At 37.8% G+C, this 115343-nt stretch carries 103 protein-coding genes and 2 tRNA genes (1 of these 105 running past the window's edge); 59 read left to right on the top strand and 46 right to left on the bottom strand.

The features are described 5' to 3' along the window. A protein-coding gene (locus ABD000_RS08350; protein WP_343765916.1) for a TonB-dependent receptor crosses the window boundary here: on the bottom strand, window positions 1–2685 show its 5' portion. Its footprint begins 135 nt before the window's first position; 2685 of the gene's 2820 nt are visible here — the first part of the coding sequence; the start codon lies at window positions 2683–2685; the stop codon falls past the left edge of the window. 185 nt (window positions 2686–2870) lie between these two features. Between ABD000_RS08350 and ABD000_RS08345 the strand changes: the two genes are divergently transcribed. Both ABD000_RS08345 and ABD000_RS08340 read left to right on the top strand, forming a co-directional pair. Further along, complete coding sequence (locus ABD000_RS08345) at window positions 2871–3554, top strand: response regulator transcription factor (protein ID WP_343765914.1); 684 nt, start codon at window positions 2871–2873, stop codon at window positions 3552–3554. Then, window positions 3554–4636, top strand: coding sequence for a sensor histidine kinase (locus tag ABD000_RS08340; RefSeq protein WP_343765912.1), 1083 nt, complete (start codon window positions 3554–3556; stop codon window positions 4634–4636). The genes ABD000_RS08345 and ABD000_RS08340 overlap by 1 nt, the downstream gene beginning before the upstream one ends. Here ABD000_RS08340 and ABD000_RS08335 read toward each other — a convergent pair. Then, complete coding sequence (locus ABD000_RS08335; protein WP_343765909.1) at window positions 4574–5635, bottom strand: glycosyltransferase; 1062 nt, start codon at window positions 5633–5635, stop codon at window positions 4574–4576. The two genes, ABD000_RS08340 and ABD000_RS08335, sit on opposite strands and share 63 nt — an antisense overlap. Before the next feature lie 70 nt (window positions 5636–5705). Between ABD000_RS08335 and trmB the strand changes: the two genes are divergently transcribed. From trmB to ABD000_RS08300, 7 genes are all read left to right on the top strand, one after another. Beyond that, a complete protein-coding gene (gene trmB, locus ABD000_RS08330) occupies window positions 5706–6383 on the top strand; it encodes a tRNA (guanosine(46)-N7)-methyltransferase TrmB (RefSeq protein WP_343765906.1) in 678 nt (225 codons plus the stop codon). Next, window positions 6384–7010: a lysine transporter LysE gene (locus tag ABD000_RS08325; protein WP_343765903.1), complete on the top strand. Its 627-nt coding sequence runs from the start codon at window positions 6384–6386 to the stop codon at window positions 7008–7010. It begins immediately after the preceding gene. Next, window positions 7010–7351 (top strand): MGMT family protein, encoded by a 342-nt coding sequence (locus ABD000_RS08320; RefSeq protein WP_343765901.1) that lies wholly within the window; start codon window positions 7010–7012, stop codon window positions 7349–7351. Before ABD000_RS08325 ends, ABD000_RS08320 begins: the two co-directional genes overlap by 1 nt. Window positions 7352–7611: 260 nt before the next feature. Then, window positions 7612–8751, top strand: a complete 1140-nt coding sequence (locus tag ABD000_RS08315; RefSeq protein ID WP_343765898.1) for an Mrp/NBP35 family ATP-binding protein — start codon at window positions 7612–7614, stop codon at window positions 8749–8751. 1 nt (window position 8752) lies between these two features. Further along, window positions 8753–8995, top strand: a complete 243-nt coding sequence (locus tag ABD000_RS08310) for a NifU family protein (RefSeq protein WP_343765895.1) — start codon at window positions 8753–8755, stop codon at window positions 8993–8995. A gap of 2 nt (window positions 8996–8997) precedes the next feature. Further along, window positions 8998–10050, top strand: a complete 1053-nt coding sequence (locus ABD000_RS08305; protein WP_343765892.1) for an NAD(P)/FAD-dependent oxidoreductase — start codon at window positions 8998–9000, stop codon at window positions 10048–10050. Then, window positions 10050–10379 (top strand): 2Fe-2S iron-sulfur cluster-binding family protein, encoded by a 330-nt coding sequence (locus ABD000_RS08300; protein WP_343765890.1) that lies wholly within the window; start codon window positions 10050–10052, stop codon window positions 10377–10379. The genes ABD000_RS08305 and ABD000_RS08300 overlap by 1 nt, the downstream gene beginning before the upstream one ends. A 4-nt stretch (window positions 10380–10383) precedes the next feature. Here the strand turns inward: ABD000_RS08300 and ABD000_RS08295 are convergent, their stop codons facing one another. The 7 genes from ABD000_RS08295 to ABD000_RS08265 all read right to left on the bottom strand — a co-directional run bounded on the left by ABD000_RS08295 (window position 10384) and on the right by ABD000_RS08265 (window position 16319). Beyond that, window positions 10384–11598: a BamA/TamA family outer membrane protein gene (locus tag ABD000_RS08295; RefSeq protein WP_343765887.1), complete on the bottom strand. Its 1215-nt coding sequence runs from the start codon at window positions 11596–11598 to the stop codon at window positions 10384–10386. Window positions 11599–11745: 147 nt separating this feature from the next. Continuing rightward, window positions 11746–12633, bottom strand: a complete 888-nt coding sequence (locus ABD000_RS08290) for a metallophosphoesterase family protein (RefSeq protein WP_343765884.1) — start codon at window positions 12631–12633, stop codon at window positions 11746–11748. Window positions 12634–12656: 23 nt separating this feature from the next. After that, window positions 12657–13229, bottom strand: a complete 573-nt coding sequence (locus ABD000_RS08285) for a hypothetical protein (protein ID WP_343765881.1) — start codon at window positions 13227–13229, stop codon at window positions 12657–12659. Window positions 13230–13238: 9 nt separating this feature from the next. Beyond that, window positions 13239–14417, bottom strand: coding sequence for an acyl-CoA dehydrogenase family protein (locus tag ABD000_RS08280; RefSeq protein ID WP_343765878.1), 1179 nt, complete (start codon window positions 14415–14417; stop codon window positions 13239–13241). Between the two features lie 83 nt (window positions 14418–14500). Continuing rightward, on the bottom strand, window positions 14501–15214 hold the full coding sequence (locus ABD000_RS08275; RefSeq protein ID WP_343765875.1) for a tRNA1(Val) (adenine(37)-N6)-methyltransferase: 714 nt from the start codon (window positions 15212–15214) through the stop codon (window positions 14501–14503). Between the two features lie 30 nt (window positions 15215–15244). Then, window positions 15245–15778, bottom strand: a complete 534-nt coding sequence (rimM, locus tag ABD000_RS08270) for a ribosome maturation factor RimM (protein ID WP_343765873.1) — start codon at window positions 15776–15778, stop codon at window positions 15245–15247. Between the two features lie 13 nt (window positions 15779–15791). Then, window positions 15792–16319, bottom strand: coding sequence for a 30S ribosomal protein S16 (locus ABD000_RS08265; RefSeq protein WP_343765871.1), 528 nt, complete (start codon window positions 16317–16319; stop codon window positions 15792–15794). A 240-nt stretch (window positions 16320–16559) separates the two neighbouring features. Here ABD000_RS08265 and ABD000_RS08260 point away from each other — a divergent pair, with 240 nt between their 5' ends. The 8 genes from ABD000_RS08260 to ABD000_RS08225 all read left to right on the top strand — a co-directional run bounded on the left by ABD000_RS08260 (window position 16560) and on the right by ABD000_RS08225 (window position 26998). Further along, window positions 16560–17009, top strand: coding sequence for a ferritin-like domain-containing protein (locus tag ABD000_RS08260; protein WP_343765869.1), 450 nt, complete (start codon window positions 16560–16562; stop codon window positions 17007–17009). 143 nt (window positions 17010–17152) lie between these two features. After that, on the top strand, window positions 17153–21541 hold the full coding sequence (gene dnaE, locus ABD000_RS08255; protein ID WP_343765866.1) for a DNA polymerase III subunit alpha: 4389 nt from the start codon (window positions 17153–17155) through the stop codon (window positions 21539–21541). A gap of 113 nt (window positions 21542–21654) precedes the next feature. Further along, window positions 21655–21972 (top strand): thioredoxin, encoded by a 318-nt coding sequence (trxA, locus tag ABD000_RS08250; protein WP_343765863.1) that lies wholly within the window; start codon window positions 21655–21657, stop codon window positions 21970–21972. 102 nt (window positions 21973–22074) lie between these two features. After that, window positions 22075–23007, top strand: coding sequence for a DUF58 domain-containing protein (locus tag ABD000_RS08245; protein ID WP_343765860.1), 933 nt, complete (start codon window positions 22075–22077; stop codon window positions 23005–23007). A 571-nt stretch (window positions 23008–23578) separates the two neighbouring features. Further along, a tRNA-Asp gene (locus tag ABD000_RS08240) sits at window positions 23579–23652 on the top strand. Between the two features lie 154 nt (window positions 23653–23806). Further along, window positions 23807–24055, top strand: coding sequence for a GIY-YIG nuclease family protein (locus tag ABD000_RS08235; protein WP_343767291.1), 249 nt, complete (start codon window positions 23807–23809; stop codon window positions 24053–24055). Between the two features lie 423 nt (window positions 24056–24478). Beyond that, window positions 24479–26266, top strand: a complete 1788-nt coding sequence (locus ABD000_RS08230) for an OmpA family protein (protein WP_343765857.1) — start codon at window positions 24479–24481, stop codon at window positions 26264–26266. A gap of 177 nt (window positions 26267–26443) precedes the next feature. After that, window positions 26444–26998: a nitroreductase family protein gene (locus ABD000_RS08225; protein WP_343765854.1), complete on the top strand. Its 555-nt coding sequence runs from the start codon at window positions 26444–26446 to the stop codon at window positions 26996–26998. A gap of 1 nt (window position 26999) precedes the next feature. Here ABD000_RS08225 and ABD000_RS08220 read toward each other — a convergent pair whose 3' ends face one another. After that, entirely contained in the window at window positions 27000–27500 is a 501-nt protein-coding gene (locus tag ABD000_RS08220; protein ID WP_343765851.1) for a DUF456 domain-containing protein, read from the bottom strand. 229 nt (window positions 27501–27729) lie between these two features. On the opposite strand from ABD000_RS08220, the gene ABD000_RS08215 reads away from it, so the two are divergent. From ABD000_RS08215 to ABD000_RS08195, 5 genes are all read left to right on the top strand, one after another. Beyond that, window positions 27730–28098 (top strand): BlaI/MecI/CopY family transcriptional regulator, encoded by a 369-nt coding sequence (locus tag ABD000_RS08215; RefSeq protein WP_343765849.1) that lies wholly within the window; start codon window positions 27730–27732, stop codon window positions 28096–28098. Continuing rightward, window positions 28095–29510 (top strand): M56 family metallopeptidase, encoded by a 1416-nt coding sequence (locus ABD000_RS08210; RefSeq protein ID WP_343765847.1) that lies wholly within the window; start codon window positions 28095–28097, stop codon window positions 29508–29510. Before ABD000_RS08215 ends, ABD000_RS08210 begins: the two co-directional genes overlap by 4 nt. Continuing rightward, entirely contained in the window at window positions 29511–29657 is a 147-nt protein-coding gene (locus ABD000_RS08205; protein WP_343765844.1) for a hypothetical protein, read from the top strand. An 18-nt stretch (window positions 29658–29675) separates the two neighbouring features. After that, complete coding sequence (locus tag ABD000_RS08200; protein ID WP_343765841.1) at window positions 29676–30668, top strand: tetratricopeptide repeat protein; 993 nt, start codon at window positions 29676–29678, stop codon at window positions 30666–30668. A 111-nt stretch (window positions 30669–30779) separates the two neighbouring features. After that, on the top strand, window positions 30780–31196 hold the full coding sequence (locus ABD000_RS08195) for a hypothetical protein (protein ID WP_343765839.1): 417 nt from the start codon (window positions 30780–30782) through the stop codon (window positions 31194–31196). Here ABD000_RS08195 and ABD000_RS08190 read toward each other — a convergent pair. Together ABD000_RS08190 and ABD000_RS08185 are read right to left on the bottom strand one after the other, a co-directional pair. Next, on the bottom strand, window positions 31193–32311 hold the full coding sequence (locus tag ABD000_RS08190; RefSeq protein WP_343765836.1) for a glycosyltransferase: 1119 nt from the start codon (window positions 32309–32311) through the stop codon (window positions 31193–31195). The two genes, ABD000_RS08195 and ABD000_RS08190, sit on opposite strands and share 4 nt — an antisense overlap. Next, window positions 32308–33273, bottom strand: coding sequence for a hypothetical protein (locus ABD000_RS08185; protein ID WP_343765833.1), 966 nt, complete (start codon window positions 33271–33273; stop codon window positions 32308–32310). The genes ABD000_RS08190 and ABD000_RS08185 overlap by 4 nt, the downstream gene beginning before the upstream one ends. 32 nt (window positions 33274–33305) lie before the next feature. Here ABD000_RS08185 and ruvC point away from each other — a divergent pair, with 32 nt between their 5' ends. From ruvC to ABD000_RS08145, 8 genes are all read left to right on the top strand, one after another. Continuing rightward, window positions 33306–33914: a crossover junction endodeoxyribonuclease RuvC gene (gene ruvC / locus ABD000_RS08180; protein ID WP_343765830.1), complete on the top strand. Its 609-nt coding sequence runs from the start codon at window positions 33306–33308 to the stop codon at window positions 33912–33914. Window positions 33915–33994: 80 nt separating this feature from the next. Then, window positions 33995–35116: a radical SAM family heme chaperone HemW gene (gene hemW, locus ABD000_RS08175; protein ID WP_343767289.1), complete on the top strand. Its 1122-nt coding sequence runs from the start codon at window positions 33995–33997 to the stop codon at window positions 35114–35116. Between the two features lie 254 nt (window positions 35117–35370). Then, a complete protein-coding gene (locus ABD000_RS08170) occupies window positions 35371–35802 on the top strand; it encodes a hypothetical protein (protein ID WP_343765827.1) in 432 nt (143 codons plus the stop codon). A 134-nt stretch (window positions 35803–35936) separates the two neighbouring features. Continuing rightward, window positions 35937–36701 carry a cyclase family protein gene (locus ABD000_RS08165; protein WP_343765824.1) on the top strand — a complete coding sequence of 255 codons (765 nt, stop codon included), beginning with the start codon at window positions 35937–35939 and terminating at the stop codon, window positions 36699–36701. Between the two features lie 9 nt (window positions 36702–36710). Continuing rightward, a complete protein-coding gene (locus tag ABD000_RS08160) occupies window positions 36711–37331 on the top strand; it encodes a DUF4230 domain-containing protein (protein ID WP_343765822.1) in 621 nt (206 codons plus the stop codon). Next, a complete protein-coding gene (locus ABD000_RS08155) occupies window positions 37331–37690 on the top strand; it encodes an MmcQ/YjbR family DNA-binding protein (RefSeq protein ID WP_343765820.1) in 360 nt (119 codons plus the stop codon). The genes ABD000_RS08160 and ABD000_RS08155 overlap by 1 nt, the downstream gene beginning before the upstream one ends. Before the next feature lie 3 nt (window positions 37691–37693). Next, the gene (locus tag ABD000_RS08150) at window positions 37694–39469 is read left to right on the top strand and encodes a MutS-related protein (protein WP_343765817.1); all 1776 of its coding nucleotides are present in this window, start codon (window positions 37694–37696) and stop codon (window positions 39467–39469) included. A gap of 12 nt (window positions 39470–39481) precedes the next feature. Then, on the top strand, window positions 39482–40060 hold the full coding sequence (locus ABD000_RS08145; RefSeq protein WP_343765814.1) for a PhnA domain-containing protein: 579 nt from the start codon (window positions 39482–39484) through the stop codon (window positions 40058–40060). Between the two features lie 66 nt (window positions 40061–40126). Here the strand turns inward: ABD000_RS08145 and ABD000_RS08140 are convergent, their stop codons facing one another. From ABD000_RS08140 to ABD000_RS08130, 3 genes are all read right to left on the bottom strand, one after another. Further along, complete coding sequence (locus ABD000_RS08140; RefSeq protein WP_343765810.1) at window positions 40127–42610, bottom strand: M56 family metallopeptidase; 2484 nt, start codon at window positions 42608–42610, stop codon at window positions 40127–40129. After that, window positions 42607–42978, bottom strand: a complete 372-nt coding sequence (locus ABD000_RS08135) for a BlaI/MecI/CopY family transcriptional regulator (protein WP_343765808.1) — start codon at window positions 42976–42978, stop codon at window positions 42607–42609. Before ABD000_RS08135 ends, ABD000_RS08140 begins: the two co-directional genes overlap by 4 nt. Before the next feature lie 238 nt (window positions 42979–43216). Then, window positions 43217–44605 (bottom strand): dipeptidase, encoded by a 1389-nt coding sequence (locus ABD000_RS08130; RefSeq protein WP_343765805.1) that lies wholly within the window; start codon window positions 44603–44605, stop codon window positions 43217–43219. Between the two features lie 166 nt (window positions 44606–44771). Here ABD000_RS08130 and ABD000_RS08125 point away from each other — a divergent pair. From ABD000_RS08125 to ABD000_RS08110, 4 genes are all read left to right on the top strand, one after another. Next, window positions 44772–44853, top strand: a tRNA-Leu gene (locus ABD000_RS08125). A gap of 631 nt (window positions 44854–45484) precedes the next feature. Next, the gene (locus tag ABD000_RS08120) at window positions 45485–47500 is read left to right on the top strand and encodes an ATP-binding protein (RefSeq protein ID WP_343765802.1); all 2016 of its coding nucleotides are present in this window, start codon (window positions 45485–45487) and stop codon (window positions 47498–47500) included. Next, the gene (locus ABD000_RS08115) at window positions 47497–48141 is read left to right on the top strand and encodes a response regulator transcription factor (RefSeq protein ID WP_343765799.1); all 645 of its coding nucleotides are present in this window, start codon (window positions 47497–47499) and stop codon (window positions 48139–48141) included. Before ABD000_RS08120 ends, ABD000_RS08115 begins: the two co-directional genes overlap by 4 nt. A 92-nt stretch (window positions 48142–48233) precedes the next feature. Continuing rightward, window positions 48234–51122, top strand: a complete 2889-nt coding sequence (locus ABD000_RS08110; RefSeq protein WP_343765795.1) for a hypothetical protein — start codon at window positions 48234–48236, stop codon at window positions 51120–51122. Between the two features lie 101 nt (window positions 51123–51223). Here ABD000_RS08110 and ABD000_RS08105 read toward each other — a convergent pair whose 3' ends face one another. From ABD000_RS08105 to ABD000_RS08070, 8 genes are all read right to left on the bottom strand, one after another. Beyond that, window positions 51224–51637, bottom strand: a complete 414-nt coding sequence (locus tag ABD000_RS08105; protein ID WP_343765792.1) for a DUF3052 domain-containing protein — start codon at window positions 51635–51637, stop codon at window positions 51224–51226. A gap of 7 nt (window positions 51638–51644) precedes the next feature. After that, complete coding sequence (locus ABD000_RS08100; protein WP_343765789.1) at window positions 51645–52565, bottom strand: TolB family protein; 921 nt, start codon at window positions 52563–52565, stop codon at window positions 51645–51647. 60 nt (window positions 52566–52625) lie between these two features. Continuing rightward, window positions 52626–53033 (bottom strand): DUF1761 domain-containing protein, encoded by a 408-nt coding sequence (locus ABD000_RS08095; protein WP_343765786.1) that lies wholly within the window; start codon window positions 53031–53033, stop codon window positions 52626–52628. A gap of 102 nt (window positions 53034–53135) precedes the next feature. Further along, window positions 53136–53951 (bottom strand): AraC family transcriptional regulator, encoded by an 816-nt coding sequence (locus tag ABD000_RS08090; protein WP_343765783.1) that lies wholly within the window; start codon window positions 53949–53951, stop codon window positions 53136–53138. 231 nt (window positions 53952–54182) lie between these two features. Continuing rightward, window positions 54183–54518 carry a hypothetical protein gene (locus ABD000_RS08085; RefSeq protein WP_343765780.1) on the bottom strand — a complete coding sequence of 112 codons (336 nt, stop codon included), beginning with the start codon at window positions 54516–54518 and terminating at the stop codon, window positions 54183–54185. Next, a complete protein-coding gene (locus tag ABD000_RS08080) occupies window positions 54515–55042 on the bottom strand; it encodes an RNA polymerase sigma factor (RefSeq protein ID WP_343767287.1) in 528 nt (175 codons plus the stop codon). The genes ABD000_RS08085 and ABD000_RS08080 overlap by 4 nt, the downstream gene beginning before the upstream one ends. A 40-nt stretch (window positions 55043–55082) precedes the next feature. Then, the gene (locus ABD000_RS08075; protein WP_343765777.1) at window positions 55083–55409 is read right to left on the bottom strand and encodes a DUF6249 domain-containing protein; all 327 of its coding nucleotides are present in this window, start codon (window positions 55407–55409) and stop codon (window positions 55083–55085) included. Between the two features lie 11 nt (window positions 55410–55420). Continuing rightward, entirely contained in the window at window positions 55421–56518 is a 1098-nt protein-coding gene (locus tag ABD000_RS08070; RefSeq protein ID WP_343765775.1) for a serine hydrolase domain-containing protein, read from the bottom strand. A 332-nt stretch (window positions 56519–56850) separates the two neighbouring features. Between ABD000_RS08070 and ABD000_RS08065 the strand changes: the two genes are divergently transcribed. Beyond that, window positions 56851–57390: a helix-turn-helix domain-containing protein gene (locus tag ABD000_RS08065; RefSeq protein ID WP_343765773.1), complete on the top strand. Its 540-nt coding sequence runs from the start codon at window positions 56851–56853 to the stop codon at window positions 57388–57390. A gap of 132 nt (window positions 57391–57522) precedes the next feature. Continuing rightward, entirely contained in the window at window positions 57523–59148 is a 1626-nt protein-coding gene (locus ABD000_RS08060) for a serine hydrolase (RefSeq protein WP_343765770.1), read from the top strand. A gap of 485 nt (window positions 59149–59633) precedes the next feature. On the opposite strand, the gene ABD000_RS08055 is transcribed toward ABD000_RS08060, so the two are convergent. Continuing rightward, entirely contained in the window at window positions 59634–60749 is a 1116-nt protein-coding gene (locus ABD000_RS08055) for a helix-turn-helix domain-containing protein (protein WP_343765767.1), read from the bottom strand. 524 nt (window positions 60750–61273) lie between these two features. Between ABD000_RS08055 and ABD000_RS08050 the strand changes: the two genes are divergently transcribed. The 4 genes from ABD000_RS08050 to ABD000_RS08035 all read left to right on the top strand — a co-directional run bounded on the left by ABD000_RS08050 (window position 61274) and on the right by ABD000_RS08035 (window position 68123). Further along, window positions 61274–65131: a hybrid sensor histidine kinase/response regulator transcription factor gene (locus ABD000_RS08050; protein ID WP_343765765.1), complete on the top strand. Its 3858-nt coding sequence runs from the start codon at window positions 61274–61276 to the stop codon at window positions 65129–65131. A gap of 138 nt (window positions 65132–65269) precedes the next feature. After that, entirely contained in the window at window positions 65270–66445 is a 1176-nt protein-coding gene (locus ABD000_RS08045; protein WP_343765762.1) for a hypothetical protein, read from the top strand. 69 nt (window positions 66446–66514) lie between these two features. Beyond that, window positions 66515–67285: a LamG domain-containing protein gene (locus ABD000_RS08040; protein ID WP_343765760.1), complete on the top strand. Its 771-nt coding sequence runs from the start codon at window positions 66515–66517 to the stop codon at window positions 67283–67285. A 1-nt stretch (window position 67286) separates the two neighbouring features. After that, window positions 67287–68123 carry a hypothetical protein gene (locus ABD000_RS08035; RefSeq protein ID WP_343765757.1) on the top strand — a complete coding sequence of 279 codons (837 nt, stop codon included), beginning with the start codon at window positions 67287–67289 and terminating at the stop codon, window positions 68121–68123. A 20-nt stretch (window positions 68124–68143) separates the two neighbouring features. Here the strand turns inward: ABD000_RS08035 and ABD000_RS08030 are convergent, their stop codons facing one another. Together ABD000_RS08030 and ABD000_RS08025 are read right to left on the bottom strand one after the other, a co-directional pair. Continuing rightward, complete coding sequence (locus tag ABD000_RS08030; protein WP_343765755.1) at window positions 68144–68926, bottom strand: Fpg/Nei family DNA glycosylase; 783 nt, start codon at window positions 68924–68926, stop codon at window positions 68144–68146. Window positions 68927–69025: 99 nt separating this feature from the next. Then, window positions 69026–69505 carry a TspO/MBR family protein gene (locus ABD000_RS08025; protein WP_343765753.1) on the bottom strand — a complete coding sequence of 160 codons (480 nt, stop codon included), beginning with the start codon at window positions 69503–69505 and terminating at the stop codon, window positions 69026–69028. Between the two features lie 125 nt (window positions 69506–69630). On the opposite strand from ABD000_RS08025, the gene ABD000_RS08020 reads away from it, so the two are divergent. The 8 genes from ABD000_RS08020 (at window position 69631) to ABD000_RS07985 (ending at window position 75655) form a co-directional block, all read left to right on the top strand. Further along, window positions 69631–70713 (top strand): diphosphomevalonate decarboxylase, encoded by a 1083-nt coding sequence (locus ABD000_RS08020; protein ID WP_343765751.1) that lies wholly within the window; start codon window positions 69631–69633, stop codon window positions 70711–70713. Window positions 70714–70738: 25 nt separating this feature from the next. After that, on the top strand, window positions 70739–71677 hold the full coding sequence (locus tag ABD000_RS08015) for a mevalonate kinase family protein (RefSeq protein ID WP_343765749.1): 939 nt from the start codon (window positions 70739–70741) through the stop codon (window positions 71675–71677). Window positions 71678–71682: 5 nt separating this feature from the next. Continuing rightward, window positions 71683–72588, top strand: coding sequence for a geranylgeranylglycerol-phosphate geranylgeranyltransferase (locus tag ABD000_RS08010; RefSeq protein ID WP_343765747.1), 906 nt, complete (start codon window positions 71683–71685; stop codon window positions 72586–72588). Between the two features lie 77 nt (window positions 72589–72665). Next, entirely contained in the window at window positions 72666–73475 is an 810-nt protein-coding gene (locus tag ABD000_RS08005; RefSeq protein ID WP_343765745.1) for a pseudouridine synthase, read from the top strand. Between the two features lie 7 nt (window positions 73476–73482). Next, window positions 73483–74061 (top strand): Crp/Fnr family transcriptional regulator, encoded by a 579-nt coding sequence (locus tag ABD000_RS08000; protein WP_343765743.1) that lies wholly within the window; start codon window positions 73483–73485, stop codon window positions 74059–74061. A 54-nt stretch (window positions 74062–74115) separates the two neighbouring features. Further along, on the top strand, window positions 74116–74589 hold the full coding sequence (locus tag ABD000_RS07995) for an SRPBCC family protein (protein ID WP_343765741.1): 474 nt from the start codon (window positions 74116–74118) through the stop codon (window positions 74587–74589). 194 nt (window positions 74590–74783) lie between these two features. Continuing rightward, complete coding sequence (locus tag ABD000_RS07990; RefSeq protein ID WP_343765739.1) at window positions 74784–74957, top strand: hypothetical protein; 174 nt, start codon at window positions 74784–74786, stop codon at window positions 74955–74957. Window positions 74958–74995: 38 nt separating this feature from the next. Then, complete coding sequence (locus ABD000_RS07985; RefSeq protein ID WP_343765737.1) at window positions 74996–75655, top strand: hypothetical protein; 660 nt, start codon at window positions 74996–74998, stop codon at window positions 75653–75655. On the opposite strand, the gene ABD000_RS07980 is transcribed toward ABD000_RS07985, so the two are convergent. From ABD000_RS07980 to ABD000_RS07970, 3 genes are all read right to left on the bottom strand, one after another. After that, window positions 75608–77029 carry an MptA/MptB family glycosyltransferase gene (locus tag ABD000_RS07980; RefSeq protein ID WP_343765735.1) on the bottom strand — a complete coding sequence of 474 codons (1422 nt, stop codon included), beginning with the start codon at window positions 77027–77029 and terminating at the stop codon, window positions 75608–75610. The genes ABD000_RS07985 and ABD000_RS07980 overlap by 48 nt on opposite strands. A 100-nt stretch (window positions 77030–77129) precedes the next feature. After that, entirely contained in the window at window positions 77130–78620 is a 1491-nt protein-coding gene (locus ABD000_RS07975) for a cellulose synthase family protein (RefSeq protein WP_343765731.1), read from the bottom strand. Beyond that, the gene (locus tag ABD000_RS07970) at window positions 78620–79318 is read right to left on the bottom strand and encodes a glycosyltransferase family 2 protein (protein ID WP_343765729.1); all 699 of its coding nucleotides are present in this window, start codon (window positions 79316–79318) and stop codon (window positions 78620–78622) included. Before ABD000_RS07970 ends, ABD000_RS07975 begins: the two co-directional genes overlap by 1 nt. Window positions 79319–79466: 148 nt before the next feature. On the opposite strand from ABD000_RS07970, the gene ABD000_RS07965 reads away from it, so the two are divergent. Further along, the gene (locus ABD000_RS07965; protein WP_343765727.1) at window positions 79467–80354 is read left to right on the top strand and encodes a hypothetical protein; all 888 of its coding nucleotides are present in this window, start codon (window positions 79467–79469) and stop codon (window positions 80352–80354) included. 42 nt (window positions 80355–80396) lie between these two features. Beyond that, on the top strand, window positions 80397–81638 hold the full coding sequence (locus ABD000_RS07960; protein ID WP_343765725.1) for a BamA/TamA family outer membrane protein: 1242 nt from the start codon (window positions 80397–80399) through the stop codon (window positions 81636–81638). 17 nt (window positions 81639–81655) lie between these two features. Here the strand turns inward: ABD000_RS07960 and ABD000_RS07955 are convergent, their stop codons facing one another. Together ABD000_RS07955 and ABD000_RS07950 are read right to left on the bottom strand one after the other, a co-directional pair. Continuing rightward, window positions 81656–83254 carry a 4Fe-4S binding protein gene (locus ABD000_RS07955; RefSeq protein WP_343765722.1) on the bottom strand — a complete coding sequence of 533 codons (1599 nt, stop codon included), beginning with the start codon at window positions 83252–83254 and terminating at the stop codon, window positions 81656–81658. Between the two features lie 11 nt (window positions 83255–83265). Next, window positions 83266–84564 (bottom strand): NAD(P)/FAD-dependent oxidoreductase, encoded by a 1299-nt coding sequence (locus ABD000_RS07950; protein ID WP_343765720.1) that lies wholly within the window; start codon window positions 84562–84564, stop codon window positions 83266–83268. A gap of 107 nt (window positions 84565–84671) precedes the next feature. Between ABD000_RS07950 and ABD000_RS07945 the strand changes: the two genes are divergently transcribed. Then, window positions 84672–85676, top strand: coding sequence for a glycoside hydrolase family 113 (locus ABD000_RS07945; protein WP_343765717.1), 1005 nt, complete (start codon window positions 84672–84674; stop codon window positions 85674–85676). Here ABD000_RS07945 and ABD000_RS07940 read toward each other — a convergent pair. The 6 genes from ABD000_RS07940 to purH all read right to left on the bottom strand — a co-directional run bounded on the left by ABD000_RS07940 (window position 85670) and on the right by purH (window position 93649). Continuing rightward, on the bottom strand, window positions 85670–86386 hold the full coding sequence (locus ABD000_RS07940; protein WP_343765715.1) for a TIGR04283 family arsenosugar biosynthesis glycosyltransferase: 717 nt from the start codon (window positions 86384–86386) through the stop codon (window positions 85670–85672). The genes ABD000_RS07945 and ABD000_RS07940 overlap by 7 nt on opposite strands. Window positions 86387–86437: 51 nt before the next feature. Further along, window positions 86438–87823: a rod shape-determining protein RodA gene (gene rodA, locus ABD000_RS07935; protein WP_343765713.1), complete on the bottom strand. Its 1386-nt coding sequence runs from the start codon at window positions 87821–87823 to the stop codon at window positions 86438–86440. Then, window positions 87823–89691 carry a penicillin-binding protein 2 gene (gene mrdA / locus ABD000_RS07930; protein ID WP_343765711.1) on the bottom strand — a complete coding sequence of 623 codons (1869 nt, stop codon included), beginning with the start codon at window positions 89689–89691 and terminating at the stop codon, window positions 87823–87825. Before mrdA ends, rodA begins: the two co-directional genes overlap by 1 nt. 495 nt (window positions 89692–90186) lie before the next feature. Continuing rightward, on the bottom strand, window positions 90187–91035 hold the full coding sequence (mreC, locus tag ABD000_RS07925; RefSeq protein ID WP_343765709.1) for a rod shape-determining protein MreC: 849 nt from the start codon (window positions 91033–91035) through the stop codon (window positions 90187–90189). An 11-nt stretch (window positions 91036–91046) separates the two neighbouring features. Continuing rightward, window positions 91047–92075 (bottom strand): rod shape-determining protein, encoded by a 1029-nt coding sequence (locus tag ABD000_RS07920; protein ID WP_343765707.1) that lies wholly within the window; start codon window positions 92073–92075, stop codon window positions 91047–91049. A 41-nt stretch (window positions 92076–92116) separates the two neighbouring features. Further along, on the bottom strand, window positions 92117–93649 hold the full coding sequence (gene purH / locus ABD000_RS07915; RefSeq protein WP_343765705.1) for a bifunctional phosphoribosylaminoimidazolecarboxamide formyltransferase/IMP cyclohydrolase: 1533 nt from the start codon (window positions 93647–93649) through the stop codon (window positions 92117–92119). Between the two features lie 172 nt (window positions 93650–93821). Here purH and ABD000_RS07910 point away from each other — a divergent pair, with 172 nt between their 5' ends. Continuing rightward, window positions 93822–95078 carry an ABC transporter permease gene (locus tag ABD000_RS07910; RefSeq protein WP_343765703.1) on the top strand — a complete coding sequence of 419 codons (1257 nt, stop codon included), beginning with the start codon at window positions 93822–93824 and terminating at the stop codon, window positions 95076–95078. A gap of 172 nt (window positions 95079–95250) precedes the next feature. Here the strand turns inward: ABD000_RS07910 and ABD000_RS07905 are convergent, their stop codons facing one another. After that, window positions 95251–95706 (bottom strand): GAF domain-containing protein, encoded by a 456-nt coding sequence (locus tag ABD000_RS07905; RefSeq protein WP_343765701.1) that lies wholly within the window; start codon window positions 95704–95706, stop codon window positions 95251–95253. A gap of 79 nt (window positions 95707–95785) precedes the next feature. On the opposite strand from ABD000_RS07905, the gene xrtF reads away from it, so the two are divergent. Then, on the top strand, window positions 95786–96343 hold the full coding sequence (gene xrtF, locus ABD000_RS07900; protein ID WP_343765699.1) for an exosortase family protein XrtF: 558 nt from the start codon (window positions 95786–95788) through the stop codon (window positions 96341–96343). Continuing rightward, window positions 96327–96779, top strand: a complete 453-nt coding sequence (locus ABD000_RS07895; protein ID WP_343765696.1) for an exosortase F system-associated membrane protein — start codon at window positions 96327–96329, stop codon at window positions 96777–96779. Before xrtF ends, ABD000_RS07895 begins: the two co-directional genes overlap by 17 nt. Here the strand turns inward: ABD000_RS07895 and ABD000_RS07890 are convergent. The 4 genes from ABD000_RS07890 to ABD000_RS07875 all read right to left on the bottom strand — a co-directional run bounded on the left by ABD000_RS07890 (window position 96759) and on the right by ABD000_RS07875 (window position 103211). Next, window positions 96759–98441, bottom strand: a complete 1683-nt coding sequence (locus tag ABD000_RS07890) for a DUF6311 domain-containing protein (RefSeq protein ID WP_486323392.1) — start codon at window positions 98439–98441, stop codon at window positions 96759–96761. The genes ABD000_RS07895 and ABD000_RS07890 overlap by 21 nt on opposite strands. Window positions 98442–98604: 163 nt before the next feature. Continuing rightward, window positions 98605–99018 carry a hypothetical protein gene (locus tag ABD000_RS07885; protein ID WP_343765691.1) on the bottom strand — a complete coding sequence of 138 codons (414 nt, stop codon included), beginning with the start codon at window positions 99016–99018 and terminating at the stop codon, window positions 98605–98607. Window positions 99019–99151: 133 nt separating this feature from the next. Next, entirely contained in the window at window positions 99152–101656 is a 2505-nt protein-coding gene (locus tag ABD000_RS07880; RefSeq protein ID WP_343765687.1) for a zinc-dependent metalloprotease, read from the bottom strand. Between the two features lie 79 nt (window positions 101657–101735). Then, the gene (locus tag ABD000_RS07875; RefSeq protein ID WP_343765685.1) at window positions 101736–103211 is read right to left on the bottom strand and encodes a hypothetical protein; all 1476 of its coding nucleotides are present in this window, start codon (window positions 103209–103211) and stop codon (window positions 101736–101738) included. Between the two features lie 151 nt (window positions 103212–103362). Here ABD000_RS07875 and yiaA point away from each other — a divergent pair, with 151 nt between their 5' ends. Next, complete coding sequence (yiaA, locus tag ABD000_RS07870; RefSeq protein ID WP_343765683.1) at window positions 103363–103830, top strand: inner membrane protein YiaA; 468 nt, start codon at window positions 103363–103365, stop codon at window positions 103828–103830. Window positions 103831–103909: 79 nt separating this feature from the next. Here the strand turns inward: yiaA and ABD000_RS07865 are convergent, their stop codons facing one another. Together ABD000_RS07865 and lysS are read right to left on the bottom strand one after the other, a co-directional pair. Then, window positions 103910–105004 carry a hypothetical protein gene (locus ABD000_RS07865; protein WP_343765681.1) on the bottom strand — a complete coding sequence of 365 codons (1095 nt, stop codon included), beginning with the start codon at window positions 105002–105004 and terminating at the stop codon, window positions 103910–103912. Window positions 105005–105544: 540 nt separating this feature from the next. Further along, window positions 105545–107236: a lysine--tRNA ligase gene (gene lysS, locus ABD000_RS07860; RefSeq protein ID WP_343765679.1), complete on the bottom strand. Its 1692-nt coding sequence runs from the start codon at window positions 107234–107236 to the stop codon at window positions 105545–105547. Window positions 107237–107348: 112 nt separating this feature from the next. On the opposite strand from lysS, the gene ABD000_RS07855 reads away from it, so the two are divergent. The 3 genes from ABD000_RS07855 to lipB are packed head-to-tail and all read left to right on the top strand — an operon-like array spanning window position 107349 to window position 108972. Next, the gene (locus ABD000_RS07855; protein ID WP_343765677.1) at window positions 107349–107507 is read left to right on the top strand and encodes a YqaE/Pmp3 family membrane protein; all 159 of its coding nucleotides are present in this window, start codon (window positions 107349–107351) and stop codon (window positions 107505–107507) included. Between the two features lie 2 nt (window positions 107508–107509). Continuing rightward, a complete protein-coding gene (locus ABD000_RS07850; RefSeq protein WP_343765675.1) occupies window positions 107510–108274 on the top strand; it encodes a hypothetical protein in 765 nt (254 codons plus the stop codon). Beyond that, window positions 108271–108972, top strand: a complete 702-nt coding sequence (lipB, locus tag ABD000_RS07845; RefSeq protein WP_343765673.1) for a lipoyl(octanoyl) transferase LipB — start codon at window positions 108271–108273, stop codon at window positions 108970–108972. Before ABD000_RS07850 ends, lipB begins: the two co-directional genes overlap by 4 nt. A gap of 7 nt (window positions 108973–108979) precedes the next feature. On the opposite strand, the gene ABD000_RS07840 is transcribed toward lipB, so the two are convergent. Then, complete coding sequence (locus ABD000_RS07840) at window positions 108980–111415, bottom strand: hypothetical protein (protein ID WP_343765671.1); 2436 nt, start codon at window positions 111413–111415, stop codon at window positions 108980–108982. 99 nt (window positions 111416–111514) lie between these two features. Beyond that, window positions 111515–112117: a ribonuclease HII gene (locus ABD000_RS07835; protein ID WP_343765669.1), complete on the bottom strand. Its 603-nt coding sequence runs from the start codon at window positions 112115–112117 to the stop codon at window positions 111515–111517. Between the two features lie 139 nt (window positions 112118–112256). On the opposite strand from ABD000_RS07835, the gene ABD000_RS07830 reads away from it, so the two are divergent. Further along, window positions 112257–114266, top strand: coding sequence for a putative porin (locus ABD000_RS07830; RefSeq protein ID WP_343765665.1), 2010 nt, complete (start codon window positions 112257–112259; stop codon window positions 114264–114266). The last annotated feature ends 1077 nt before the right edge of the window (window positions 114267–115343 follow it).

Here is a 115343-nt window from a genome sequence, read left to right as displayed (position 1 = left end):
TTGGTTAAGATTGGACTTTACGGTAAAGTCTAACGTATGTACACCTTTATCGACTAAGTTTCCTCTTCCTTCTGTTCCTAATGAAAATACACGGTCAGAAAAGAAGTTGTAAGATAAGGTAGCTTGTATATCTGTTCTTTCTGAGAACTGATTAAAGAAGCTTACATCTGCATTTACTAACCAAGTTGAAGCGCCCGTAATTTCACTTTCATCATCTGAAAAGTCAACACTTAATGGAAAACCACCTGCCGTAGTTTCACTGTTAACCTTCTCTGCATCTAAATCTTGATTAGAATGAAGGTAGGAAGCATTAAAGCCAGTAGTAAGTGTTTTCTTAAGGGTATTATCTGCTACTTCTCGTTCTTTGCTGAAGATGCTTTTTCTTACCTCTAGTTCACCTCCTAATACGATAGCCTGATCACCAGAATTTACCCAGGTTATATCATTTGTTGCCGAGTTTACAGTGATTTGGTTAATTGGATCCTGTATTAGTTTACCATAACCCGTAACCGAAATCAATTCTTCAGAAGAAGGAAATAACTCCCATTTGAGGTCAAGGTTATAATCGGTTGAGGGACGTAAACTTGGATTACCAAAGGTAGTTACTACAACATCTTCATATTGAAACAGTGCTCTTTCCTTAAATTGTGGAAGCGTATAGGTCTTACTTGCAGCTAATCTCAAATTTTGTTTTTCTGTTAAGGCATATCGACTAGATAGTGTCGGTAAAAACTCTAGACGATTAAAGCTGGAAGGACCACCATTAGTTTGAAGTGCAGTTGACCACTCAATACGCTGCTCAATTTGCTCTAATCGTAACGCAGCGATAGCAGATAATTTTTCGCTAAATTGATACTCTACTCCTGCAAAACCGGCAATTATGGATTGTTGACCATCATAAGTTTGTGGATCAAGTGCATTTTGATCTTCTACACCACCTCTAAAGGTTCTTAATCTATATAGTGAATTAAAATTTTCCTGATTAAAATAAGCGTCTAAATTATAGATATCATCTATAATGGGTTGATCGATCACGGAGTTATCTTGATTTCTCTGGATGATTTGATAATTTACCTGAGTGGCTTCAAAATCTGTTCTTTTGTATCTTCCGTTAAACCCTGCTCTAATTTTGCCATTAAACTCTTCTTCTTCATTTTTGTCAAAAGAATAAGCTGCTTCAATATTTCCTGCAAATTCTTCTTCTAACAGATCATGAAAATAACGATGATTATCAGATTGGTTTAAGGTACGGTCAAAGGATTTAGGTCCTTCGGGTATATCCCAATCATCTGGCGTAAGAATAATTTGTCTTCTATCTGGAATACTATTGCGTACAAAATTGTGTGATCCTGCCCAGTCAATCTGTAAACGTTCTGTAGCTTTATGCTCTCCTAATAACTGATTTACCACCAATTCAGTACGTTCAAATTCTGATCGCTGTACAAATGCACCACCTTCGGGCGCATAATCAAATGCATCTACCACACCAAAGAATTCTCTTTGGTTTTGGCTGGTAGAGTTAATGTAAAGGGTATTGAATTGAAATTTATTTTTTTCTTTTTTTAGTCCAAAATTCCCCATCAAGGTCGTATTGGTATTATACTGAAAAGTTTGATAGTCAAAATCTCTACGGTTAATACCACCAAGGGTAACATTACCTCGTGCAACACCTTCTCTAAATCCGTAATCATTATCAAAAGCCCCTACGGCAAAAAAATTAATTTTTGCATTATCTGTTATAGAGAAAGAATCACCACCTTTGATAGAGAAAGAATTATTTATAGGTGTTGGGGCTTCATTTCTATCCCAGCTTGTTTCAAAATTATTTTCAACAAGAATGTTATTCGGAATATCAATATTGTAGAAACCAGAGAAGTCCGGTCCATCTTGAAGATAAAATTGAGAAACACCAGTTGCTTCGCTATTAATACCAGATCCTACACTTAACGAGATAAATCCTTTCCCTGTATAGTCTTTTGATACGATATCAATGTTTGCTCCGGCAAAGTCGCCATAATTTGAATATACATATGTTTTATCAATACCTATAGACTGAACGATATCTGTAGAAAAAATATCTAAAGAAATGTTTTTGTTATTAGGATTGTTAGAGGGTAGAGGTAATCCATTAAGTGTGGTTGCATTATAACGATCTCCTAAACCGCGGACATATATATCACCGCCGCCTTCTTGTTTTGAGATTCCGGTAGTCTTGGTGACAGCTCCAGACACATCACTTACACCTTTTCTGGCTAATTCTTGTGCACCAATAGATTGTTTAATTTCAACTGCTTTCTTTTGTTCTAATAATAAAGCAGATTCTTTTTCCCTGCTTGTTTCAACTTTAATTAAGACCTCTTCTAATGCCGCGGCACTCGCGCCTAGCCCCGTGTTAATCGTGGTGAATTTATTTGCTTCGACCGTAACATTGGGGATTTCTACTGTTTCATACCCAACAAAACTTACTTCTAAGGTATACGTACCTACAGGGACATTAGTAATTTCAAAATTCCCGTCAAAGTCAGAGGTAGTTCCTTTATTAGTTCCTTTTACAATGACATTCGCAAAAGGTAAGGGCTCATTGTTATTTTCCTTATCTGTAAGTGAACCCACTATGGTACCGGTTTCTTGGGCAATACTTACCAATGAAATAAACAACAAACCGATTGTAAAAAATATTCTCATTATATGTATTCTAATTTTTGGCAAAGAAACGTAACAAGGGATCATTATAAGTTAAGGGATGTTTAAGGATAAAGTGCGCGAATGTTACCTCAATGTTATCAAATGGGTAAGCTTGCTTAACATGGTATAGGTGTACTATCTTTACGATTATCTTGCTTGGCGATTTGACTAACTAACTTAGATCCATGAAAAAAGAAGACATTAAAATTTTACTGGTAGATGATGAGCCAGATATCCTGGAAATTGTGGGATATAATCTTTCCAGTGAAGGTTATATGGTGTTTACAGCCGAAAATGGCGAACAAGCTGTAAAAAAAGCACGTAAAAAATTACCTCATCTTATCATCATGGATGTGATGATGCCAGAAATGGATGGTATTGAAGCCTGCGAAGAAATAAGAAAAATACCAGACCTAAAAGACACCATCATTACCTTTCTTACTGCACGCGGTGAAGATTATTCGCAGGTGGCAGGCTTTGATGCGGGAGCAGATGATTATATCACAAAGCCCATCAAACCTAAAGTATTAGTGAGTAAAGTGAAAGCGCTTTTGCGACGTCTAAAAACCTCTGCTGAAGATGGAAACATTACTAAGATAGGAGACTTGGTCATTAATAGAGACGAGTATAAAATTTTAAAAGGAAAAGAAGAGCTTATTCTACCAAGAAAAGAATTTGAATTATTATCTTTATTAGCTTCAAAACCAGGCAAAGTGTTTAAGCGTGAAGATATCCTCAATCGTGTTTGGGGAAATGAAGTTGTCGTTGGGGGTCGTACGATTGATGTCCACATTAGAAAATTAAGAGAAAAAATAGGAGAAAAACGCTTTAAAACAGTCAAGGGAGTCGGGTATAAGTTTGTAATTTAATGGCTTCAGATTTTAAGCGTTCCTATAAGTTCGCCTTTATAACTTCTTTTACCACTAGTTTTTTCTTTACGATACTGGCAGGTGTTTTCTTTTACGTTCAGTTGGACCGATTCCCATGGATTGCTTTTTTAGTGCTATTCCTTTTAAGTTTATTGTTTTCTTTCGTCGTTATTCAACAACGCATAGAGCATTTTATTTATAAACGTATCAAAGAGATTTATGATAATGTGTCATTACTTGACGCGACTAAATTAAAACCCAGTCAGGTGTCTACCGATATGACTACGTTAACCAGAGAGGTAGAGAAATTTGCCGCAGATAAAAAAGTAGAGATCGAAAAACTGGAGGTAAGAGAAGCCTACCGCAAAGAACTCCTAGGAAATATAGCGCATGAATTAAAAACTCCGCTCTTTACTGTACAGGGTTATATTCTTACGTTACTTGACGGAGCACATAAGGATAAGGCCATTAGGAAAAAATACCTGCAACGGGCTAGCAAAGGAGTCGATCGCTTAATCTATATCGTAAAGGATCTTGATATGATTACGAAACTAGAAACCAGTGATCTCACGGTTTATCAGGAGGTTTTCAATATTGTAGAACTCATTAACAGTGTCTTTGATTTATACGAAATGAAAGCCTCCCGAAAAAACATTACGTTGATGTTTGATCGAAACTACGATAAACCCATTTTGGTCTATGCAGATGAAGAGAAAGTACAACAGGTTCTTTCTAATCTAGTGGTAAATTCAATTAAGTACGGAAAAAAAGATGGTACAACAGAAGTAAGTATAGAGGACCTTACCCAAGACAAAGTGATTATTCGCGTGACTGATAATGGCGAAGGAATAGCAAATGTCAATATCCCACGATTATTTGAACGTTTTTACAGAGTGGATAAGAGTGGATCCCGAAGAGAAGGAGGATCAGGATTAGGCTTGGCCATCGTCAAACACATTGTTGAAGCTCATAATGAAAAAATCTATGTAGAAAGTGTTTTAGGAGTAGGAAGTGAGTTTTCATTTACCCTTGAAAAGGACAAAGAGGCTATCCCAACTAACGCGCCTGTTGTATCGACTTAGTCCCTGGTACAAATCAACGTTAGCCAATCGCTCTAGTGTAAATTCATCTTGTTTACAATAAGGTAGTATACCCTTCTTTTTTAGACGTTTGGCCAGATATTCCTGCTCGTATTGACCCGGGGTCGGAATCAATAAAGCCTTTTTGTCCAATTTAGCCAGATCCATGAGTGTCGTGTAGCCAGATCTACAAATTAGTATATCGCTCTGATTCATCATTTGCTCCACTTGCCTGCTTGTTAAAAAATTATACACTGTAATATGATTTAGATGCTCCACCTTCTGTTCAGGTTCAAAAACTCCCTTAACAAAGAGGACCTTCTTTTTTTTATACTCTTTTAATTGATTGAAAAGAATAGCTTCAAGAATATTCCGTTGAGGTTCCGGGCCACTAAGAAGTACCATAATATCGTATACAGGATCTAAAGCTCTTTTTGAAAGCCGGCTCAATACACCTAAGTACCTCACTTTGTTTTTAGGTTTTTTCAAATGACCTAATTTTCCGCTTAAGGTAGGTTTATCCGCTACATCGGGCACCCAACACTCATCAAATTGTGCGATATAATGCTGATGTATAGAAGTACTCAAAAATGATGTATTTCCAGATAATACGTTTAACTGATGAGTCATAATGACTGATGGAACGACATTAGATCTCACTCCAAGCCGATTGTCTGCAATGATGCCACTAAGACCTTCTTTTTGATGAATTTCATCTATCCTACTCCTTTCACGTTTGATGGCAGTAAGCAATTTAGGACTGTCCCAAAGCATTTTAGCTTTAAACAACACTGGATTCTTAGGATAGGAAATATTATATGAAGGCAACTCATAGGTTTTGAGTTGGGGAAATTCCTTTTGCAGCAATAAAAGTGCCTGTCCGTCGCTTGCCAGGATAGGCGCAAATCCTTTTGTTAATAGTGCATGAATAATAGGAACACACCGCGTTGCATGACCTAATCCCCAATTTAACGGAGCAACTAGAATCTTGGCTTTCGTCATATCTCAAAGATAATAGGTTTGTCACTGTTGTTTTTCCTAATTTTGTGTCATTTAAATTTTGAAATAACCCGTGGGCAGTAAAAACAAACTTAAGCGATTTAAAGAAAACGAAGGTTTCGATAATGTTATTCAACCAACACGAGAAGAAATTACAGCTAAAAATTTTCCCTTGCGGGGGAAGTGGAACAGCGAGTATTTTAAAAATGACGCTCCAATAGTCGTAGAGTTAGGGTGTGGTAAGGGCGAATACACCGTTGGATTAGCTGAAAAGCATCCCGAAAAAAACTTTATTGGGATCGACATAAAAGGAGCCCGATTTTGGAGAGGTGCAAAAACTGCTACTGAAGCTCATCTATCGAACGTCGCGTTTATACGAACGCAAATCGAACTGATTGATCAAATTTTTGAAAAAGGCGAAGTGTCAGAACTCTGGATCACGTTCCCAGATCCTCAAATAAAATATAAACGCACAAAACATCGTTTGACTAACGATGCATTCTTGAGAAAATACGATCATATTTTAACCTCTACAGGAATCATACACTTAAAAACAGACAGTGAATTTATGCATGGTTATACGTTGGGATTACTTCATGGTCAAGGTCATGAGGTGCAGTATGCAAACCATGACGTTTATCGCAGTGATGGTGTGCCAGATGATGTAATTGACATACAGACCTTTTATGAGAATCAGTATTTAAAAGAAAATAAAGCGATTACGTATATTAGATTCAAACTTAATTTTTAAATGGACATCACGATCCTATTCTTTGCTGGATTTTTAGCTTCATTTTTGGCCACATCTCCACCGGGCCTGCTCAATATGAACGCCGCTAAGATCAGTATAAAAGAAGGTAGTGTACGTGCAATTCTATTTTCGTTAGGAGTGTGCTTCACCGTGGTTTTTCAAACGTATTTGGCAGTAATTTTTGCACGCTATTTGAATAATCATCCTGATGTTATTGAGATCTTAAAGCGAATAGGCTTTGTGATATTTTTACTTATTTCGATCTATTTTCTATTTATTGCAGGCACAAGTGGTGAGATTAAAGTAAAACCAACATTGAGAAGTAAAAGAAGCCATTTTTTTAATGGGACGATGTTGGCCGCATTAAACTTTCTACCAATCCCGTTTCACGCATATATTTCGATTACACTAGCGGTATATGGGTATTTAAATTTTGACCAAATCGGTATTGTATCTTATGTCTCAGGTGGCACGATGGGTACCTTTGCCATGCTTTATATTTATGTATTCTTTTTTAACAGGCTCAATATAAAGCGATCTGCATTGTCTGGAAATATGAATGTTATTATTGGTGGGGTAACATTAATCGTAGCAATTTTTACTTTGGTAAAACTCATCACGGGATAATGGCAGATCAGGATAATTTTTTTGAACGAGTATATGAAGTAGTTCGTCAAATCCCTGTGGGAAGAGTCACGTCCTATGGATCAATAGGAAAATTTTTAGGAGCTGCAAGAAGCGCCAGGATGGTCGGATGGGCTATGAATAGTGCCGTAAATTTTGAGGATATTCCTGCACATCGTGTGGTTAATCGCAATGGCATCCTTACCGGGAAACATCATTTTAAAGGTACTAACTTGATGCAACAATTATTAGAAAGTGAAAGCGTTGTAGTACATAATGATCAGGTGCAGGATTTTGATAATGTATTTTGGGATCCTATGAAAGAATTACAGCGTGATTCCTAGACCAACAAACCCAGGGGATATATTTATTGATCCCACCGCAAGGTTTTAATAGCCTGCATTAAGATGACATCGGTTGATATGTACGTTACTCCGGCATCAAACGATGAATAGAAATTTCTGCATAAAACTTTATACATTATACCAGTCTGCAGCCCTAATACAGTTATTAGCAAAATCAATCTTGATATTTTAAGAGTCGGGAGTTTAGACGTATCTTTGTATAAAGAATTTTTCCCGTCAAGCGGAATAAAATAACCGTAGTGAATATAACAAAAGAAGAGGTATTTAAGGCGCTTTCAACGATTACAGTAGCAGGTGAAGGAAAGAACATGGTGGAGGCTAAATCTGTCAAAAATGTTGTGATCTTTGGTGACGAGGTCGAAGTAGATTTAGTGCTTTCAACGCCGGCGATGCACATTAAAAAAAGAGCCGAAGTAGATGTGATGAAAGCGATTCATGAGCAGGTCTATGAAAAAGCAAAAGTTAAAGTCAATATTAAGATAGAAGCGGCCGCAAAAGAAAATCTTAATTTAATTAAGGGAAAACCAATTCCAGGGATTAAAAATATCGTCGCCGTAGCGAGTGGTAAGGGAGGCGTTGGTAAATCTACCGTTACTGCTAATCTGGCTATTTCAATGGCTAAAATGGGCTTTAAAGTAGGAGTTTTAGACGCAGACATTTATGGACCGTCTATTCCGATTATGTTTGATGTATCGACTGAGCGTCCATTGGCAGTTAACGTAGAAGGCAAGTCAAAAATGAAACCTGTTGAAAATTACGGGGTTAAGGTTTTGTCTATAGGATTTTTCACACAACCTGATCAGGCTGTGATCTGGAGAGGTCCAATGGCGGCTAAAGCATTAAACCAGATGATCTTTGATGCCGCCTGGGGAGAACTGGATTTTTTACTATTGGATCTACCACCTGGAACCGGCGATATTCATTTGTCGATCATGCAATCATTACCAATTACAGGTGCAGTGATAGTGAGCACACCTCAAAATGTCGCCCTTGCTGATGCTAAAAAAGGGGTAGCAATGTTTAAACAAGAATCAATTCAGGTACCGGTACTTGGGATTGTAGAAAACATGGCATATTTTACCCCTAAAGAATTGCCTCAACATAAATATTATATTTTTGGAGAAAAAGGTGCTGCCTACTTAGCAGAAGATCTGGGCGTTTCTTTATTAGGTGAAATTCCATTAGTTCAAAGTATACGGGAAGCAGGAGATATTGGCAGACCGGCAGCATTACAAGAAGATACTCCCACACAAATTGCGTTTGAAGAGTTGACCAAAAATGTCATTCAAGAAACGGTAAAGCGAAATGATGCACTGCCTCCTACCGAAGCGATAAAAATAACTACCATGGCAGGATGTGCTGCTGTAACGTCAAAATAATATGAAAACTGCAGAACTTAAAGAAAAAGTAGAAGCTGCCCTACAGGAAATCAGACCATTTCTTCAAAATGATGGCGGTGATATTACCTTGCTGGGTATAGAGGACGGTCGCTTGGTAAAAGTACAATTAGAAGGAACCTGTGTGGATTGTAGCGTCAATCAAATGACCCTAAAATCAGGCGTTGAGATGACCATCAAAAAACACGCACCCCAAATTGAGCAGGTAATTAATGTAGAGGCGTAAGAATGATTAAAACAGATATTCTCATCATAGGCGCTGGTCCTACAGGACTTTTTGCTGTTTTTGAAGCAGGATTATTAAAATTAAAATGCCATCTAATTGATGCCTTGCCCCAGCCGGGAGGTCAATGCGCAGAAATCTATCCTAAAAAACCCATTTACGATATTCCAGGTTTTCCTGAAGTTCTTGCAGGTGATCTTGTTGATAATCTCCTGGAACAAATTAAACCTTTTGACCCGGGTTTTACCTTAGGAGAAAGAGCTCAGGATATAGAAAAGCAAGATGATGGTTCATTTATCGTAACCACAAATAAACGTACTAAACATCATGCTCCTATAATAGCTATCGCCGGGGGATTAGGTTCTTTTGAACCCAGAAAACCCATGATTGATAATCTCAAAGCGTTTGAGGATAAAGGAGTAGAATATATCATTAGAGATCCCGAAGTTTACCGAAACAAAAAAGTAGTTATTGCCGGAGGTGGCGACAGCGCGTTAGATTGGAGTATTTTCTTATCAGATGTCGCAAATGAGGTAACATTGGTGCACCGTAGGAATGAATTTAGGGGAGCTTTGGATTCTGTAGAAAAAGTGCAGGAGCTTAAAAATTTAGGAAAGATTAATCTAATTACTCCGGCAGAAGTCATTGAAGTACAAGGAGAAGATAAGCTTACAGGAGTTACCATTAAGCGTGGCGAAGAAAAGATCAATTTATCTGTAGATCATTTTATTCCGTTATTTGGGCTTTCGCCGAAACTGGGCCCTATTGCAGACTGGGGCTTAGAAATTGAAAAGAATGCTATAAAGGTAGATAACACGCTGGATTATCAAACCAATATACCGGGGATTTATGCCATAGGTGACGTAAATACCTATCCCGGAAAATTAAAATTAATTCTTTGTGGCTTTCACGAAGCTACCTTGATGTGCCAAAGTGCCTACCAAAGGATTTTTCCAGATAAGCGCTACGTGATGAAATATACTACCGTTAGTGGTATAGATGGATTTGATGGTAGTCGCAAAGAAGCCGAAAAAGCTGTTGTAAAGGCGATTCAGTAATGAGTGATATCAAACTTGAAATTATAGATCGTGAGGGACAAAATCATAACGTATCCGCTCCTACCGATATGGCGATGAATCTTATGGAAGTGATTCGATCCTATGAATTGGCAGAAGAAGGAACTATTGGTATTTGTGGTGGAATGGCAATGTGTGCCTCATGTCAATGTTATATACTCTCAGATCATTCACTGCCTGAAAAATCAGACGATGAGGAAGCTATGCTTTCTGAAGCATTTTTTGTTGAAGAAAATAGCAGGTTAGGCTGCCAGCTTCAAATAAATCAAGAGCTGGAAGGGCTTAAAGTACAAATAGCTCCGGAAGAGTAGTTGATTAAAAAGCTTCCGCAATATTTAAGTAGAGGTTATTTGTATTTTCTCCAAAGCCATAATCCACCCGAAGATTAAGTTTTTCCTTTTGATCCAATAAAAATCGAATGCCTATTCCTGCATTGGGCTTTACATCTCCAATATTAAAATCGCTGGGATGTCTAAATACTTCACCGGCACCCGCAAAACCAACAAATCCCCATCTACTGTTTTTAATATTAAGCCTATACTCAACCTGAGCGGCCATTAAACCACGATCAACAAATCTTCCCTCCCTATATCCTCGCATGATTTCACCGCTTCCTAATAAAGCTAGTTCTCCAAAGGGTACATCTCTGTTAGAAAAATAACCAAGAACTTGAAAAGCTAATACGTCCTTACGTTTTGAAAATGGAGTTAAATAATGGCGAACATCAAAGCGCGTCAATTCAAATTCGTTCGTTCCTCCTAAAACTTTTCCGTAAAATCCGTGGGTAAATTCAATATACCAGCCTTTACTGGCATTTAAAATATTTTCCCGATCATCATATAAAGCTGCAAATTCTGCACCGACAGAAGTTGATCCCAGATATCCTTCAGGCTGATTTGTTTCCAGAAGACCATCTTCTTCAGTAGTTACATTATAAATTCGGTTATAGCGCACACCTCCGCCCAAAAACAGATACTTTAAAAAAGCTCTTTTCAAAACTATAGGTTCTACGGTGAGCTGATAATAGTCATATTCTTCTTCATTTTCTTTAGGGGAATCATTTCCTATTCCAAAATATAACCTAGGATAATTTTGAAATAGAAGATTACCTGTAATCACCCACTTTTCTTGATTGGTAAAAACCTCAAATCCTGAGTATAAGATAAACTGATTGTTTAAGGTGTATTGTATTGTTGCCGGCATATTAGAGGTGCGGGTTTCCTCACCAGAGCCTTTGAACTTAAAGAGATATTTGGCCCCAACGCCAAAACCAACATTGGTTTCAGGAGAGTAACTAATAACCGGAGCTGTAATGAGCTTTGATTTATATAATGTACTGTCTTTAGCCGCAGCTTTCTTATTAGGATGAAATGTAAAAATTTCTTTGAGCTCTTCAATTTCTTGTGCACGTGCATGCTGAGAGCCAATGATAAAAAACAATAACAATAGTAAAATCCATTTAATTTCAAACCAGTTCTTGAGTAATCTGGCTTGAAATGATGCAGGTAAAAAAAATAAAGTCTGGGGCATTAAAGCTAATTAAATTAAAAAATTAAAAATAGCTATAACCATTCTGCACTCTTATCCTGGCAGAGTATATTAACAAAAATATAGGAAGGAATGATGGAAATTCCCAATAAGCTGTTAATCAATTCTTTTTCCAAGGTATTATATTCCTTAGAACTTATCTATAGGCGTAGGACCTTCAAGAAGAACTCTAACAATTTGTAGCGTTCCATCATCCTTAGTTTCAATGTGCCATTTGATCAAGGAAATTTCACCTTTATCGATCTCTATCCCCGTAATACTCCTGGGATGTACGCAGCTTCCTGTATTGAAAAAAGCAATATCGCCCGGATCTGGAAATCTGGGGCGGTGGGTATGACCTATGATAGTTAATTTATTTTTATTTTCAACAATCCATTGCTTTGTACGTCGTTCTACCTTAACTAATTCCCGGTAATTTTTCGCAGGACTCGTAGGATCAGCAATACCTACAATTTGAAGAGGTTTCCAGAGGACACGCACAAGAAATCGATTAATCCGCCATCCTACAGAATTCATAAATTCAGCTTGATGACCATGTGTGAGAAAAAGCTCTTTATCGGTCTCTTTATATGTGAGTACAATGGCTTCAGGAAAAGATATTCCTGGGAATAAAGGTTTGTCTTCCCCTAATCTTCTATCAAAATAAGAGTATAGATGTTTTTCGACATAGCGCTGATTTTTAAGCGCCATATCGTGATTCCCATAAATAATATGCAATCTATCCTCTTGATAAAAACGTTGAAGTAAATCATGTACATTTTTATGGGCACGAAGAATCGTGTCAAAATCTATATTTTCCCAAAGCTCTGTCCCATCTCCTAATTCAAAATAGGTAAACCCCTGATCGTAATAGTGCTTAAGTGCGTGAAAATAAGTGTTTCTATTATTGGCAAAATCATCGGCAAAACTATTATCCCCACGGTGACAGTCACTAAATAAAATAAGTTTGTCTGTTGAACTAAATGCCAAACGTTTTGCAGACTGGTAGGCTTTTGTAAAACGTTTTTGCGAAGACATAATTGGCTTTTGCCCAAATGTACTTAAAAATTGTAGCCTACATTAAACGAGATAATTGGAATAGGTGCAGCTCCTCCGCTACTGTTCCAGTAAGCTCCTAGACCAGCTTCAAAAGCAATATTCCAATGTTCTTGATAATTTCGTTGTAAGCCCCATACTGGTCCAAATGCACTTAAGTAATTCTCTTCAGCATCATCATCACCTACGACAAAGTAGGTAAGATACTTAAGCGCAAAGAAATTTCCACTATTGAATCGTATGTCTTTACCATCAGCTAATCGTTTTTGAAAGTTATAATATTGACGAAACTGAAGATCTACCCATGGTAACCACACGAAATCAGTTTCATCTTCATCATTAAATTCGTCTTCATTATTGACGCTAAACCCAAACAAAAAAGCCCCTTCAGCAACAAGAGTAGTTGTTCGTCCTAAACCAACTTCTCCTTCTATACCAAATGGGAATGCTTTTATTTTAAATAAAAATTTTTCGACTCCCGGTTGAGTTGAATCATTTTGGGCTACAGTTGAATTAGAATTTTGGCCGTTCGATAGTAGTGCTGACGTAAATGCCAGCATAAGTAAAAATTTATTCATGAATGGTGTTTATTTAAATGCGTTAAGTCCTGTGATGTCAAGGCCGGTAATGAGTAAGTGAATATCATGAGTTCCTTCATAGGTAACCACACTTTCTAAATTCATCATATGTCGCATAATGCTGTATTCTCCGGTTATTCCCATTCCGCCCAACATTTGTCTTGCTTCGCGGGCAACTTTTAAGGCCATATCCACATTATTTCGTTTTGCCATCGATATTTGAGCAGACGTAGCTCTATTCTCGTTTTTTAATTGTCCTAAACGGTAGGCTAAAAGCTGAGCTTTGGTGATTTCTGTAATCATTTCAGCCAGTTTTTTCTGCTGTAGTTGAAATGCACCTATAGGTTTACCAAATTGTATACGTTCTTTAGCATAACGCAACGCGGTGTCGTAGCAATCCATAGCTGCACCAATAGCACCCCATGCGATTCCGTATCTGGCAGAATCAAGACATCCTAATGGAGCTCCCAAACCACTTTTGTTCGGCAACAGATTCTCTTTGGGAACTTTAACGTCCTGAAAAATCAGCTCCCCAGTAGCCGAAGCTCTCAAAGACCATTTGTTATGGGTCTCTGGTGTAGAAAATCCTTCCATGCCTCGTTCTACGATGAGACCATGAATACGTCCTTCTTCGCTTTTAGCCCAAACTACAGCAACATCACAGAAAGGGGCGTTAGAAATCCATAGTTTTGCACCATTAAGTACGTAATGATCTCCTGCATCTTTAAAATTTGTGGTCATTCCTCCCGGATTAGAACCATGATCGGGTTCTGTCAACCCAAAAGATCCCATTAATTCTCCAGAAGCTAGTTTAGGCAGATATTTTTTTCGTTGTTCTTCATTACCGTATTTCCATATAGGATACATCACTAATGAAGATTGAACAGATGCCGTAGAACGAACACCAGAGTCGCCACGTTCAATTTCTTGCATGATCAGTCCATAGCTTATTTGATCTAATCCAGCACCACCATATTCTTCCGGAATATAGGGGCCGAAGGCTCCAATATCGGCCAGACCCCCAATAATTTGTTTGGGAAACTCAGCTTTTTGAGCCGCCTCTTCAATAATTGGTGAAACATCACGCTTCACCCATTCTCGTGCTGCATCACGTACAAGTTTATGTTCGTCTTGTAAAAGATCATCAATTTGATAATAATCTGGTGATTCAAAGAGGTCTGGTTTCATAGTCAATAAATAAGTTGAGCAAATCTAAGCAATACTGTAATGGTGAGCAATACAGAAAAGTCGATTTAATACTTGTGGAACCATTACATTTTCAAATAAAAATCCTTGACCAAATTAAGATAATCTTCCGTATACTGATGCCTTTCAATTTCTAACGTCAGCTCTTCCTCTTTAGGTATTTCCTTACGGAAGCTAAATTCAATTGCACTGCGTTTAATTCTACTTTCTTTGTTTCCGCGTACGCGAAGAATATTAGAAGGATGTAAGTTTACCTGAAGCGCGCTATCGACTAGTTCATCTTCCCTTGACTTCGGAATAATTACTGCAAAGATTCCGTCGGTACTTAGTAACTTAGACGCACCTTCAACCAATTCATTCAATGGTAAAGAACTTGAAAACCGGGCTTGATCTCTACTAACATCACCAGTGGTGTATTCCTTATCGTAGAACGGCGGATTTGAAACGATAAGATCGTAGCGATCTTCTACTTCGTCAACATACTCTGCAAAACTGGCATGATAGCAAAAAAGGCGATCGCCCCAGGTTGAGCGTTCAAAATTTTCCACGCACTGTTCAAAAGCATCTGCATCTAATTCGATGGCTTCTATGTAGGCTTCAGGAAATCGTTGTGCTAATTGCAAAGCGATGACTCCCGTGCCTGCACCAACATCCAGAATGTTTTTTGGATTAGATTCTTTTCCTGCCCAAGCGCCCAATAAGACCCCATCTGTTCCAATTTTCATGGCACATTGGTCTTGATGAACGCTAAATTGCTTAAAGTGAAAAGGCTGAGTCATTAAAAATATGTCCTCCTTTTGGATGAAGGACTAAGAAGGATTCACGTAGAGTTCGATTAAACCTTCAGGACAAGCAACATGAATTTCTCTATTGACCTTATCTACTGTTGAAATCAGATCATCATTTATTGGAATCAATACCTCGGTCCCGCTATGGTCAATTTCAAATAAAGCTTGGGCGGGGTTTTCATTCACTCCGGTGATCGTTCCAACTTCTCCAAAAGCTTTATCATGGACAGTAAACCCTATGATCTCGTGGTAATAAAACTGATCCTCATTAAGTTGCGGCAGCTCAGAAAGTGGAAGGTAGGTTTTAGCCTTAAATAAATCTTCGGCATCATCTTCTGTATCAACTTCTTCAAACTTTATGCGTAGTAGAGAGGATTTGTGAAGGGATAGTCGTTCAATAAAAAATGGAACCAGATTGTCGTTAAATTCGACATAGACTGATTCCATTTCTGTATATTCTTCAGGAGTATCGGCATCTACTTTTAGTAATACCTCTCCTTTAAAACTAAATTTCCCTACGATGGTTCCAAGATAGAAGCATTCTTCTTTTGTCATCGCAGCGATAAATTTATTCTTCTTCGCTGGCAGCGTTTTCTTCGGCAGCAGCGGCTTCGGCTTGTTTCGCCTCAGCTTCAGCTTCATCTTGTGCGGCCTTAGCTTCAGCTTCACGTTTTTCGTTAACAGCCTTTTCTGCCGCAAGAGCTTCTGCTTTCGCGTCAGCTTCAGCTTTAGCTAAAAAATCTTTTTTCGCGTCAACTTTAGTTCCTTTTTCTTCTAACCAAGCATTGAAACGTTCTTCTACCTGATCTTCAGTTAAAGCACCCTTTTCAACACCTTTTACCAGGTGATGCTTCAATAAAGCACCTTTATACGATAAAATATTGCGTGCTGTATTGGTAGGTTGAGCACCATTTTGTAACCACTTTACAGAATCATCTATATTTAATTCAATGGTTGCAGGATTGGTAGTAGGATTGTAAATCCCTAATTTTTCAAGGTATTTACCATCTCTTTTTGCGCGCGAGTCTGCGGCTACGATCCAGTAAAAAGGTTTACCTTTTCTACCATGTCTTTGTAATCTAATTTTTACGGGCATAATGATTAAATTTTGAGGTTCCCGACCTCGGTTATTAATTTTTGAGTGCGCAAAGATACAGTATTTCAATAAACTAGCAAGACAATATACAATACTTCTTTTACCAAGGGTTTAACAGATTGTCGGCTACTCTTAGTTAAATTCTCTTAAGAACTGCTAAACCCTGTTAAATCCATTGACAACAGGGGTTTCTGATGTTATATTGTTTTTGAAATTAATTATGAACGAAAAAGAAAGACTATGAGTTATTCAGAAAAAGTATCAAGTAAATTAAATGATCTATTAGCCCGAAATTATGATTCTGAAAAAGGATATCAAGAAGCGGCTGAAAAAGTGGAATATGGAGACTTAAAAGCCTTTTTTAAAGAGAAAGCTCAAGAACGTTACGATTTTGGTCATGAAATAAAAGAAGAAATTAGAAGTTTTGGGGAATCTCCAGAGAAAGGAACTTCAATAGCAGGTGACGCGCATAGAGCGTGGATGAATGTAAAATCCTTATTTTCTCAAAATGACAAAGAAGCAATGGTAGAAGAGGCTTTACGCGGTGAGACAACCATGTTAGAGAATTATAATGAGGTATTAGAAGAAACTAACTTACCACCTTCAACACGAAATGTGTTAATTAAGCAACGAGACGCCATTCAAGGTGCAATCAATAATAATAAAATGTATGAAAACATTGTTTCATAATTAATGTGCGAAACAATTGTTTCGAGAACCATCCGTCAGCAGGCGGATGGTTTTTTTTGTGCGTAATATGTTTATATCTTCCAACGGCTTTTAGTGGCTAAAGTTGTAGTAAGTTTCTATTTTTAAAGGCTGAATTTCCCCTTATGTATTTAATTTTTGATACCGAAACTACCGGCTTACCCAAACGTTGGGATGCCCCTATCACAGACGTTGAAAACTGGCCCAGGTGTGTGCAGTTGGCATGGCAGTTACATGATGAATTGGGGAATGTTATAGAGCACAAGGATTATCTCATCCAGCCCGAAGGATTTAATATTCCATACGATGCAGAGCAGATTCACGGGATTTCTACAGAGCTTGCGCAAAAAAATGGAGTTCCATTAGCACAGGTGCTGGCAGAATTCAATGAAGCTATGCAAAAGACCACCTTTATTGTTGGTCAAAACCTTGGTTTTGATGTCAATATTATGGGAGCCGAATTTGTTAGGGATGAAATTGAAACTCCATTAACTAGTATTCCTGTTCTTGATACGTGTACAGAGACCACCGCGCAGTTATGTAAAATCCCGGGAGGTCGGGGCGGTAAGTTTAAATTGCCCACACTAACAGAGCTACATCAATACCTTTTTAACCAACCCTTTGCCGAAGCCCACAACGCAACGGCAGATGTTGAGGCTACAACGCGTTGTTTTTTAGAGTTGATCAGGATTGAAGTCTTCACGCTAAAAGAGCTTCATCAAGATGCTGACTATTTTGAACGATTTAAAGAAGTAAATCCGGGTCAAATTCAGCCGATTGGCTTAAAACACGTCAATCTTAAAAAAGCTTCTAAAAAACTTAAAGAGCAACAGCAAAAGGCATCCGCACTAGAAGGGATTTCTTCTCAGAAGATTCAAGAGAATATTGCAACGCTTCAAGACGCACCCTTTGTTCATCTGCATAATCACAGCCAGTACTCTATCCTGCAATCCACCATCAATGTAAATGGGTTGGTTAGTGCTGCCGCAAAAGAAAAAATGCCGGCAGTCGCTTTAACAGATCATGCTAATATGATGGGTGCGTTTCATTTTGTGAATGCTGTAAAGCGTCATAACAATGCAGTTGCGCAGGCTAAAAAAGAAGCCAAAGAAACAGGTGAAGAGGTTAAACATCACGAAATCAAAGCTATTGTGGGCTGTGAATTTTTTGTGTGTGAAAATCATCTGGACAAATCCCGAAAAGACAATGGCTATCAAATTGTTTTGCTGGCAAAAAACAAGAAGGGCTATCACAATCTGGCAAAAATGTCTTCCATCGCCTATACCGATGGATTTTACTACGTACCAAGAATTGACAAAGAAGTCATTTTAAACTATAAAGACGATATCATCGCACTCACCGGTAATTTGTACGGTGAAGTTCCCTCAAAAATATTGAACGTAGGTGAAAAGCAAGCCGAAGAAGCACTTATGTGGTGGAAGGATGCCTTTGGCGAGGATTTGTATGTAGAATTAATGCGTCACGGTCAGGAGGATGAAGATCGAGTGAATGAAGTGTTGATATCGCTTGCGCGGAAGCATGACCTCAAGCTAATCGCATCCAACAATACCTATTATACAACCAAGGAAGAAGCGAATGCACATGATATTTTACTGTGCATCAAAGATGGCGAAAAGCAAGCAACACCCATAGGTCGCGGAAGAGGGTACAGATACGGCCTAAATAATCAGGAATATTACTTTAAGTCGGCTGAAGAGATGAAAACGCTCTTTAAAGACATCCCTGAAGCGATTACTAACATTAGCGAAGTCGTCGATAAAATTGAAGCCTTTGATTTGGCACGGGATGTACTGCTGCCGAAGTTTGAAATTCCACAGGAGTTTGTTGTCGCTCAGGATGATGAAGATGGTGGTAAGCGCGGTGAAAATGCATATCTCAAACACATCACCTTTAAAGGAGCTCAAGAACGTTATGGTGAGTTAACCCAAGAAATTAAGGAACGTATTGACTTTGAACTCTCTGTCATTGAAAAAACGGGTTACCCGGGGTATTTTCTTATTGTAGAAGACTTTATTCGAGCAGCAAGAAATATGGACGTGTCGGTGGGACCCGGTCGTGGTTCTGCTGCGGGGAGTGTGGTAGCCTACTGCTTAAAAATTACCAATATTGATCCGATCAAATACGACCTGCTGTTTGAGCGTTTTTTAAATCCTGATCGGGTGAGTATGCCAGATATTGATATTGACTTTGATGATGAAGGTCGAAGCCGGGTGATGGACTATGTCATTGAAAAATACGGCAGTAAACAAGTAGCGCAAATCATTACCTACGGCACCATGGCGGCGAAATCGTCTATTAGAGATACCGCCCGCGTACTGGACCTGCCCCTAAACGACGCAGACCGTATATCAAAACTCATTCCCACCATGGCGAAATTGGGGAAGATTTTTGATGTAGATGAAAAAGTGCTGCGGAGTAAGTTTAGGGCAGAAGACCTTCAAAAAATCAATGAATTACTCAATATTTCTGAAGGCGAAGATCTGGAGGCCCAAACCGTGAACCAGGCTAGAGTGTTAGAAGGATCGGTACGAAACACCGGGATTCACGCTTGCGGGGTAATTATTACGCCAGATGATATTACCAACTTTGTGCCGGTAGCCACTGCAAAAGATTCAGATTTGTACGTGACCCAATTTGATAATGCAGTAGTAGAAAGTGCCGGGTTGCTTAAGATGGATTTTCTGGGATTAAAAACCCTAACTTTAATCAAGGACACTGTCAAGATTGTAAAAGCACGACTGGATATTGACTTGGATCCTGAAAACTTTCCGCTTGACGATGAAAAAACCTATGAATTATTCCAACGTGGTGAAACAGTAGGCATATTTCAATACGAATCTCCCGGGATGCAAAAGCACATGCAAAATCTCAAACCCACCGTATTTGAGGATCTTATTGCCATGAATGCACTCTACCGTCCTGGTCCTATGGAATATATTCCCAGCTTTATTGCCCGTAAACATGGTGAAGAAGATATTACCTACGATTTACCTGAGATGGAAGAATATTTGGCAGATACCTATGGGATTACGGTTTATCAAGAGCAAGTGATGCTCTTGTCTCAAAAACTGGCAGATTTTACTAAAGGTGAAGCCGATGTATTGCGAAAAGCCATGGGAAAAAAGCAAAGGGCGGTACTGGATAAAATGAAGCCTCAGTTTATTAATCAGGCTTCTGCGAAGGGACATGATGCTGAAAAATTAGAGAAAATCTGGAAAGATTGGGAAGCTTTTGCGAGTTACGCCTTTAATAAATCTCATTCAACTTGTTATGCGTGGATTGCCTATCAAACGGCCTATTTAAAAGCGCATTACCCCGCAGAATACATGGCTGCAGTACTTTCAAATAATATGAATGACATCAAGCAAGTGACCTTCTTTATGGAAGAATGTAAGCGCATGAAGTTAAATGTGTTGGGGCCAGATGTTAATGAATCTTTTAGAAAATTTTCAGTTAATCAAGACTACGCAGTACGGTTCGGGATGGCAGCGATCAAAGGAGTTGGAGGAGCCGCGGTAAAAGCTATTGTAGAAGAACGTAAAGAAAACGGTCCGTACAAGTCTATTTTTGACTTGGCTAAGCGGGTAGATTTAAGAGCTGCCAATAAAAAAGCCTTTGAGAACCTAGCACTGGCAGGAGGCTTTGACAGTTTTGGAGATACGCACCGTGCACAGTATTTTCACGATGAAGGAGACGGCATTATCTTCTTAGAAAAGGTGTTGAAATATGCGTCAAAGTTTCAGGAGAATCAAAACTCTGCTCAAGTGAGTTTATTTGGTGAAGCGAGTGAAGTTCAAATTCCTGAACCTACCGTACCGCCTTGTGAGGATTGGAGTACGATGGAAAAACTAAAGCGAGAAAAAGAAGTGGTGGGGATTTATATTTCGGGCCATCCATTAGATGATTTTAAAGCCGAAGTAAAGTATTTTTGCAACAGCGCATTAGATAGTTTTTCTAATCTGGAAAACTACATCAATAGAGAACTGACGTTCTGCGGTGTAATTACAGACGTTCAACATCGGGTAAGCAAAATGGGGAAAGGCTGGGCGCTTTTCACCATTGAAGATTACAATGAAACTTTTGAGTTTAGAATATTTGGAGAAGAGTACTTAAAATTCAGGCATTTTTTGGTACCGAATAGTTTTGTGCACGTAAAAGCCTTTGTCAAAGAGGGTTGGACAAATAGAGATACTGGAAAAAAAGGAGATCCCCGTATTCAGTTTAACGCGTTTAAACAGCTTCAAGATGTAATGGATTCATATGCCCGAAAATTAACCATTAAGCTGAATGTAGATGAGTTGGCTTCAGAAAAAATTTCAGCCTTAAAAGAAACCTTTTCAATACATAAGGGGGATCATCAAGTAAGTTTTGTAGTGTATGAAATGGAAGATAAGATCAAACTCACCATGCCCAGCCGAAAACAAAAAGTAAAAATAAGTCAAGAGTTATTAGAAGAACTTAACGAACAGAATTGGCATTATCAATTAAATTAAATGCCAAGGTTGAACTTATATACGTATAGTCATTAACAATACTGGCTGTGTAAGGTTTGGCAGATTATTTGACTAATATTGCAGTAGAAAACAATAATTTAAAAATATATATTATGGCATTAGAAATCACAGATGCAACATTTGAAGAGACCGTATTAAAAAGTGATAAACCTGTATTAGTTGACTTTTGGGCTGCCTGGTGCGGACCATGTCGTATGGTAGGACCTATCATTGATGAGCTTAGTAAAGACTTTGAAGGGCAAGCCGTAGTGGGAAAAGTCGATGTAGATGCCAATCAAGAGTTTGCAGCTAAGTATGGTGTTCGTAACATTCCTACTGTTTTAGTGTTTAAAGATGGGGAAATGGTGAATAGACAAGTGGGTGTAGCTCCTAAAAACACGTATGCAGAAGCGATTAAAGCAGCGATGTAGGTCAAACTGATATAAAAAATAAGAAAGACTGCCAACTTGGCGGTCTTTTTTTGTTTCAGTAGTGTTGTGGGGTTTAGTAAGAATAGATATCTTGTTGAATAGATGAAGTTAAGAGAAGAGGTCCAAAAAGCAGGAGGGTTCATTCAGCTGGAATTGTTGGTAAAACAGGTGGTTGAAGGATTTATTTCTGGAATTCACCGTAGTCCCTTTCATGGTTTTTCAGCAGAATTTGCAGAACATAAGATCTATAATCAAGGAGAAAGCACAAAACACATTGACTGGAAATTATACGCTAAGACTGATCGCTTATATACCAAGCGATATGAAGAAGAAACTAATCTAAGATGCCATTTGATTGTAGATAATTCTTCTTCGATGCATTATCCAAAAGTGCAACAGCAATCTTTGGAAGAAATGAACAAAATTGGGTTTTCTGTAGTAGCTTCGGCTTGTATCATGCAGATGCTCAAAAAGCAACGTGATGCAGTAGGCCTGAGTATTTACAGTGATCAATACGAATATTTTGCGCCAGAAAAAGGCAGTGAACGTCACCACAGGATGTTGTTAGCGCAGTTAGAAGATGCTGTTTTATTTCCAAAAAAAGATTCGCCTACAGATACCTATAAATTTCTGCATCAAATTGCAGAGAATATTCACCGTAGGTCTCTCATTTTTTTATTTACAGATATGTTTCAGGCAGATGTGGCGCGTGATGAGTTGTTTGAGGCGCTTAGACATCTAAAATATAACAAACATGAGGTGGTACTATTTCATGTGTTTGACAGTAAAACCGAACAGAACTTTGAGTTTGCTAATTCGCCCAAACGTTTTGTAGATGTTGAAACGGGGGAATTCATCAATGTATATCCAGATAACATCAAAGAAAATTATGAATCTGCCATTAAGGAGTATTTTAAAGCGATACAGCTTAAATGTGCGCAGTATAAAATCAAGTACGTAGAAGCAGATATTCAACGTGGATTCAACAAAATTTTGACGACCTATATGGTGGAACGTCAGAAGTTTGGCGGGTGATTTTTAATTCAGTCAAAAAAATTAAAAAAAATGATTTGTAGATCCTAAAATCTACGTTATATTTGCCACCGCTTAAGGCGAAAAGTTCATTAAAATATTGGTCTGGTAGTTCAGTTGGTTATCCCGAAGTTTCGGGACTGCCTGTCATCCCCAACGGATTGGGGACGAGTTCGAGTACATCGAACGACATCAGATCAGAATAGTTCATTAAAATATTGGTCTGGTAGTTCAGTTGGTTATCCCGAAGTTTCGGGACTGCCTGTCATCCCCAACGGGTTGGGGACGAGTTCGAGTACATCGAACGACATCAGATTAGAGTAGTTCATTAAAATATTGGTCTGGTAGTTCAGTTGGTTATCCCGAAGTTTCGGGACTGCCTGTCATCCCCAACGGGTTGAGGACGAGTTCGAGTACATCGAACGACATCAGATTAGAGTAGTTCATTAAAATATTGGTCTGGTAGTTCAGTTGGTTATCCCGAAGTTTCGGGACTGCCTGTCATCCCCAATGGGTTGGGGACGAGTTCGAGTACATCGAACGACATCAGATTAGAGTAGTTCATTAAAATATTGGTCTGGTAGTTCAGTTGGTTAGAATACCTGCCTGTCACGCAGGGGGTCGCGAGTTCGAGTCTCGTCCAGACCGCAACAAATACTCGCGAAAGTGGGTGTCTTTTAAATGAGGTTCCTCCTTTAGAGGAATAAACGATGTTGTGTTGTCCCTATTTGTTGGGGCTAGGTTTAGAAATAAACCAGTGAGAAGCTTATCCTAAACGGATGGGCTTTTTTTGTTTTAGGATATATATTCAGTTTATATTATATACTCTGCCATGTTTGACATCTTTTACAAGGGATACACAGGTGATCTTGAAAAAAGACTACTTGAGCATAATAATGATAAGGGTCGTTATACTAAGAATAAGGGGCCTTGGAAAATTGTTTACACGGAAACATTTTCTAATAAAACTGAAGCATTGAAGCGAGAACGAAGTTTAAAGAAATATAGTAAGAAACAGATTTATCAGCTTATATCTTCATTAGAAAACTAAGATCCGCCTGTCATCCCCAACTCGTTCGGGACGAGTTCGAGTCTCGCCTCTACCCAACTTGTTGGTGTACCCAGACCGTCCCCAATAAATTGGGGATTGTGTTGTCCCTATATATTGGGGCTAGGTTTAGAAATAAACCATTGAGAAGCTTATCCTAAATGGATGGGCTTTTTTTGTTTGGATTAGGAATGGATATTTTTAGTTTCTAAAAAGGATTCATAATCAGAATGACTATACGGTATATTTACTACGTATAGTAATTCAAGCTTTTAATTTGCAGTAGATTAAACCATTTTTTGTAGTCAATCCCCCTGTTAACTTCCCGTTAATAACTCGGTCAATATTCCAGAGTCTTCACAACACATCCTGCCTAGACAATTCATAATTTTAAAGTGCATATACTAACCAAATGATGCACGCATTATGGATGACGATCAAAGACCAATATATAGAATAGCTTTTCTAACGCTTCTTTTTAGTTTATCACTCGTGTTTTCTGTCCAGGCACAAGAAGAAGATCGCAGACTAAAAAAGCCCAATAGAAAATTTGAAAATTTTGAATATGCCTCAGCCATTAAGGGATATGAAAAATGGCGTGAAAAAGGACTTAAGAGTGAAGAGTTGTTTAAGAAATTAGGCGACTCTTATTATTACATCTCAGATTTTAAAAACGCTGCGATGGCGTATAGTGAGTTATTTAAACTTACAGATGATGTTGAGCCACAGTACTACTACCGCTACGCTCAAACCTTGAAAACAGTTGGGAATTATGAACTATCAGATGCGTACACCACCAAATACAACAGTAAAGTAGGGGCAGAAGTACAGGCGGCTAAGTTTGTAGAAAATCCAGAAGATATCGAACGCATCAACAGCACACGGGATTATTATAAAGTACAAAGCCTTTCCATCAATTCAGAATTATCAGATTTTGCCCCTTCGTTTAATGGAGATAAGTTAGTATTTACGTCAAATAGAATTCCTAAAGATGCCAAGGTTGTGGTACATAAATGGAACAATCAGCCTTTTTTAGAGCTCTATGAAACTGTATTTGATGAAGATGGAAATGCGGGTGAGGTGTACTATTTTGATAAGAACATCAATAGTAAATACCACGAATCTACTACAGCGTTTACCAAAGACGGCAGATTTTTATATTTCACAAGGAGCAATTATTTTGATTCAGAATACGGTGAAAGCGACACCGGAGCCAATTTGCTAAAACTCTACCGTGCCGAAAAGGTGGGTGATGAATGGACTAATATTTCAGAGCTTCCGTTTACCTCAGATAATTATAATACCGCGCACCCGGCCTTGAGTCCAGATGATAAAAAGCTGTATTTTGTTTCAGATATGGAGGGGTCGCTGGGAGAGTCAGATATTTTTGTGGTAGACATTAATGAGGACAACACCTACGGCACACCACAAACATTAGGGAATGTAATTAATACTCCCGCAAAAGAAACTTTTCCGTTCGTAAGCGAGGATAACACCTTGTATTTTGCTTCAAACGGTCATTTGGGATTAGGAGGACTTGATATATTTTCGGTAAAAATTATTCCCGGGAAAGTTAACAAATACGGTAAGGTGGTCAATATGGGAGAGCCCATTAATGGCGCATTTGATGATTTTTCATACATCGTCAATGACAAAACGAACAAAGGATATTTTTCTTCTAATCGCCCCGGTGGGATGGGAGATGATGATATTTATACCTTTACCAGAAATCGTGATAAGACAAAAATCACCAATAGGTTTGATGATAAGGTCAAAAACTTAGGTGAAGCTAAAACCGATACGGTTTACGTGAATGTTCCCGTGATCAAATATGTAAGTGGCGGCGAAGACCTGGCCAAGGAATTAGGCTTAAATACGATTTATTTTGATTTAGATAAATGGAATATTCGTCCAGATGCTGCCCGTGAGCTGGATCGTATCGCTGCAACGCTTAAAGACAATCCTACCTTAGCCATTACCATAAACTCGCATACCGATAGCCGTGAAGACCACAATTATAACGTGCGTTTATCCAAGCGTCGTGCAGATGCAACGCTAAACTACCTAAGAAATAAGGGTATTTCACAACGCCGATTAAAAGCCGTAGGATATGGCAAAATTCTCTTAGTGAATGAATGCGAAACCGGTGTACGCTGCAGCGAAGAAAAACACCAGGAAAACCGAAGATCAGAATTTGTTGTAAACGGCAAATAAAAATTCGGGCGCTACCCCAATAATTGGGGTCAGGCTTTCCGCTATATCTTTAGTGCCGTTTGTTGCCAAACACACTAAAGGATGCCGCTTCAATCCTTAGCGCAGAACCCTAAAACTTAACATTGAAATTTCAATTCCCCTAGCATCTTTTTATATTTTTAAGCTAAAATCATATCCATGATAGAAGATAGCATCAAAAGCAGAAGATCTGTATTCCCCGCACAGTACGATCATATTCCCATCCCCAGGGAGATTATAGAAAAAGCTCTAGAAATGGCAAGCTGGGCTCCTACCCACAAAAAAACAGAACCCTGGCGTTTCAAAGTGTTTCATTCTGCGCTAAGTAAAAAGGATCTGTCCGAATTTCTCTCTACTACCTATCAGGATATTACCCCCAATTTTTCCGTATTTAAGCAACAAAAGATTTCACAAAAAGTTGCTCAGTCCGGTTGCGTCATAGCGATATGCATGAAACGTGATCCCAAAGAAGTTATACCAGAGTGGGAAGAGATTGCAGCCGTTGCCATGGCCGTTCAAAACATGTGGTTGTATTGTAGTGAAAACGGAGTGGGCTGTTATTGGAGCTCACCCAAGTTGATGAATTACCTGCACGAACACGTCACGATGGAAGATGGCGAACGTTGTTTAGGTTTTTTCTACATGGGGATGTTTAGCGGTGAATCTTTAGAAGGTCAGCGCACTTCTATTGAAGCTAAAACGACTTGGGTCTAAGTTAAAAAAGACCTTCGCTATGTTGAAACAGCTTGTACACGTATAGCCCAAAAAACACACAGGCGGTAAAAAATGACACGAAGGTTGAGGCTAAAAAGCCTAAAAAAGAACCAAAGGCAGCTTTAGTAGCCGTTTTTCGGTCACTTTTATTAAAGACCAGTTCACCTATTAATGCACCCAAGAAAGGACCAATGAGTATCCCAAAGGGAATGGGAGCAATCACGCCCACAATTAAGCCTACGGTAGTACCTATGGCTCCGGCTTTACTCCCGCCAAAGCGTTTAGTTCCTGCGGCCGGGATTACATAATCCAAGACGACTAAGGTAATAGCTATAAAAAATGTAATTCCTAAAAAAGTATAGTTCATCGGTACAGCATCGGTGAGATGGAGCAGGAGTAACCCAACCCAGCTAATCGGTGTACCGGGTAAAACCGGTAAAAAACTACCTAGAATCCCGATGACACAACAGACCAATCCAATAAGCGCTAATGCAATATCCATATGATTTTATTTTCTAAAACGAAGATAATCAAAGTGACGAAGTAAATTTTATAACTAAAAAATTAGTTTAAACTAAAAATTTAGTTATATTGCACAAGAATTAAGAAGTCTTGTGCTATCCTGAACTTGATTCAGGATCTAGCAAATGTATGGACTGGATTACAAATAACACTCCCGACTACTTTTGGGAATAATCTAATAAGATCCTCAGTCAAGCTGAGGAATAAATATGAAACAACTCACTAAAGCCGAAGAAGAAGTCATGCATATCATTTGGGATTTGCAAGAAACCAATGTAGCTGCAATCATTGAACAATTACCAGAGCCCAAACCTGCCTATAATACAGTTTCAACCATTGTACGCATTTTAGAGGCGAAGGATTTTGTGGATTATAGAAAAGAGGGTCGCGGACATGTGTACTTCCCAAAAGTATCCAAAGAGACGTATAGCAACGCCACGATGAAAAAGATGATGAACAACTATTTTGATGGAAGCTTTAAAAGTATGGTGTCGTTTTTTGTGCAAAAAAACGACATGGATCTATCGGAGTTAGAAGACATTTTAACCGAAATTAATGCTAAAAAGAATAAGTCATGATACGTTATACTCTTCTTGTGGTTTTGTTTCAGGGAATTTTCTTGGTGTTTTACCAATTACTTTTGCGCAAAGAGACTTTTTTTACTGCAAATAGATGCTATTTACTGGGCAGTTTAATCGCCTCTTTCATATTGCCATTTTTGGAGTTACCATCTATAGCTGCTCAGGTAGGAGATGCTGCCGTGATGCTACCAGAGGTAGTTTTAGGGAATTCAACTAACGCATCGCTAGATATTCAAAAGGGATTGGTCGCGGCTCAACCTTTTTCCTTTAGTTGGTTTGAGGGGTACTTGATTGGAGTTACTGTAATGCTGCTGTTGTTTATTCAAAAATCTTTCCATATTTACAGCCTGTATAAGTCTTCTAGAGTTTTTACTAATGGAGAATTATTTGTTGCTCAGATAAGGAATTCTGCTGAAGCGTTTACGTTTCTCAACACCATTTATATGGGTACTCAAATCGCTCCACATCACCGGGATCAAATTCTTGCACATGAAAAAGTGCACGCCCGTAAAAAACACAGTTTTGACCTGTTATTTCTTGAGGGGATTAAGATAATAAGTTGGTTCAACCCTTTGGTGTACGGCTACCAGTATTTTTTAAAAGAAGTGCACGAGTTTCAGGCAGATGCGTTGGCCATTCAGCCTACTCAAAAAAGAAGCTATTATGAAACGTTGCTTCAGCTCAATTTTGGAGTGACTAACATCTCATTTACAAATACATTTTTCAATCATTCATTCATCAAAAAACGAATTCTTATGTTACACAAATCAAACACCCCCACTTGGAAATCTTTAAAGTTCGCTGCTCTCATACCGGTCTTGGCTCTAATGTTTTTTGCGGCATCCTGTACGCAGGAAAAAACACTATCAGATACAAAGCAAACCAGTACTGAACTGCAAGAAGAGATCCTCCAGCTACTAGAAGAAAATCAGGAAAACCTTAATGATCGCAAGTTAGAGAATATCAAGTCCTTTATCAATACTACAGTAAATAATAGAAGTGTCGAAGTAATCGAAGTTCATGAAGTTGAAGAAGCTATGGGCAATCTAAGCGTTCCATTTTCGGTGATTGAGAAAGTTCCGGGTTACCCTGGCTGTGATCAAAATCTACCCAATGTAGAGGGTAAGAAATGCTTTAATAATAAAGTTTCCACTTTAGTTCAGCAGGAATTCAATCATGATCTTGTTGAAGATTTACCTACTGATAAAGAACATCGAGTTTTTGTTGCGTTTAAAATTGATAAAACAGGTCAAATAATAGACATTAAAGCAAGAGCTCCATCTAGGGAGTTAGGAGAGGAAGCTGAACGCGTAATCGCATTATTACCTAAAATGACTCCGGGAACACAAAGAGGTCAGGCAGTTGATGTGCTATATTCATTACCCATTGTGCTTCAGAATAAAGAATAAATGCGAAAACTCATTTTTAGTTTACTTCTATTTTTTAAGCTATCGGCTTTTGCACAACCTTCGGGAACCGCAGTAGCCGATAGCCTCTTCGCGGTAGGGAATTATACTAAAGCCATTACCGTGTATCAATCCAGTGCAAATTTTTAGGCGAAGACAGCACAACACATGGCTTCTGCCTATAAATCCTTGGGCGATACGCCAAAAGCCATTGAATACTATCAAAAGGCGATTGGAATGGATGATAACTTGGTCATTTCAAAAACTGACCTGGGTAAATTGTATAGCGCAACGGGCAAGCTTAAAAAAGCAGATAGTCTATTTACTCATTTATCGCAGGCATATCCAGATAATCCAAATTTTCAATTTCAGCTGGGGGTGGTGCGTCAAAAACAAAACGATACCACAGCAATCACCCAGTTTGAACGCGCTATTGCCTTGGATTCATCTCACCAAAAAGCATTGTATCAAGCGGCAAAGGCACACCTGATTTTGCGGAATTATTACCGAGTAAAAATCTTTTGTGAAACTGGATTTAAAACCTATCCCAATAATCCGGAATTGATCAATATGATGGCGCAAATGTATTTCATCAAAGGCTTTCACTTAGAAGCGATTGAATGGTTTGAAAAGTTATTGGCACTAGGAAAATCAGATAAGTTTATCCACGAAAAATTAGCCCTTTGCTATAAAGATGAGCACGAACCAGAAAAGGCTAGTATCCAGTTCAAAAAAGCTCTGCAATATGACAACCAAGACGAGAATTTATACTATGAATTAAGGGTGGCTCAAACTCAGCTTGAACAGTACGTAGAGGCTCAGAATAGTTTTGAAAAGGCAATCTTTTTTAAAGAAGTAACCCTGGCACCGGAGTATTTGGCACTTGCAGGTTTATTCCAGCGGCAAGAAAAATATAAAGAGGCTATTGAACATTATAAACTGGCGATTAGTGAATCACCAAGAAATGCATTCGCACATTATCGCCTTGCTATTGCTGCCGATAATTACTACGCTGACAAGAAATTGGTGCTGTCTTATTATGAAAATTTTAGAAATGAGTTTGAAGACAGCAAACGAAATGGCTATATCATACAACTCGCCAACCGCCGTATTAAAATGTTAAAGGAAGAGATTTTTTTGAGTGAGGGGGCTAAGAACTAGATTTAGCCTAAGCCCCTATAAAAATCTATTGTGATTCATTACTTTTAACCCGTGAAAAATTGGTGGGTCTTTTTACTATTTCTTCTATTGAATGCATGCAAAGAAACAAGCTTGCGCAAAGTCTCTAGCGAAGAAATTCTGCATGAAGAAAAAGCCGGCATGGATTGGGATAAGGTAGAAAGCTATCCTGCATTTAAAGATTGTGGAGAAACGAATGATTCTGCGGTTAACAAGCGATGTTTTGAAGAGCATCTCACCCGGCACGTCCAGACAGTGTTAGAAAAAAGAAAGGAATCTATTCGTGCTTCGGTGAATGAAACAGCCCAACTTTACTTAACCGTATCAAAAGAAGGTAAGACGAAGGTGGATTCGGTAAATATTTCGGCAGCGCTTAAAACTAAAATTCCGTTTTTAAAGGAGTTATTACTTGGCAGCTTGGATAGTTTGCCGCAATTGCAACCCGCATTAAAAAGAGGTATTCCGGTTAAAACTGCTTTTACTTTACCGGTGACTATTTCGACAGATTAGTGCTTAAAAGTCCTGCCTTTCCAAGAATATCCTAAGAAAGAACTTAACGCCACGTAAATGGTGATAAAAGGGTGAAATAGGATAATTTTCCACTGATGTTTAAACAGATCTTGCTGCCCCAATTGTTGCGCCGCTCTAAACAATAGCAATTGATCTGCCAGGGATTTAATTAAAAAGAAGTAGCCCAAAAAAATCCAAAGCCTTGACCAGAAAAAGGCTGTGACAAATAGCCCAATCAAAGAAACATTCATTAATAAGACTATGAGTCCGGTGAATTTTGGAAACCACAGTGTATAGGAAGATGTTTTAGCCGCCCAACGCTTACGTTGTTGTGTAAATGCTGAAAAACTGGAAACAGTTGGAGTAGAAACGGTTGCTTCAATAGCATTTAAATAACTTATTTTCTTGCCATGAGAGAGAAACTTCTGGAGTAAAAAGACGTCATCCCCACTAGCGATGTTAGCGTTACCCTCAAAACCATGAATCTCCAAAAATGCTTTTTTATCATAGCCTAAATTGGCTCCATTGCACATTAAAGGTTTACCAAAGCCAAAAGATCCCATCGTAACTCCTTGTAAACTCAAAAAGTCTAGCGCGTCGTAGATGCTTACCCATTGAGACGGATCATATGAAAGTGTAACGGGTGCAACAATCATGACAGGCTGTTCTTTCTGCAGCAATGCATCAAAATGAGAAAGCCAATTTGCGGGGAGTGAAACGTCAGCATCTGTAGTGATAATAAAATTCCCCTTTGCGGTTTGAACGGCCGTGGTAATCGCGTCTTTTTTTGGAGAAATACTGCTGCGCTGATTTTCTACAATGTTGAAATTTATCTTTTGATCAAGATGTTGATTGATGAGGTCTTGCGAATGATCTGTAGAGGCATCATCTACAAAAATCACTTCGAATAAAGTGTTGGGATAGTTGAGAGATAATAGCGAGTTGAGAAGATCTTCCATACGCTGAGCTTCATTCCTAAACGGTACGATGATACTAAAATGCGTCTTAGGCGTTAAACGTATAAGGTGTTGATTAGGAATACGATGTATGCCGAAAGCTAGCCCAAGGATCAACACAGCATACGTGATGCAGACCAATAAAACCACCCAGATCATGGATAGGTTTTTAGTGTGGTCGTGGTGATTGAAAATAAGCCTAATAGTATGCTACCCACGATCGCCGGAAGAATAAAATTAAGTCCCCACATCAACGTAGTTGCACAAAGAACAGCCAGTTCCTCTGCCCCCATAAATGTAAATATGCTGATAGCAATCCCAACTTTTAGTACTATATCAAACATGGATAAAATAGGTGTAATGGAACTGATCAAATAGGTTAAGAAGATGCCACTCATCACTAAGAGATAAGGCAGCTCTACCTGAAAAATCAGTAATAAAAAATAAAACTGATGCGCAAATACCAGGTACCTCAAAAGACTAAGATGTAAGGTGTTTTTCTTTATGTTGCGCGGAGTCGTTTTTAAAAACAACCGAATTCGATCTACAGAAAAATGCTTAAAGGCCGCTGCGATGTTCCAAATAACATGTTTTAATCCCCATAGGACTGCTAGAAGTGCGCAAATTGCCAAGACAACATAAGCTAGATACTCATAGTAGAAATAATAGGTAAAAATTCCGCAGCCAATTGCGCCAAAAATCAATGTAGCTCCCATTTGCTGTACATTGCCGTAAAAGGTGAGGAACGAGATTTTTTTTCGGTGACCAGCATCTGCATAATAGGCTTTTGCAGTATATTCTCCGGCTTTTAGCGGCGTGATAATAGCTGCTGCATGACCTACTAATGCGATAAAGGCAGTTTGAGCAAAGGAATAGGATTGTACTATGCCAGACAATAATTGCCATTTTTTAATTTCAAGCATCCAGTTTAATACTGTAAAAAGCAAAATTCCGGTTAAAAATAATCCGGAAATTGTGGACGTGGTGTCCAATTGATTCAAGATGCTATCAACACTAATTTCTTGTTCGCTTACGCGGAAGAAAACAAACGATATCACTCCAATAGCAATGAGTAATTTGATTGCTCCAAAAAAGAATTGCGTAGTTTTGCGCTTAAGCATAAACAAATAAACGAATAAAGCTGAAGCCCACCGTGTCAAAATCTGAAAAAATTATCCTTGGGATCGATCCCGGGACAACTATTATGGGGTTTGGACTCATCAAAGTGGTGGGAAAGAAGATGGAGTTTATTCAGCTGAATGAATTGCTGCTTACCAAATACAAAGACCATTATGTCAAGCTTAAACTCATTTTTGAACGTACTATCCAATTAATAGATACCTACAAACCAGATGAGATTGCGATAGAAGCTCCGTTCTTTGGTAAAAATGTGCAGTCCATGCTTAAATTAGGTAGAGCACAGGGAGTAGCCATGGCTGCCGGACTATCACGTGAAATACCCATCACAGAATACCTTCCTAAAAAAATAAAAATGGCGATTACCGGTAACGGAAACGCCAGTAAAGAACAAGTAGCAAAAATGCTACAGAGTTTACTGGGCTTAAAAACCTTACCTAAAAATCTGGATAGTACAGATGGTCTCGCCGCGGCGGTGTGTCATTTTTATAACAGTAGCAGGGTAGAGATTGGAACCTCCTACACAGGCTGGGAAGCTTTTGTAAAGCAGAATTCCCCCCAAGCCCCCAAAGGGGGAGCCCAACGTAGCAATACGGTTATTGATTTAAGAAAAAAGAAGAATTAAAGAGCTGAACGTTGACCAAAGTCCGTAATGATAATTCTGGTAAACCTTCCCCTTCGGGGAGGTCTGGAGGGGCTTCCGGTATTTACCTCCATATTCCTTTTTGTAAGCAAGCTTGTCATTACTGTGACTTTCATTTTTCTACTTCGGTAAGAAAAAAGGGTGAATTAGTGAATGCGCTGTGTGTTGAGTTGGAGCTAAGAAAGAAAGAAGCCCAAGGAGCGATTGAAACCATTTATTTTGGGGGTGGCACGCCTTCACTGCTCTCTCATGCTGAGTTGAACCAGATTTTTGAAACCATTACACAACATTACACCTTAGCCCAAAAACCGGAAATTACATTAGAAGCCAATCCAGATGATCTTACTGCAGAAAAGCTTCAGGACTTATCGCAAACACCCATTAATCGATTGAGCATTGGAGTACAATCTTTTTTTGAAGAGGACTTACGCGTGATGAACCGTGCCCACTCTTCCGCGGAAGCGAAAAAAAGCATTGAGTTAGCCAGAGAATATTTTGACAACATTAGTATTGACTTAATCTACGGCATGCCTAACATGTCTACAGAGCGGTGGGGGGCCAATATAGCTCAGGCGCTGGCATTAGGAGTTCCGCATATTTCGGCCTATGCCTTAACCGTAGAGCCAAATACGGCCTTGAAGAAAATGATTGAAAAGCAGTTAGTGTCGCCCGTAGATGACGATGCAGCCAGAGAACATTTTGACATATTGGTAGATACATTAACCCGAGAAGGATTTGATCATTACGAATTTTCAAACTTTGGGAAACCAGGGTACTATTCACAGAACAATCTGGCCTATTGGATGGGTAAAACCTATGTAGGTATTGGACCCTCTGCACATGGATTTGATGGAAAACACAGGTATTGGAATGTAAAGAATAACACCAAATACATTAAAGCTATAGCCCAAAATGAATTGCCGCATGATGTGGAAACCCTCACTAAAACAGATCAATACAATGAATATGTGATGACCCGTTTACGCACGCAGTACGGCATTTCATTACAGGAAGTGAAGGAGAAGTACGGCAAAACCTATTATAATTATTTGTTGAAGCAGGCTGAGCCTTTAATTGAAGATCATTTGTTGTTTAGAGATGAGGATATCATTAAGGTGAGTACCCGCGGAAAGTTTTTGAGCGACGGGATAGCGTCAGACTTATTTTTAATTAATTTGAGTTAAATATAGCATGTTAAAAGACTGCTATCATTCATATCATCGTAATAGTACAATATTACAATGATGCGTTTTTTGGGCTGTTTCACCGTCATTTACCGCAGTTACATCAATAGAAAACATTCATTCCAGCAATTCTACGTATTTTAGAGATGTCTATATTGATACGCCCTATGATTGCAGAGATTACTTGTAAAATAGAAATCACTTACAAGCAAATAATACTGGGATTTTAAAAGTAAGAAACCTAATTAATAATCTTGACAGAAAGCAAACTACATAATCTTTATAAAACGATTGGATATTTTCTGATTGCAGTAAGTCTAATTTTGATTTTACTCCCCATTGATAGCTCATCAGTTCAAAACAAATATGGAATCGTTTTAGCCATGAACATTGGTTTTCATATGTTTTATCATATGATTAGTATTGTGCCATTAAAACAATTGAATTGGGTTAAAGACAATCCAGTGTTACAAAATCTTGCTTTCAAAGGTATTATGGTAATGTCCTTTTTTATGCCTATTGCATGTATTATGGCTTCAATTATAATTATTATAGATTCATTTTCAAATCAAACATATTACAAGCTGACGGTACTATTAGTATTCTTGGGAGTAATACTTGGAGCATTTAAACTAAATTTGAAATTAAGGAGCTGGAGAGAAAGCGCACTACAACAACGGGCATAAAAAAGCAACAGTGGCTCTGTTAGAGGAGTGCATAAATTGAAGATGATCGTCAAATATTTAAATTTGACTTTATAATAATCCTAAAAGTTAGTGTCATTTCACAAGCTAAGTTTCATAAAAGATCAATACATATCATGATTGCAGAGATTACTTATAAAAACAGAAAAATTACCATTGATCTTAATAAACCCGTAGATTTATCTATTCCGCTGCGAGATGGAGCTAAGAACCCTTTGGTTTGGTATCAAAATCCGCCTAAAATGACGCCCGTTAGGCAAGATGAAGACACCTATTTGGTTGAACAAGGAGCTGCAGTTAATTTTAGAGACATCTATTTTAATCCGCATGCGCACGGCACGCATACCGAGTGCTATGGACACATTGCTGAAGAGATTTATTCAGTCAACAAAGCCTTAAACACTTCTTTTTTTATGGCAAAGGTTGTTTCACTGGTGCCCGAAACTCATGGTGATGACCTGGTATTTTCTAAAAAGCAGTTGGTAAGAAATCTTAGACCGGGAGAGACACAGGCACTTATTGTACGCACCTTACCCAACACCTCAAAAAAGAAAACACGAGATTATAATCATACGAACTGGCCCTATTTTTTAGAAGAAGCGGCGCGTTACCTGCGTGAAAGTGGCATTTCGCATTTGCTGGTTGATCTCCCTTCGGTTGATAAAGAACACGATGATGGCCATTTACTGGCGCATAAGGCATTTTGGAACTACCCAAACACGCCGCGAAGAAGTGCCACGATAACTGAATTAATTTACGTGCCTAACAAAGTGAAAGATGGGTTTTACATGCTCAATTTACAAATTGCACCCTTTGAAAATGACGCCACTCCCAGCAAACCTATTATCTTTGAACTGGACAAGGTAATTGTGCAATCTTAATCTACTAGCATGGAGTTTTTATTTATAGGTCTTGCAGGCGGCGGAATTATCGCTTACTTCTTATTCTCCTCCTTTACGCGGCGTTCTAAAAAACCAAAGGCCGAAACCCAGTCCGTCATATTAATGGAAAGAATTAGAACAGTCTGTAAGTTTATTACGGTAGAAGGCGATTTCGCAGAAATCTACCATTATGAAGATGTCAAAAACAAATGGGTTAATTTGCTTTTGGGAACTAAAAGAGCTCTAGTACTTATTGATGCTAAGGCGCACATAGGTTTTGACCTAACCAAAATAAAAATGGATGCAGATCCAAAAAATAGAGTAATCAAATTGAGTAATTTCCCGGAACCGGAACTTATGACTGTTGAAACCGATTTTAAGTACTATGACAAACGCGAAGGCTGGGCCAATCCTTTTTCTTCTTCAGATCTTACTGAGATCAACCGTGAAGCTAAGCAACATATTATTGATAAAATTCCCAATAGCGGACTTTTAAAAGAAGCTTCTCAACAAGCACTAGAAACCATCCAGCTGATGGAAAAACTGGTGGAGACTATTAATTGGAAACTGGATTACACCGCCTTATTGGATCAAAGTCCCAACTTAGAGATTCCCGAAAAGAACGCCTGATGCACATAGAAGAATTACGCGAATACTGTTTGGCTAAAAAGGGGGTTACAGAGTCATTCCCGTTTGATAATGATACATTAGTGTTTAAAGTGATGGATAAAATGTTCGCGTTATTTTCACTAGAGCGAATCCCGTTAAGTGTTAATTTAAAATGTGATCCAGATTACGCCATAGAGTTACGAGAGAAGCATGATGGATTGATCAATCCCGGCTATCACATGTCTAAAAAACATTGGAATACGGTGATCGTTGATGGTCAGCTTTCAGAAAAACTCGTTCGGCATTTAATCAATCACTCCTACGATTTGGTGGTAAGTAAATTACCTAAAAAGGTCAAGGATCAATTCAATTCGCTCTAAACTATGCCATCTTCCAATCAGTTTCATAGAGAGCAAATTACTACGCATCTTAAAAGATCACGCCTTTTAAAAAAGAAATTAGTCATTTCAAGTACCTTAAGAGGCATACTTTTCATAGCATTATTGACTGCAATGTATTTTGCTTATCCTAATGCAAAACTCGTCATTGGTCTACTCGTAATGGGCGTAGTACTATTTTTAATTCTTGTAACACGTCATGACAACATAAAATCTAAGCGCAGATTGCATCAAAAAATCATAACGCTAAGCGAAATGGAATTGCGTGGATTGAAAGGTGATTTTTCCACTTTTTCAGGGGGAAAGGAGTATAAAAATGCGCACCACTATTTTAGTCATGATATCGACCTGTTTGGAGATCATTCTTTTTTTCAACAGGTGAATAGAACAGGTCTTCCTAAAGGCGGAAAAGTCCTGGCAAATTTGATAACCTCAAATGCGGTAGAAAATATTAAAGAAAAACAGAATGTTGTAAAAGAGCTGGCAGCGATCCCGGAATGGAGACAACTTTTTACGGCACATGCACAACTAGTACAACCGGAAGAATCACCAGAGCGCATCCTTAAGTGGTTGCGGGAATATACCTTCTTCACCCCTAAATTTACTAAGGCCTTGGTTTATGGCTTTTCGGCTGTTTCCGTGGCATTACTCATTGGTTATTGGGCAGATGTACTCCCCGGAAAATACCCTTTAATTTGGTTTTTTATAGGTTTTGGAATAAGCGGAAGATATTTTGCAAAGGTCAATGCGATTTCCTCTAGGACCTCAAAAGCCCAAAGTACGTTTCGTCAGTACTATCAGTTGATTGCTTTAGTAGAGCAACAGGAGTTTAAGAGTAACCCTCTAAAGGATCAACGAGAAAAGATCATTTCAACTTCGAAAAAAGCTTCAGCTATTTTAAAATCTTTTGCTAAACGGTTAGATGAACTGGATCAGCGCAATAATTTTTTGATCGGGATTTTTGGAAATGCGTTTTTACTTCGGGATTTGTATAAAGCACACCAAATAGAGCATTGGATCAAAATGCACCGTGATAAAGTAGCTCAATGGTTTGATGTTATCCCATTTTTTGACGCATATAACAGCTTAGCAAATTATGCGTTTAATCATCAAAATTATACCTATCCTATTATCGTAAATGATCATACAGTAATTAAGGCAGTGCAACTCGTTCATCCTATGATCGACCCGGCAGTAGCTGTCCGTAGTAATTTTCACATTAACACGGGAGAATTTTTTATTACTACGGGAGCAAATATGGCGGGTAAAAGCACATTTTTACGCACGGTTGGGCTGCATATTGTAATGGCGAATGTAGGTCTACCGGTCTGCGCCGAAAAGTCTCATTACCATCCCATAAAGCTCATCACCAGCATGCGTACGACGGATAGTTTGACAGATGATGCAAGTTACTTTTTTAGTGAATTAAAACGTCTCCAGTTCATCACCGAAGAAATCCAAAAAGACCGCTACTTCATTATTTTGGACGAAATTCTCAAAGGAACCAACAGCACAGATAAAGCCGAAGGATCTGCAAAATTTGTAGAGAAATTGGTACAAAGTAAAAGCACGGGTATCATAGCTACCCATGACTTAAGCTTGTGTAAAACTGCCGAAAAATTTGACCGTGTAAAGAATTATTACTTTGATGCGGTGATCAAAAATGATGAACTTTATTTTGACTATACCTTGAAGGAGGGAGTTTGTTCCAATATGAATGCATCTTTCCTTATGAAAAAGATGGGAATTGTTGATCACTAAAATCTATAGCCAATGACATTAGAACAAGACTTAAGAGATCGCAGCGATAATACCTGTGAAATTTGTGCCAATACGACAGATTTGGACATTTATAGCGTTCCTTACAGTCCTATGGATGGCGTTGAAGCTCATCTTTTTTTATGTGAAACGTGCCAAAATCAAATTGAGACCCCTCAACAGCGAGACCCCAATCACTGGCGTTGTCTTAACGATAGCATTTGGAGTGAAGTGCCTGCAGTAAAAGTCATGTCCTGGCGTATGTTATATCGGCTCAAGGCCGAAGGATGGCCGCAAGATTTGTTAGACATGATGTATTTAGAGGATCATGAACTAGAATGGGCAAAAGCCGCAGGCGATGTACAAGAAAAATCGGAAAGAATTATACACCGCGATAGCAATGGCGTCATCTTAGAAGCCGGAGATAGTGTGGTCTTGGTTAAGGATCTTAAAGTTAAAGGCTCCAGTATGGTGGCTAAACAGGGAACCGCCGTTAGACGTATATCGCTGGATCATGAGAATGAGAAGTATATTGAAGGGAAAGTGAACGGTCAACAGATTGTGATCATCACAGATTATGTCAAGAAAACATAAATCCCTGCGAAAGCAGGGTTCTTATTAACGATTTACTTACTAACTACAATAAAAGCATCTACTCCCTTAATCCTCTAAGTTAAACGCTTTAGTTGAAAGATTCACCACGGGATTACTCTTGGCAAATTCTTTAACATGTATGTTAAGGCTCTCGTTATTTTTGATGAGGTCAATCGCCTTATCAGAGGTGATTGATTTATCATTGTAAAAAAAGACTGCATTTTGTTTGGCCATACTAACGATAAGGTCCAATGGCTCTGGAGGGACAGGTGGTAGCGGAAAGCTAACACCATCATCTCTTTCTCGAATGATTTGACGTCGTTTTGTCATCGTTGTGGTCTGTTGTTCGCGTTGTGCCATTATTTGTGTTCTTCTAGCCTCTCGCTGTGCCATGATGACTTCTTTTCTTTCTTTTAATTCTTCTCGCTGAGCTTTTTTTTCTTCACGTGCTTCTTCTCTCTGTTCCATTAATTCTTCTCGCTTAGCTTCCGCTTCTTCCCGTATGGAATCTCTTTTTTTAAAAAGTCGTGCTCTTTTTTCCTTAAGTGCTTCCACCTGTTCTTTTACTTTGCGTTCTTCTTGAGCACCTAAGGGACTTCCATCCTCATTGTAGTAGGTTACTTGACCATTAAGGTTTGACGTTGAGGTGTAGGTTGCGCCATCAATAGTTACTGTTCCAGAAATTTTTCGATTCGATTCGTAACGCTTCTCTGCAATGTTGGTTGAACCTTTTAACGGAACAGGAGGTGGTGGTGGGGGAGGTAAGAATTTATTATTCTGGGTTGAGGCAAATATAATTTTATGCTTTGGATAAGGTTCTGCACTTTTCTTTTGTTGAGGTGTCATGCGACTATACACATCTTTAAAGCCCTCATAAACGCTCTGTCTTATTACGATATCAGGATTCACTGTTAAATCTTTTGCCAGCGTATTATAAAACTTCACTTCTTCTGGTGAAGCCTTATCATTATTCCCTTTTTTGGATTTAATTGGTGAAACGGGCGGCGGTGGAGGTGGTGGCGTATAACCAGAATTATTTTTAATCGGCGCCGGAGCTGCCGGTGCAGGAGGCGGTGGAGGGGGAAGCATAGACCGGCCTGATTTTTTATAGAGTTGGGTTTTTTCAAATTCAGCTTCAAGGCGATTGAGAAAATCCCTGTCGGCATTTTTGGTATTGACGCGAAACGAGAAGTTTTCAAAATCGGCTGCCGACCAGTTTTTGGTTAGCGCATCAACTTTTTTGACAAACTTTTTAAAGGCAACTTTTTCTCCATTAAGGTAAATGGTTTCGTTTTCTATGTTGATTTTGATGAGTTTATCCTGTATTGAATTTTTTTCAAGCTTACTAGGGATTTCAGAATGATTACCCTTAGATCGTATAATTTCTTCGTCTGGCGTGACGATTCGATGATAACCGTAGTTAGAAAACACGTGTTGAATGTAGACTAAATCATCATACGTTTTCTCTTTGTTGGATGTAACATGAATGTTCATGATTTTATCGCGATCCTGTTTAGTAATATCTGTATGAAGAGAAGCGATAAAATTAGCCAGATTATCTTTTTTAACAATGACATTATCTACCTGATAAAAGGTATCATCTAAAATTTTTAGATTAATACTTCGGGCAGTAAGAATATGCGCGTTTGATACATCGTACGCGCTTGGTTGAGCGACTATTTTTTCGTTAAAAAGATAAACGCATAGTGCGATAATGGGGATTAAAAAGCTTACTCGAACGATCAGCTTTTGACGGGAAAAAGAGTGGGATAACATAAGGATTCGTTTTTTAAGGGATGAATAATTAAGTGGACTTTCAAGTCCGGTCTGATGAGGACCGCTTGCATGACATAAAAGCAGGTGTTGATAGGTATGAGAATTGGAGGCTGTTTTTAACGCTTCCTGATCTGCTAGAAATTCGTGGTTTAGTTTAACCGAAGACGTTGCAATCCATACCATAGGATTAAACCAAAAGAGTACGGTGAGTAATTCCACAAAGAGTATGTCCAGGGAGTGCAACTGGCGAACGTGTGCTGCCTCATGCGCAATTACTTCTGGCGGAATAGCATTTTCTTCGTAGGATTTACGCGAAAGAAAGATCCAGGATAAAAAAGAATGCGGAACGACAGCTTTTGGCAAAAGTGATAATGCATAATGATGCTCTTTAACAGTGTAGCCGGTGTTAATCTTTTGGCGAATCTGATAGAGATTTCGTGCAAATCGTATTCCGAAAAACACTACTCCCAGTCCGTAGATGCTCCAAAGCATATGTTCTAATGGGAAAAGGGTTTTTTCAGGATCTTTTGGGTTATCTGTTAGTCCAGAAGAAGGGATTTCATACGTGGTACTAGCCGTAATCTCCTTAGCTAACAGGACTTCATTACTTGTATACGTGATGGTAATCAGCGGAATCGTAAATGAAAATACTAAGCTAGCGAGTAAAAAGAATCGTTTAAACTTATGCAGCGGCGTATTTTCCAGTGCCACTTTATAAAATGCTACTAAAAAGAGCAGGCATAATATGCTTTTGATGAGGTAGGGAGCGATCATGATCTTTTGTTTTTAAGTTGTTGATCAATGATAGTTTTAAGGTGCTCTAATTCTTTTTCACTCAAATTGGTTTCTTGGGTAAAGAAGGAAGCAAATTGACCTGCTGAATCATTAAAGAAATGTTTAATGAGTCCGTTAACGTGGTTAGAAAAGTAGTCGGTTTTTTTTACTAATGGGAAATACTGCCGTGCACGTCCTACCTGCGTATAACCTACAAATTCTTTATCCTGCATGCGCTTAAGCAATGTCGCCACGGTTGTAGAGGCAGGCTTAGGTGCCGGAAACATGTCTAACAGCTCCTTCATAAAGGCTTTTTTCTTTTTCCAGAGGAGTTGCATGAGTTGTTCTTCGGCAGGGGAAAGTGACATAGCTTCAAAATTAATTGCTCTACAAATGTAGAATAATATTTTAATTCTACAAACGTAGAGCGAAATTTTTTTGAAATAGATCTGCTCAGGTACGTTTTCGACGTTTAAAAAATCATTACAAATGAAGACTTAAACATGAGGGAGTAGTAAGCCCCATAACATTTGGCAACAAATTGAAACGAAAGTGGCTTTGGTATCTCTCGACAGGCTCACAACAGGAGCTTCACCACCAATTTTTTTATGTACTTAATGCTGTGAAGTATTTATAGAAATAGGGAATAGTTTCAATACCTTTAAGGTAATTCCAAATGCCAAAATGTTCGTTTGGTGAGTGAATGGCATCGCTATCCAGCCCAAAGCCCATCAAAATGGTTTTGCTTTCCAGTTCTTTTTCAAAAAGCGCCACAATAGGAATGCTTCCGCCTCCACGTTGCGGCACCGGTTTTTTGTTAAAGGTTTGTTCGTAGGCCTTTTCGGCGGCTTGATATCCAATATGATCTATAGGCGTCACGTAGGCTTGACCACCGTGGTGCGGAGTAACCTTTACGCTCACCGCATCCGGTGCGATGGCTTCAAAATGATCTTTAAACAGGGTGGTGATTTTTTTCCAATCTTGGTCCGGTACTAAGCGCATGCTGATCTTTGCGTAGGCTTTACTGGCGATGACGGTTTTAGCACCTTCACCGGTGTAGCCACCCCAAATCCCATTAACATCTAAGGTGGGTCTGATGGCGTGTCGTTCATTGGTGGTGTAGCCTTTTTCACCATACACCGCATCAATATCCAGTGCGTCTTTATATTCCTGAAGATCAAAAGGTGCCTCGGCCATTTTATTGCGCTCTTCTATACTAAGTTCCTCAACGTCATCGTAAAACCCGGGGATGGTAATGTGATTATTTTCATCATGCAGTGAAGCAATCATTTTTGCTAGTATGTTGATGGGATTGGCAACGGCGCCACCGTAGAGTCCGCTATGGAGATCGCGGTTGGGGCCGGTGACTTCAACTTCTACATAGCTTAGTCCGCGTAATCCTGTGGTGATGCTAGGCACATCTTTAGCGATCATACCAGTATCACTAATAAGAATAACATCATTTTTAAGTTTTTCGCGGTTCTCTTTGACAAAGGTCTCTAAACTAACGCTTCCTACTTCTTCTTCACCTTCAATCATGAATTTTACGTTACAGGGCAATTCTCCTTGTGAGGTCATGTATTCCAGTGCTTTCACGTGCATATACATTTGGCCTTTATCATCACAGGTACCGCGCGCAAAGATGGCTCCATCTGGATGTAATTTTGTGGATTTTATGACTGGTTCAAACGGCGGACTGTCCCAAAGCTCCACAGGATCTGGTGGTTGCACGTCATAGTGGCCATATACCAAAATTGTAGGAAGATTAGGATCGATCATTTTCTCTCCATAAATGATGGGGTATCCTTTTGTTTCACATAGCTCTACGTGATCGCATCCGGCTTTTTTAAGCTGATCTGCGACGGCCTGGGCTGTTTTAATGACATCACCTTTATAGGCAGGATCTGCGCTTATGGACGGAATTTTAAGGAGTTCGATGAGCTCATCAATAAAGCGTTGTTTATGTTCATTAAGGTATGTAGCGATGTCTTTCATGAAGTAATGATATTATGAATCGTAAAGATAACAAATGGATGTTTTTTATTTGGGATTTACAGAAGTTATGTATATTTGCACTCCGAAATTATTTTTGGATATGCAAGCGTGGCTCTCCTTCGCTAAAGTTTTGGAGAACTAATTTTGTAGTATTATTTAAGTAAATGCAGGCGTGGTGGAATTGGTAGACACGCTAGACTTAGGATCTAGTGCCGCAAGGTGTGAGAGTTCGAGTCTCTCCGCCTGTACTAAATGAAGAGCTTCTCGTTTTGCGAGAGGCTTTTTTGTTGAACCAATATTTTCTTTGAATCGCTGGATTAAGGAGAGACGAGAAGCCTGTCCCGCACTTGATGCGGGAAGTCTCGGAGTTTATGCTGAGCGAAGCCGAAGCACCTGTACTAAATGAAGAGCTTCTCGTTTTGCGAGAGGCTTTTTTGTTGAACCAATATTTTCTTTGAATCGCTGGATTAAGGAGAGACGAGAAGCCTGTCCCGCACTTGATGCGGGAAGTCTCGGAGTTTATGCTGAGCGAAGCCGAAGCACCTGTACTGAATGAAGAGCTTCTCGTTTTGCGAGAGGCTTTTTTGTTGAACTAATATTTTCTTTGAATCATTTATTAAGGAGAGACGAGAAGCCTGTCCCGCACTTGATGCGGGAAGTCTCGGAGTTTATGCTGAGCGAAGCCGAAGCACCTGTACACTTCGGCAGGCTCAGTGCAGGCTAGTTCGACAAGCTTCGGTTAATCGCTGAAGGTGTTTTTGTTTTTGGAATTTGCGATATATACTTCAGCCCTAACTTGTCCATAATCACATTTTCGTTTATTGTGTCTTAGGTACTACTACCCATAACCGGTTCATTCTCATTTAGTACTTTTGGACTATGAGTAGTACAAAGGTCAAGTTGTCCGCTTTCTTATTCTTATTTATTTCTTTGGTATCGGTTGGACAAGAGAAAGATAATGTTAATACGCTAAGAGAAGCAATTTTGAATGCTCAAGGAAAAGAAAAACTGGCGCTCTTAGATAGTCTCTCCCTTATCATCCAGTTTGATGCTTACGCTGGTTATGATACCATCGCTTGGCAAACCGTAGATTTGGCTTTAGAACTGGAGGACATGGAAACGGCCACCAATGTAATTAGCGAGTTGATTTATTATTTGGATGGTTATAAAAATAATCCTGACTCTGCCGTAACTATATATAAAAAATACCTCCCACTAGCACCCAAAATGCCAGACGATGATCGCACTAGATTCTATTTAAATACCTCAAATGTATATCAATATCAAGGGGACTACAAAAATGCAATACCACTGCTGGACTCGGCCACGAGGTACGCAAAGGTCTCAAAAAACCAAAAGCTTATTGGCTATGCGAATCTGTATAAAGGACAAATATATTCTTCTAAAGGAAAGTACGCCGCGGCCTCGCAACTGCTTAAAAAAGCAGATGACATATTTACGAAGGAACAGGACACATTTTATGTATTATCTGCAAGAAATGCGCTCTCTGTCCTCTACAGTCAGAACGATTTTTTTACAGAGGCTGAAAAAATGCGTAAGGGAATGATCCCTATCGCCATTAAACAAAAGGAATACGGATTTCTTTCTTCACTGTATGCTAACAGGGCTACAGATTTGAGCAAACAAGATAGGGTACAGGAAAGCATCAAAGAACAACTTAAATCTATTAGCTATATCCAGAAAACCGATTACGCAGATAGTTATAGTGCCGGTTATATAAGTTCGCTCATTGAAAAATACGTAAAGGCAGATAGTTTAGAGAAAGCTTCAGAATGGTTGGATTACCTGCAAGAAAACCCCAAATTGATTCAAACAGATCAAAACCAATGGTACTATAAATCTGCCTTGAAGAAATATGCCTTCGCCACTAAAGATTACGAAAAGGCCTTAGACTTAGCCATTGAAACCTTAACCAACAACAAAAGTCAAGTACAGGCTGAAGATGTCATGTCTTCTGAAAAATTTCTTTCTCAGGTATACGCTAAACTGGGAATGCCTAAGCAAGAGGCAAAGCATTTGAAAAATTATATTGCACTGAGTGACTCCATTAATAGTGTCAAAAATCTCAATGCATTGAGCTATTATCAAACCTTATATGAGACAGAACGTAAAGATCGCACCATTGAGCTGCAAGAGAATACCTTAGAGTTACTTGAAAAGGAAGACAGCATAAAGACCCAGTGGTTTACGATAGGTGGAATAACATTAGTTTCTTTGTTTGGATTTATCTTGCTTTTTCGAGCAAGAAAAGCAGCTAGAAAAGAACAAAGCCAACAAGCAGATTTTTCAAGAAGATTGATTCTTGCACAAGAAAATGAGCGTAACCGTGTGGCAAAAGATCTTCATGACAGCGTGGGTCAAAGGCTCTCCATGATTCACCGTAAAGCCGAACGTGAAGATCAACAAGAACTAGCCGTAATGACATCTGAAACGTTGGATGAGGTGCGTGAAATCTCTAGGGGATTATTTCCGTCATTACTCAAAAAACTAGGATTAACCAAAAGCATAGAATACCTGTTGTTAGACATAGATGAAAAAACCAATTTGTTCGTATCTCACCAACTTGATGATATGGATGATTTTTTTACTGAAGATGAAACCCTCAATTTTTACCGGTTTATACAAGAAAGCTTAACCAATGTGATAAAACATGCTAATGCAGAAACCCTGATCGTAGAAATAAAAGTTTACGGCAATGCACTACATGCTATGATAAAGGATAATGGAAAGGGCTTTGAGTTCACAGAAAAAAACCAACGTAAAAGCCTTGGTCTTAAAACAATGCAGGAACGCATTAAACTGCTTAGGGGTAAATTTTCTATTGTTTCTAATCAGGAGAAAGGAACATTAATTGAAGCGCACATCCTCAAATGAATTCAACAGCGACGATATTACTGGCAGACGATCACCCCTTGCTACTTTCTGGTTTAGAAGATGCATTGAGCAAACTTAATTATACCATTGTGGCGTCTTGTGAGGATGGTGCAAAGGCTTTGCATATGATCGCTTCGCTCCAACCTACCATAGCCATTCTTGATGTAGAGATGCCTTATCTTTCTGGTATTGAAGTAGTCCAAAAGTGCAAAGAGAAAAACCTCCCTACAAAATTTATTCTGCTCACTTCACATAAAGAAAAAGGCTTGATTCTGGAGACCAAAGAGCTTGCGATCTCTGGATATGTGCTTAAAGAAGAACCCTTAAGTGTAATTCATACGTGTATTCAACAGGTGTTACGCGGCGGAGTTTACTACAGTGAAATATTTGATACGGTCTTTAATACAGAAATAGCACCAGAGCTCCAGCGAATCACCTACTTAACCCCTTCAGAACGTACGGTGGTACGTCTTATCTCTCAAGGGCATACCTCTAAGAGCATTGCCGACTTGCTAAGCCTTTCTGTTAGAACTATCGACAATCACCGGGCAAATATCATTAGCAAGCTTGAATTACCTTCAAAGACTGATGCGCTTACCCTTTGGGCAAAAGAGCATAAAATTTTGATCAACAAATTTTAACTAGGTAGTCCTACTCATAATTCCTCGTCACTACTCATTTCATCCTGTAAATTAGGTGATTACATTTGGTGTATAAATTAAACCAAGTGGTGATGAGAACCTTATTGATGTTTGTTGTGATCCTTTTTTGCCCCTTAGCCACCCACCTGATTGCTCAGGTGGGTATCAATACCACAGATCCTAAAGCTTTATTAGATATTCAATCCTCAAATACAGCCGCGCCATCACACCTGGATGGAATTCTTATCCCTAAAATGGATAATGCTCCTGAGACAAACCCTACAGAAGATCAGGATGGTATGATGGTCTATATGACCGGTAATGGATCGCATGAAAAAGGCTTTTATTTTTGGGATCATACTGCGGCAAGTTGGCAATCCGTTTATAAAGGTTCCTTAAGAGCTATTAATGAAGGCAACGGGATAGGATATCGACTTGCAGAGAAAAATCCTGAAAGTTACGGAAATATAGGAGCTCTTGCAGTAGATCTCTCTCATGCTGAGGGCTCAACAAATTTGTATGGTGCTTTAGGTAATTATTCATTTGCTGTTGGGAGTCAAAATAAAGCTTCAGGATTAAGTTCAATTGCCCTAGGACGATTAAATACTGCTAGCGGATCTTATAGCAATGCTCAAGGCACTGAAAACTCTGCTAGTGGATTCGCAAGTTTTGCAGCCGGCTTAGGGAATACTGCTAGTAATACATATAATATCGCGTTAGGTAATAACAACACTGCAGAGGGCACAAGTACTTTTGCTATTGGTAATAGTAATACTTCAAGTGGATCAAATTCTTTCACAATAGGTAGAACTAATAATGCCGATGGAACATTTAGTTTTTCTATAGGAAATGATAATACCGCATCAGGGGATAGATCGTTTACCATTGGTTCATATAATACAGCTTCATCTTTTGCTCAAATGAATTTGGGTAGGTTTAGTACACTTTCTAGTGGTAATCCAACTAGTTGGGTGTCCACAGATCGTCTTTTTGCGTTAGGAAATGGATTGAATGAATCTAATCGAAGCGACGCATTAGTGGTATTAAAGAACGGCACAATCACCGCCCCAAGTTTTGATGTTGCAGAAATCAGCGATGATAAAGCCTTAATCACGAAAGAATATTTTGACGCCAATAATAATGCTTCCCTAGCTACAGGGCTAGAAGCCATTGATGAAGGCAACGGAATAGGGTGGCGGCTTGCAGGTAAAAATCCTGAAAGTTACGGAGATATAGGATTTCTTGCCATTGATCTCTCTCATGTTGTAGGCTCAACGAATTTGTATGGTGCTTTAGGAAGTCATTCATTTGTTAGTGGGGGTCCAAATATAGCCTCAGGATCCTACTCAATTGCTCTAGGAAGAGGTAATAATGCTAGCGCATCTTATAGTTATGCGCAAGGTAACGAGAATACTGCTTCTGGATTCGCAAGTTTTGCAGCCGGCATAGGGAATACTGCCAGTAATTCTTACAATATCGCGCTAGGTAATAATAATACTGCAGATGGTACAAGTACTTTTGCTATTGGTAATAGTAATACTTCAAGTGGATCCAATTCTTTCGCTATGGGTAGAACTAACAATGCAGAAGGAACATTTAGTTTCTCTATAGGAAATGACAATACCGCTTCAGGAAATAGATCTCTTACTATTGGTACAGGTAATACTGCATCTTCATTTGCGCAAATGAATATTGGTATTAATAGTACGATTTCAAGTGGTAACCCAACTAGTTGGATATCAACAGATCGTCTTTTTGTACTAGGAAATGGAGTGAATAATAGTCTGCGAAGCGATGCATTGGTTGTATTGAAAAACGGCACAATTACCGCCCCAAGTTTAGATCTTTCAGAAATCACCGATGATAAAGCGTTAATTACGAAAGAATATTTTGATGCAAATAATAATGCTTCTTTTGCTGCTACAGGACTAGAGGCGATAGACGAGGGTAATGGTATTGGGTGGAGGCTTATAGGACGCAACCCTGAATCTTATGCGGATATAGGCAGAAATGCGATAGATTTTTCCAATAATACAGGATCAGGGAATACATTTGGCGCAAAGGGAGACTATGCCATCGTTAATGGTTTTAGAAATATAGGATCAGGAACTCATTCCTTGGTATTAGGAAATGATAGTTTTGCTACATCAGACCATGCCGTGGCTATTGGCTTTGCCAATCAGGCAGCGGGATCAAATAGTCTTGCGTTAGGAAATAGTAATACTGCAGATAATTCATATAGTATAGCTCTGGGTCGATCAAATTCCTCTGAGGGTAATTATGCGTTGACAATAGGAGAGGATAATAATAGTACAGGAGACCATTCTATTTCCATGGGAAATACTAATGAGGCAATAGGAAATGGATCATTAGCTATAGGGACCAATAATGCGGCGTCCTCATATGCTCAAATTAATTTAGGAATTAACAGCACGCTCTCAGGGGGGAATGCATCCAGTTTCATTGCAACAGATCGTCTTTTTGTGTTAGGAAATGGAACAAATAGCGGTGCAAGAAGCGATGCACTTATCATCTTAAAAAATGGTACAATCACTGCGCCAAGTTTTAATCTTTCAGAAATCAATGATGACAAAGCTTTGATTACCAAAGAGTATGCTGATCTTAATTACAGTGATGGAACCGGGACATCTCCAGCAAATCCAATTAATATCACTTCTTTTGGTCCCGAGTATTTTGTCTATGGCGGTGCTTATGAACAACCTAGATACTATAAGGATAGAAATAGGGTGTATTTAGAGGGTTTAGTAGCACGTACCTCTTCTAATTTTGTGCAGGGAGAGGTTCTTTTTACACTGCCGGTAGGATATCGCCCAGCGAAAAGGCAGCTATTTTCATGCAGAAATGGCAGTAGTATAATACGCGTTGATATATTTCCCAACGGCGAAATGCGCTACAGCAATTACTCCAATGGAAGTGCAGATTGGGTGAGCCTTTCTGGCGTATCTTTTTTAGCGAATTGATAGAATCCTGCTTTTAAAAGTCCATTACAATTCAAGATTCAAATTACATAAGAAGTAAACGGCTCTAGGAATTACCTTAATTATTTAGTTTCTAATAATGATTATCTGTTTTCCTTTCGGTACATAAACTTAAGCCCAGACCAATCTTCATCTACCGCGCAGACTTTGATATCAACCAGTTCTGTTTTGAGCAAGTGTTCTCTTATGGGTTCGCGTTTCAGTTCAGATTGGATTTTAGATGTCCCTTTTGGCCAGCTCACCCAAAGGATACCGCTTTTTTTCAAGGCTGGTTTGACCATTTGCACGATGCGTTGAAGTTGCACGTGATTTTGGACAAAAACGTGGATGAAGTCAAAGCTCTCTGAATCCAGTTTTTTCTTCCTTTCAACATTCTCTGGAAAGTCGCCGAACAAGCTCATATAGTGTTCCGGTTCGTTGACCACCATCATTACATAGCCTTCTTTGATGCCCAGTTTTTTGGCGAGTGGTGTTTTTGAATACCCTGCGGTTTTCATAACTTCATTATTTTGATTTGACAAAAACAGGTGCGTATTGCTCTGCATTATCATTGGTCAGTTGAATTATATTTCCTTCAACAGTCCGTTTATAGAGTTCATAACCTGAATGATTGTTCATAGAAGCTTCAAAGACAAGTTCGCCCTTTTCATTCCAATGGTGATAGACCTGGTTGTTTTCTAAAGGTGTTACGGATTCTATTTCCGTACCATTAGGATTGATGAGGTAGATATCGTAATTATTATCTCGTTTTGAAGCGAAGGAAATCTTCCCATCAGTACGCCATCTGGGCGCAGCGGCCAAATAACCTGTCCATTGCTTAGCGGCACCTTCATCGGGATGTGTGGTTATCTTTTTCATTTCATTGGATTGTAAATCCATCACATAAAGTGCGTCTGTAAAGCCGAGTTCACTTGGTGAAATTTTATCGCTTCCGCGGAAGACAATCCGTTTTCCATCAGGCGAAAATGTTGGGTCATTGGCGTATGCTAAATCCACTTTTACTTTTTCAAGGATTTCGCCTTGAAGGTCGATAATGTAAAATTTACCGTCTTTAGCTTCGACAGGCTTGACAATAAACTCTGTACCATTCTTTCTGCTGCTCAGCCAACTATCAGCCAATTTAAAGTCAGACATTTTTCTGACATTGTTTCCTTCGACATCCATTTCATAGAGATACAGGCATCTAAAGCATTCGCCACGGTCCGAGAGAAAGTATATCTTTTCGCGAAAGCTATCATATACCCAATCCACCGATTTTGAGTTGGTAATGTTCTTTGCATTCTTTCCGTCGGCGTCCATCACATATATCTCGTAATCTTGAGTGGCAGCATCTTCTAACACATTGTAGGCTATCTTTTGTTGGGCTTTACACGAAGTGATGATAAAGATTAGTATATATCCAACTCTAATTTTCATAAATTTCATAATAAGTGATTTTAAGTCTTTTGTCTTATTTCTAACAGCGTAGCGGTCTAAAATCTATTTCTACCGCCAGATTCCCAATACGAATCCTATTAACGTAAAGTAAACGATGATGTAGCCGCTGTTGATGAAAATGTACTTCCACGATTTTTTCTCAAACAAGGCGATGGTCGTAAATATCATCGCGCAAAACCCGAAGCCCGTAAAAAAGCCGGCTGACATTCCCCATATCCAATCTGTATTGGCATCGCCCAGAAAGAACGCCATATTGTAGGACATTATGAGTGCCAAAATGAAACTGATACCGTAGAGCTTGCCCATATTGGTATTTTCAAAATCAGCATCGGTCAGACCATTTTCTTTTTTCCAGGCCTTGTAAAAAAGTGCCGGGCTATACCACAGTGCACCGACTGCTAAATTTAAGACTGCGCAGACAATCACCGCGATATGGTTGATATACATTGTTTCCATAATTTTTTATTTAGATGATTAATACACCACAAAGAAATAGGAAGTACTGGTTTAAAAATTGTAAAAAATTTACCTCTTGATTTCATTGAAGGAGATCAACGCCTATTTTACAGGTAGAAAATTGGGGAAGTCTTCGATGTCGCTTAGGTATTTCTTGGGGTTGATGCCCGAGAATGATTGGAAGTCTTTTATAAAATGTGCCTGATCAAAATAACCGCAGTCAGCGGCAACAATAGTCCAAGAGATGGTTTCCTTGTTTTCGACAGCGGCGAGTATCTCATTAAAACGAACGATACGATGGAACTGTTTTGGGGTTAGCCCAACATACTTTTTAAAGAGCTTGATGAACTGTTTTTGGGAATAGCCCAATTTTTCTGAGAGTTCACTCAAATTAATCTGTGTAGGTGAATTTTCAATGGCTTCAATCGCATACCTGATGACCTCAAGGTAGAAATCATCTTCTTTGAGTTGGTTATCCAGCCATTTTTCAATCGCTTTAAATTTTTCCTCTGGTGTAGTAGGCTGTTTTAGTTCTTTTAGCAGATTGAGAATAGATTCCCCAAAAATTTCTTCCGCAGATACAACTTGATTGGTAAATGTCGAAATGTCCTTATGGATTAATGGGAAGCCCGCACCGGGTTTAAAGACCAATATCATCATTTCTTCGTGATGACTACTGATAGTAATATAATCCTTCAAAACACCAGAAAACCAAACATCGTTACATTCTTGAATCATCTTTCCAGACATATTATCGTAGATGAATTTGGGATTATCGGTAAGTTCAAAGATGATGTTGATGGTACCGTCAGGAAGGTATTTGTCCTTTTTATGTTCGGGAAAATAGTCCTTGTGATAGAGCAAGTCGGCTACATATTTCTCTAACCGAAGAGGGGTTCGGTATTGGCTGAAAATCATTGCCTCTAAAATAATAAAATTAGGGGAATTGTATTGACTAAGTACGTTAACATGTTTCGCGAGTATCTCATATTCGGTGAAACTAATTGGTAATAAAAATCAGTGCTAATACGGTATATAGGCATAACCAACTGTTGTTAAATCAAAATGTCTTTGTTTATTTACAAAACAACCGAATCTAAATAATTGTAGTACAAGTTAATATTGTTTGCAGATTATCTGAAGCAATTATTATAGAAATTCCTTTTGGAGCTCTTTTAAGCGAATGACATAATGGATACCTAATAAAAAAGCAATGGAAATTACTAACATAGAGAGTTTACTGGATACTATGTTTTTTAGATGTAATACCTGAAGAAGATAGCCTAAATGACTATTCAATAGAATTATGCAAAGGCTAGTAATGAAAACAAAAACCCCGATAACCAAAGGAAAATTCCAAATGGTAGGATTATATTCTGATTTGGCTTTATGAGCCTCTATTTTTAACATGAGTCTTTCTGTGAAACCCGAAGAGGTTTCAATAGTGCTTTTTGAGATCAGTTGTTTCGCTTTTTCTTCTTTCATAATAAATCATTTAACTCATTGCCCAATAATTGTCGTAATTGAAAATCTAGATTATTTCTGCCACGATGTAGACACACCTTAATTTTTGATGTCTTAAATCCTGTTATTTTACTTATCTCTTTAATACTTATCTCTGAGAGATAAAATATTCGTAACGTGAGAGCTTCGTCCGCATTCATTCGTAGCAAGGCTAAATTGATGAACCGCTTTTGATTTTCTTCTTTTAGCACCTCTTCATTTGTAATTAATTTTTCAGGAACTATTGTAATGTCTTTAAAGTCAACACCTTTTTTAATTTTTTTAAGTTGGTTATAGCTTGTATTTACAGCAATACGATACAGCCAAGTAGCAAATTTAGATTTGAAATTAAAAGTTTCAATTTTCTGAAACACTGTTATAAATATATCTTGCAAAACATCTTCCGCCAAATCTTGGTCTTTAAGAATTGAAATAGCCAAGGAAAGCGAAGCGTCCTTATGTTTTTCGACCATAAGCTTAAATGCATCGCTATCACCTTCCTTGATTTGGTTTATAATATGTCGTTCAGATTATGTGACCAACGTATTAAGAGGTACGTTTTCTCAAATAATGAGCAATAACTAAACTTAATCCTGCAAACACGGAAATCGTTCCCAAAACTAGTAAATCTGATGTGTCTTCTGTAAGATCCATTTCCGTAAAAATTGAAGAGATGATAAAGCCGATTCCAAGACCAAATACAATACAGCCAATATCTATGTAACTAACTCTTTTTGAGTATTGGGTAACGTCAATACCCTTCTCAATCATTGCTTTTTTTATCATATACTGATACTTTGCCAGTATAAACACGACGGTGACAAATCCCACTGATAGAGACAATAGGCTCAATACCTCATCTAATTTTTCCATTTTGATAATTATTAAAATTGTTCTTCAATTAGCTTTTCTATTTCTGTTAAAAAAGGAAATAGGTTATCTGAGTTTCCAAAAATAACGAACCCATATTTTTGGTCGGGAACAAACATTGCATAAGCTTGAAAATCATGATTGTTTCCAGTATGCAAGTGCATCATCCCATTAGGTGTAGGTTTCTGGGCAAAGCCTAGACCCCAACCTGTTTGACCAGTTTCTAAATGTATTTTATTATTTGGTTTAAAATGGTTATGCTCTTTAAGCATCAAATCTCTTAAGGTTGGTGATAAATTGTTTGATTTCATCATTTCAATAAGAAATAGGGCGTAATCATAAGCATCAGATCGTAAGCTATAGCCTGGGCCCACTTTTTTATCACGGTGCATTTCCATATTCACTTTTCCATTCATATGGCCCTTTACTGTATGCTTTTCAAGAACATCATTCCACGTGTAAAAACTGCGTTGCATACCCAAAGGATGAGCTACTTCTTTAAGAAAGAGACTGTCTAATTGACTTCCCCAGCCTATTCCTAATTTTGTACCAAGGGCGGCGCCCATATGCTGATATGCTTCGCCTGAATATGAAAAATCAGTTCCAGGTTCAAACGCGATTTCTATTGGTTTGCCCTTAGCCCAATTGGGAATTCCGGTTCCGTGGGATAAAACTATTCTCGGTGTAATTTTTTTATAAGCTTCAAAAGAATCATCGGCAATAGTGTTTTCAGGGAAAATATCTTTTAGAAAATAATAGATAGGTTCATCCAAGTTGAATTTCCCCTTTTCCACCATTTTCATTACGAAATGGGCGAACAAAGGTTTTGATAATGAAGCCCCTTCAAAAATACTTTCTTTAGTTACGGGCTCTTGGGTTTTTAGGTTACTCACACCAAATTTATTATGATAAGCAATTCTAGCATCGTTTATAATGGCAATGGATAGTCCTGGTAATTGAATAGAATCCATAATATGTTCTATACGAGACTCAAGGTGTGAAATGGACACTTTTTTTCCGCTCACAGTTTTAATGTTTTTACTTTGAGCATTACCTTTTTGGCAGAAGTTTATGCTAATTAATAGCAATAGTATGTATGATAGTTTTTTCATCTTGTTTTATTTTTGAAATTAAAATGTGTTTTGTGAATTCACATTTATTGGACAAGATGACTTTGAAAAAGGTTACAAAATAATTGTGCGTTATTTTGAAAGGTTCTTTTTTTAAAATACTTCTAAGTCACTCAGCGCATTCCCAACCATTTTGCGAAAAGCTACATTCTTGGAAAAAAGCCTCACTACAATCGTCTTGGACATTGTACTCCATTTCTACTTTCAATTTCATTTGAAATATTAGTAATTAAAATTGTAAATCCAAGATAATTTTATATTTGTCACACATATAACAACTTGGCTGGAATTTAGAAATAGGATTATTTAACAACATGTCGGAATTATTAAAACAAAGAAAAAAACTCAACTTAACCCAAGATGAACTTGCTGAAAGAGCCAACATATCGGTTAGGACGATTCAGCGGATAGAATCTGGCCAAGAACTAAAAGGCCACACGTTAAATGCATTGTCAAAAGCATTGGGTGTCAGTAAAGATGTATTAATTCCAGGTCAGACCGAGCAAGACGAAATGAATTGGTCACTTTTAAAAATAATAAACACGTCCTCGCTTTTTTTAATTTTTGTCCCACTTGCCAGTATTCTTATTCCGTTGGCAATCACAAGGTGGAAAAATGCATTCAATCCTATAACCAAACAAATTATTACCCTCCAAATCCTTTGGACGTGCGCGTTGCCTTTAACAATATTAATGGCCTCTCAATTGGGAAAGTACACCAACATAAACCACGAGATGGTACCACTAGCGATTATGCTTATGTTGGTAATGAACGCCTTCATTATTATCAGAAATACCATAGCATTAGATAAAAAGAAAAAACTATTCATTAATCTGAATTTCAATATACTATAAAATTTGTCATATAGATGTCAGGTAATTGTCAGGCCTATGAGGAATCCTTTCCTATAAAAAAGAAGTTTATTGAGCCCGGAAATTATTTTCCGAGTTTATGAATAACTTTTAACCAAGACATCAATCAAAATTATGACACGATTTTATCGAGCACTTACATTTGTGCTACTGGCTTTCTTTTTTCATCAAAAATTAAGTTCACAGAATTATCAAAAGCTCATTTCAGAGGTATTACATCAACAAAGTCCAGGAGGCACAGTTTTGATTTCAATAGGAGATTCTATTTTATATCATCAATCCTATGGAAAAGCAGATATCGAACTGAAGGTTTCGATGCGTAATGAAAATATCTACAGAATCGCTTCCCTGTCCAAACAGTTTACGGCAATTGCCATTTTAAAGCTTTATGAAGAAAAAAAGCTGTCACTTAAGGATAAGATTACCAAATACATACCTGATTATCCTACAAATGGACAAAGCATAACAGTAGAACATTTGTTGAGTCATACTTCGGGAATCAAAGATTATGTATCTACGGTTCTGTTTGATACAAATGTTATGAAACAAGGGAAAACAACGCTGGAACTGATTGATTTATTCAAAAACGAACCGATGGATTTTGAACCGGGAACGAACTACAGTTATTCAAGTTCTGGATATGTTCTTTTGGGATATATTATCGAAAAAGTATCAGGAATGAGTTACGAGGAATATCTGAAAAGCACCGTTTTCAAGCCTTTCCACCTTAACAATACAAGTTATGATAAATCCCAAGAAATCGTTCAAAATAGAGTTTCAGGGTATAAAGGTAATGATGGAGACTATAAGAATGCCGAATTCATAGATATGAGCCTTCCTTATTCAGCTGGCTCTTTAATGTCTTCAGCTGAAGATTTGTTCCGATGGAATAAAGCCTTAAAGAACCACGAAATAATTTCGGGTGAAATTCTAAAACAAGCGTATTCCCCTTTCATCTTGACATCTGGCAAAAGAGGTCTTCACGGATTTGGTTGGGAAATTGGATATGTACAAGACGTAAAAGCTGTAAAGCATAGTGGACGCATCAATGGTTTCATATCCTATGCCCTTTATGTGCCAGAAAAAGATATTTATATAGTGATTTTGACCAATTCTGAAGACGTACAAAATGCAGATCTAACGGCAACTAAACTTGCAGCAATGGCGATGGGGAAACCTTATGACTGGTCAGAAATCAATCTTTCAATGGCGGAATTGGAATCGTTAAACGGGATTTATAGAAATGAATACGGCGTTGAAAAAATCATTCGCCTAGAGGATGAATCCTTATTGTTTTTTGATAGAGGACGTACAAAAAACAAATTAGTTCCTTATGCGCCGAATGCATTCTATGTTCAAAACACACTTGCTACTTTCTCTGTTGAAAGGAAAGATGGCCAAATCCAATTTATAGAAAATGACACTTATCAAATCAAAAAATGGACACGTATTGACAATGATATTAAAAGTATTCGGTCAAAAAAAGTAAGGCTTAAAGATTTAAAGAAATATGTGGGAAAATATGAAATGGAACCTGCCTTTTACTTCAATGTCCTGATAGAAAATGACAAACTCATTGGACAAATCAAAAATGATAAAAAAGAGTTACTGCCAATAGGTAAGAATAAATTCATAGCTAAGGATATTGATGCCCTATTGACCTTTAATTTAGAAAACGATAAGATAGTAAGTCTCTCGTTGGACCAAGGAAGAGTCATCATTGCTAAAAAAATTAAGTAATTTAATCCTATCACTTACGTTAATTTATAAGTGCCTAAACGGTTGTAAATCAAAATTTAAGAAGAAGTTGGTTTTATCTGAGTAGAAGAGTGGGATAATTTTATTTTTGTTAGAGATAGATCGGTTCATTCTAATTTAATTATTCAACATGAATAATGGTACAGCACTTAATAAATAATAAGAACCAATGCTATATTTTAGTTTCAAATCTGGCTGATTTAAGTAATATTTTAAACTGTATTATTTTACTACAGCAGTAACTTAAAAGCCAAATTTTAATTTATCTTGATTAAAAGAACAACTAACTTTCGTAAAATACTCAGTCACATCCCTCTTAAATTTCAAAAAATAGCTTCCTCAAAAAGTCTTGGACACCAAATCCAATTTCAGCATTCTAATTTGTCATATCCAACCTTGAACCAGTAAGATGAAACTTTCTTGGAGCACTCTATTTAAATGAATAAATTAAAGTAGTACCAGATAGGTCAAACAGCGTATTGACGTTTTATATACGAAGATGGGGTTTGACCAAGATAGGACTTGAAAACTTTATTGAAGGTCGATTTACTATTAAAACCTACATCAAATGCCAAGGCTAATAAGGTCTTCTTATGATGTTCATTGCTTTCGATTTTTTTTAGAAATTCTGCTAGCCTAAATTCATTGACGTATTCATAAAAGGTTTTATGAAATACGTTGTTTAATAACCAGGATAAATCATTAGGCGTTGTATCAATAGCACTTGCAAGATCTTTTAACGTCAAATCCGGTTGTAAAAAAACACGTTCTTCATTGATATAAAATTCAAGTCTCTTAGTTAGAATCGTAATTTTTTCCTGAGATAATCGCGCAGATGTTTTTGCTTTAGATTCAAATGGGACTTGAAATACTTCAGGTTGTTTTAAACTGTAAAACCCAATCGTATAGATAAAAATGGATATACCTATCCATATAATCTGATAGTTGAAGTAGGGCAGATGAAATGCAACCTGGGATATTGTAAAACTTATTGCCCATAATACGAGTAGAGCTGCGAAAGATCCCGTTATAAATCTACTGAATTTTATAATCTTACTTTCATACGAAATCAATTCGTTCTTCACGCGAATGTATTTTTGGTTTAATTTAAAACAAGCTATTGTGTAAAGTAACAAGGATAGAAGTCCGCTAAATTCGACTATAAAAAAGGTTAATTGTAACGCTCCATTTTGATACAGCTCAAAATATTCATCAATAGAATATTTCAACATATACGTGGTGTAAGCGATGTGTATGGTGGCAGGGATGAAATGATATAGAGGTAGCGTAGCGCTAGTCTTTTCAGAGAATAATAGCTTTCGTTGGTACATATACATGATAGGGCCTATCAAATAAAGAATAGCATCTACAAAAAGAGCCAGTCTGTAGACCCACTCCACCTGATACCTATAGAGAGCTATTCTCCCAAAGAGCATTACAGCGGCGATAACTAGCAATAGAGAAAGCACTTTGTTTGCACTCTTGTTGGTGTTGGGTATAAAAAATAGCACCACTGCTAAAAAAATACCTTGACTGATCCCAAGAACCAAAAATAAGTCTAGTACGCTAAAATTATTCGTCATAAAACCATAATCTATTCAGGTCTTGGAATAGTTCAATTTCCTAATCAAAAAAAGGTTGAACACTTATGTATAAGCATTACCAGGGTCATAATATAAACTGAAAGTGCACGGAAAACAATTATTGATTTAAGCCGGCTACCAATGGATAAAAATAATTCGTACCTCTTGAGAAATCTAATAAATCCTGAAGAACTTGTAGTTCTGTGTACATTCGCACCTTCTAGAATGTGATGTATTAATTTAAAATGTGCTCTCTAGTGTGCGGTGAAACTTAGTTTTTTTAGTAGTCTAAACTATTTCTCCTGCCACTCAGGCGAAAAATACGACGTTCTACCGCCAACCTTAATTTTTAAAAATTTACTATAATGTGATGACAGGGTTACCCTTCTTTACTAAAGTAGAAAAAATCTAACCTGTTTTTTTTTTGATAGCATGATATAAATCTAATTCAACGTTATTTATCATGGCATTACCACCGCTCTGTTCTTATTCACTATATTTAGAATAGCTAAGAGAATAAACATATGCGTTTCTTGTCTATCGTAACCATATTTTTTATTGCTCATTTGGGTAGTAGCCAAACCTCCTCTGAGTTTTCTTTTCTATCTAAAGAGGACGGTCTTCCTTCCAATTGGATTTCTTGCATGCAGTTAGATCAAAGAGGATTTTTGTGGATTGGCACTCAAAATGGGTTGAGCAGGTTTGATGGTAAAGACTTTATGAACTTTTATCATGATCCAGTTCAACCTAATTCGCTTATCGGGAATTGGGTTAGGACTCTTGCTTTAGATGAGAAGGATCAATTTTGGATTGGGACCGTGGGTGGAGGGCTTCAGCGATTCGATCCAAGGACATTTACATTTAATAGTGATTTTACCTGGCAGGATTCACCTCCAAAGGCTATTTATTTTATTCATGCTGAGGACAATCGGCTATGGCTACTTACCAATCAAGGTCTTTATGCTTCAGATACGACTAAATCTCACTTTACATCCATTGCTCCTGTATCTATAGAACATATCTTTTCGTATACTCAAAATGAGCTTCTTCTTATGGCTTCTTCCGGAGTATATCTTCTACATAAATCCTCAAATAAAATAAAAAGAATTAGTGAGTTACACCTTTCCTCTCCGGCTAAATTAAATCAGAACCAATGGATTGGGATGGTCAAAGATGAGTTGACCCAAATAGAAATGGATGAAGATTCACTACTGATCAAAAAGCGCTTTGCATATGCTGAAAAACTGCCTGGTACTCCCTGGAACAATAGTGCTGTTGGTGTAAGTAAGAATGATGACTACTTACTAACTACATCTTCAGGAATTTTGGCAATACATCCATCTACCGGGATTGATAAGACATGGTTATCCTTTGACGAAATGCATCAAAATGCAGTAGTAACTCAATTTCTTAGGGATCCCAAAGCAGGACAGATCGTAGGTACCAATAAAGGGCTTTATATACATACTGCAGGTGGAACCTATAGAGGCCAGTTACCAGCATCAGTAGTCTATGATGGTATCGTAAGGGATGTGGTGAAAGACGATAATAATCTTCTTTTAGGCACAGATAACGGGCTCTTAAGGGTGACTGATACTGATAAAGAGTTTATTCTTGAGGAAGGAAGAATTACAGCGGTTACCAAATATAATAATGCATTTTTTGCCAGTCAGGTAAAAGAAGATGGTATCAAAAGTATACATATTCTTACTGATGATTTAGAGGAGATTGATGAACAATTTCTTTCCAAAAAAATACCTGAAATCGGTATGACCTGGACCTTGTTAAATACTGTAGACAGGCTATGGATAGGGGGCAACTACCATTTAGGATATTGGGATAAGGAGCGTGATTCTTTCATTTTTATAAATGAACTAGGTACTGCGCCTATGTCAAAGATTGTGGTATTGGACGTATTAATGGATTCATCGGGTGACCTCTGGATCGCCACCTTAGATGGTTTATACCAGGTAAAAGATGAAAAGTTCGAAAAAGCGCGTCGTTTTGACCAGGGCTCAGGTGAAGGATTGAAAAATAATCTAATTACCGCTTTGGTCCTAGATAAACAGGAAAATTTGTGGGTAGGAACAGAGGCGGGATTGCATTCTTATGATCGAACTCTGGATCAATTTAATTTTTGGGGTCGCGCCCAAGGCTTATCAGATCCAAAAATAATGGCCTTGGCTTCGGGTGAAGATAATAACATTTGGATTTCTACCATTTCTGGAGGACTTTTTTTGATGAATACGGGTTCTGGTCGTTTCTACAATTATTCCGAAGCGGTTGGGATGCCTACCGACGATTATTTGATGAGCTCAATATTACTTCACAATGACACGCTTTATCTGGGAAGTGAACAGGGTCTTATTCAAATCCCTACAACCTTAATGAAAACACCTGAATATCCAGCAATCGATTTATTCGTGGAGACGGTTGAAATCACTTCTGGCAAAGGTGAAACCATGCGATTTCATGAACCACCCGCAAATTTTGAATTAAAACATACCTATGGAAACCTAACGTTTAATCTTAGCGCTCTTACCTATAGAACTCCTGAAAAAACGACGTTTAGTTATAAAGTAGAAGGACTCTATTCAAAATGGGTGTCTTTAGGGAACCAATCCTCGGTCTCTTTAGTGAATTTGCCAGCGGGAGATTACGTGGTGTCATTTAAAGCTACGAATCCCTCCTACACCCCTTCGATCCTGAGTTTTGGCTTTAATGTTCTTAAGCCATGGTACCTTCATAATGCATTGATACTACTTTATTTTGTGGGTAGTATAGTAGTGTGTTGGTTAGCGTTTCACTTCTTAAAAAGAAGAGAGCAGCAGCGTTTACAAATGGTTCACTTAAAGAAAGTAAACGAATTAAAATCAAAATTATATGCTGAGATCTCTCATGAAATAAAAACACCCCTCACCATCATTAAAGGGAATACTTCATTGCTTGAAGAAAATAAGGACACCTCCAGACAGGAGAAATTACTTCGATCTATCGATCGTAATACAGATGATATTCTCAATCTGGTTAATCAACTGTTGGATCTTGCAGCCATTGATGCTCAACAATTTAAATTAAAAGAATCTAGCATAGATCTTATCGCAGAAATAAAGAAACACATTGCGCTGTTTCGGTCTTACGCCGAAAGTCAAGATAAAAAGCTATTGGCATCATATACAAAAGTTGCTGTTGTAACCAAAATAGACGCAAGTAGTTTCAAAAAGATTCTTTTCAATCTATTGAGCAATGCCCTAAAATTTACACCAAAAGGAGGAATCATAAAAGTTGACGTCACCATCCTGGAAAAACAGTTTAAGGTGAGTGTAATGGATAGTGGCGTGGGCATTTCAAAAGATGAGCTAAGCCTAATATTTGATCGGTATTATAAAACCTTTGACACAGATAATAATCTGGGTAGTGGAATAGGGATGTCACTTACTCAAGAATTGGTCAACCTTATGGGAGGAAACATATACGTTGAAAGTGAGGTGGGAAAAGGAAGTTGTTTTATGATTACACTGCCTTTACAACCTAATGCTGATAAATACAATGTAGAAACAAGTGAAACCCTTACCCCTAGAAAATCATTTCCAACCGCAGAACCTTTACCTAAGGAGAGTGGTGCACGATTTAAATTGCTCATTGTTGAGGATCATCCAGATATGGTACGCTATTATTGCGACCTTTTGAATGACGCTTATGATCTTATTCTCGTAGATAATGGAGAAGAAGCCATTGCTCATGTACAGAGTTCGTTTCCTGATTTTATACTTTCAGATGCTGTAATGCCGAAAATGGATGGGTATGAATTATGCAGATTACTCAAAAATGACTGGAAAACCTCTCATATTCCCTTTATCATGGTAAGCGGTTTAGGAAGGGCTGAAGATCGGTCAAAAGCCTTTGAGAAAGGTGTAGAGGCTTTTCTTGAAAAACCTTTTGACGAAACAGAACTTTTGGCCGTTATTGATAGTTTGCTTACGCGGAAGAAACGTGTCGCAGAACATATAAGAAAATTGCTGTATGCCGAAGAAAATCTTGTTGAAGAGCGCGTGAATGCTAGAGATCTTGAATTCATTGAAAAAATTAGTGAATTTTGTTTAGATCCGCAATGGGACTTCAGCATCCAGCGGCTGGCCAAGGAGCTAGGAATGAGTCGTACTCAGTTACACCGAAAAATTAAGGCATTGACAGAACTTTCTGCTACGGAGTATATTAGTCATTTACGTATTGAAAAAGCAAAGAATTTGCTTCGGGCAGAAGATACTTCAATCAGTGAGGTAGCTTACGCCGTTGGGTATTCAGATCCCGGATATTTTGCTAAAATATTCAAAAAAATTACAGGTCAAACAGCTTCAGAATTTAAAAATAAGGTTCTGTAAGCCCAGTATCTATAAGGATTGAAACAATAATCCAATTATTTGGAACATCTCTCCAAATTAATCTTCCCCTTCTTACACATCTTCGTATCGTGGTTTTACACCATAGATGAACAAGTTAAATTTTAAAAACTCGAGAAGATGAAAACATGTAAAATGAAAGTATTCTTTGTTGCGTTATTGGCAGTTACCTTAATAAGCTGTAATAACGACGACGATACTTCACCACCTCCCGAAATTCCGGATTTTTCGGCAAATTTAGTGGGTCTATGGGAGTTTGAAGAGCCTCTGGGCGTCACTGATGCCCTGTATTTTGGACCAAATGGCGAGTTATATAGTGTAGTTTATGGAGAGTTAGGAACGACTCATTTGAGAACAAACGATACCTACACGTACACCTATGAAAACAATAAAGTTGGTGGATATACCGATGTGCCATTTTCTTATGATGGAAGTAATACAATAGATATAGGAACAATAGATATGGGAAATGTAATTCTTAATAAGGTAGAAAGTGGTTCTTCTCTTTTTGAGCAGATAATCCCATTGAGATTGGATAACTCGGTTTCTACGAACATAACTTCATTTTTAGGAGCTGATCAATTTAATAACCTGGATGGCTTTGAAGGAGAATTGTTTGTTCCCAACCCCAGTTCTGAAGAGAACCGTTATTTAATCTTTAAGAAGGCAGACCTCACATTTACTGAGAGTGTTACCGGCCTAGCCGAAAATGCCAGAAGCATATCCATCATCGACGACGTTTTACCGCTGCGCTCAATAATAGAAACCCCAAATTTGACACGTAACAGGCTCTATCAAAACACTAATCCTGCGTTTCATCCACCCGCCCTTTCTGATGTGTTTTTAGATCAAACCATTAATGCACATACAGTCACAAATGAAAACGGATACGACTTCATTAGTTATAGGGGCTCAATTGGTAACTCAAAAGGAACCTTTTTATATCACGATGTCACCGTTGTCAATAATCTTACGGCAACCGATGAGTTTGCTTTTTATGAAGCTCCTTTAGGGACACCCATCAAGGGCATGGACTATGTAAATGGTCAAAATGTGTTGATCTTTCATGAAAGTTATAACCTCCATATATTCAATATTGGATTCTCTTCGGGGGACAGCGTATCCACGTTTGAACATGTCCAATCCTATACCGTGATCCCTCAATTTAGAGAAGGCGAAATCAAGGGAGCAATACAAGGGGTCTATTTTGATGAAAATGAAGGGTTTTTGTATCTGGTTATTTCAGGACCTACAGATGATCATTTGGTTAAGATGGAGTTTGAGCTTCCCAACTAAAAGATCTAATGAACACTCTAAAATGTTCAATACTATTTAATTAATAACATCAATTAACGTCATAATATTATGAAGAATAAATGTATATATATAGTTATCGCTACAGGATTATTTTTTTCAGCGTGCAACGATGATGACGAAACACTTACCAGCACACCGGCAGAAGAAAATTATCCAACAGATGGACTTGTAGCTTATTTTCCATTTGATAGTAGTTATCAAGATGTGGTTACCACAGAAACTCAGGAAACACCTACTGGAAATCTTGCTTACACCGTAGATAGAGAAGGAAAAAGTGGCTCTGCCATCGAATTTTTAGGAAATGAGCAATACCTTGAAGTTGAATTAGCCGGTTCTCTTACCGGATCACCAAATCATGAAGCCAGTATTGCAGTGTGGGTACTCCCGAATCCCGATGGTTTAGGGGGTACCCGTTTATTAGCAGAAACCACCTTGGCTTCATTTCAATGTCGAAGTTTTAAAAATACCAGCTTAAAGATAGGCGGGAGCTTTGCGTATGGTTTGGAAGAAAACCCTACGGGAACTACGGGAATTGCAACAGGTAGTAGTAAAAGCGTTGCCGAGAATACATGGGTTCACATAGCACTCACAGTAGGTAATGGCGAATTTCGTATTTACGTAAATGGTGAACTAATATATAGCGATAACGTTTTTGAACACAATGGACAACCGGTAGAACCCATATTTGAGCCTTTTAATCAATTTGTATTGGGAGCAAATTATACAAAAGGGGAATACTGGATCGGTGTGATGGATGATCTGTTCTTTTATAAAAGAATGTTGACTCAAGAGGAGATTAATTTGCTTTACACGCTTTAAGATGAAAAAGATCATACTTAGTTCAATAGTAGTGTTGCTATTTGTCGTAGGATCGGGCTGTTCTACAGATGATGATTTTGTGGATAGCGGGAATGAAGCAGGATGGTACCCTTCAAAAATCACCATAGAGAGTCAAAATTTTACCGGTAATGTAACTACTACGGTCGTATTTGGTTATAATGAGAAGAATCGATTAGATCAAATGACGATCCAACGGTCTAAGGAAGGAGTTGTGGATTTACTAGAAGATTCCATGGTATCATTTTCTTACGATAGCAGAGGAAGACCTAATGAAGCTATTTATGAGTATTTCAATGTTAATTTTACAACACGTATTGGGTTAGCATACAATTCATCTGGAATCATCAATGAGATCCAGTACACCGATGAAAATGAGGTACATTCAAAAATTGAAGTAGACTATGACGACGAGTTGAATACATATTTTATTCTGGACCATGAAAAAGTCTTACCTGACGGTAGAGAATCATTAAGCCTTAGATTTGATGAATTTGGCCAATTAGTAGAGACGACTACGTTAAATATCTCATTGATCTATAGCTACACACTCGCACAAGCAGGACCATTTAGTATGCTTATCCCACAAGAAGGACTCACGATGTTAGGAGATCTCTATTTTTTAAACAGAACTGCTCTTAATTTTTCTCAGGGAGCGCTCATCGAAGTAGGTGTAGAAAGTTCTGGTGGAGGAATTGGGATAGGAACAACATATACTATTCTCAATACCAATGAGCAAGGAAATATAAGTGAGTTGCTAGCAGAAGCAGGATTTTCAGGCTCTAGTGTTTACTCGATTCAATATGAATTTAGGGAATAAGAAATTGAATTAATATCGACTTATTTCATCTGCCACTCTGGACTAAAATATGTTGTTCTACCGCCCACTTTGATCTTTTGAATTTCAGCACCCGTGTGATGACAGGGTTCACCTTCTTTACGAATATGGATAAAGAAATCATCGGGAAAATCACTATAGTGGGAGTCATGTTTAATCGCTACTTCAATCACGTTTTTCATTGCATCAAATACATTTTTAATGTCAACTTCGGTCATATCATTCACTTTTTTTTTGGGATGTATTTTTGCCTGATAGAGAATTTCATCTGCCATCCAGTTCCCAACTCCGGCAGCCACACTTTGATCCATGATGACTTTCTTAATGTGGGTTTTTCGGTTTTCGAGAGAGGTCTTAAATTCTTCTAACGACAGTTCTCTGGCATCATCGCTCAGGCCTTTTTCGGCTTTATAGTCTTTAATGGAATCAATAAGATTCCACCAGCCAAACTTGCGTTTATTTTCAAAGGCAAAGTGAAAGTCGTTATCAAAGCCCAACACAATATGTCCAAATTTAGGTCGATCTTCAGGATCTTTATAATAATTAGGTCGACCCGTCATCCCAAAGTGCATTACCAAAATTTTATCACCAGAGGTTTTGACAAATAGGTATTTACCGATGCGTTGGGTCCCGATGAGTTTTTTGCCAATGAGATGCTCTTTAAAATCGTTTTCAGGTTGCTTCAAGAGCTTGGTGTCCCTGCAAACAAAAGAAGTAATAGTGTTGTGTAAGCAGGTGCTGTCGATATAGACTTTGTAGCCGTGGACTTCAGGTAATTCTGGCATTTTTGTTTAAAATTACGTAGAATATTGTCTTTGCCTGTCGATTTTAAAATCCTTATAACAGTTTTGCGCTTGTGAGCATTTATATGCGCGTGCTTTCTATTAAGAATTCAACCGCCAAATTTCAAAATTCAATACAGCAGCAAATCCTACCCAAATCAGGTAAGGTATCAAAAGATATGCAGCAGGTTTACTCACTAGTTTAAACCATTTGATCGTATAAAGGATAAAAATAAATAGCGTAATAATCACTATTAATGCTAACAAGGGACGTTGTAATCCAAAGAACAGCAACGACCAACTGGCATTTAAAATAAGTTGTAAAATAAAATGATATAAGGCAGTTTTTACCCATCTATGATAAAAGCCCTTGCTCCATACGATTCCCGCTGCGATACCCATAAGAATGTACAAAACGGTCCATACGGGTGCAAAAAGCCAGTTGGGTGGATTAAAAAAAGGCTTCTTCAAGGTCGCGTACCACGTATCTACACTGAACTGGGTGGCAAGAGAGGCTGCGAAGCCAACCAGTAGGCAAAGCAAAATTGAAACAACAATTTTTATGTAGTGTTTTCTTTTCAAGCAGGTTGGGTTAGCAGGTGTGAAAGTATAAATTTATTTTAATACTTCATAAGTATCTGGGTATAGGGCTATATTTGCGCCTTTAAAATCAACTGCATTCGTTCAAACTTTCAGCAAGACTGCTCATGGTAGAAAAAGAGTTTATTTCAGCATCCATAAAACACACATTAGAAGCAGGAAAATTCACCTGGCAGGCACCGAGTAACATCGCCCTTGTAAAATATTGGGGTAAAGAGGATATCCAGATTCCTAAAAATGCTTCGATTAGTTTTACCTTGGATCATTGCGCTACCACAACTACATTTTCTTTTACTCCCAGAGATCAAGCCCAAAATGAAATAGAATTTGACATCTATTTTGAGGGAAAAAAAGCCGAAAACTTTAAACCAAAAATCAGTACGTTCTTTGATCGAATCGTAGAATATGTTCCATTTATTAGGAACTATTCGTATACCATTGATACGTCTAATTCGTTCCCACATAGTAGCGGTATAGCCTCTTCAGCAAGTGGGATGGCGGCACTGGCATTAGGGATTATGAGTATAGAAAGAAAACTAAATCCAGGCCTTACAGATGACTACTTCAACAAAAAAGCATCTTTTTTAGCCCGATTAGGATCAGGATCTGCCAGCAGGAGTATAGAAGGTAAACTTATCATGTGGGGAGAACATCCTAGATTCATAGATTCTTCAGATTTATACGGGATTAAGGCCCCTATTGAGGTAGCACCTCTGTTCAACACCTATCATGACTGTATTCTTTTAGTGGATAAGGGTCAAAAGCAAGTGAGTAGCTCTGTGGGTCACGGTTTGATGCATGATCACCCGTTTGCTGCTAGTCGTTTCCGTCAAGCGGAAGAACATTTAACCCGTTTAGCTAAGGTATTATCTACAGGCGATGTAGAACAATTTATCCAAATCGTAGAATCTGAAGCCCTAAGCCTGCATGCGATGATGATGAGCAGCCAACCTTATTTTATCTTGATGCGTCCACATACGTTAGAGGTTATTCAAAAAATATGGCAATTTAGAAAAGACACGGGATCATCCGTCTGCTTTACCTTAGATGCGGGAGCAAATGTGCATGTGCTCTTTCCTGATAACGAACAAGAGCAAGTTTATGAATTCATTAAGAATGAGTTGGTTGGCTATTGTGAAAACGGGCAGTATATTCGTGACAAAGTAGGTAATGGCGCAAAAATGCGTTAATTTTGCATTACCAAATCGCTTTCAAATGAAAGGACCTCTATTTTACGCTAAAATTCTTCTCTTTGGAGAATATGGAATCATCAAAGATTCCAAAGGGCTTTCAATCCCGTATAATTTTTATAATGGTGCGCTAAAAACAGATCAATCTTCTTCTGCTGTAGCGAAACAATCCAATCAACATCTCAGCAATTTTGTAGACTATCTTGAGAAGCTTCAGTCAGAAAAAGAAGCTTTGGTGCAGTTTGATGTAGAACGCCTGAGACATGATGTGGATAAAGGGATGTATTTTGACAGTAGCATTCCGCAGGGATATGGAGTAGGCAGTAGTGGCGCACTTGTTGCCGCAATTTACGATCGCTATGCGCAAGATAAAATTACGGTACTTGAGAATCTAACCAGAGAAAAACTACTCACGCTAAAAACCATTTTTGGTAAAATGGAGTCTTTCTTTCACGGTAGTTCTTCGGGTTTAGATCCGTTAAATAGTTATTTAAGTCTTCCTATTTTAATTAATTCTAAAGATCATATAGAACCGGCGGGGATTCCATCACAAGAGAGTTCAGGTAAAGGTGCTGTATTTTTATTAGATAGTGGTGTAGTGGGAGAAACCGCACCGATGGTACAAATTTTCATGGAAAACATGAAACAAGAAGGCTTTAGAAGCATGCTTAAGGATCAATTCGTAAAGTATACTGATGCTTGCGTTGAAGATTTTCTTCAGGGTCGTGTTAAATCACTTTTTGGGAATGTAAAAAACCTTTCCAAAGTAGTTTTCGATAATTTCAAGCCAATGATTCCTGCACAATTCCATACACTTTGGAAAAAAGGAATTGAAACCAATGATTACTATTTAAAACTTTGTGGATCGGGCGGCGGCGGCTACATCTTAGGATTTACAGAAGACTTAGAGAAAGCCAAAAAAGCACTTGAAGGTCACAAACTAGAGGTAGTTTACAATTTCTAACTCGTATGCTGTCTAGACAAAACAAGCATTTACTGCTCAAGGTGGTGAGTTTGTTTTCTGTCATTAGGGGATATAACATCCTCATCATTGTCCTAGCTCAATACCTTACATCAGTTTTTATTTTAGCGCCAGACCTTAGCCTTGGTCAAGTAATTTTTGACGGCGAATTGTTTGCGCTGATTTTATCCTCGGCTCTGGTAATAGCTTCGGGGTATATCATAAATAATTTTTACGATTCTGAGAAAGACCTCATCAATCGCCCTAATAAAACCATGTTGGATCGACTGGTCAGCCAGCAGACCAAACTCAATGTGTATTTTATTCTAAACATTGTTGCTGTGCTTATTGCAAGTTATGTTTCCTTTAGAGCGACCTTATTTTTTTCGATTTATATTTTTGGTATTTGGATCTACTCACACCGTTTGAGTAAAATAGCTTTTGTAGGTAATTTCACATCAGCTATTTTGGCGATCGTTCCGTTTTTCGCCGTATTTGTCTACTATAGAAATTTTGAACTGGTCATTTTTGTGCACGCACTATTTTTGTTTTTAATAATCTCTATGCGTGAAATGGTTAAGGATCTTGAAAACTTGAAGGGCGATATCGCACTGGGCTATCAAACTATACCCGTTGTTTTTGGTACTGCAACCTCAAAATGGTTAGTTACAGGATTATTACTTTTGGCCGTTGTACCCACCTATCTTCTTATAGCGCGCTTTGAAATAGGTTTGATGAACTACTACTTTTATTTGTGTGCTGTTTTATTGGGTGTATTCCTATTTATTCTATGGCAGTCCAAAGCCAAACTTCACTATTTGACCTTGCATAATATTTTAAAGGCGATCATTGTGTTAGGAGTTTTTTGTATTCCATTAATTGATCCCAGTGTAGTTATTGAGCAATTACCTTAAGTTTTAATCTACTATTCCTTAACGCGACTTTATCAGCCTCTATTATCTAATTGACTACCTTTGCAAAAAATTGAATAGTGAGTAATCAAGATAAATCAAAATCACGTCCTCGTGGAGAAAAAGCACCTTCAAAAGGAGCAAAGCGTAAAGCAGCTAATCGTAAACCGGCAATCGCCAGAGATGAGATTAGATTGAACAAATACATTGCTAATGCGGGTATTTGTTCAAGAAGAGATGCAGATGTGTATATCGCCTCTGGGAACGTGATGGTGAATGGGAAGGTCGTGACCGAAATGGGTTACAAAGTATCACCTACCGATGAGGTGAAGTTTGATGGCAGAAGACTCTCTGCAAATAAACCCGAATATCTCTTACTCAACAAACCCAAAAGTTTTTATGTGACAACGAGTCCGCGAAAAAGCGGTAGAAGCGTAATAGACTTAGTGGCTAACGGAGTCTCTTCCCCTGTTCGTCCGGTTGGGAAACTGGAGCGCAGTGCCATGGGTCTTTTAGTAATTACTAGTGATGGCGCGCTTATCGAAAGTCTTTCTAATCCTAAGCACGGGATCAGGCAAATTTACCAGGTCGTATTAAATAAAGAATTGGATTACGCCGATTTCATCAAAATTAAAGAAGGTGTTTCTTTGGAAGATGGAACCGTGCATGTAGATGATATATCCTATATCGAAAAACGACCCAAGCGTGAAGTAGGGATTGAACTCAAAAGCGTAAAGGATCATGTAGTGCAGCGACTGTTTAAAAAACTAGGCTATGAGGTCGAAACCTTAGATCGTGTAGCATATGCGGGATTAACAAAAAAAGATCTCCCCCGCGGAAAATACAGAACCCTTACCAAACAAGAAGTAATCAATTTGGGGATGTTATAGCATTTTTATGCATTCTTTTAAAACATTTATCAGTAAGTATGTCAACTTACCGGAGAAGGAATGGCTATTGATTAAACGGGAACTTTTGAGAGAGGAGTTTCCAAAAGGGCATTTGATCCTGAGGGAAGGAGAAGTCTGTAAAAATGTTTATTTTCTAGAGAAAGGCTTACTGCGCTATTTTATCCATAATAGCGGAGAAGAAGTGACTAAGTTTTTCACCATTCCGCCGTATTGTTTTACATCTATCCAAAGCTTTTCTAATCAAAAACCTTCAAAAGAAAATATTGAAACACTTGAGAAAAGTATAGTGTATACCATGAGTAAATCTTCTTCAGATAGACTCATGGAACTCGACTCGTGGAATCAATTTGTATTAAAGCTCATTGAGGAGGTACAATTTTTTACAGAAAATATTCTTGTTTCGCTTCAAAATCAAACGGCAGAAGAACGCTACGCAGCACTCATTGAAAAGGAGTCTGAGCTCTTTATAAATGTACCCTTAAAGCATATTGCGTCGTACTTGGGGATAAAACCTCAATCACTAAGCCGAATAAGAAAAAAATTTATTCAGAACCTAAAAAGTTAACTTAGGTGAAGTGTAAGAACTGAAGTATGGTGAATCTTTGTCAAAAAATATCCCATGAAAACTTCAGCCATCATACTCTTGACAACAATTACGCTACAAGCACAAAACCAAAGGAACTTTTCACACACAATACAGACCAACAATGCTCCGGAAGCGATCTGGTCAATCTGGACCAATGTAGATCAATGGCATGAGTGGGACATAGGCTTAAAAAGCGCCGAGATGAATGAGGTCTTTAGCTTAGGTGCAAGAGAAGAGATCCTTTCTCTTGAAGGGCAAAAATCATCTTTCAAGGTGGTAGAGTTCGTAGAAGATGAGTCCTATACAATGAAGGTAAAATTACCGTTAGGAAGTATGCTTATAAAGCGATTTTTGACATATGAAAATGAGAAGAACTATTTTACGCATCAGATTAGTTTTAAAGGATTAACAGGAGGTATTTTTGCACGTATGCTGGGTAAAAAGTTTAAAACTATGCTTCCCCAGGCGATGCAAAATATAGAAATATTAGCAAACTCAAGATCATGATATTAAAAATTGTATATGTCGCGAACATTATCGTAGCGGGTTGGATAAGCATAAGTAGTCTGTTTTTTCCAAAGACTGCTTTGCATACGGTATTTGAAAACTCAGTAGAATATTCTGAAGTAATTTGACTTGTTGGAGCATTATGGGGCGCCATTTTCCTACTTTCTATTGTAGGGTTATTCTATCCTCAGCAAATGAGCTTAGTATTAGTATTTCAGGTAATTTATAAGTCAAGTTGGATTTTAGCCGTAGCTCTTCCGGCGTTTATTCAAAATGATCCTTACCCAAAAGGAATGGCCGTTACTTTTTTGATATGGATTATCGTACTACCCTTTGTAATCCCTTGGAAAGCGATTTTTAATGAATAATTAAAAATTCTGTACCTTTTCCTACAAAATTACAACTCATGTTTGTAGGTCACTATGCAGCAGCCTTTGCCTTAAAGGGAAAACAACCTAAGGCCAGTCTAGGATTGCTTTTTATTGCTGTGCAGTTTGTAGATATTTTGTTCTTTCCGTTTGCCGTGTTGGGGATTGAAAAATTAGTTTTTGTCGAAGATTTTACGGCGGTTAATGATTTTGTGATGACCTTTCCGTATACCCATGGGTTATTGGGTTCTTTGATCTGGGGGGTGATTTTTGGAGTCGGATATATTTTATTAAACAAAAGTAAGACCCAAAGAAAAAGTGTGGCGTTAGTCCTGGGATTAGCGGTTTTATCTCATTGGTTTACAGACTTAATTGTGCACACGCCAGATTTACCTTTGGTAGAAGGAGAACCAAAATTTGGATTGGGACTATGGCAGAATAAACATTATACTTTTTTAGTTGAAGCTGTTCTATTGCTTCTTGGAGTTGCATATTATTTCAAGAATGTCCGCTTAGGGACTACACTTAGAAAGCTTAGTGCCGTAGTATTCGTAGTATTTCTCCTTGCAATCAATTACCTCAATCTTTTTGTGCTGCCTGCTAATAACGATCTTATAGCACTAACCATTTCGGCTTTAGTGGCGTATTTTTTATTCTCTGGACTTGCGTATTGGCTGGACGGTAGAACAAAGACTTGATGAAAGATTAAGCGGATTTTTTCTTCGGAAGATTTCATACAGCATGTATACGATCAGCACCACATATTCTACAGCGATAAGAAGCGCATTTTCTTGAAAAAAGCTTCCCGCATACGCCGAATAACTCAGCATCACCACAAAACTCCACACCACCGGAAAAGTGTAGCGTGTAAAAATCCCTAAAACTAATGGGGTCGCGATATACCATGGATGAACTGTGGTAGAGAATAAAAAATAAGTATTAACCGCAAAAAGCATCCCTGTGATAAGTTGTTGCAGGGGGGTGTTTTTTCTAAAAAAGGTAAGCAAGAGAATAATACCTACGGTGATTACCGGCAATACTCTGCCGGCCGAAGCGATGATATTATACCCCGTTGCTTGAAAGCCTACCCATCTCACTACGTAGTATATGCTTGCATTAAACTCGAAGTTTTGAAACCAAAGCCCAATGGTAGTGCTGTAATTTTGGAGAAGCTCTTGAGATATAAACGGACTAAAACTTAACATAAAAGTCAGAATGACAACCGAATAATACAGCATCAGCTTCCAAAAATTCAGCGATGGATTAGAGTGATTTCTTTTGATAAAATACTGAAAGAATATCGGCAGAAGCATCAAGGGGATTAATTTTACAGAGACTGCTATCCCCATTACCACGGCACTCCATACCCAATGACCTCTTACTAACAAAAATAGTGATAGCAGAATGAAGAAGATCATCACGGTTTCAAAATGCAGATTCCCGGTAAACTCGATAATAATAAAGGGATTAAGAAAAAACCATCCTATGTTGAGCATATTCATATTGAGCTGCTGCAATAGCTTAATGCCAATAAAGAAGATTCCCATTTCGGACAGAATAATGATGAGTCGCAAGACGATGATACTACCCAAAATACTTTTTCCTCCAAGTACTGCACTAAGCCAAAAGAAGCATTGATTTACCGGGGGATAATTTGAAAAATGCTGCTTACTCAAATCTGTCATTTGATCAAAGATGGACATCATTTCTTTTGAGAGAAAAAAACTATCTTGATCAAAAAGTTGATTCGGGATATATAGATATGGATTTATTCCCTCTGCCAATAATCTACCGTCCCATAAGAAGCGATAGACATCTTCAGAAAGGCTTGGTGTAGCAAGGATAAAGATCAGCCTAAAAACCAAACCCAATAACAGCACATTGACTGTGGTGAGTCGGGCATATTTTAACAGGTAATAACAGCTAAAAAATAGTGCTGTATATGAGGTAAATAACGTCACAAAATCATATCGAACCTGCTCGTAGGCCATGTAATAATACAACGCAGCACTTAGTAAGCCTACTCCAATAGAAAGGCTTAAAGTAGAACGATGTGGCGTTTGATGTTGCATAGTTGTGCGTTAGGGATTGCAATGGCATCTTTTTGCCTTTTTTGGCAAAAAATACAATGAAAAGCCCGACCCCTACTTGTTGGGGGAACGCCCAAAGTACTTAAATTTTTGCACTCAGGCTTTTAAAGAAAACAAAGCCAAATCCAATAAAAAGCATTAAATGAAACGGAAATAATCCAAAGTCACCACCCTGATCACCTACGACAAATGCGCTGTACATTCCAAAGGCAAAATATAGCATGAGCAAACCTTCTACAATGACATTTAAGGACAGATTTTTACGCAAATACTTATTGTCCTTCACCTTATTTTGAAGGTTTTTAAGATTGAATTTAGGGGTGCGTACGAATTCACTGCGTTTACCTATGTGACCTTCTATCACTGCGATGGAATTATGAAGTGAAAAGCCCATAGCGATCGAGAAAAAGGTGAAAAACATGCCGGTGTATTTGATAAATTGCTTAAATCCACCGCCATAAATGCTTTTAAACGTATACCAATAGCATACAAAAAAGATGAGTGTGCTAATCACAAAAAAGCTCATGACGTAGAAATACATCTTTAAATGCGCATATTCGTTTTTGATGTAGAGCATGGGGATACTTAAAATAGCTACAATGAGAACGTTTAAGAACATCGTACTATTTAACAGGTGGAGAATCCCGTGAATTTTAGTTTTAAAAGAGATGTTGTTGCTGGATACAACACGTCTAAGCATTTTTCTAAAATTCTCTGCACCCCCCTTATTCCATCTAAACTGTTGCGACCTCGCTGCGCTGATCACTACGGGTAATTCTGCCGGAGTTTCAACGTCTTCTAAATACTTAAATTCCCAGTTTTTGAGCTGTGCACGGTAGCTAAGATCAAGATCTTCTGTCAATGTATCGCCTTGCCAGTTCCCTGCATCAATGATACACTCCTTGCGCCACACGCCTGCTGTACCATTAAAGTTAATAAAGTGTCCCTGGCTGTTACGGCCTACTTGTTCTAAGGTAAAGTGAGCATCTAGCGCAAATGCCTGGATTTTAGTAAGTACTGAATAATCTTTATTAAGATGCCCCCATCTGGTTTGTACCACCCCAATACTAGGATTTTTAAAATACGGTATGGTGCGTAGTAGCCAATTAGGTTGAGGTAAGAAATCTGAATCAAAAATGGCGATATATTCTCCTTTCGCCACCTTGAGGCCTTCTTTAAGTGCGCCTGCTTTAAAACCTTCGCGGTTAGTACGATGAATATGTACAATGTCTAAACCGGTTTGTTGGAGTTCGTTCACGCGCTTTTGAGTTAGATACAAGGATTCATCTGTCGAATCATCCAACACTTGAATTTCTAACTTTTCCCTGGGGTATTCAATTTGTGCAATATTATCTAGCAGCCGCTCTATCACGTAGAGTTCATTATACACAGGGAGTTGAATGGTGACCAGCGGAATCTCGTCTGCCTGGCTTAAGTCAAATTGAGGCGAATCATCGTAGGTGCGTTTAGCGCGCAGGTAATTAAATAGCAAATTGAGCTGCGCTAAACTGTACATGAAAATAAGTACAAGAGCTGTGGAATAAATGATAATAATTAATGTTTCAAGGAACATTATTTGATGCTGTATTTAAAGATCCAACCTAAGATTTTAACGCCCGCAAAGATAGCACCTTTTATGGTTCCTGAAACTTTTGAGACGCCAATTCTATTTCGGTAAGGTACAGGCACTTCTGTATAAGGAATATAGTGTTTTAAAACCTTAAGCTGCATCTCTACCGTCCAACCATAGGTTTTATCTTGCATATTGATTTTCAATAGGTTATTATACGTAATTGCTCTAAATGGACCCAAATCGGTAAATCTGGAATTGAAAAATAGGCGCATTAAACTGGTTGCTAACCAATTACCAAATCGCTGCGGAAGGGTCATTGATCCGTCTTCTCTCAGAGATTTAACACGGGCTCCGATTACAAATTCGGCATTTTGAGATAGGATCGGAGCAATAATTTGATGCAAATATTCGGGATAGTCGCTATAGTCTCCATCTAAAAAAACCACAATATCAGGTTGATTTTTTTTGGTCTTCGCCGAAAGATATTCCAGTCCCTTTAAGCAGGCGTTTCCATAACCCGGTTGAGGTTGATGCAAAACTGTTGCGCCTGCATTTTTTGCTCTCGCTGAAGTTTGGTCGGTAGAATTATTATCAACTATGATGATCTCATCAACGATATGGGGAATTTCATTAATGACTAACGCTATAGAATCTTCTTCATTATATGCCGGAATAATCACGGCAATCGTCTGGTTCATGGAATAATGATATTTGGTATCAAATGGCGGTAAAAATAAGATTCTTTTGGTTGATGTTTTAGAGTAAGACGCATTCTTTGAGGTTTCTTTTCAAGGTTTTGTAAGTTTCTATAAAACTGAGGGACCAACATGCTAAACATGATCAACCATGAATCCATCAAGAATTATATTGAGTTTTGTGCTACTACTAGGATTTTATTCAACCAGCTTCAGAGCACAAGAATATGAACCAAAGGGTTCGGTCATCCAAACGCTAACTCCGTCAAAGCTTATGGCCAAAGGACAGTATGACTTTAAATGGTTTAATAATTTGTATACTGAAGATCAAGCAACGTTTGAAGGTGAAACCAATGATATTGCGAGGCAAACCTTTTTTACCTCCACGCTTGAGGCCTACGTGGGAGTTACAGATAATAAGCGTATCAACCTTGGTTTGATTGTAGAGGCCCGTTCTAATGTGGTTGCGGGTCGGGATGCATTAGAAGTGTTTCAATTTGATGGTGAAGCAGGTACAGCGCGATCTGGAGTGACATCTATCGCACCCTCCATCAAGTTTGTTCCGTTTAAGAATGTTGGAAATTTTTCTGTGCAAAGTTCCTTTTTTTTTCCACTGGTTGATAATGAATCAGAGCAAGGCGTATTTTTAGATCAAAATGGATATACCTTTCAAAATCGTTTTTTTTATGATTATACCTTTACCGGAGGCACCTGGCAATTATTTTCAGAACTAAACACAGAACTTAATTTTGGAGATGAGCCAAGTTTCGCGAACAATAGTTTACGTCTTACTCCGGGTGTTTTTCTAAGCTATTTTCCCTCTTCAAAATTTACGGTATTGGCTTTGACACAGCATTCACAATTAGTAGATGTAGGTGGTGATTCAGAATTTAGCCAGGATTTCACGGCAGTTGGTGGTGGAGCAAAATATCAATTGACTAATGCCTTAAATATTGAAGTACTTTACACTAATTTTGTACGTGGTAATGATACCGGTCTTGGAGAAACATTCAACCTTGGGTTAAGGGCTGTTTTTTAAATCTTTATGGTGCATAGATATGTAATATGGATTGTTTTATGCATGTTCACGTTGCCGTCTTTTGGGCAGGAACGAATACAGGATAGTAAAGTTGATTCATTTGCTTTTATAGGATCAAAGCGCATGTCGCAGGATTTTTTAGCGCGTATGGTACGAATGAAAAAAGGTGTTCAACTTGATTCTGCGGTTATTCAAAAAGACATGATTCTACTAAGACGTTTGACCGGTGTAGCGCATTCTACTTTTCAAATTGTTGCTGCACCAACAGGAGAAACGCATCTTTTTTATACCATTAAAGAGAATTTTACATTGATTCCGCAGGCAAATACCTGGACGGTGAATGACGATGAGATTGCTTATCGCGCCGGTCTATATGAATATAACTTACTCGGTCGAAATATTACCTTTGGCGGTTTCTACCAAAATAACGGTTTTGACTCCTATGGCTTAAACGTTAACGCTCCTTATCTTTTTTCACGGTCCTTTGGTTTTGCAATTAACTATCTTGACTGGACTAGTCAGGAACCATTATTTTTTGAAGAGGGTACTACTCAATACATTTATAATAATCGATCTATAGAACTGCTGGGAGTTTATGAGCATCAATTGTATCATAATTTTCGTTTTGGCTTCAATCTCTTTAATGAAGAATATACGTTCAAAGAGGGGTTTAATACAGACGAAATTCCGCAGCAATTATCTCTGGATAAATTTATGCTAAAGAGCGTTTACACCTATGACAAACGCGATTATGAGTATTATTTTGTTTCAGGTTTTCAAAATATTCTAAATCTGCAGTATGTAGATACAGTAGAAGGAGAGCAACCTGATTTCCTCATCGGATGGAATGATTTTTTGTATTATAAGCGTATTGGTGAACGTGGGAACTGGGCAAACAGGTTGCGGTTTGGGATAGCAACAAATGATGAAAGTCCGTTAGCGCCTTTTTCGTTAGATAATAATTTGAATATTAGGGGTGTAGGTAACATTATTGATCGCGGCACAGCAAGCTTGGTACTTAACACTGAATATCGTTATACCTTATTTAAAAAAAACTGGTTTGTCCTACAAGGAAATGCGTTTGTAGATACCGGTACCTGGCGTAATCCGGGAGGTGAACTTTCAGACTTTTGGGATCCTGAAAATATGCGATTATTTCCCGGCCTAGGATTACGATTGATTCACAAACATATTTTTAATGCAATTTTTAGAATTGATTATGGCTATGGTGTTGGGGAGAAAGATAATAGCGGAATTGTCTTTGGGGTGGGGCAGTATTTTTAAAGCCAATCTAGGTCAAACTATTTATTATTCATCAACTCCATTAAATTCACATCATTGCCTAGCAAAACATCTTTAGAGTTGATTCTTCCATTCATACTGTCATTTTCCAGCTTAAGGACCCCACGGGGACATACTGCCGAACAAATTCCGCAGCCAACACAACTTGAGCGTACAATATTTTCGCCTTTTTGTGCATAGGCTCTTACATCAATTCCCATTTCACAGTAGGTGGAACAATTACCACAAGAAATACATTGACCACCATTAGTAGTAATTCTAAATCGTGAAAATAATCGTTGTTGAAAGCCTAGAATTGCTGCCATGGGACAACCAAATCTACACCAAACACGATTCCCTAAAATGGGATAAAAACCCGTGCCAATGACACCAGAAAATAGAGAGCCAATATAGACTCCATAGGCAGATCGCAGTGTGCCAGATTTGATATAAAAAACGTGGTCTGTTGTGTCTGAAGCGTATAAAACCAGTAACGCAAGAATTGTAATGGCATATCCTATGGCGCCATATTTTGCATCTTTTGCCAATTCATGTCGTTTAAAAAGCATGGTTCCCGCAAAAATTAAAGTTAAAAAGAGCCCGACAGCAATTAAAAAATAGTCAGCATCTAACCAATATTTACTGGCATCTTTTGAAAGATAACTGTACACTAATCCAGTGGTCATAATAACCGAAAACACTAATACCGTATGAATCAGCCAGCGTTCAATATTCCAGGCAGCAACCTTCTTGCTAGATAAATGTCTAAATGAGTCCCCGGCAGTTTCAGCTAAGCCTCCGCAACCGCATACCCAGGAGCAATACCAGCGCTTTCCATATTTATAGGTGAGAATAGGTGTTATAATAAAAATAGAGGCTACGCCAAATATTAGTAGCGCCATACCAAGCGTGCCAGAGTTGATAAAATCATTGATACGGTATTGATCAAAATTATAGTAGTTGAGCGGCCAGATATTTTTAAGGTCGTAATATGGTAAATTAAAGCCATCCCCATTGAGGCGCGCCATAAACTCTGGAATCAAAAAAGCAAAACCCAATTGGAAAAACATCACTGATCCTGTACGTAGCAATTGATATTTATTATGCCTGTACTTGAGCATGAATTTATATCCAAAGGCCAGAATAGCAACCGTGTATAGTGTCCCATAGACAAACCATTGACTTGCAGGATTTCCACTTAGTAGGTAACTCAAGGGATCAAAAAGAGAAATTACCCCCGTATTGGCTTGTCCATCTGGGGTAAGTCCAAGGTAATGAGGATAAAAATAAAGTACGATATAAAAGGCCGTGAGTATAATTCCTGTAATCCAACCTAAAATCCCTCTGGATGAGATGGATTTAAACCAGACTCCGTCATTTTGAATACCTTCCTGTTTTGTTAGGTAAGCTTGGTTTGAAAATAGTATTACTCCCCCTACAATAGATAATAAGGATATTGTGAGGTATAAAGACCGATTGGGAAAATCGATATTAACTCCTGCCAGGATCATAATAAAAAGTCCTACGCTTCCCAGCGCCACCGCTATTTTCTGCGTTGTTGTAATCCCGTATCCATCTGGACTGGCTAGGGACATACTGTGATTTAATTTATTACTCATGGCGGTCAATGTTAAGCGTGAACAGGTTGAAAAGAAGATTGTATTTGAGCTTCATAGGTCGCATAAAACTCAGGGTCAAAGTTTGCGGTTTTAAGGTGATGAACGACATAGTCAATATCGCGCTCCTCAGTAAGCCATTGGTCAAACACAATGTGCTTCATGCGTATTCCCAATGTATTAATTCCTAAAAATTGATTGGTTTGTTTATGATAAGCTATGGTGATAGCAATAGACTTTTCAGGATGTTTCCAATGAAAATGAGTCTCATAGTCTGGTCTGGACTTTTCGCCATTCACCCAGCCGTAGGTTTGATATTCAATCGTAAAAAATTTCGCACTGTTAAACCAGTGCCCGGGATTATACTTCATGCGATTGCCACAAATGGTTTGGGCGACGACTTCTCCCATCATTCTTCCGGTGTACCAAACAGCCTCTATAGGTCTGCGATGGCCAATAGCCTCATGTTGTTCTGCGCAATCTCCAATCGCATAGATATGTTCAATATTCGTTTCTAAAAAGCGATTCACCTTGATCCCTCTTCCGAGTTCAATTCCGCTATCTTTCAAAAAATCTATATTAGGTCGTACTCCGGCAGTAAGTCCAACTAAATCGCATTCGATTTCTTCTTCTGTCTCTTCAATAACGATGGATGTTACTCTTCCGTTTTTATCAGATTTAATTTCCTTTAAATTTGTGGAAAGTCGCAAATCAATGTGATGATCCTTTATTTCTTTGTTAATTAAAGCACTATCGCTGTTTGGTAAAACCCCATTCCAAAAACTATCTTCGCGTACAAGAAAAGTAACGGGTATACCACGTGTGTGAAGCATTTCTGCCAGTTCTATTCCAATTAAGCCTCCACCCACGATAACAGCTCTTTTACACTGATCTTTATTAGGGGCATTCCTTTCTAAAAGATCTAAATCTTGCTTTGAATACAACCCTTGCACACCTTTTAAATCCTGACCCGGCCACCCAAATTTATTTGGTACGGAGCCAACCGCCAGGATTAATTTGTCATATCCTAAACGATCACCATTGTCAAACAATAGTTCCTTCTTTTCATGCTCAATATGCTGAACGTACGCTCTTTTTAATTCAAGCTTGTTTTTCTTCCAAAACCAATCCTCGTAAGGTTTGGTATTCTCGTAAGTCATGTGACCCATATAGATATACATGAGGGCTGTACGTGAGAAAAAGTGATCTGTCTCTGCTGAAACAATGGTAATTTTTTTATCAGAAAGTTTTCTAATGTGACGGGCAGCGGTTACTCCCGAAATACCATTGCCTATAATGACAATATGCTCCATAATAATTAGGTGTTCTAGTATAGTCGTAGTTAAAGATAAAAACTTAATTGGGGTAAGCTTTATTTTTGAGAAAGTATTTATTCTTTAAGATTTTATACATTTAAACCATGCGAAGTATTCTACTCATATTGGGAATTTTAAGTCAACTTATCACAGGCTGTTCTGCTCAACCCGAAAAAATCAACGGGGTAAGTTTTGTGGCCAGCGGTGATTCTATTTCAGCAAAACACGTAGCACCGGTAAAAAAAATTAATGCCAATTACGCTGCGGTGATGCCTTTTGGGTTTTTAAAAGGTGTTAGTAGTCCTAATGTGATCTACGATGCAGATCGCCAGTGGTTTGGGGAACGTCCCGAAGGAGTGAAACAGTATATCCAAGAATTGCGCAAAGTAGGAATCAAGATTATGATAAAACCTCAACTTTGGATTAGGCGCGGGGAGTTCACCGGTACTTTAAAAATGACTTCTGAAAAAGAGTGGTTGATCCTTGAACAAACCTATCGTGATTTTATACTTCTTTTTGCCCGTCTTGCGGAAGAGGAAGAGGTAGAGATATTGTGTATAGGAACCGAGTTGGAGCAGTTCGTGGCAAACAGACCTGAGTACTGGACTACTCTGGTCGCACAAATCCGAAGTATATATAAAGGCAAATTAACCTATGCGGCGAACTGGGATGAGTATACCCGTACACCATTTTGGAATCAACTGGATTACATTGGGGTCGATGCGTATTTTCCAGTTTGTAATGAACAAACACCATCTTTAAATTGCTTGGCCAAGGGCTGGCAGTCTCATTTAGACAAATTAAAACAGGTAGCCGAAGCTTCTGGTAAACCAATTTTATTTACTGAATATGGGTATCGCAGCATCGATTACACAGGTGAAAAACCCTGGACTGTCGATCGATCTATTACAAACGTTAATTTAACCGCGCAAACAAACGCATTACACGTACTATACGATCAGGTATGGTCAAAAGAATGGTTTGCAGGAGGATTTATCTGGAAATGGTTTATCGATCATGAACAAGTGGGGGGAACTGATAATAATAGATTCACACCACAAAACAAACCTGCTGAAGAGCTCTTGAGAAAAACATATAGCAGTTATTGAGAGATATGTTTGAGATAGTAGTTTTTCAAACTTGTAGGTGAGTACCCTAACCAGTATTTCGCATGAATTACAGCAAAATGAAACTGTAATCGATACATCCCATGTTTTAGATACCTTCTGGATGAGGTAGTAACCGTGAAGGGCAAAACACGAAATTTGCCATTATCATAGAGCCGATTAACAAACTCACAATCCTCATAAATTGTATAATCTTCATTGAAACCATTCAAGGCATTGAAGATATTTTTTTTAACAAAAAGGGACTGATCACCACCCCTGCAAATTTTCCAGTTGAACCGGGTAAACCATTCACTTATTTTCAAAAGAGGGTGGTTTTGATCAAATTTTAATCTAAAACATCCTGCATCTAGGCCATTTGCTACTGCTGTTTTGATCTTTTTATCAAACTTTTTAAAGGTAAATGTATCTGCATGCAAAAAGTAAAGTAATTCGCCTGTTGCTTTTCTTGCTCCATAATTCAATTGTTTCGCTCTTCCCTTTTCGGCATGTTCTAGTTTAATGCTAAACGGTGCAACTTTAGAATTTTTTATAAAACGCTTTATTTGAACAGGTGTCTCATCAGTGCTCTGTCCATCTACAAGTATAATTTCAGTTAATTCAGGTTCTTTTAGATGGTGTTTAATACGTTCCAACTGTTCGTAGATAGCTTCAGCTTCATTATACGTTGGTATTATAATCGAAATCGTCATTGTAGAATATGGTGTAAGCTTTTCCTGAGATTTCTAAAATTCTTTGCAAAATTATTCATAAAACATGCGCTTAGAATCTAGTTTTACGAGAATAAACAACAAGATAGTAAAACCCCATAATGCAGAGCCACCATAACTAAAAAAGGGAAGCGGTATTCCTACCGTTGGAAAAATTCCTAATACCATTCCAATATTTATTGAAAAGTGAATGAATAAAATACTCAAAACACCGTAGCCGTAAACACGATTAAACTGAGATTTTTGACGTTCAGAGATCATGTAGATGCGCAGTAAAAGCAACGTAAAAAGTACAATGACTAAGGAACTCCCTAGAAAACCCCATTCCTCTCCTACTGTACTAAATATATAATCTGTATGCTGTTCTGGAACAAATTTACCCTTTGTTTGAGTTCCCTGCGTCCAACCTTTGCCAGTCCATCCTCCACTACCAATTGCAATTTCGCTTTGAGCAGTATTATATCCAATCCCTTGATTATCCACCTGTTTTCCTAAAACAATATTAAATCTATCCCTGTGTCGCTGCGCAAATACATTTTCAAAAATATAATCACCAGAAAATGAAAAGCTTATAACCAAAAAAAGTAGCATTAGAATTTTAGGCAATACATTTTTTTGCTTTATACTAAGAACGGTATACACAATTACCAAACCGAGGATGATTGCTGACAGGTAATATTGTTCATTTTCTAAGAAAAAAATAAAAAACGCAATGGCGAGTATTGTTGCAACGATAAGCCACAGACTTCGTTGTTCTTTTTTGAGATAAAAATATACCACTGCGATTAATACGGCGAGTATTGAGGTATACAAGGGACTAATAATTAGGGTGATCACAAAAACTGCAACAGCAACAAGCCCAGTATTAATATAGTATTTTGATAGCCCTTCGCGATAGAGTGGGATCAACAAGGATAAAAATACAATCGCACTACCCGGATCCGGTTGCGGAGCTATAAAAACAACAGGCAGACCAATTATTAGAAGCGCTCTTAATTGATGTTTAAACTCAAAGATATTAACTTGTAAATCACTTACATATTTTGCTAAAGCCAGCGCAGTAGCAGCTTTAGCAAACTCACTTGGTTGTAGATTAGCAACTCCTAAATCATACCAAGAGGTCGCGCCAGAGATCTCTTTGCCAAATACATAAAGCCCTAATAAAGATAGGAGCGATAAAATATAGATGATGCTTGCAAAGCGTTCGTAAAACTTAGCCTGGATAGATAAAATAAGAACAATGAGTACTATGCTCATCAATATTCTAATACTTTGCTTGCCATATACTTGATTGATATCGAAGATAGAGGTAAACTCATCTGTTAAAGAAGCAGAGTAAATATTACCCCAGCCAAAGCCTACCAACAAAATAAATAAAAGTACAGTAATCCAATCAATCTTGGCATTTGATCCGGCCATTATTGATTTATTTTAAAGGGTTCCCCGCTGTAGGGTTTAGCGTACTCTTCTTCAAGGCTGTGCGTTAGAACCCATTGTTCTAGATCTGTTCTGGTGATCGTTCCTCTAAGATATTTTTCAATAATTAAACTCGCGATTCTACCCGCATATCGTGCTCCCCAATATCCATGCTCAACAATAATGGAAACAGCAATTTTGGGATTATCTTTTGGAGCAAAAGCTACAAAAACAGAATGGTCTGTAAGCTGCTGTCGCTTGCCGTCGATAATAGTGAAATTTTCAGAGGTTCCCGTTTTTCCACAAATCTCAATTCCCGGCACTTGCAAGAACTCTGCAGTACCATAATTATAAACGTCATGCATTCCTTGAATAATAGGTTCAAAATGCTCTGGACTGATTGTAGTAAAATTCTTTTTAGTGAACCCAGGATTAGTTATGGGTTTACCATCGACTGTTTTTAACAGATGTGGTGTGTAAAACCATCCTTTGTTAGCGATTGCAGCTGTCATATTAGCCATTTGGATTGGAGTAAGAATCACTTCTCCCTGTCCTATGGCGTTTGACAACGTGGCTGTAGCGAACCAATTGTGATTAGGATAAGCTCTGTCGTAGTATCCTGAACCTGGAATTAACCCTCTACGTCCAATGGGTAAATCATATCCTAAAAATTGACCTAATCCAAAACTATTCAGGTGTTTTTTCCAAACGTCAATGCCTTTTTGCGGCGTTGTATATTTTTCAATTACTCTTCGGTACGTTTGTGCAAAGTAGGCATTACACGAATGTGCAACTCCCGGGACGAGGGATAAGGGTTGAGGATGTTGGTGACATCCCATAACTGCGTTAGCTCCGCGTCCATAACGATATCCATAGCGACAACTAAAACGCTCCTTTGTATTGATTACATTTTCTTCTAGAGCTATAAGACCGGTTAAGGTCTTAAACGGACTCCCGGGAACATATTCACCCGTTAGCGAACGATCAAATAAAGGTCTGCTAAGGGTATCGTAATGCATACGGGTATAATTAGGAGATTTTTTCCTTCCCACTAATAAGGCTGGATCGTACGTTGGGGCAGAAACTAAACTTAATATCTCTCCAGATGCAGGCTCAATAGCTACAATTCCTCCTCTCTTATTGACCATAAGCTTTTCTGCATAAGCCTGTAATGCTAAGTCAATGGTAATGGTTAGGTCTTTACCCTTTTGAGGAAGCGTATCAAAGACTCCATCTTTATAAGGACCAATGTCACGATTAAAACGATCTTTTTGAATTCTTCTAACTCCTTTTTTTCCTCTTAAAACCTCTTCATACTGTTGCTCCAATCCTTGTTTACCTATAAGCTCCCCAGGTAAATAATAGTTGTCTTTTTTTATTTCGGCATTGTTGACTTCAGCAATGTATCCAAGGATATTTGCTGCATTTGCTGTTTTATAGTCCCTCAAAGCTCTTTTTTGAATAAAGAAACCCTCATATTTACGCATTTTTTCTTGTAAGAAGGCATATTCAGCTTTGGTAAGTTGAGGAACAACGGGAGAGGGCAGACGCGGAGAATAGTTTTTAGCCTTCGACAATTCTTTTTCTAAATCTTCCTTAGTGATGCTTAAAAGACTACAAAACTCCAGCGTGTCAAAAGGTTTTAAGTCATTAGGAATAACCATCACATCATAAGAGGGTTGATTAGATACGATTAGTTCACCATTTCGGTCAAAAATATATCCGCGTTGTGGATAGTCATACACGACTTTGACCGCATTATCTTCAGAAAGCATAACAAAACTGTCATCTACCACTTGTAGATAAAACAACCTAAAAATAAAGACTAATCCTGTGGCTACAATCAAGAAAAAGGGTAGTAATCTTCGCATTAATTTTTTCGACTAAAAAGGGTCAATACTATAAATATTACGATCAAACTAAATATACTAGAAAATAACGTTTTTTTCAAGATCATTAGTATGTATTGAAGATTGAAAATTTCAAGTGAAAACAAAACTAAATGGTGAATAAAAACAATAAGGATGACATATAATAAACGTTCTTTTAAACCCATTCTGGAAAACTTGATGTTTTGGTGTTCATAACTTACTCCAAAAGAATACGATAGGATTGTTGGCCTCAAATAAGCTACCGTGAGCGAAGCTGAAGCATGTACGCCACCACTATTTAGAAAAAAATCAATTGAAAGCCCTAATAAAAAGCTGATCAATAAGAAATTCACTTGATTTGTGGTAAATGGGAAAAGAATAATAAAAATAATGTACGCGTAAGGGTTTATATAACCAAAGAGGTTGATATTGTTAAGAACAAGCGCTTGTAAAAGGATTAAAAATAAAAACCGAACAATATTGATAACCAATGTATTATTCATCGATAGGTTGTTGATTTAATTTACTCTCTGGTTCTTCCAACGAACGAATCTCTTCTTTTTTGAGATGTTCAATAGCATATACCTGATCCAAATTGGTCATATCATTAAACAACCTTATTTCAATTAAAAAATACGTTTGACTTTGATCCAGTGTATAGTCTTTAATCGTACCTACCGGAATGCCTTTTGGAAAAATGAGGGATTTACCTGCAGTGATAATCGTATCACCTTTTGCTACAGGTGCCAGTCGATTTATATCTGTAAGTTGAATTGTATTAGGGTCTTTACCATTCCAGGACATAGAACCGTAATGACTGGATTTTTTCAACCCTACATTAATTTCTAAGTTACTATTTAAAATAGAAATAACTCTGGAATAGCGCTCACTTGCGTCTTCTACAACTCCAACAATACCCTTACTTGAAATTATCCCCATATCTTTTGAGAAGCCATTTTCATTCCCTTTATCCAAGGTGATGTAATTATCTCTCAGACTGTAATTATTGGCGATTACTTGAGCGCTTCTGTAGCGATATGTGGTATCAACAGGGATAGAATCTGTAACAGTAATACGTTTTATTTTTTCTTTAGAAGCAGAGAGTTGATTGCGTAAGCGTTTGTTTTCGTTGAGTAAAAGTTCGTTTTGGTCTTTTAAATCAAAATAATCTCCCAGATTATTGGACCAACTCAAAAGCCCACCTGTAAGCGAGTTTGTAGAAGAAATAACTTTACTTTGATGGTAAGAATGTGCCTGAATGGTAAAAAAAAGCGCTAGCGACAAAAGCAGTAAATACACTACAGCATTCCTATAGCGAATAAGAAAGTCAATGATCTGCTGCATTTAGAAGTTATTTACTTAATCAATACTCCTTTGTACCGGGTGATATTCTTAAGTGTTATCCCGGTTCCTCGTACAACGGCACGTAAGGGATCTTCGGCAATATACACCGGTAAGTCGGTTTTTTGGGATAGGCGTTTATCTAACCCGCGCAACATGGATCCTCCACCGGCTAAGTAGATTCCGGTATTGTAGATATCTGCTGCCAGCTCTGGCGGAGTTTGAGAGAGCGTTTCCATCACTGCATCTTCAATTCTAAGGATTGATTTATCCAAGGCTTTGGCAATTTCACGATATGATATCTGTACTTGTTTAGGTTTACCCGTTAAAAGATCTCGTCCTTGAACGCTCATTTCTTCTGGTGGTGTTTCAAGATCTTCAGTCGCGGCACCAATCTGTATTTTGATATTTTCAGCAGTACGTTCTCCAACAAATAAGTTATGTTGAGTACGCATGTAATAAATAATATCATTAGTAAAAACATCACCCGCAATTTTGACTGACTTGTCGCAGACAATTCCACCAAGGGCAATCACAGCAATTTCAGTTGTTCCTCCTCCTATATCCACAATCATATTTCCTTTAGGTTGCATGATATCTACCCCAATACCTATTGCAGCTGCCATAGGTTCGTGAATAAGATAAACTTCTTTGCCATTTACCCGTTCTGCACTTTCTTTTACCGCACGCATTTCAACCTCTGTAATTCCCGAAGGAATACAAATCACCATTCTCAATGCTGGGGTGAATAATTTTTTCTTTAAGGCCGGGATTTCCTTAATAAACATGCTGATCATTTTCTCACTCGCATCAAAATCTGCAATAACACCATCTTTAAGGGGTCGTATGGTTTTTATATTTTCGTGCGTTTTACCTTGCATTTGAGAAGCCTTATCACCTACGGCAATGATTTTACCAGTCGTGCGATCTCTAGCTACTATAGATGGATTGTCTACAACCACTTTGTCATTGTGTATGATAAGCGTATTAGCAGTACCCAAATCAATGGCTATTTCTTCAGTTAGAAAGTCAAAAAATCCCATAAATATTACGAATTGTGCAAGGGTTGTGGTAAATGTATAAATTAATGTTTAAAATGCCTAGTTCCTGTCATAACCATTGAGATCTCATTTTCATTGCAATAGTCAATGCTCAGTTGATCCTTAATTGACCCTCCGGGTTGAATTACAGCTTTAATACCTGCATGGTCAGCAATTTCCACGCAATCTGGAAAGGGGAAGAACGCATCACTTGCCATAACCGCACCTTTAAGGTCAAAGTTGAATGAATTGGCTTTGTCAATGCTTTGTCTCAAGGCATCTACTCTTGAGGTTTGCCCGGTCCCGCTGGCGCATAACTGCTGATTTTTGACGAGAACAATCGTATTTGATTTTGTATGCTTACAAATTTTTGATGCAAACAACAGGTCTTCTAACTCGTTCTGTGTAGGTTTATTGTTTGTCACGTAATCCAAATCTTCTTTTGAGTCGGTAACATGATCTCTATCTTGAACTAACATCCCATTTAGGCAAGATCGATTAATCATTTTTGGTAATTCAACCTTATGCTGTACGAGTAGAATTCGGTTTTTCTTTCCTTTTAATAGTTCTATCGCTTCCGCGGAAAATGAGGGAGCAATGACAACTTCACAAAACAGTTTGTGAATTTCAACAGCAGTTTCAGCATCTATTTCTGTGTTTGCAATTAAAATTCCGCCGAAGGCTGACACAGGATCACCGGCAAGAGCATCTTGATACGCCTGAAGAATAGTTTCGCGCTGTGCAATTCCACACGCGTTATTGTGCTTTAATATAGCAAAGGTGGGCTTTTCGTTTGTAAACTCCAGCATTAAATTAACAGCGGCATCCACATCCAACAAATTATTATAGCTTAGTTCTTTACCGTGAAGTTTTGAAAACATCTCTTCAAAATTCCCAAAGAAAAATCCCCTTTGGTGAGGATTCTCTCCATAACGTAAGGATGTTCCATTTGTCTCACTTATTTTTAGGGCAGCCTTTGTCTCCTCCTGATTGAAATAATTAAAAATAGCACTGTCATAATGAGAGGAAACATTAAAGGCTTTTGTTGCAAAGCGTTTTCGGTCAGCTAGAGAAGTTTTCCCATTGCCTAAGGTCAAAACAGACAAAAAGTCTGCGTAATCATCCATGGACGAAACACACAGTACATCCTTAAAATTTTTAGCTGCCGCCCTGATCAACGAAATACCGCCAATGTCAATTTTTTCAATAATATCTTGCTCTGTCGCACCTGACGCTACCGTTTTTTCAAATGGATATAGATCCACGATCACGATGTCAATCTGCGGAATCTCATATTCTGCCATTTCTTGTTGATCGCCTTCATGATCTTGCCGATTTAAAATTCCGCCAAAAACTTTTGGATGCAAGGTTTTTACACGACCACCTAAAATAGAAGGGTATGATGTAACATCTTCTACTGCAACCACAGGAATATCCATTTCTTGAATAAACTTTTCTGTTCCGCCGGTAGAATACAGCGTGATTCCCAAGTCATTCATCTTTTTTACGAGAGGGGCAAGTCCCTCTTTATGAAATACAGAAATTAGCGCAGATTTAGCAGTAATATGATCACTCATGGTCACGAATATTTAGTATGCGCGAATGTAATATTTTAGGGATTAAAACTAAAGGAGTTATATTCATTTCTTTTTACTTTTTTGTAACAAATACATAACATAAACGTCTTATCTTGGATATAGAGAAAACAGACTATTTTTGCATTGTTTTCTTAGTGTAAAATTTCCCTTCATGCTGATCTATCTTCGTATCCTAAAAGAGAGCTTTTCATTTGCAGTAAATGCATTAAAAAATAATAAGTTACGTACATTTTTATCGCTCCTAGGTGTGACCATTGGAATATTTTCCATTATTGGAGTGTTAGCGGCAGTGGATTCATTACAAAAGAACATTTCAGATAATTTAAGTGTGTTGGATAAGAGTACAATTTACTTGTTCAACCGCTCTTTTGGACCAACCGAAATCCCACGATGGAAAGTACAGCAATTTCCAAAAGTTACCTGGGAAGAGTATCAACGCCTGGAGCGATCAGTACCAGATATGCAGGCCATAACTTACACGATGTTTGTAGGGAGTGAGGCTATTCGTCATGAAGGTCAGGTGGTCGATAATGCACGTGTCACCCCGGTGACTGAAGTTTTCCCTCAAATTGAACGCCTTCAATTTGATAGCGGACGCTTTTTCAATGGATCAGAATCCATGGCGGGTGCTCCTGTTGTCATTATTGGATACGAAATTGCCGAGAACTTGTTTGGAAATGGTCAAAGTGCCATTGGCAAAAAAGTACGTATGTATGGCCAGCGTCTTACTGTAATAGGTGTGCTTAAGAAGGAAGGAACCAGCTTTTTTGGAGATTCTGCCGATACTAAAGCCTACATTCCGGTAGTATTTATGCGTAAAATTTTAGGGGATAATAATAACACCGCATTCCCGGCGATGATTCTCAAACCCGAAAAAGGAGTAGATCAGGCTGCCTTTGTTGCTATGCTTAAGCAAAAGATGCGGCAGATAAGAGGACTAAAACCCGATGAGATTGATAACTTTTTTGTCAATCAATTTAGTGGATTCACCGATTTTATTGATGGTATTATAGGAACCATGCAGATTATAGGGGGAATTATAAGTAGTTTTTCACTGCTGGTGGGAGGTTTTGGTATCGCTAATATTATGTTCGTTTCGGTGAAAGAGCGAACTAACCTGATCGGGATTCAAAAGTCTTTAGGAGCTAAGAACCGTTTTATTTTACTTCAGTTTTTATTTGAAGGAGTGATTTTAGCTGTAATTGGTGGAGCCGTAGGATTAATATTAGTCTGGATTACTTCACTAATTGCTTCAGGATTTACTGAGAGTTTTGAATTTATTCTGTCTCCCGCGAATATCATCTTTGGGACATTTGTTTCGGTATTTATTGGATTGATTGCCGGGATTATTCCTGCCATTTCCGCCTCAAGATTAGATCCAGTAGAGGCGATAAGAACGGGCATGTAATTTCTCGAAATCGAAATCGAAATCGAAGTCGAAATCGAAGATGAAGTAGAAGTTTGAGCTATTAGGGTTAATTAGATCAACCTACTAAACAAAAATCATATTTCCTTCACATCTACCCACCTTGATGCTAAACTGAGACTAAATACTGCAGACGTTGAACTACGACCGTAGATTAAAGCACTTTAGCCACCTGGGCATTGACCCATTCTAAGAAATCCTCGTCTTCTTTTGTAAATGCATTAGGCGTATGTGAATCAATATCAATTTGACCTATGTTTTCCCCATCCAAAAACAAAGGAATCACTGCTTCAGATTTAACATGAATACTGCAAGCAATATAATTGTCTTGTGCACTTACGTCATCCACTAAGAAATTCTCATTAGATACGGCTACTTGACCGCAGATACCCTTGCCAAAAGGGATAATGGTATGATCAGTTGGTTCTCCTGCAAAAGCCCTTAGCTTTAATTCATCCTTATCTCCATTTTTGAAATAGAATCCTACCCAATCATAATGTGCTACGTTTTGCTTAAGGATCTCGCAGACCTGGGTTAGCTTGTGATCAACATCAAGGGTGTTTTCATTTAAAAGCTCAGTTAGCTGAGGCTGTAAAGAAGTCAATTTCATAATGTTCATTTATTCGTGCAAAAGTATTTAATCAGGTTTAGTGTGCCTAGTCTAAATGCTGTAAATTTAGATTTCTATTATGAAGCAATTGATTAAAGAGCATTGGTCGGTTATTCGATTTATCCTTACATTTTTAGGGAGTTATATGATCATGTTTGTAGCGTATTCAATGTATTTGCGTTATATCGATCATGGTGTTTATTATCCTGATTATATCACGCATATTGTAGGAGTTCAATCTCAAACATTATTAGAGGGATTGGGGTATACTGTTCAGTTAATACCAGATCAGCAGTTCCCTTATTTACAGTTGCATCTAAATGGGGATTACATCGCTTATATTGTAGAAGGATGTAATTCAATTAGCGTCATCATTCTTTTTATTGCGTTTATCTTATCCTTTACAGCAAAGCTTAAACCTATGTTGTTTTATATTTTAGGAGGATCAGTCCTTATCTATGGTTTTAATTTGATCAGGATTATCATCTTAGCTATAGCGTTGAAAAAGTATCCTCAATATCAGGAGGTACTGCACGAAGTCTTATTCCCGGGTTTTATTTACGCCGTGGTTTTTGCGCTGTGGGTAATCTGGGTAAAACGTTTCACAAAATATAACAGAGATGTCAAAACAGCGTAGAATTATATTGATCTTGATAGGATTTAGTCTACTGGCGGCTGTGCGATATTTTGAAGACGTACTATTTTACGATCCATTCATTGCATTTTTTAAGCGAGACTATTTGCAGTTGGATACACCTGTCTATTCAAAAAAGGAGCTCTTGATCCATATTACATGGCGCTTTTTTTTAAATATGCTTATCTCTTTGGGGATTCTTTACGTTGCATTTTTCAAAAAACAATACATTAAACTTTCTCTGTTGCTCTACGCCTCTGCCTATTTGATTTTAATTGGGTTGTATACCTATTTGATTACATTCCCAGATAAGGAAAACTACCTCAAGTTGTTTTACACGCGCAGGTTTTTGATACAACCAATTTTTTTATTGATTTTGCTTCCTGCGTTTTACTATCAATTTAAAGTCAAAGAAGGATTAGAGATCGGCAGCACCTAGTTTGTAGAAAGAAACATTGTTCTGAGTCGTCAACAAAAGACACTTATTTAAAAAGCGTTGTTCTTTCCATTGAAGCTTTTCACCAGTATAGACAACCAAAATGTCCTGTGAATTGATATTGTTGAGGAGATTCTCACTCGTTTTTTCTGAAAATACAGATAGAATATGGTTCGCTTCCGCGGAAGATGGTCTGGATAGGATGGCGCTCATCAATGGCAAGCCGGTCTCATAAGAGAGTTGCATGGATATTTTTTCTGATGCTAACGAACCCTCAAATTCATTCTTCTTACCATATTTATGATAAAACGGAAGGGGTATGATCGCCTGAAAATTTTCGGCCACAATAGCTTCCGGAAGAATTCTATTGTCCCCATCCAGCACCAGAATATTTTCCTCTTTAGCAATATATTGAGAAAGACTTAAGTGCTGTGCAACACCTTCAGTAAGGATCAACAAGCTTCCTGCAATTGCCAAATTTTTTCCGAAGGAACCAACATACCGCTCAACGCACACCGGCGTCATCACACTTACTACAAAGTAAAACGGCCAAGCGAATCTCCCCAATCCAACCAATTGTGCTAATGGAGCAGGAACTAGAGATGTCATTCCAAATCTAAACGGGATGGCCATCGCAAACAGTAATAATAGGGTTGCAGAGAATAAAGTAGCGAACAGATTTTCATTAATCAATCTTTTAAATAGATTGATCTTGAGATAGATTTTATTATGGATACCTCTAAGGAAAAGAACAAAAAGCAACAGAATTACCCCTAAGCCAAGATAATTTCCTACTTCGTCCCAAGAGGCGCTTTTGAGTGCAACAATTTTTTCATTGATGGAGGGGAATAATTCAAATGCGCTATGTTTTCCCGGTAGAATTAATGAATACTTAGAGGCTTTGTGTGCCGTTGTATAGTTAATAACATCTCTCATGGTATGCTGGTCAAAAACCTTAATACAAACGTAGTACGCCAAAGTTGCTAGAATCGTCAAACCACAAAGAAAAAGAGCAGACCTGATTTGCAGATTGTCTTTTTTAGTAATGAACCTAAAGATGCCAACTCCAATATAAAATCCTGAAATTATTATGCCTAAATATCCGTGAATAAAATACCAAAAGAGCAGATTGATGATTAAAATGACTCCTCGCCAAAAGGAGAAAGTTTGCTCAAACTTGAGCATGAGCCACCAGCTTATGGGGAAAAAACATACCAGAGATAAAGCATAATGGCCAAACTTCCATGACACAGCTTGAGAACATAAAAGAGATATCCCAATAGCCGCTAAAACACTTACAATCCTATTGCTTTTTAAATACTGAAAAATTTTAGTAAGATAGAATGTACTTATCAGTAATGACGAAAACATCAAAACATTAAAAATCCCTACAGAATAATCAGAAAGATCTATGATATGCGTGGAAATAATTTTAAGAAAAACAGCCAACAGCGGAAAACAATCTATTAACAGAATATATTCACCAAAGGGATAGTTCATTCCGCGGTATTCTAACAAATCAATACTATGCTTAATATAAAATGCTGGATGAAAGTAATTCTTTAGCCCATCCCCTTGAATAGAAAACAAGTAATTGTTAGGTTGAAGAACTATTTTTGGGTAAATGCATAAAAGAATAAGAAAACAACCTAATGCGCTAAACAAAGCGTCATAGTGAACATGTCGATGAATCCTCTTTACACTCAATGGATTAAAAAGATGGTTGGTCCCTCAAATGTACTGACTTATGTTGAAAGGTTTTAGTTAAAAATAATGCGCAAAAAGAGCCGAGAAAAATCGGCTCTTGCTATTATGTATGTGGATAGGATTACTGTCTTCGTTTTCTTCCCTTATTCCTGCTATCTCGTTCCAGTTGCATTTCTTGATAGCGCTCAAATTGCTCTGGGGTTAGAATTTCTTTCATGTTATTCTGTAAGGAGATTTTAGCATCAAGACGCGCTTCTTTTCGCTCTGCGGCATCGGCTGCTAATTCTTCAGATGTTTTTCCTTCTCTCTCTTCACGCTGAGCTTTTTGTATTGTCAAGTGTGTTGTAAGAAGTTCCTGTACTTTTGCTTGCTGACTCTCATTTAAATCCAAGGCAAGGGTCAATTTTTTTGAATTGATGGCAGCACGTTCTTCAATGCTCATGGTTGTTTGCTGTTGGCGCTTCATTCTTTGTTGTGATTGAGCCATAGTTGTGATGCTTAAAAAAGCAGCCAAAATAATCATTGTAGGTTTCATCGTATTTTATTTTAAGTTCATTGGTAAGACCCTTAACGAATAAAAAGGTTTAAGATATAAGTTGCATTATATATAAAATAAAAACCCTTATCGGTTAGGATAAGGGTTTCAGTATTAATTTATGTTTAAAAAATTAGCTTTTATTAGGCTCTAAAATCATGGTGATTCGTTCTTCTAAATCCTGTAAATGATATTTGCTCATACGATCTCGTGTTCTATTAACAGCAGATCTTACGTTGCTCCTTAATGCTTTAAGTTCAGCTCTTACAACTGGTCGAATATCACTTTGACTAACATCTACATTGGTTCGTTTTACAAAACGTCTAAATGCAGCAGGTATTTGGCTTTGTTCATTTGTCATCAAATATTCCAGGCGTTCAACGTATGCTCTTTGAAGATTTCTTCTGTACACATCAATCGTTTTGCCTCTGGAGAGTTCACTAAACAATCCTTTTCTTAAATCAGTCATCATTTCGGGATAGGTATAAGCATCGTCTCCATTGATGGTTTCATTTTCAATCAAACGTGCCATTCTTCCAAAGTCCAGCATGTTATTAAGCGTTCTGGTTTGAAAACTTCTGATTCGTTCAACACTTCCCGCCGCTTCAATTTTATCAAAAATCGTATTGTCGATCAACCACCCTGGTGTATCAAACAACTGCTCTTGTAAAAAATTCATGGCAGCTTCTTGTTTTTCTTTAGGTACGTGCGTATAAACCGCGCCTTCTTGATCGTAGGTTTTATTGTATTGGTATACTCCGCCAATATTACTGGCGACATGTCCCATATATCTATTGTATTGAGAAAGTACCTGACCGTACATGGTTTCTAAATCCTCATAATCCTTACCATCTTCTTTGGTCCATTCGATGAGGTTTGGTACAATACGCTTAAGATTGGCAATTCCATACGTACTCGCTAAAACACTATCATCTCCTAAATCCTCGGTTTGAGAACTTGGGTCAATAACGCCAAACTGCTGTCCACCAAATCTATACATTGGATCATCTTGTTTTTCAAGAATCCAGCTATCGAGAATTGGCTTTTCTTCTTTTCCTTCTTTGTCTAAAATAGGTTTGTAGCCCCACATAATGGCATACTTATCATAGGGTCCAATATTTGGCATTAGTGCTACATCGCCATCTCCCGGTTGAGCTACATAATTAAAACGTGCATAATCCATGATGGATGGAGCCGTACCATATTCTTTGGTAAACTCAGGATCGCGCAATTTCTCAACGGGATAAGCAACGCTGCTGCCCATGTTGTGAGGCAGACCTAAAGTATGACCAACTTCGTGCGCAGATACAAAACGAATTAATCGGCCCATCACTTCATCTTTAAACGCCACACCTCGCGCATCTGGATTAATGGCTGCTGTCTGTACAAAAAACCAGTTTCTTAATAAAGTCATTACATTGTGATACCAGTTTATATCACTTTCCAGAATTTCACCACTTCGGGGATCACTCACATGTGGTCCATTAGCATTAGGAATAGGTGATGCCAAGTAACGTACTACGCTATAGCGCACATCTTCGGGGCTCCAATCTGGATCCTCTTCAATCGTTGGAGGGTCCTTTGCAATAATGGCATTTTTAAAGCCGGCTGCTTCAAAAGCAACTTGCCAATCTTCTATTCCTTGTTTAATATAAGGACGCCATTTTTCGGGCGTAGCCCTGTCAATATAATAAACAATAGGTTTTTTGGGCTCAACGAGTTCACCTCGTTTAAATTTTTCAATGTCTTCATCTTTTACCTCTAATCTCCAGCGATCAAGGTAAACAACAGTTTTGCTTTTTTGATCTTCCAGGCCATAATCGGTTTGGCCGCGGGCGAACCATCCTACACGTTGATCAAAATACCTGCGTTTCATAGGTTCCTTAGGCAATAGAATCATAGAATTACTCATCATCACAGAGATTGATCCCGTAGCCGAATTACTCGGAGGGCTGCCGGCATTGTAGGTTTTTACATGGCGCACTTCAATATTTTCAGGATAACTGCGAATGGTATCAATGTAGCTACGCTTTTTATCAAGACGAGAAACTTTATAGCCTTTGCGTCTAAAATCTGGCATGCCCAGTGGTTTGACATCTTCAGTAAATAACTCAGTGGCATCAATAACGATGTTTCGGGAATTATTGACGGTATCCTTTTTATAGGCCTTTACATCAAATGCATATAAAATAGGTTCAAAGTTGCTGTTTTTTACAGCCTCTGAAACCGGCAAAGAATCTGCTGCATAAATTTGATGGGACACTACTCTAAGCAACAGCTTTTTGTCTTTTTGATCCCACCTCAATACAGAAGTGTTCTGCTTGCCACCTCCAAAACCAAGGTTAGCCGCAGTTTTAGCGATGCGGGTTACCATTAGCATCTCGCGACCAATTAGGGTATCCGGAATTTCGAAAAAGTATTTTTCGTCCAGTTTATGCACCATAAATAATCCGCTATCTGATTTTGCTTTCTTAGTGATGACTTTGCTATAGGGTTGGATGCCGCCTTTTTTAGAAGACGATTTAGTTGAAGCCATACTGGATGGCTTCTTTCCTTTGTTAGGCTGAAATACACCACAGCTGGAAATGGAAATCGCCATCATAAGCAGTAATGCGTACTTAAAAGAATGTTTTATCATGTGTAAAATTTTGAAGGCAGAAGATACAAAAAATGAAATATGCTTTATAACTGCCAGAAGCTTTTTTGAGATCACTAGACTATTTCAGGTTTTTAATCAGTGAAAGGGTAGTCTCATAAATAGAAGTTTGTTGACTTTTTGCCATTAACCATCCATAAAAGCTAATCAGAATCAAATCGGCTGTTTGAGTATTATAATTACTGAATCCAGTCTTTACCTTATGTTTAAAACGATCTTCTTGAAGGAGCTCTGGATGATGGTTCATTTGTTGAATGAGCGAAATAAAGGTACGAAGAAGATCATTTTGTTCTAACGTTTTCTTGTAGGTACGTAGAAACCTTCGCAGCAAGGAATGAGCCAATTCAAAATGATCTAATTCTACCTGAAGAATAAGTTCAATGAGATCTTTCTTGATTACCCATTCGCGATCGTACTTCTTTAAGTACCAGCTATTCGTATGTTTCAACAGATGAAATGCTTTGAACGCGGTTTTAAATTCGGCTTGCTGAATATAGATCGTGCACACCACTAAAATAAGATCAGGATTATGTATCGATCTATCTAACTCATGGGGTGTGATAAGCTTAAGAGCTTCAGTGTGATTTCCTGTGAAATTAAGGTGCAGGGATTTGATCAGAACAAAATTTTGATAAGCACCAGATGTTGGGTTCAATCTTTCTTGTTGTAGATGGGTTTCATATCGCTTTAATACTTCTGCGCAGGCTTCAAAATTTAAATTTCTCAAATGTGCGTTGGCTAAAAAATAATCGATCGCTAGACGATACAGCTGGTGCTGTTTAGGATGGTTTGCAACTCGTTCAACTTGATAATATAGTCGATTTAGATATGGCAGCGCTTCCGCGAAAGCGTACTCCAGATTGGCAGCAGTATGAATGATGTCAAGAAGTTGATACAGCGACTTAAAACTCAAGTCAGTTGTGCCTGCCAGGTTGAATTTAGTCAAAGTTACTTCTAGCAGCGATCTGTAGGATATCATTTTTTGAAGCGTTGCTTGTTTAATTTCATGTTTTAAAAAGGCACAGGCCATATTGACGCGCTCTTGTTGTTCCAGTTTTTTTTGATTGTGCTTAAATGCATCAAAAAGCTGTTCCAGATGTATATCATGGTGAAGATGTGCATATTGGATGTGAGTATGGAGTGCCTCCTGGATGATACTAAAAAATTCTAATGGTCTGGAAAACTCAATGGTCTTTTGCAGCAGTTTTTGACCGGTTTTGGGTTCTTCTCTTAAGTATGCTTCACGTGCCGCTGTAAGGTAACGCAGTGCTTTATATTTTGAAGAAGCCTCTTGCGATAAACTTTTTTGCGCAATAAAATCGATTAGATTGTCTTTGAGTCGTTTGTGTAACGCATGATAGGCATTCGCCGAAGGTTTTCCATACAGAACGACATCCAACCGCTCATCCTGCTCCCGCTGAAGCAACTCAAATAACTGAATATTCTTAGCATCCTTGCGCTTATTTTGTGCGTTGAGAAATAGGTTAAACTGTCTTTTCTCTTTAGCCGAAAGAATATTTATCAAAGAAGTTGTCATTTTATATCGTAAGTAATTTTACTCAAATGTATTATAATTGTTCATTTACTAGTATAAATAATAAAATTATATCGTAAGGTATTAGAAAATTTTTGTTTTCAGCAATAAAGGTTTTGATAGACATTTGACCCCATAATCAAAACAACAATACATGGAAACGCAACAAGAATTGAATCCAAAAAAAGAAAACAAAAGAGAAACGCCAGAAGTTTTTGAAAACAAACCTACCGGCGCGTTTATTTCAGCAGCATGGGCAGCATTATTTGTGGGGATGATCTCCTATTGCATCGGGTTATGGAATGCCGATATGCTGCTCAATGAAAAAGGGTATTATTTTACGATTCTACTGTTCGGACTGTTTTCGGTTGTCTCTGTACAAAAAAGTGTACGGGATAAACTGGAAGGTATCCCGGTTACAGACATCTATTATGGCATTAGCTGGTTTGTGACCATTGTATCAATTTTACTGCTTATTATTGGGCTGTGGAACGCAGATCTGCTGCTGAGTGAAAAAGGCTTTTATGGGATGTCATTTGCACTGGCGTTATTTGCTGCGGTAGCAGTTCAAAAGAATACCAGAGATGTCAAGTTCTTTGAACAGCAGAAAAAAAATAAGTAAAACAACAGGCTGGCTCCAATTTTGGAGCCAGCCTGTTGTTTTGATTGAACCCGACTTGTCTTTGAGATGAGTTGGGTTTTTAAATTTTACCAAATCTTCGAAAAGCAGCAATGAATTGATAATATAGATATCCGATGATTACTCTTGAAAAAAAACTTAACAAATAAATAGAATTTACGTCTTCTTCTCCTTTGGGAATCAAATCAGAAACCCTGTGAACAGGATTGAGTAAAACTATGAAGTATTTGAAATTGATTATTAATGCAGAATACCACTTTTTATTATTAGGGTCAAATTGTAGATGATCGAATGAAAGAAGTAATAAAAAATATAATAATCCTGAGACGCCTATAATCCAACATAACGCTTTAATTGGCGAAATGCCATGATCACTACTCCATTTATTCAGTTTAAGAGGAATGACATCTTGAAAGAACCTTAATCCTTTCATTTTTTCAAGATATCTATATGCTAAACTTTTCATTTTTTGAGCTTCATAAATGTCTCCGGTTTTTTCAAGAGATTTTTTTAAACTCAAAAAGGTATGATATTGGTCGCGATAAAAAATATTCTTGTCAACTATTCCAAAGTCTATATGTTCAAGGCTATTGAAATTATTATAGTTCAGAATATTACTAGGGAATTTACAAGAAAAAAATTTGGCTTCTGACACTGTTGATTTATAGAAACTAATGAGACTGAAATTTTTAAAATTAATATTATTGAAAAGAGCACTTTCTAGATCGGAGTTTGAAAAACTGATTTCTGATTTACTTGAGTTTTTAGCACTAATATTCGAAAGTTTAAGTTCCTGAGGAGAAACCAGATTATTAATTTTAAATAAGCTGGCATGAATATTACTCACATTAATTCTCGATTTTATTAGATTAGATATTACTAATCGCTCTAAATAAATTTTATTTATATTAATTAATGGTGACTTAATTTTATAATCCCTTATTTCTAAGTTTATTCGAGTTTTTAATAAATCTGATTGACTTAATTTAATTTTATATTCTTTAGAACCTACAAGAGGATCATATTCTAATTTCAATGATTTTTTAGGCGGAGGAATAAATAATGACGTGCTCTGAGCAATAATTTTTTTTGCTCCAAAAATATTAAAACTTGTAGGGAATGATAGGAGATCGGGAATTAGTTTATTTTTCTTCAAATAATACATTAAAGATTTCCAATCTTTTAATTTAATATCATTAGGATTATAATTAATACTTACTAGATAGAACCCAATTAGTTCGTAATTCCCAAAGCTATTTTTGATATTGATATTTGTTTTAGATTTCGATCTTATTCGCGAGTGTTCAATAAATGAATTGGTGATTATGAGTTTTACGCTTTCATTTGTCTCTAAAAAGCTCAAACTTTCAACGTAACAATTCCTTATTGAAATTAATGTTTCGCTTTTAAAATCTTCTGAGATACTGAAAGATAATTTTTTTTAAAAAAAGCAATTCTCAATTTTTATGTGATTATGACCTACATATTTTTTATTTGGAAAAGAGGACTGTTCAACATTTATCCGTACAAAATCATTTATAACACTGCCCTTTTTAATTTTGTCCTTAAACCCATTAAAGATAATCATTTACTTTCTATTTTGCGGTAAAATACAAAAAGACCCACCAAACCAATGATGAGTCTTAATTTTTCATTATAATATATAAAGCTATTTACTTAAGCTCACAGCTCACAGCTACCCACTAATCACCACCATCAACTCATCTTCTTCTTTTAATACTTTAGCAAGGCCATGTTTGGTTAAGCCTTTAATGCTTTTATCCCATTTCTTATTGCTTAGTCCGGATTGTGCCTTGAGCGCCGTCAGCGAAATTTCCTCATCTTTCTTAAGAATATCATAGACCGTTTTTTCTTCTTCGGTCAGTTCAATCTGCTTGCGTTCTGGCTTCATTTGTGGGAAAAACAGTACCTCTTGGATAGATTGCTGGTTAGTCAAAAACATAATGAGTCGATCCATACCTATTCCCATTCCGCTGGTAGGAGGCATACCGTATTCCAGTGCGCGTAAAAAATCATGATCTATGTACATGGCTTCATCATCGCCACGATCTGCTAACGCAATCTGCGCTTCAAAGCGTTCGCGTTGATCGATAGGATCATTCAACTCAGAGTAGGCGTTGGCAACTTCTTTACCACACACCATAAGTTCAAAACGCTCTGTTAGCTCTGGATTATCCCGGTGCTCCTTTGTCAATGGACTCATCTCTTTAGGATAGTCTTTAATAAAGGTAGGTTGGATGTAATTGCCTTCACATTTCTCACCAAAGATCTCATCGATCAATTTACCTTTTCCCATGGACTTATCTACTTCAATGCCCATATCCTTTGCCGCTGCACGAAGCTCATCTTCAGACTTTCCGGTGATGTCAAATCCGGTAAATTCTTTGATGCTATCGGTCATGGTCACTCTGGGATAGGGTGCCTTAAAATCGATGTCATGTTGACCAAACTTGGCTTTGGTCGTTCCGTTAACGGCTTCGGCACAGTGCTCCACCAATTTTTCGGTAAAATCCATCATCCAGTTGTAATCCTTGTAGGCGACATAGATTTCCATCGCAGTAAACTCAGGATTATGGGTGCGGTCCATGCCTTCGTTTCTAAAGTTTTTTGAAAATTCGTACACGCCTTCAAATCCACCTACAATAAGTCGTTTCAAATACAATTCATTCGCAATTCGCATATACAGCGGAATATCCAACGAATTATGATGCGTGACAAATGGACGCGCTGCTGCTCCACCCGGGATGGGCTGTAATATGGGAGTTTCTACCTCAAAATAGTCGCGATCGTTAAAAAAGTTCCGCATGGCATTGAAGAGCTTAGTGCGCTTTTCAAAAATTTCTTTGATATGTGGATTTACAACAAGATCAGCATAGCGTTGTCTGTAACGCATTTCGGGATCGTTGAACTCGTCGTAGGTATTACCTTCTGCATCTGTTTTAGGCAAAGGGAGCGGTTTTAACGCCTTACTCAACAGCGTAAATACTTTGACCTTAACTGTTTTTTCTCCTACTTGAGTAGTAAATAATTCACCTTTGATTCCTATAAAGTCACCTATATCCAGCAATTTTTTGTAAACCTCATTGTAAGCAGTTTTATCATCATTGGGGCATATTTCATCTCTGTTGAAATAGACCTGTATACGACCGGCTGCATCTTGTAATTCAGCAAAAGAAGCTTTTCCCTGGATTCGTCTTGACATCAATCTGCCCGCTATCGTGACCTGCTTGCCTTCTTCAAAATTCTGTTTTATCGTGTTAGTTGAGTGATCAACCTCAAAAAGATCTGCGGGATAAGGATTTATCCCTAAACTTCTTAATTTTTCTAGTTTTTCTCTTCGAATTATTTCTTGTTCAGACAATTGCATGCGGGTTTATTTAGGCGGGCAAAGATAAACAAGCCATCTCTATGAATCAACTCATGTAACAAATAGAATTTGATACTACTAATCTGTATATATCTTCATTTATATTCACAATATGAGTTTTTTTAGAGCCTTATTTGCTTTACTCTTTCCGCCCTTATCAGTGCTGGACAAAGGTTGTGGTTCTTTTTTAATTGTAGTACTTTTGACCTTATGTGGATGGGTGCCAGGAGTTATTGCAGCACTCATCATTGTGAATAATCCAAACAGTTAATTATGAAGATATTTTTATATGCTTGTCTAGTATTGTTTTTTGTTTCGTGCCAATTTGAAGAAACGCTTACCATTAATGAAGATGGCACAGGCCAAGCAAATATTATGTTTAATGGGAACGAAATGATGCAGGCTATGGGAGAGTTTGCTCAAATGGGTGACAGTATATCTGGCGAAAAAAAGGAAAAAGCAGTTGACTCTACAATCTATTTTAAGGACGTTTTAAAGGAGAAAGCTGATAGTATTTCTAAGCTTTCTAAAGAAGAGCAAAAAAAATTAAAGCGATTGAAAAACGTAAGTATCAATTACGTGGTGGATGAATCTAATGGAAAGTTCAAGCTTGATATGAAGTTTCCTTTTAAAAGAGTAAAAGAGTTAAGTGATTTTTATGAGCTCTTTGATCTTATGGATGACTACGGACCAGATACTGGTGCTTCAAAACAAGCTAATAAAGAAGAGGATCCTAGTCCTTATGACTTTACTGAAACAAGCTATACCTATAAACCTGCTTACTTTGAGCGTTCTACTACAGTAATTAATCAGGAAGAGTATGACAAAATCGTAAAAAAAACGCAAACTGCCCTTACGATGTTTGAGGGATCAACGTATACCTATAAAATAAATTTTCCTAAAAAAGTAAAATCAGTCTCGCATCCAAAAGCGTTGTTAGGTCAAGATCTCAAAAGTGTTGTTATTAATCTTTCAATGGCAGACTTATTTTCGTCACCTCATGCAATGGACCTAAAAGTTGAATTTCAAGACGAATGAACAAAACGATACGGCTAGAGGATCTAGGATTATTAGATTATAAAAAGGCCTGGGAATATCAAGAAAAACTGTTCAAAAACATTCTTGACACAAAGATAAAAAACAGGAGAGAAAATGTAGGACTTGAAACTCAAAATCATTTTTTATTCGTAGAACATCCGCATGTTTTTACCTTGGGTAAAAGCGGTGATTTGGATAATTTACTGGTGAGTAAGGAACAGCTGGCTCAAAAAAATGCTTCTTTTTACAAAATAAATCGTGGAGGAGATATTACCTATCACGGTCCCGGTCAAATTGTTGGATATCCTATTCTGGATTTGGAAAACTTCTTTACAGACATTCATAAATACCTGCGACTATTAGAAGAGATGGTTATTCTCACCCTTGCAGAATATGATGTAAAAGCAGAGCGCAGTAAAGGAGAAACCGGCGTATGGCTGGATGTTGGTACTCCATTTGCTCGTAAAATATGTGCTATGGGTGTACGAGCAAGCCGATGGGTAACTATGCATGGATTTGCACTCAATGTTAATGCAGATTTAGGCTACTTTGATCTCATGATTCCCTGCGGAATTAAAGATAAAAATGTAACTAGTCTTAATGTAGAATTGGGTCAAGCTAAAGTTTCTATGCAAGAAGTAAAAGACAAGCTTCTTAAACACTTTTTAGGGCTTTTTGAAGCCGAAGTTTATTCCTAATCAATTATTATAGTCGATAGACTAATATTCGATTTCCCTCTCCCTTTACCACAAATTCTAATGCACCACTGCGATCCATATTATTAAGATCGATTTGACTGGAGCCATACACAGGAAAATGAGGTAATAATTTTGCGTTGCTGTCAAAAAGAAAGACTTGATTTGATTCCAAATTCGTCAGCGCGATATACAGCTTATCATCCAGGTAAAAAATTTCTGGAGCACTATATCTACCATAATCCAGATCGACAAGATTTTGCTTTATTTTTAATTTGTTACTGGCATTTATCGCAATGGTCTTTGCAGTAGCGTCAAGCTTAGCGTTATCTTTTATTCCTGTAGCAGATTTTTTTACATTTCCCTTATCGGTAATTTGAATTAGTTCTCCTTGTTCATTTATACTGGTGAACATACCGGTATAGAGAAACCATGGATTGATGGAAGCCACCTTATCCTTAACATCAATTCTAGATTGTCCCCTACGATTTAATATATGAAGCGTTCCGTTTTCTTCAGAGATGAGAATATAATCCTTTGATCCTTTTCTATTGTGAACAGGTGCCTGTGTGATAGGTGAAGGTGTTGATGAAAACTCAAAACCCTTTACTTGTTTGGCTTCTGTATTGTACAAAGCAACGTTTTTCCCCGTGGTAATTGCGAATCGGTAATTTCGGTTTTGGTCATAGTCAAATATGGCTAGGGGCTGAGTGATGGTCTCGTTAAAGGTTAAAGGGAATGGGGCAACTTCTTTTCCGTTTCTATCTATTACATAAAATCCATTGGCGGTCGTAAAGGCAAGTTGTAGCTTTTTATTTTTAAAAAGATCAACAGCCTGTACTTCTCCTAAAATTGCAGCGTCTAATTTCTTTTTCCAGTATACCTTGCCTTTATTAGATATTAAATAAAGGGTATGATCTTCATCTTGTACTGCGATGTCAAGTTGATTAGTAAGGTGATTTCTAAAAAACTGTGGTTTTGATGCCGCAGGAGCATCTAGCGTGATGCTTAAAAGCTGTGCAATAGGTTGGGATTCAACGTGTTGTTGACTTTTCTTAATAAGGATGTTTACATGAGCAAAATCTGTATCGTGCGTAAGTTGAATGGCCGAAAAGCGATGAGAATTAAAATTTAGTTTTGAAGCTTTTGTTTGATCCTTCTTCGGAAGAGCTTCCGCTAGCCGCGAAACAAATACATCATGATTTATAAGGTAGTAAAGGTGGGACTGATCACTCATATCTTCCGAAAACGATGTGTAATAGGGTGAATTTTCTAAGACCGTTTTATTCTGAAAATTAGCAATAATATCTTCCAGCGTTTCGGCATCTTCCGCAAAAACAAAAAAGGAATCTAAAACCGTATAAAATTTTGCACTCACGGTAGGGAATAAACTCCCAAAACGATCTTTAAAAAAATTCTTTTTCTCAAAATGATAGATAATATTTTCTCTGTATGTTTTTGCCTGTTCTTTTTGATCTAAAAAAGAATGGTCTGTAAGTTCTGGATCCGTTGAGCGTATCACGATGACCTCTTTTTTATCCATATAAAGAATACCTACCTCTCCTGTGGCAGCGATGGATTTAAAATCCAAAGAGCTGTTAGGATCATTTTTTTGTAACAGCAAAAGGTCATTATAGGTAAATCCATAAAGTGCTGCTGTGTTTATAGGAGCAATTGATGCAAGTTGGCTAATCCCGGGAGTTACCTCTCTAAACATGGGTTGTAATCGAATGACAGAGTCATTCGCAATGCTTATCCCATTTAGTCGTAACATGGAGTTTGAGGCGTCAACGTCAAGTGCTACCCAATCTGAAAATCCTGAGAGCGATGAAAATACCCCTGATTTAAAATACTCATTAAATAATGAAGGAACCTTTGATTGATTGAAGTAAAAAGTGGTGTTATTTCCTGCACCAGATTTGTAGACACGTTCAAACGCAGGATCAGGTTTTTTTGTGTCCTTATAAGAACGTATAATATTCTCTAAAATAAGTTTAGAGTCACTATAAACGAACGTTTTATTGAGATTAGATCGATAAATTTCCTTTTTATTGAAGTTGTATATCTCTATATTCTCCTCATTGTACGTGATATCTCCTGCTTTGATAAAGCGTGTAGAATCCATCACTACTTCATTCTTTGAAATGAGCGTAAGACCGATATCATCACGATTAATTTGTGTGACGCTAACTAAAATAGGCTCTTTAGGCTGTAAAACGGTTAGGTAATCGACTTTTGAAGCTACTCCCTTGAACAACGAAAAATCTTTAAATAATGAAATAAATTCATTTGAATCAATATGTTCTTTAAATACAGAAAAGTCTTCAATCGAAGCAACTAAAGCAGAATTTGCCGGAATATATTGAATCAGTGGAGAATCCTCCTGTATATCTTCCTGGCAAGAAAACAGTACCAAAACAAAAAAAATAAAAACATACTTTTTCATAGCAATGTTCTAATAGGTCAAAAATACTAGAACATAAAGAACGTAAAACAAGGATGATATTTTTGCTTTCCAATAGTTATAAACAGCACATGGAAGCTACTATTTAAGTGGAAGTATTAATTGTTCTGGTAAAAGTTTAAAACTTTTTCGATGAAACTTGGTAGTGCCATATTCTCGTATCGCAGCCCTGTGAGCCTTTGAAGGATAGCCCTTATTTTTACTCCAAGAGTATTCTGGAAACTCTTGATCAATCTCTTTCATAAAATCATCCCGGTACGTTTTAGCCAATATTGAAGCGGCTGCGATGTGTAGATATTTGCCATCCCCCTTTATAACAGTTTGATGAGGAATATTGGGATAGGGTCTAAATTTATTTCCATCTACCGCGATAAATTCTGGGGTCATAGAAAGCTGTTCAATGGATCGATGCATGGCAGTAATGGATGCCTGCAGGATGTTGATCCTGTCTATTTCTTCCATGAAAACATGACTTACTGCAAATGACAAGGCTTCTTTTTCTATGATGGATCTTAATTCTTCACGTTTTCGTTCAGTAAGTTGCTTGCTATCATTGAGTAAAGGATGTTTAAAGCCGTTGGGTAAAATAACTGCCGCCGCAGTAACGGGTCCTGCTAGGCAACCTCTTCCGGCTTCATCTGTGCCGCATTCTAAGAAAGATGGATTAATTTTTGATAGAAGCATACTCGTTCAAAAATAAGCAATAAGCAGTAAGCAGATAAAACAAGCCAGAATAAAATAAGTTATTCTGATTACAGATCAACCTAAAGAGGGATTTGTAGTTAGCTTTAAAAACTTATTTTTGCTTTCAATTACGTTACACATGAAGAAAACCCTGTATTTAATTTTAATGCTTGTTTACTCATTTCAGGGGTTTTCTCAGGAGCGTCCTTTACAACAGTCTAAAGAGCTTCCTCAACGTACAGATGCTCCAACTAACTCTCAACAGCCAAATAATCCTAATCAGGATAATAATGAAAAGGGAAGGAAAACACTTGAGCCACGACCGATCTCAGAGTACAAAATCATCTCCGTCAAAAATGATACAACCCATGTGGATACCGCGTTAACTATTGTAAAGGACTACGAGTTTAATTACCTTAGAAAAGATGACCTACATCTTCTTCCCTTTACCAACGTTGGTCAAACCTATGTCACCTTGTCTCATACATTCAATACGACCAGTCTTATGCCTTTATTTGGAGCGAGAGCAAGGCATTTTAATTATTATGAAGTAGAAGATATCAACTATTACCATGTTCCAACTCCGGTAACTGAACTGTACTTTAGAACTGTGTTTGAACAAGGACAAAATCTGGAAGCCTTTTTCACAACAAATATTTCACCACAAGTAAATATCTTCATTGGATATAAAGGATTGCGCTCATTGGGTAAGTACCAGCACATTTTAACCAGCACGGGTAATTTTCAAGTAGGTTTTAGTGTGGATACAAAAAACGATCGTTATCATGTAAAAACTCATTTTACGGCTCAGGATTTATTGAATCAGGAGAATGGTGGGCTTTCTCCCCAGGGAGTTATCAATTATTTAGGTGATGATGAAGAATTTGATGATCGATCAGCACTGGATGTAAATTTTGAAGATGCAGAAAATATTTTGGATGGTAGACGCTTCTACCTCAATCAAAGCTATGATATTATAAAAAAGAATGATTCTATTCAAAACAATCAAATCACCTTAGGTCATGTAATAGACTTTACAGATAAGGAATATAGGTATGAACAAAGCAGTGCAAATGAAATTTTTGGAGAAGCATTTGAAACGACCAATCTAAGAGATGAAGTAGAATTTCAAGAAGTAAACAATCAACTATCGCTTACTTTTTCTAATGCTGTACTGGGAAGGATTGGGGGTTTGATTGGTCATGCAGACTATAATTATGGCTATCAAAGAGTGCTTATTCAAGAATCGGGGACGATTCCAAACCGTTTGATAGGAGATGTTTTTTATACCGGAGCAACGTATAATAATACAATAGGTAAACTGGCGATTGATGGATTGGCAAAAATAAATGTCTCAGGTGATTTTGATGGAAATCATATTCAGGGCGCAATCAGTTATCCGCTTAGTATAGGTAGTATATCTGCATCAGTATCCACAAATTCAAGGCGCCCCAACTATAATTTCTTATTGTATCAAAGTGACTACGTAGAATACAACTGGTTCAATGACTTCGATAACGTTCAAACGCAGCGGTTGGCTTTTGATTTCAAATCAAAAAAATACGTAGATGCTTCACTAACCTTTACCACGATAAATAATTATACATACTTTGCGGCGAATGGCATAGAAGTAGATCAGGAAGGGTTTGAAAACCCCGTCACTTTTAATATTGCAAAACCCACTCAATACGATGAGCAGGTCAATTACTTAAAGCTCAAGGCGAGTAAAACATTTGAGTACGGAGTGTTAGGTTCATCAAGCGATCTTATTTATCAAAACGTTTCCTCTGATGATGAGGTTTTAAATGTTCCAGATATCGTTGTGCGAAGTTCACTCTATTATAAAGATCATTGGTTTGACAAGGCGCTTTATCTTCAAACAGGTTTCACAGCTAAATACTTTACATCATATAATGGAGACGGATACGATCCGATTTTAGCCGAATTCTACACTCAAAATCAACAAGAAATAGAAGGGTTCCCCATAGTCGACTTCTTTTTTAATGCAAAGATTAAGACCGCCCGTATTTACTTTAAGGTGGAAAATATTCCCTCACTACTATTTGGAAACGATAATTTCGTAGCTCCCGCGCAGCCTTTTCGGGACGATGTTATTCGCTTTGGTCTCCAGTGGAATTACTTTCTATAAGAGATAATACGCTATTTCTTCTGCGTGCTCTCGTCGCTTATTCGCGACTCGACCGGGCTTTCACTACTCGCTACCCCACCTTGTTTTGGGTGAGCTCAAACACGCCGTTCAATCCCTTCCCGGGGGGGCATTGCGAGAAGCGTCAGCTTCAACGCAATCTATTACCTTGGTCTCAGTTCTCAGTATTCAGTCATAATATTCAGTGTTCAGCCTCAGCATCTTCTAAAAAAGTATATTTCCTTAATAACTCAATAACTCAATAACTCAATAACTCAATAACCAATAACCCAATAACTCAATAACTCAATAACCTATAACTTAATAATGAATAACTCAATAACGCTCTCCAACCTCCTAAGCCTTAGCGCGGTAGGACCAGCCTACCAATATAGCATATCAACCTACCAATATACTAACCTACCAACCCATCTGACCAAGTCTAACCCATCTAACCAAGTCTAACCCATCTAACCAAGTCTAACCCATCTAACCAAGTCTAACCCATCTAACCAAGTCTAACCCATCTAACCAAGTCTAACCCATCTAACCAAGTCTAACCCGATATGAACTAACGCACTTCCTCCTCTAAGGGAACTAATCCCTAATCCCCATTCAAAAAAAAGTCATGTTTTTTCAGTGTACATATACAAGTAAATCAATGGTTTGAGAAAAGAATAAAAAAAACTTCATTTTTTTTTGGATAAAGTTTTGGTAGAATGGAAAAGGTTGGTGTATATTTGCACCCGCTTTGAGAGAAACATGTGAGACAAGATGTTTTGAGAAGTTAAAAGTTCATTAAAAGATTACGATGGTTTTAGGGTTAGGGATTCGGTTGAGAATTTCTAATTTGATTGAGGTTCGATTCCTTGAGTAGTAGCGATAGTTAAGTTTCACGTGATACGCTTCTTGATTGAGGTTTATGTGGTGAGATGTATGTTCATTGATATATTGATTGACAGCACAAGAATACCTTTAGTGGTATACTTGGTAAGAAAAAAGAATTAAGACTGATAAAAGTTCATTTGAGATTAAGAGTAGCGATTAAGATTTAATTTGTTGTATTGTTAAAGAGACAAC

Origin of the sequence: Gangjinia marincola (assembly GCF_039523415.1) — a bacterium.
GTDB lineage: Bacteria > Bacteroidota > Bacteroidia > Flavobacteriales > Flavobacteriaceae > Gangjinia > Gangjinia marincola.
Note: the sequence above shows the minus strand (reverse complement) of the source record. Positions and strands in the feature narration are given on the sequence as shown.

Coding starts and splice junctions, on each gene's coding strand:
- ABD000_RS08345 (WP_343765914.1), top strand. CDS start 2,871: ATGAAAAAAGAAGACATTAAAATTTTACTGGTAGATGATGAGCCAGAT.
- ABD000_RS08340 (WP_343765912.1), top strand. CDS start 3,554: ATGGCTTCAGATTTTAAGCGTTCCTATAAGTTCGCCTTTATAACTTCT.
- ABD000_RS08335 (WP_343765909.1), bottom strand. CDS start 5,635: ATGACGAAAGCCAAGATTCTAGTTGCTCCGTTAAATTGGGGATTAGGT.
- ABD000_RS08325 (WP_343765903.1), top strand. CDS start 6,384: ATGGACATCACGATCCTATTCTTTGCTGGATTTTTAGCTTCATTTTTG.
- ABD000_RS08320 (WP_343765901.1), top strand. CDS start 7,010: ATGGCAGATCAGGATAATTTTTTTGAACGAGTATATGAAGTAGTTCGT.
- ABD000_RS08310 (WP_343765895.1), top strand. CDS start 8,753: ATGAAAACTGCAGAACTTAAAGAAAAAGTAGAAGCTGCCCTACAGGAA.
- ABD000_RS08305 (WP_343765892.1), top strand. CDS start 8,998: ATGATTAAAACAGATATTCTCATCATAGGCGCTGGTCCTACAGGACTT.
- ABD000_RS08300 (WP_343765890.1), top strand. CDS start 10,050: ATGAGTGATATCAAACTTGAAATTATAGATCGTGAGGGACAAAATCAT.
- ABD000_RS08295 (WP_343765887.1), bottom strand. CDS start 11,598: ATGCCCCAGACTTTATTTTTTTTACCTGCATCATTTCAAGCCAGATTA.
- ABD000_RS08290 (WP_343765884.1), bottom strand. CDS start 12,633: ATGTCTTCGCAAAAACGTTTTACAAAAGCCTACCAGTCTGCAAAACGT.
- ABD000_RS08285 (WP_343765881.1), bottom strand. CDS start 13,229: ATGAATAAATTTTTACTTATGCTGGCATTTACGTCAGCACTACTATCG.
- ABD000_RS08280 (WP_343765878.1), bottom strand. CDS start 14,417: ATGAAACCAGACCTCTTTGAATCACCAGATTATTATCAAATTGATGAT.
- ABD000_RS08275 (WP_343765875.1), bottom strand. CDS start 15,214: ATGACTCAGCCTTTTCACTTTAAGCAATTTAGCGTTCATCAAGACCAA.
- rimM (WP_343765873.1), bottom strand. CDS start 15,778: ATGACAAAAGAAGAATGCTTCTATCTTGGAACCATCGTAGGGAAATTT.
- ABD000_RS08265 (WP_343765871.1), bottom strand. CDS start 16,319: ATGCCCGTAAAAATTAGATTACAAAGACATGGTAGAAAAGGTAAACCT.
- ABD000_RS08260 (WP_343765869.1), top strand. CDS start 16,560: ATGAGTTATTCAGAAAAAGTATCAAGTAAATTAAATGATCTATTAGCC.
- dnaE (WP_343765866.1), top strand. CDS start 17,153: ATGTATTTAATTTTTGATACCGAAACTACCGGCTTACCCAAACGTTGG.
- trxA (WP_343765863.1), top strand. CDS start 21,655: ATGGCATTAGAAATCACAGATGCAACATTTGAAGAGACCGTATTAAAA.
- ABD000_RS08245 (WP_343765860.1), top strand. CDS start 22,075: ATGAAGTTAAGAGAAGAGGTCCAAAAAGCAGGAGGGTTCATTCAGCTG.
- ABD000_RS08230 (WP_343765857.1), top strand. CDS start 24,479: ATGGATGACGATCAAAGACCAATATATAGAATAGCTTTTCTAACGCTT.
- ABD000_RS08225 (WP_343765854.1), top strand. CDS start 26,444: ATGATAGAAGATAGCATCAAAAGCAGAAGATCTGTATTCCCCGCACAG.
- ABD000_RS08220 (WP_343765851.1), bottom strand. CDS start 27,500: ATGGATATTGCATTAGCGCTTATTGGATTGGTCTGTTGTGTCATCGGG.
- ABD000_RS08215 (WP_343765849.1), top strand. CDS start 27,730: ATGAAACAACTCACTAAAGCCGAAGAAGAAGTCATGCATATCATTTGG.
- ABD000_RS08210 (WP_343765847.1), top strand. CDS start 28,095: ATGATACGTTATACTCTTCTTGTGGTTTTGTTTCAGGGAATTTTCTTG.
- ABD000_RS08205 (WP_343765844.1), top strand. CDS start 29,511: ATGCGAAAACTCATTTTTAGTTTACTTCTATTTTTTAAGCTATCGGCT.
- ABD000_RS08200 (WP_343765841.1), top strand. CDS start 29,676: ATGGCTTCTGCCTATAAATCCTTGGGCGATACGCCAAAAGCCATTGAA.
- ABD000_RS08190 (WP_343765836.1), bottom strand. CDS start 32,311: ATGATCTGGGTGGTTTTATTGGTCTGCATCACGTATGCTGTGTTGATC.
- ABD000_RS08185 (WP_343765833.1), bottom strand. CDS start 33,273: ATGCTTAAGCGCAAAACTACGCAATTCTTTTTTGGAGCAATCAAATTA.
- ABD000_RS08165 (WP_343765824.1), top strand. CDS start 35,937: ATGATTGCAGAGATTACTTATAAAAACAGAAAAATTACCATTGATCTT.
- ABD000_RS08160 (WP_343765822.1), top strand. CDS start 36,711: ATGGAGTTTTTATTTATAGGTCTTGCAGGCGGCGGAATTATCGCTTAC.
- ABD000_RS08155 (WP_343765820.1), top strand. CDS start 37,331: ATGCACATAGAAGAATTACGCGAATACTGTTTGGCTAAAAAGGGGGTT.
- ABD000_RS08150 (WP_343765817.1), top strand. CDS start 37,694: ATGCCATCTTCCAATCAGTTTCATAGAGAGCAAATTACTACGCATCTT.
- ABD000_RS08145 (WP_343765814.1), top strand. CDS start 39,482: ATGACATTAGAACAAGACTTAAGAGATCGCAGCGATAATACCTGTGAA.
- ABD000_RS08140 (WP_343765810.1), bottom strand. CDS start 42,610: ATGATCGCTCCCTACCTCATCAAAAGCATATTATGCCTGCTCTTTTTA.
- ABD000_RS08135 (WP_343765808.1), bottom strand. CDS start 42,978: ATGTCACTTTCCCCTGCCGAAGAACAACTCATGCAACTCCTCTGGAAA.
- ABD000_RS08130 (WP_343765805.1), bottom strand. CDS start 44,605: ATGAAAGACATCGCTACATACCTTAATGAACATAAACAACGCTTTATT.
- ABD000_RS08120 (WP_343765802.1), top strand. CDS start 45,485: ATGAGTAGTACAAAGGTCAAGTTGTCCGCTTTCTTATTCTTATTTATT.
- ABD000_RS08115 (WP_343765799.1), top strand. CDS start 47,497: ATGAATTCAACAGCGACGATATTACTGGCAGACGATCACCCCTTGCTA.
- ABD000_RS08110 (WP_343765795.1), top strand. CDS start 48,234: ATGAGAACCTTATTGATGTTTGTTGTGATCCTTTTTTGCCCCTTAGCC.
- ABD000_RS08105 (WP_343765792.1), bottom strand. CDS start 51,637: ATGAAAACCGCAGGGTATTCAAAAACACCACTCGCCAAAAAACTGGGC.
- ABD000_RS08100 (WP_343765789.1), bottom strand. CDS start 52,565: ATGAAATTTATGAAAATTAGAGTTGGATATATACTAATCTTTATCATC.
- ABD000_RS08095 (WP_343765786.1), bottom strand. CDS start 53,033: ATGGAAACAATGTATATCAACCATATCGCGGTGATTGTCTGCGCAGTC.
- ABD000_RS08090 (WP_343765783.1), bottom strand. CDS start 53,951: ATGATTTTCAGCCAATACCGAACCCCTCTTCGGTTAGAGAAATATGTA.
- ABD000_RS08085 (WP_343765780.1), bottom strand. CDS start 54,518: ATGAAAGAAGAAAAAGCGAAACAACTGATCTCAAAAAGCACTATTGAA.
- ABD000_RS08075 (WP_343765777.1), bottom strand. CDS start 55,409: ATGGAAAAATTAGATGAGGTATTGAGCCTATTGTCTCTATCAGTGGGA.
- ABD000_RS08070 (WP_343765775.1), bottom strand. CDS start 56,518: ATGAAAAAACTATCATACATACTATTGCTATTAATTAGCATAAACTTC.
- ABD000_RS08065 (WP_343765773.1), top strand. CDS start 56,851: ATGTCGGAATTATTAAAACAAAGAAAAAAACTCAACTTAACCCAAGAT.
- ABD000_RS08060 (WP_343765770.1), top strand. CDS start 57,523: ATGACACGATTTTATCGAGCACTTACATTTGTGCTACTGGCTTTCTTT.
- ABD000_RS08055 (WP_343765767.1), bottom strand. CDS start 60,749: ATGACGAATAATTTTAGCGTACTAGACTTATTTTTGGTTCTTGGGATC.
- ABD000_RS08050 (WP_343765765.1), top strand. CDS start 61,274: ATGCGTTTCTTGTCTATCGTAACCATATTTTTTATTGCTCATTTGGGT.
- ABD000_RS08045 (WP_343765762.1), top strand. CDS start 65,270: ATGAAAACATGTAAAATGAAAGTATTCTTTGTTGCGTTATTGGCAGTT.
- ABD000_RS08040 (WP_343765760.1), top strand. CDS start 66,515: ATGAAGAATAAATGTATATATATAGTTATCGCTACAGGATTATTTTTT.
- ABD000_RS08035 (WP_343765757.1), top strand. CDS start 67,287: ATGAAAAAGATCATACTTAGTTCAATAGTAGTGTTGCTATTTGTCGTA.
- ABD000_RS08030 (WP_343765755.1), bottom strand. CDS start 68,926: ATGCCAGAATTACCTGAAGTCCACGGCTACAAAGTCTATATCGACAGC.
- ABD000_RS08020 (WP_343765751.1), top strand. CDS start 69,631: ATGGTAGAAAAAGAGTTTATTTCAGCATCCATAAAACACACATTAGAA.
- ABD000_RS08015 (WP_343765749.1), top strand. CDS start 70,739: ATGAAAGGACCTCTATTTTACGCTAAAATTCTTCTCTTTGGAGAATAT.
- ABD000_RS08010 (WP_343765747.1), top strand. CDS start 71,683: ATGCTGTCTAGACAAAACAAGCATTTACTGCTCAAGGTGGTGAGTTTG.
- ABD000_RS08000 (WP_343765743.1), top strand. CDS start 73,483: ATGCATTCTTTTAAAACATTTATCAGTAAGTATGTCAACTTACCGGAG.
- ABD000_RS07995 (WP_343765741.1), top strand. CDS start 74,116: ATGAAAACTTCAGCCATCATACTCTTGACAACAATTACGCTACAAGCA.
- ABD000_RS07990 (WP_343765739.1), top strand. CDS start 74,784: ATGAGCTTAGTATTAGTATTTCAGGTAATTTATAAGTCAAGTTGGATT.
- ABD000_RS07985 (WP_343765737.1), top strand. CDS start 74,996: ATGTTTGTAGGTCACTATGCAGCAGCCTTTGCCTTAAAGGGAAAACAA.
- ABD000_RS07980 (WP_343765735.1), bottom strand. CDS start 77,029: ATGCAACATCAAACGCCACATCGTTCTACTTTAAGCCTTTCTATTGGA.
- ABD000_RS07975 (WP_343765731.1), bottom strand. CDS start 78,620: ATGTTCCTTGAAACATTAATTATTATCATTTATTCCACAGCTCTTGTA.
- ABD000_RS07970 (WP_343765729.1), bottom strand. CDS start 79,318: ATGAACCAGACGATTGCCGTGATTATTCCGGCATATAATGAAGAAGAT.
- ABD000_RS07965 (WP_343765727.1), top strand. CDS start 79,467: ATGAATCCATCAAGAATTATATTGAGTTTTGTGCTACTACTAGGATTT.
- ABD000_RS07960 (WP_343765725.1), top strand. CDS start 80,397: ATGTTCACGTTGCCGTCTTTTGGGCAGGAACGAATACAGGATAGTAAA.
- ABD000_RS07955 (WP_343765722.1), bottom strand. CDS start 83,254: ATGAGTAATAAATTAAATCACAGTATGTCCCTAGCCAGTCCAGATGGA.
- ABD000_RS07950 (WP_343765720.1), bottom strand. CDS start 84,564: ATGGAGCATATTGTCATTATAGGCAATGGTATTTCGGGAGTAACCGCT.
- ABD000_RS07945 (WP_343765717.1), top strand. CDS start 84,672: ATGCGAAGTATTCTACTCATATTGGGAATTTTAAGTCAACTTATCACA.
- ABD000_RS07940 (WP_343765715.1), bottom strand. CDS start 86,386: ATGACGATTTCGATTATAATACCAACGTATAATGAAGCTGAAGCTATC.
- rodA (WP_343765713.1), bottom strand. CDS start 87,823: ATGGCCGGATCAAATGCCAAGATTGATTGGATTACTGTACTTTTATTT.
- mrdA (WP_343765711.1), bottom strand. CDS start 89,691: ATGCGAAGATTACTACCCTTTTTCTTGATTGTAGCCACAGGATTAGTC.
- mreC (WP_343765709.1), bottom strand. CDS start 91,035: ATGCAGCAGATCATTGACTTTCTTATTCGCTATAGGAATGCTGTAGTG.
- ABD000_RS07920 (WP_343765707.1), bottom strand. CDS start 92,075: ATGGGATTTTTTGACTTTCTAACTGAAGAAATAGCCATTGATTTGGGT.
- purH (WP_343765705.1), bottom strand. CDS start 93,649: ATGAGTGATCATATTACTGCTAAATCTGCGCTAATTTCTGTATTTCAT.
- ABD000_RS07910 (WP_343765703.1), top strand. CDS start 93,822: ATGCTGATCTATCTTCGTATCCTAAAAGAGAGCTTTTCATTTGCAGTA.
- ABD000_RS07905 (WP_343765701.1), bottom strand. CDS start 95,706: ATGAAATTGACTTCTTTACAGCCTCAGCTAACTGAGCTTTTAAATGAA.
- xrtF (WP_343765699.1), top strand. CDS start 95,786: ATGAAGCAATTGATTAAAGAGCATTGGTCGGTTATTCGATTTATCCTT.
- ABD000_RS07895 (WP_343765696.1), top strand. CDS start 96,327: ATGTCAAAACAGCGTAGAATTATATTGATCTTGATAGGATTTAGTCTA.
- ABD000_RS07885 (WP_343765691.1), bottom strand. CDS start 99,018: ATGAAACCTACAATGATTATTTTGGCTGCTTTTTTAAGCATCACAACT.
- ABD000_RS07880 (WP_343765687.1), bottom strand. CDS start 101,656: ATGATAAAACATTCTTTTAAGTACGCATTACTGCTTATGATGGCGATT.
- ABD000_RS07875 (WP_343765685.1), bottom strand. CDS start 103,211: ATGACAACTTCTTTGATAAATATTCTTTCGGCTAAAGAGAAAAGACAG.
- yiaA (WP_343765683.1), top strand. CDS start 103,363: ATGGAAACGCAACAAGAATTGAATCCAAAAAAAGAAAACAAAAGAGAA.
- lysS (WP_343765679.1), bottom strand. CDS start 107,236: ATGCAATTGTCTGAACAAGAAATAATTCGAAGAGAAAAACTAGAAAAA.
- ABD000_RS07855 (WP_343765677.1), top strand. CDS start 107,349: ATGAGTTTTTTTAGAGCCTTATTTGCTTTACTCTTTCCGCCCTTATCA.
- ABD000_RS07850 (WP_343765675.1), top strand. CDS start 107,510: ATGAAGATATTTTTATATGCTTGTCTAGTATTGTTTTTTGTTTCGTGC.
- lipB (WP_343765673.1), top strand. CDS start 108,271: ATGAACAAAACGATACGGCTAGAGGATCTAGGATTATTAGATTATAAA.
- ABD000_RS07840 (WP_343765671.1), bottom strand. CDS start 111,415: ATGAAAAAGTATGTTTTTATTTTTTTTGTTTTGGTACTGTTTTCTTGC.
- ABD000_RS07835 (WP_343765669.1), bottom strand. CDS start 112,117: ATGCTTCTATCAAAAATTAATCCATCTTTCTTAGAATGCGGCACAGAT.
- ABD000_RS07830 (WP_343765665.1), top strand. CDS start 112,257: ATGAAGAAAACCCTGTATTTAATTTTAATGCTTGTTTACTCATTTCAG.